Annotated in this window: 115 protein-coding genes and 6 pseudogenes (1 of these 121 running past the window's edge); 84 read left to right on the plus strand and 37 right to left on the minus strand. The window is 37.1% G+C overall.

Features of this window, described 5'->3' with window-relative positions:
* From ACZ9AO_RS00005 to ACZ9AO_RS00055, 11 genes are all read left to right on the plus strand, one after another.
* Positions 1–82, plus strand: an 82-nt coding sequence (locus ACZ9AO_RS00005) for an IS3 family transposase (protein WP_413001752.1), incomplete at its 5' end; no start/stop codon positions are given.
* Between the two features lie 382 nt (positions 83–464).
* Positions 465–1,577 (plus strand): ABC transporter substrate-binding protein, encoded by a 1,113-nt coding sequence (locus ACZ9AO_RS00010; protein ID WP_251543804.1) that lies wholly within the window; start codon positions 465–467, stop codon positions 1,575–1,577.
* On the plus strand, positions 1,567–2,400 hold the full coding sequence (locus tag ACZ9AO_RS00015) for an alkaline phosphatase family protein (protein ID WP_101221535.1): 834 nt from the start codon (positions 1,567–1,569) through the stop codon (positions 2,398–2,400). Before ACZ9AO_RS00010 ends, ACZ9AO_RS00015 begins: the two co-directional genes overlap by 11 nt.
* 100 nt (positions 2,401–2,500) lie before the next feature.
* Positions 2,501–3,355, plus strand: coding sequence for an ABC transporter permease (locus tag ACZ9AO_RS00020; protein ID WP_098936008.1), 855 nt, complete (start codon positions 2,501–2,503; stop codon positions 3,353–3,355).
* On the plus strand, positions 3,352–4,155 hold the full coding sequence (locus ACZ9AO_RS00025) for an ABC transporter permease (RefSeq protein ID WP_034313149.1): 804 nt from the start codon (positions 3,352–3,354) through the stop codon (positions 4,153–4,155). Before ACZ9AO_RS00020 ends, ACZ9AO_RS00025 begins: the two co-directional genes overlap by 4 nt.
* 68 nt (positions 4,156–4,223) lie before the next feature.
* Positions 4,224–5,237, plus strand: a complete 1,014-nt coding sequence (locus tag ACZ9AO_RS00030; protein ID WP_289349534.1) for an ABC transporter ATP-binding protein — start codon at positions 4,224–4,226, stop codon at positions 5,235–5,237.
* 26 nt (positions 5,238–5,263) lie between these two features.
* Positions 5,264–6,046, plus strand: a complete 783-nt coding sequence (locus tag ACZ9AO_RS00035) for a DeoR/GlpR family DNA-binding transcription regulator (protein WP_034313142.1) — start codon at positions 5,264–5,266, stop codon at positions 6,044–6,046.
* A gap of 102 nt (positions 6,047–6,148) precedes the next feature.
* Entirely contained in the window at positions 6,149–7,021 is an 873-nt protein-coding gene (locus ACZ9AO_RS00040) for a Cof-type HAD-IIB family hydrolase (protein ID WP_476108132.1), read from the plus strand.
* 29 nt (positions 7,022–7,050) lie between these two features.
* Positions 7,051–7,380, plus strand: a complete 330-nt coding sequence (locus ACZ9AO_RS00045; RefSeq protein WP_251543799.1) for a DMT family transporter — start codon at positions 7,051–7,053, stop codon at positions 7,378–7,380.
* A gap of 38 nt (positions 7,381–7,418) precedes the next feature.
* Positions 7,419–7,739: a DMT family transporter gene (locus ACZ9AO_RS00050; RefSeq protein ID WP_034313134.1), complete on the plus strand. Its 321-nt coding sequence runs from the start codon at positions 7,419–7,421 to the stop codon at positions 7,737–7,739.
* Positions 7,740–7,835: 96 nt separating this feature from the next.
* Complete coding sequence (locus tag ACZ9AO_RS00055) at positions 7,836–8,786, plus strand: sugar phosphate isomerase/epimerase family protein (RefSeq protein WP_476108133.1); 951 nt, start codon at positions 7,836–7,838, stop codon at positions 8,784–8,786.
* 288 nt (positions 8,787–9,074) lie between these two features.
* Here the strand turns inward: ACZ9AO_RS00055 and mscL are convergent, their stop codons facing one another.
* Complete coding sequence (gene mscL, locus ACZ9AO_RS00060; protein WP_251543795.1) at positions 9,075–9,473, minus strand: large conductance mechanosensitive channel protein MscL; 399 nt, start codon at positions 9,471–9,473, stop codon at positions 9,075–9,077.
* Positions 9,474–10,017: 544 nt separating this feature from the next.
* Here mscL and ACZ9AO_RS00065 point away from each other — a divergent pair.
* On the plus strand, positions 10,018–10,362 hold the full coding sequence (locus ACZ9AO_RS00065) for a hypothetical protein (RefSeq protein ID WP_289349538.1): 345 nt from the start codon (positions 10,018–10,020) through the stop codon (positions 10,360–10,362).
* Between the two features lie 116 nt (positions 10,363–10,478).
* Here the strand turns inward: ACZ9AO_RS00065 and ACZ9AO_RS00070 are convergent, their stop codons facing one another.
* Together ACZ9AO_RS00070 and abc-f (ACZ9AO_RS00075) are read right to left on the minus strand one after the other, a co-directional pair.
* A complete protein-coding gene (locus ACZ9AO_RS00070; RefSeq protein ID WP_476108134.1) occupies positions 10,479–11,315 on the minus strand; it encodes a DUF2935 domain-containing protein in 837 nt (278 codons plus the stop codon).
* 561 nt (positions 11,316–11,876) lie between these two features.
* Entirely contained in the window at positions 11,877–13,514 is a 1,638-nt protein-coding gene (gene abc-f, locus ACZ9AO_RS00075) for a ribosomal protection-like ABC-F family protein (protein ID WP_476108135.1), read from the minus strand.
* Between the two features lie 690 nt (positions 13,515–14,204).
* Between abc-f (ACZ9AO_RS00075) and ACZ9AO_RS00080 the strand changes: the two genes are divergently transcribed.
* Positions 14,205–14,975, plus strand: a complete 771-nt coding sequence (locus ACZ9AO_RS00080) for a GH25 family lysozyme (protein ID WP_476108136.1) — start codon at positions 14,205–14,207, stop codon at positions 14,973–14,975.
* Between the two features lie 260 nt (positions 14,976–15,235).
* Here the strand turns inward: ACZ9AO_RS00080 and ACZ9AO_RS00085 are convergent, their stop codons facing one another.
* Positions 15,236–15,415, minus strand: coding sequence for an H-type small acid-soluble spore protein (locus ACZ9AO_RS00085; RefSeq protein ID WP_034313120.1), 180 nt, complete (start codon positions 15,413–15,415; stop codon positions 15,236–15,238).
* A gap of 519 nt (positions 15,416–15,934) precedes the next feature.
* Here ACZ9AO_RS00085 and ACZ9AO_RS00090 point away from each other — a divergent pair.
* The gene (locus ACZ9AO_RS00090) at positions 15,935–16,681 is read left to right on the plus strand and encodes a TerC family protein (protein WP_048679576.1); all 747 of its coding nucleotides are present in this window, start codon (positions 15,935–15,937) and stop codon (positions 16,679–16,681) included.
* A gap of 115 nt (positions 16,682–16,796) precedes the next feature.
* Here ACZ9AO_RS00090 and ACZ9AO_RS00095 read toward each other — a convergent pair whose 3' ends face one another.
* Positions 16,797–17,936 carry a LuxR C-terminal-related transcriptional regulator gene (locus ACZ9AO_RS00095; protein WP_476108137.1) on the minus strand — a complete coding sequence of 380 codons (1,140 nt, stop codon included), beginning with the start codon at positions 17,934–17,936 and terminating at the stop codon, positions 16,797–16,799.
* Positions 17,937–18,208: 272 nt separating this feature from the next.
* Here ACZ9AO_RS00095 and ACZ9AO_RS00100 point away from each other — a divergent pair, with 272 nt between their 5' ends.
* Entirely contained in the window at positions 18,209–18,952 is a 744-nt protein-coding gene (locus tag ACZ9AO_RS00100; RefSeq protein ID WP_476108462.1) for an SDR family NAD(P)-dependent oxidoreductase, read from the plus strand.
* 303 nt (positions 18,953–19,255) lie between these two features.
* Here the strand turns inward: ACZ9AO_RS00100 and ACZ9AO_RS00105 are convergent, their stop codons facing one another.
* On the minus strand, positions 19,256–20,140 hold the full coding sequence (locus ACZ9AO_RS00105) for a LysR family transcriptional regulator (RefSeq protein WP_476108138.1): 885 nt from the start codon (positions 20,138–20,140) through the stop codon (positions 19,256–19,258).
* A 171-nt stretch (positions 20,141–20,311) separates the two neighbouring features.
* On the opposite strand from ACZ9AO_RS00105, the gene ACZ9AO_RS00110 reads away from it, so the two are divergent.
* From ACZ9AO_RS00110 to ACZ9AO_RS00120, 3 genes and pseudogenes are all read left to right on the plus strand, one after another.
* Positions 20,312–21,556, plus strand: coding sequence for an MFS transporter (locus ACZ9AO_RS00110; protein ID WP_476108139.1), 1,245 nt, complete (start codon positions 20,312–20,314; stop codon positions 21,554–21,556).
* A 514-nt stretch (positions 21,557–22,070) separates the two neighbouring features.
* Positions 22,071–22,457: an SMU1112c/YaeR family gloxylase I-like metalloprotein gene (gloA2, locus tag ACZ9AO_RS00115; RefSeq protein WP_458357809.1), complete on the plus strand. Its 387-nt coding sequence runs from the start codon at positions 22,071–22,073 to the stop codon at positions 22,455–22,457.
* Positions 22,458–22,727: 270 nt separating this feature from the next.
* A pseudogene (locus tag ACZ9AO_RS00120) lies at positions 22,728–23,612 on the plus strand (DMT family transporter).
* Between the two features lie 86 nt (positions 23,613–23,698).
* On the opposite strand, the gene ACZ9AO_RS00125 reads toward ACZ9AO_RS00120, so the two are convergent.
* Positions 23,699–24,385 carry an ArsR/SmtB family transcription factor gene (locus ACZ9AO_RS00125; RefSeq protein ID WP_476108140.1) on the minus strand — a complete coding sequence of 229 codons (687 nt, stop codon included), beginning with the start codon at positions 24,383–24,385 and terminating at the stop codon, positions 23,699–23,701.
* Between the two features lie 491 nt (positions 24,386–24,876).
* Here ACZ9AO_RS00125 and ACZ9AO_RS00130 point away from each other — a divergent pair, with 491 nt between their 5' ends.
* Positions 24,877–25,641: a hypothetical protein gene (locus tag ACZ9AO_RS00130; protein ID WP_072272786.1), complete on the plus strand. Its 765-nt coding sequence runs from the start codon at positions 24,877–24,879 to the stop codon at positions 25,639–25,641.
* 450 nt (positions 25,642–26,091) lie between these two features.
* Positions 26,092–27,504 carry a DHA2 family efflux MFS transporter permease subunit gene (locus tag ACZ9AO_RS00135; protein WP_476108142.1) on the plus strand — a complete coding sequence of 471 codons (1,413 nt, stop codon included), beginning with the start codon at positions 26,092–26,094 and terminating at the stop codon, positions 27,502–27,504.
* A gap of 1,012 nt (positions 27,505–28,516) precedes the next feature.
* On the opposite strand, the gene ACZ9AO_RS00140 is transcribed toward ACZ9AO_RS00135, so the two are convergent.
* The 5 genes from ACZ9AO_RS00140 to ACZ9AO_RS00160 form a co-directional block, all read right to left on the minus strand.
* Positions 28,517–28,651, minus strand: a complete 135-nt coding sequence (locus ACZ9AO_RS00140) for an isochorismatase family protein (protein WP_476108463.1) — start codon at positions 28,649–28,651, stop codon at positions 28,517–28,519.
* A gap of 586 nt (positions 28,652–29,237) precedes the next feature.
* The gene (locus tag ACZ9AO_RS00145; RefSeq protein ID WP_476108143.1) at positions 29,238–29,498 is read right to left on the minus strand and encodes a YciI family protein; all 261 of its coding nucleotides are present in this window, start codon (positions 29,496–29,498) and stop codon (positions 29,238–29,240) included.
* A 618-nt stretch (positions 29,499–30,116) separates the two neighbouring features.
* Complete coding sequence (locus tag ACZ9AO_RS00150; RefSeq protein WP_144551304.1) at positions 30,117–31,310, minus strand: AI-2E family transporter; 1,194 nt, start codon at positions 31,308–31,310, stop codon at positions 30,117–30,119.
* Positions 31,311–31,876: 566 nt separating this feature from the next.
* Positions 31,877–32,737, minus strand: coding sequence for a DUF1206 domain-containing protein (locus tag ACZ9AO_RS00155; protein ID WP_347942013.1), 861 nt, complete (start codon positions 32,735–32,737; stop codon positions 31,877–31,879).
* 208 nt (positions 32,738–32,945) lie between these two features.
* On the minus strand, positions 32,946–33,200 hold the full coding sequence (locus ACZ9AO_RS00160; protein ID WP_144551300.1) for a GlsB/YeaQ/YmgE family stress response membrane protein: 255 nt from the start codon (positions 33,198–33,200) through the stop codon (positions 32,946–32,948).
* Positions 33,201–33,485: 285 nt separating this feature from the next.
* On the opposite strand from ACZ9AO_RS00160, the pseudogene ACZ9AO_RS00165 reads away from it, so the two are divergent.
* Both ACZ9AO_RS00165 and ACZ9AO_RS00170 read left to right on the plus strand, forming a co-directional pair.
* A pseudogene (locus tag ACZ9AO_RS00165) lies at positions 33,486–33,770 on the plus strand (YflT domain-containing protein).
* Positions 33,771–34,027: 257 nt separating this feature from the next.
* Complete coding sequence (locus ACZ9AO_RS00170; RefSeq protein WP_476108145.1) at positions 34,028–34,264, plus strand: hypothetical protein; 237 nt, start codon at positions 34,028–34,030, stop codon at positions 34,262–34,264.
* Positions 34,265–34,738: 474 nt separating this feature from the next.
* Here ACZ9AO_RS00170 and ACZ9AO_RS00175 read toward each other — a convergent pair whose 3' ends face one another.
* The 3 genes from ACZ9AO_RS00175 to ACZ9AO_RS00185 all read right to left on the minus strand — a co-directional run bounded on the left by ACZ9AO_RS00175 (position 34,739) and on the right by ACZ9AO_RS00185 (position 36,837).
* A complete protein-coding gene (locus tag ACZ9AO_RS00175) occupies positions 34,739–35,221 on the minus strand; it encodes a tyrosine-type recombinase/integrase (RefSeq protein WP_476108146.1) in 483 nt (160 codons plus the stop codon).
* A 96-nt stretch (positions 35,222–35,317) separates the two neighbouring features.
* Positions 35,318–35,602, minus strand: coding sequence for a hypothetical protein (locus ACZ9AO_RS00180; protein WP_476108147.1), 285 nt, complete (start codon positions 35,600–35,602; stop codon positions 35,318–35,320).
* 329 nt (positions 35,603–35,931) lie between these two features.
* On the minus strand, positions 35,932–36,837 hold the full coding sequence (locus tag ACZ9AO_RS00185; protein ID WP_476108148.1) for a hypothetical protein: 906 nt from the start codon (positions 36,835–36,837) through the stop codon (positions 35,932–35,934).
* 396 nt (positions 36,838–37,233) lie between these two features.
* Here ACZ9AO_RS00185 and ACZ9AO_RS00190 point away from each other — a divergent pair, with 396 nt between their 5' ends.
* The 8 genes from ACZ9AO_RS00190 (at position 37,234) to ACZ9AO_RS00225 (ending at position 42,813) form a co-directional block, all read left to right on the plus strand.
* Positions 37,234–37,536 carry a hypothetical protein gene (locus tag ACZ9AO_RS00190; RefSeq protein ID WP_476108149.1) on the plus strand — a complete coding sequence of 101 codons (303 nt, stop codon included), beginning with the start codon at positions 37,234–37,236 and terminating at the stop codon, positions 37,534–37,536.
* A 170-nt stretch (positions 37,537–37,706) separates the two neighbouring features.
* The gene (locus tag ACZ9AO_RS00195) at positions 37,707–38,396 is read left to right on the plus strand and encodes a GNAT family N-acetyltransferase (RefSeq protein WP_476108150.1); all 690 of its coding nucleotides are present in this window, start codon (positions 37,707–37,709) and stop codon (positions 38,394–38,396) included.
* A gap of 77 nt (positions 38,397–38,473) precedes the next feature.
* Positions 38,474–38,746, plus strand: coding sequence for a hypothetical protein (locus ACZ9AO_RS00200; RefSeq protein ID WP_476108151.1), 273 nt, complete (start codon positions 38,474–38,476; stop codon positions 38,744–38,746).
* 374 nt (positions 38,747–39,120) lie between these two features.
* Positions 39,121–39,354, plus strand: coding sequence for a hypothetical protein (locus ACZ9AO_RS00205; protein ID WP_476108152.1), 234 nt, complete (start codon positions 39,121–39,123; stop codon positions 39,352–39,354).
* 67 nt (positions 39,355–39,421) lie between these two features.
* Positions 39,422–39,775 (plus strand): hypothetical protein, encoded by a 354-nt coding sequence (locus ACZ9AO_RS00210; protein WP_098175180.1) that lies wholly within the window; start codon positions 39,422–39,424, stop codon positions 39,773–39,775.
* 61 nt (positions 39,776–39,836) lie between these two features.
* Positions 39,837–40,340 carry a hypothetical protein gene (locus ACZ9AO_RS00215; protein ID WP_476108153.1) on the plus strand — a complete coding sequence of 168 codons (504 nt, stop codon included), beginning with the start codon at positions 39,837–39,839 and terminating at the stop codon, positions 40,338–40,340.
* A 164-nt stretch (positions 40,341–40,504) separates the two neighbouring features.
* Positions 40,505–40,738, plus strand: coding sequence for a hypothetical protein (locus ACZ9AO_RS00220; RefSeq protein WP_476108154.1), 234 nt, complete (start codon positions 40,505–40,507; stop codon positions 40,736–40,738).
* A 683-nt stretch (positions 40,739–41,421) separates the two neighbouring features.
* Positions 41,422–42,813, plus strand: coding sequence for an Ig-like domain-containing protein (locus tag ACZ9AO_RS00225; protein ID WP_476108155.1), 1,392 nt, complete (start codon positions 41,422–41,424; stop codon positions 42,811–42,813).
* Between the two features lie 517 nt (positions 42,814–43,330).
* On the opposite strand, the gene ACZ9AO_RS00230 is transcribed toward ACZ9AO_RS00225, so the two are convergent.
* On the minus strand, positions 43,331–43,915 hold the full coding sequence (locus ACZ9AO_RS00230; protein WP_476108464.1) for an ATP-binding cassette domain-containing protein: 585 nt from the start codon (positions 43,913–43,915) through the stop codon (positions 43,331–43,333).
* 378 nt (positions 43,916–44,293) lie between these two features.
* Between ACZ9AO_RS00230 and ACZ9AO_RS00235 the strand changes: the two genes are divergently transcribed.
* A complete protein-coding gene (locus ACZ9AO_RS00235) occupies positions 44,294–45,190 on the plus strand; it encodes a DMT family transporter (RefSeq protein WP_476108156.1) in 897 nt (298 codons plus the stop codon).
* Between the two features lie 154 nt (positions 45,191–45,344).
* On the opposite strand, the gene ACZ9AO_RS00240 is transcribed toward ACZ9AO_RS00235, so the two are convergent.
* Complete coding sequence (locus tag ACZ9AO_RS00240; protein ID WP_476108157.1) at positions 45,345–47,138, minus strand: laminin G domain-containing metallophosphoesterase family protein; 1,794 nt, start codon at positions 47,136–47,138, stop codon at positions 45,345–45,347.
* Between the two features lie 434 nt (positions 47,139–47,572).
* Between ACZ9AO_RS00240 and ACZ9AO_RS00245 the strand changes: the two genes are divergently transcribed.
* From ACZ9AO_RS00245 to ACZ9AO_RS00255, 3 genes are all read left to right on the plus strand, one after another.
* On the plus strand, positions 47,573–48,322 hold the full coding sequence (locus ACZ9AO_RS00245; RefSeq protein WP_476108158.1) for a class I SAM-dependent methyltransferase: 750 nt from the start codon (positions 47,573–47,575) through the stop codon (positions 48,320–48,322).
* A gap of 148 nt (positions 48,323–48,470) precedes the next feature.
* Positions 48,471–49,028, plus strand: coding sequence for a GNAT family N-acetyltransferase (locus tag ACZ9AO_RS00250; RefSeq protein ID WP_476108159.1), 558 nt, complete (start codon positions 48,471–48,473; stop codon positions 49,026–49,028).
* A 473-nt stretch (positions 49,029–49,501) separates the two neighbouring features.
* The gene (locus ACZ9AO_RS00255; RefSeq protein ID WP_476108160.1) at positions 49,502–49,840 is read left to right on the plus strand and encodes a LysR substrate-binding domain-containing protein; all 339 of its coding nucleotides are present in this window, start codon (positions 49,502–49,504) and stop codon (positions 49,838–49,840) included.
* A 352-nt stretch (positions 49,841–50,192) separates the two neighbouring features.
* On the opposite strand, the gene ACZ9AO_RS00260 is transcribed toward ACZ9AO_RS00255, so the two are convergent.
* Together ACZ9AO_RS00260 and ACZ9AO_RS00265 are read right to left on the minus strand one after the other, a co-directional pair.
* Positions 50,193–50,390 carry a hypothetical protein gene (locus tag ACZ9AO_RS00260; RefSeq protein ID WP_476108161.1) on the minus strand — a complete coding sequence of 66 codons (198 nt, stop codon included), beginning with the start codon at positions 50,388–50,390 and terminating at the stop codon, positions 50,193–50,195.
* A 663-nt stretch (positions 50,391–51,053) separates the two neighbouring features.
* Entirely contained in the window at positions 51,054–51,797 is a 744-nt protein-coding gene (locus ACZ9AO_RS00265) for a GntR family transcriptional regulator (RefSeq protein ID WP_476108162.1), read from the minus strand.
* A 452-nt stretch (positions 51,798–52,249) separates the two neighbouring features.
* On the opposite strand from ACZ9AO_RS00265, the gene ACZ9AO_RS00270 reads away from it, so the two are divergent.
* From ACZ9AO_RS00270 to ACZ9AO_RS00290, 5 genes and pseudogenes are all read left to right on the plus strand, one after another.
* Positions 52,250–53,467, plus strand: a complete 1,218-nt coding sequence (locus ACZ9AO_RS00270; protein WP_476108465.1) for a cystathionine gamma-synthase family protein — start codon at positions 52,250–52,252, stop codon at positions 53,465–53,467.
* A 37-nt stretch (positions 53,468–53,504) separates the two neighbouring features.
* Positions 53,505–54,545 (plus strand): homoserine dehydrogenase, encoded by a 1,041-nt coding sequence (locus ACZ9AO_RS00275; protein ID WP_476108163.1) that lies wholly within the window; start codon positions 53,505–53,507, stop codon positions 54,543–54,545.
* Positions 54,546–54,610: 65 nt separating this feature from the next.
* Positions 54,611–56,068 carry an aldehyde dehydrogenase family protein gene (locus tag ACZ9AO_RS00280; protein WP_476108164.1) on the plus strand — a complete coding sequence of 486 codons (1,458 nt, stop codon included), beginning with the start codon at positions 54,611–54,613 and terminating at the stop codon, positions 56,066–56,068.
* A gap of 134 nt (positions 56,069–56,202) precedes the next feature.
* Entirely contained in the window at positions 56,203–57,639 is a 1,437-nt protein-coding gene (locus ACZ9AO_RS00285; RefSeq protein ID WP_476108165.1) for an amino acid permease, read from the plus strand.
* A gap of 280 nt (positions 57,640–57,919) precedes the next feature.
* Positions 57,920–58,251 (plus strand): annotated as a pseudogene (locus ACZ9AO_RS00290) (transposase); the annotation flags it as partial.
* Positions 58,252–58,330: 79 nt separating this feature from the next.
* Here ACZ9AO_RS00290 and ACZ9AO_RS00295 read toward each other — a convergent pair.
* Positions 58,331–58,657, minus strand: coding sequence for an antibiotic biosynthesis monooxygenase family protein (locus ACZ9AO_RS00295; protein ID WP_476108166.1), 327 nt, complete (start codon positions 58,655–58,657; stop codon positions 58,331–58,333).
* Positions 58,658–58,863: 206 nt separating this feature from the next.
* On the opposite strand from ACZ9AO_RS00295, the gene ACZ9AO_RS00300 reads away from it, so the two are divergent.
* The 9 genes from ACZ9AO_RS00300 to ACZ9AO_RS00340 all read left to right on the plus strand — a co-directional run bounded on the left by ACZ9AO_RS00300 (position 58,864) and on the right by ACZ9AO_RS00340 (position 66,948).
* Positions 58,864–59,181 (plus strand): nucleotidyltransferase domain-containing protein, encoded by a 318-nt coding sequence (locus tag ACZ9AO_RS00300; protein WP_476108167.1) that lies wholly within the window; start codon positions 58,864–58,866, stop codon positions 59,179–59,181.
* Positions 59,182–59,253: 72 nt separating this feature from the next.
* Positions 59,254–59,706 carry a hypothetical protein gene (locus ACZ9AO_RS00305; RefSeq protein ID WP_476108168.1) on the plus strand — a complete coding sequence of 151 codons (453 nt, stop codon included), beginning with the start codon at positions 59,254–59,256 and terminating at the stop codon, positions 59,704–59,706.
* Between the two features lie 71 nt (positions 59,707–59,777).
* Positions 59,778–60,329, plus strand: coding sequence for a dihydrofolate reductase family protein (locus ACZ9AO_RS00310; RefSeq protein WP_476108169.1), 552 nt, complete (start codon positions 59,778–59,780; stop codon positions 60,327–60,329).
* Positions 60,330–60,473: 144 nt separating this feature from the next.
* Positions 60,474–61,439 (plus strand): alpha/beta fold hydrolase, encoded by a 966-nt coding sequence (locus tag ACZ9AO_RS00315; protein ID WP_476108170.1) that lies wholly within the window; start codon positions 60,474–60,476, stop codon positions 61,437–61,439.
* An 18-nt stretch (positions 61,440–61,457) separates the two neighbouring features.
* Positions 61,458–62,129 carry a response regulator transcription factor gene (locus ACZ9AO_RS00320; protein WP_476108171.1) on the plus strand — a complete coding sequence of 224 codons (672 nt, stop codon included), beginning with the start codon at positions 61,458–61,460 and terminating at the stop codon, positions 62,127–62,129.
* A complete protein-coding gene (locus ACZ9AO_RS00325; RefSeq protein WP_476108172.1) occupies positions 62,126–63,139 on the plus strand; it encodes a sensor histidine kinase in 1,014 nt (337 codons plus the stop codon). The genes ACZ9AO_RS00320 and ACZ9AO_RS00325 overlap by 4 nt, the downstream gene beginning before the upstream one ends.
* Before the next feature lie 191 nt (positions 63,140–63,330).
* Positions 63,331–64,200, plus strand: a complete 870-nt coding sequence (locus tag ACZ9AO_RS00330; protein ID WP_053534580.1) for a cation diffusion facilitator family transporter — start codon at positions 63,331–63,333, stop codon at positions 64,198–64,200.
* Between the two features lie 445 nt (positions 64,201–64,645).
* Positions 64,646–66,274 carry a ribosomal protection-like ABC-F family protein gene (gene abc-f, locus ACZ9AO_RS00335; RefSeq protein WP_476108173.1) on the plus strand — a complete coding sequence of 543 codons (1,629 nt, stop codon included), beginning with the start codon at positions 64,646–64,648 and terminating at the stop codon, positions 66,272–66,274.
* Positions 66,275–66,528: 254 nt separating this feature from the next.
* Positions 66,529–66,948 carry a VOC family protein gene (locus ACZ9AO_RS00340; protein WP_476108174.1) on the plus strand — a complete coding sequence of 140 codons (420 nt, stop codon included), beginning with the start codon at positions 66,529–66,531 and terminating at the stop codon, positions 66,946–66,948.
* A gap of 226 nt (positions 66,949–67,174) precedes the next feature.
* On the opposite strand, the gene ACZ9AO_RS00345 is transcribed toward ACZ9AO_RS00340, so the two are convergent.
* Positions 67,175–67,450 carry a ribbon-helix-helix domain-containing protein gene (locus ACZ9AO_RS00345; protein ID WP_251542060.1) on the minus strand — a complete coding sequence of 92 codons (276 nt, stop codon included), beginning with the start codon at positions 67,448–67,450 and terminating at the stop codon, positions 67,175–67,177.
* A 71-nt stretch (positions 67,451–67,521) separates the two neighbouring features.
* Between ACZ9AO_RS00345 and ACZ9AO_RS00350 the strand changes: the two genes are divergently transcribed.
* From ACZ9AO_RS00350 to ACZ9AO_RS00385, 8 genes are all read left to right on the plus strand, one after another.
* Positions 67,522–67,761 carry a PTS sugar transporter subunit IIB gene (locus ACZ9AO_RS00350; protein ID WP_311294069.1) on the plus strand — a complete coding sequence of 80 codons (240 nt, stop codon included), beginning with the start codon at positions 67,522–67,524 and terminating at the stop codon, positions 67,759–67,761.
* Between the two features lies 1 nt (position 67,762).
* Complete coding sequence (locus ACZ9AO_RS00355) at positions 67,763–68,089, plus strand: PTS sugar transporter subunit IIA (RefSeq protein ID WP_230302408.1); 327 nt, start codon at positions 67,763–67,765, stop codon at positions 68,087–68,089.
* A 272-nt stretch (positions 68,090–68,361) separates the two neighbouring features.
* On the plus strand, positions 68,362–69,264 hold the full coding sequence (locus ACZ9AO_RS00360) for an aldo/keto reductase (RefSeq protein ID WP_476108175.1): 903 nt from the start codon (positions 68,362–68,364) through the stop codon (positions 69,262–69,264).
* A 441-nt stretch (positions 69,265–69,705) separates the two neighbouring features.
* Complete coding sequence (locus tag ACZ9AO_RS00365; protein WP_251542067.1) at positions 69,706–70,311, plus strand: nucleotidyltransferase family protein; 606 nt, start codon at positions 69,706–69,708, stop codon at positions 70,309–70,311.
* Between the two features lie 129 nt (positions 70,312–70,440).
* Positions 70,441–72,600, plus strand: coding sequence for a xanthine dehydrogenase family protein molybdopterin-binding subunit (locus ACZ9AO_RS00370; protein WP_476108176.1), 2,160 nt, complete (start codon positions 70,441–70,443; stop codon positions 72,598–72,600).
* Positions 72,597–73,061 carry a (2Fe-2S)-binding protein gene (locus ACZ9AO_RS00375; RefSeq protein WP_476108177.1) on the plus strand — a complete coding sequence of 155 codons (465 nt, stop codon included), beginning with the start codon at positions 72,597–72,599 and terminating at the stop codon, positions 73,059–73,061. The genes ACZ9AO_RS00370 and ACZ9AO_RS00375 overlap by 4 nt, the downstream gene beginning before the upstream one ends.
* Complete coding sequence (locus ACZ9AO_RS00380; protein ID WP_289349612.1) at positions 73,058–73,924, plus strand: FAD binding domain-containing protein; 867 nt, start codon at positions 73,058–73,060, stop codon at positions 73,922–73,924. The genes ACZ9AO_RS00375 and ACZ9AO_RS00380 overlap by 4 nt, the downstream gene beginning before the upstream one ends.
* A gap of 28 nt (positions 73,925–73,952) precedes the next feature.
* Entirely contained in the window at positions 73,953–74,747 is a 795-nt protein-coding gene (locus ACZ9AO_RS00385) for an XdhC family protein (RefSeq protein ID WP_063592958.1), read from the plus strand.
* A 341-nt stretch (positions 74,748–75,088) separates the two neighbouring features.
* On the opposite strand, the pseudogene ACZ9AO_RS00390 reads toward ACZ9AO_RS00385, so the two are convergent.
* Positions 75,089–75,177 (minus strand): annotated as a pseudogene (locus tag ACZ9AO_RS00390) (IS6 family transposase); the annotation flags it as partial.
* A gap of 92 nt (positions 75,178–75,269) precedes the next feature.
* Here ACZ9AO_RS00390 and ACZ9AO_RS00395 point away from each other — a divergent pair.
* Positions 75,270–76,379: a DNA alkylation repair protein gene (locus ACZ9AO_RS00395; RefSeq protein WP_251542072.1), complete on the plus strand. Its 1,110-nt coding sequence runs from the start codon at positions 75,270–75,272 to the stop codon at positions 76,377–76,379.
* A 124-nt stretch (positions 76,380–76,503) separates the two neighbouring features.
* On the opposite strand, the gene ACZ9AO_RS00400 is transcribed toward ACZ9AO_RS00395, so the two are convergent.
* Together ACZ9AO_RS00400 and ACZ9AO_RS00405 are read right to left on the minus strand one after the other, a co-directional pair.
* Positions 76,504–77,058 (minus strand): HPP family protein, encoded by a 555-nt coding sequence (locus ACZ9AO_RS00400; protein ID WP_048685934.1) that lies wholly within the window; start codon positions 77,056–77,058, stop codon positions 76,504–76,506.
* 372 nt (positions 77,059–77,430) lie between these two features.
* Positions 77,431–78,015 (minus strand): CGNR zinc finger domain-containing protein, encoded by a 585-nt coding sequence (locus ACZ9AO_RS00405; RefSeq protein ID WP_063592960.1) that lies wholly within the window; start codon positions 78,013–78,015, stop codon positions 77,431–77,433.
* A gap of 315 nt (positions 78,016–78,330) precedes the next feature.
* Between ACZ9AO_RS00405 and treP the strand changes: the two genes are divergently transcribed.
* The 3 genes from treP (at position 78,331) to treR (ending at position 82,279) form a co-directional block, all read left to right on the plus strand.
* Positions 78,331–79,782: a PTS system trehalose-specific EIIBC component gene (gene treP / locus ACZ9AO_RS00410; protein ID WP_048685938.1), complete on the plus strand. Its 1,452-nt coding sequence runs from the start codon at positions 78,331–78,333 to the stop codon at positions 79,780–79,782.
* A gap of 81 nt (positions 79,783–79,863) precedes the next feature.
* On the plus strand, positions 79,864–81,534 hold the full coding sequence (gene treC, locus ACZ9AO_RS00415) for an alpha,alpha-phosphotrehalase (RefSeq protein ID WP_476108178.1): 1,671 nt from the start codon (positions 79,864–79,866) through the stop codon (positions 81,532–81,534).
* A 31-nt stretch (positions 81,535–81,565) separates the two neighbouring features.
* Positions 81,566–82,279, plus strand: a complete 714-nt coding sequence (gene treR / locus ACZ9AO_RS00420; RefSeq protein ID WP_318290798.1) for a trehalose operon repressor — start codon at positions 81,566–81,568, stop codon at positions 82,277–82,279.
* A gap of 47 nt (positions 82,280–82,326) precedes the next feature.
* On the opposite strand, the gene ACZ9AO_RS00425 is transcribed toward treR, so the two are convergent.
* On the minus strand, positions 82,327–82,674 hold the full coding sequence (locus ACZ9AO_RS00425) for a DMT family transporter (RefSeq protein ID WP_048685943.1): 348 nt from the start codon (positions 82,672–82,674) through the stop codon (positions 82,327–82,329).
* Between the two features lie 25 nt (positions 82,675–82,699).
* Entirely contained in the window at positions 82,700–83,029 is a 330-nt protein-coding gene (locus ACZ9AO_RS00430) for a DMT family transporter (RefSeq protein WP_285856593.1), read from the minus strand.
* A gap of 266 nt (positions 83,030–83,295) precedes the next feature.
* Between ACZ9AO_RS00430 and dnaN the strand changes: the two genes are divergently transcribed.
* Both dnaN and ACZ9AO_RS00440 read left to right on the plus strand, forming a co-directional pair.
* Positions 83,296–84,426 carry a DNA polymerase III subunit beta gene (gene dnaN / locus ACZ9AO_RS00435; RefSeq protein WP_476108179.1) on the plus strand — a complete coding sequence of 377 codons (1,131 nt, stop codon included), beginning with the start codon at positions 83,296–83,298 and terminating at the stop codon, positions 84,424–84,426.
* Positions 84,427–86,165: 1,739 nt separating this feature from the next.
* On the plus strand, positions 86,166–86,627 hold the full coding sequence (locus ACZ9AO_RS00440) for a GNAT family N-acetyltransferase (protein ID WP_476108180.1): 462 nt from the start codon (positions 86,166–86,168) through the stop codon (positions 86,625–86,627).
* A gap of 66 nt (positions 86,628–86,693) precedes the next feature.
* Here the strand turns inward: ACZ9AO_RS00440 and ACZ9AO_RS00445 are convergent, their stop codons facing one another.
* Both ACZ9AO_RS00445 and ACZ9AO_RS00450 read right to left on the minus strand, forming a co-directional pair.
* Entirely contained in the window at positions 86,694–87,113 is a 420-nt protein-coding gene (locus ACZ9AO_RS00445; protein WP_311294071.1) for a CotD family spore coat protein, read from the minus strand.
* Between the two features lie 27 nt (positions 87,114–87,140).
* Positions 87,141–88,055, minus strand: a complete 915-nt coding sequence (locus ACZ9AO_RS00450) for an aminoglycoside phosphotransferase family protein (RefSeq protein ID WP_476108181.1) — start codon at positions 88,053–88,055, stop codon at positions 87,141–87,143.
* Positions 88,056–88,225: 170 nt separating this feature from the next.
* Here ACZ9AO_RS00450 and ACZ9AO_RS00455 point away from each other — a divergent pair, with 170 nt between their 5' ends.
* Positions 88,226–89,005, plus strand: coding sequence for an alpha/beta fold hydrolase (locus ACZ9AO_RS00455; protein ID WP_476108182.1), 780 nt, complete (start codon positions 88,226–88,228; stop codon positions 89,003–89,005).
* A 265-nt stretch (positions 89,006–89,270) separates the two neighbouring features.
* Positions 89,271–89,960, plus strand: coding sequence for an N-acetylmuramoyl-L-alanine amidase family protein (locus ACZ9AO_RS00460; RefSeq protein ID WP_476108183.1), 690 nt, complete (start codon positions 89,271–89,273; stop codon positions 89,958–89,960).
* A gap of 535 nt (positions 89,961–90,495) precedes the next feature.
* Here the strand turns inward: ACZ9AO_RS00460 and ACZ9AO_RS00465 are convergent.
* The 3 genes from ACZ9AO_RS00465 to ACZ9AO_RS00475 form a co-directional block, all read right to left on the minus strand.
* Positions 90,496–90,675 carry a hypothetical protein gene (locus ACZ9AO_RS00465; protein WP_476108466.1) on the minus strand — a complete coding sequence of 60 codons (180 nt, stop codon included), beginning with the start codon at positions 90,673–90,675 and terminating at the stop codon, positions 90,496–90,498.
* 19 nt (positions 90,676–90,694) lie between these two features.
* Positions 90,695–90,850, minus strand: a complete 156-nt coding sequence (locus tag ACZ9AO_RS00470) for a hypothetical protein (RefSeq protein WP_476108184.1) — start codon at positions 90,848–90,850, stop codon at positions 90,695–90,697.
* A 240-nt stretch (positions 90,851–91,090) separates the two neighbouring features.
* Entirely contained in the window at positions 91,091–91,729 is a 639-nt protein-coding gene (locus ACZ9AO_RS00475) for a LexA family protein (protein WP_048685953.1), read from the minus strand.
* Between the two features lie 134 nt (positions 91,730–91,863).
* On the opposite strand from ACZ9AO_RS00475, the gene ACZ9AO_RS00480 reads away from it, so the two are divergent.
* Positions 91,864–92,088 (plus strand): helix-turn-helix transcriptional regulator, encoded by a 225-nt coding sequence (locus ACZ9AO_RS00480; RefSeq protein WP_034312951.1) that lies wholly within the window; start codon positions 91,864–91,866, stop codon positions 92,086–92,088.
* Positions 92,089–92,820: 732 nt separating this feature from the next.
* Complete coding sequence (locus ACZ9AO_RS00485; protein ID WP_476108467.1) at positions 92,821–94,353, plus strand: esterase/lipase family protein; 1,533 nt, start codon at positions 92,821–92,823, stop codon at positions 94,351–94,353.
* A 566-nt stretch (positions 94,354–94,919) separates the two neighbouring features.
* Here the strand turns inward: ACZ9AO_RS00485 and lexA are convergent.
* Entirely contained in the window at positions 94,920–95,543 is a 624-nt protein-coding gene (gene lexA / locus ACZ9AO_RS00490; protein WP_048685959.1) for a transcriptional repressor LexA, read from the minus strand.
* Positions 95,544–95,698: 155 nt separating this feature from the next.
* Here lexA and yneA point away from each other — a divergent pair, with 155 nt between their 5' ends.
* The 10 genes from yneA (at position 95,699) to ACZ9AO_RS00540 (ending at position 103,541) form a co-directional block, all read left to right on the plus strand.
* Positions 95,699–96,010: a cell division suppressor protein YneA gene (gene yneA, locus ACZ9AO_RS00495; protein WP_048685961.1), complete on the plus strand. Its 312-nt coding sequence runs from the start codon at positions 95,699–95,701 to the stop codon at positions 96,008–96,010.
* A gap of 19 nt (positions 96,011–96,029) precedes the next feature.
* Positions 96,030–96,686, plus strand: a complete 657-nt coding sequence (locus tag ACZ9AO_RS00500; protein WP_048685962.1) for a YneB family resolvase-like protein — start codon at positions 96,030–96,032, stop codon at positions 96,684–96,686.
* A 65-nt stretch (positions 96,687–96,751) separates the two neighbouring features.
* On the plus strand, positions 96,752–96,985 hold the full coding sequence (locus ACZ9AO_RS00505) for a DUF896 domain-containing protein (protein ID WP_214773833.1): 234 nt from the start codon (positions 96,752–96,754) through the stop codon (positions 96,983–96,985).
* Between the two features lie 230 nt (positions 96,986–97,215).
* Positions 97,216–99,219, plus strand: a complete 2,004-nt coding sequence (tkt, locus tag ACZ9AO_RS00510; RefSeq protein ID WP_476108185.1) for a transketolase — start codon at positions 97,216–97,218, stop codon at positions 99,217–99,219.
* Positions 99,220–99,516: 297 nt separating this feature from the next.
* Positions 99,517–99,957 carry a sporulation inhibitor of replication protein SirA gene (sirA, locus tag ACZ9AO_RS00515; RefSeq protein WP_053534613.1) on the plus strand — a complete coding sequence of 147 codons (441 nt, stop codon included), beginning with the start codon at positions 99,517–99,519 and terminating at the stop codon, positions 99,955–99,957.
* Positions 99,958–100,041: 84 nt separating this feature from the next.
* Complete coding sequence (locus tag ACZ9AO_RS00520; protein ID WP_034312934.1) at positions 100,042–100,257, plus strand: YneF family protein; 216 nt, start codon at positions 100,042–100,044, stop codon at positions 100,255–100,257.
* Positions 100,258–101,072: 815 nt separating this feature from the next.
* Positions 101,073–101,492 carry an RrF2 family transcriptional regulator gene (locus ACZ9AO_RS00525; RefSeq protein ID WP_034312932.1) on the plus strand — a complete coding sequence of 140 codons (420 nt, stop codon included), beginning with the start codon at positions 101,073–101,075 and terminating at the stop codon, positions 101,490–101,492.
* A gap of 94 nt (positions 101,493–101,586) precedes the next feature.
* Positions 101,587–101,970 (plus strand): IDEAL domain-containing protein, encoded by a 384-nt coding sequence (locus ACZ9AO_RS00530; RefSeq protein ID WP_251542089.1) that lies wholly within the window; start codon positions 101,587–101,589, stop codon positions 101,968–101,970.
* 50 nt (positions 101,971–102,020) lie between these two features.
* On the plus strand, positions 102,021–102,335 hold the full coding sequence (gene trxA, locus ACZ9AO_RS00535; protein WP_476108186.1) for a thioredoxin: 315 nt from the start codon (positions 102,021–102,023) through the stop codon (positions 102,333–102,335).
* Positions 102,336–102,419: 84 nt separating this feature from the next.
* Positions 102,420–103,541 (plus strand): NADH-dependent flavin oxidoreductase, encoded by a 1,122-nt coding sequence (locus ACZ9AO_RS00540; RefSeq protein WP_251542093.1) that lies wholly within the window; start codon positions 102,420–102,422, stop codon positions 103,539–103,541.
* A gap of 556 nt (positions 103,542–104,097) precedes the next feature.
* Here the strand turns inward: ACZ9AO_RS00540 and ACZ9AO_RS00545 are convergent.
* The 3 genes from ACZ9AO_RS00545 to ACZ9AO_RS00555 all read right to left on the minus strand — a co-directional run bounded on the left by ACZ9AO_RS00545 (position 104,098) and on the right by ACZ9AO_RS00555 (position 107,141).
* Positions 104,098–104,916, minus strand: a complete 819-nt coding sequence (locus tag ACZ9AO_RS00545) for a hypothetical protein (RefSeq protein ID WP_476108187.1) — start codon at positions 104,914–104,916, stop codon at positions 104,098–104,100.
* A 777-nt stretch (positions 104,917–105,693) separates the two neighbouring features.
* Complete coding sequence (locus ACZ9AO_RS00550; RefSeq protein WP_251542095.1) at positions 105,694–106,092, minus strand: DoxX family protein; 399 nt, start codon at positions 106,090–106,092, stop codon at positions 105,694–105,696.
* Positions 106,093–106,967: 875 nt separating this feature from the next.
* Positions 106,968–107,141 (minus strand): aspartyl-phosphate phosphatase Spo0E family protein, encoded by a 174-nt coding sequence (locus ACZ9AO_RS00555; RefSeq protein WP_072272814.1) that lies wholly within the window; start codon positions 107,139–107,141, stop codon positions 106,968–106,970.
* Positions 107,142–107,387: 246 nt separating this feature from the next.
* On the opposite strand from ACZ9AO_RS00555, the gene ACZ9AO_RS00560 reads away from it, so the two are divergent.
* The 6 genes from ACZ9AO_RS00560 (at position 107,388) to ACZ9AO_RS00585 (ending at position 111,426) form a co-directional block, all read left to right on the plus strand.
* The gene (locus ACZ9AO_RS00560; protein ID WP_034312916.1) at positions 107,388–108,095 is read left to right on the plus strand and encodes a cytochrome c biogenesis protein CcdA; all 708 of its coding nucleotides are present in this window, start codon (positions 107,388–107,390) and stop codon (positions 108,093–108,095) included.
* Between the two features lie 424 nt (positions 108,096–108,519).
* The gene (locus ACZ9AO_RS00565) at positions 108,520–108,996 is read left to right on the plus strand and encodes a CcdC family protein (protein ID WP_034312912.1); all 477 of its coding nucleotides are present in this window, start codon (positions 108,520–108,522) and stop codon (positions 108,994–108,996) included.
* A gap of 161 nt (positions 108,997–109,157) precedes the next feature.
* Complete coding sequence (locus tag ACZ9AO_RS00570) at positions 109,158–110,213, plus strand: YeeE/YedE thiosulfate transporter family protein (protein WP_476108188.1); 1,056 nt, start codon at positions 109,158–109,160, stop codon at positions 110,211–110,213.
* Between the two features lie 42 nt (positions 110,214–110,255).
* Positions 110,256–110,483 carry a sulfurtransferase TusA family protein gene (locus ACZ9AO_RS00575; protein ID WP_048685981.1) on the plus strand — a complete coding sequence of 76 codons (228 nt, stop codon included), beginning with the start codon at positions 110,256–110,258 and terminating at the stop codon, positions 110,481–110,483.
* Positions 110,484–110,611: 128 nt separating this feature from the next.
* The gene (locus ACZ9AO_RS00580; RefSeq protein WP_251542097.1) at positions 110,612–110,917 is read left to right on the plus strand and encodes a DUF3219 family protein; all 306 of its coding nucleotides are present in this window, start codon (positions 110,612–110,614) and stop codon (positions 110,915–110,917) included.
* Positions 110,918–110,997: 80 nt separating this feature from the next.
* A complete protein-coding gene (locus tag ACZ9AO_RS00585) occupies positions 110,998–111,426 on the plus strand; it encodes a DUF2621 domain-containing protein (protein WP_034312903.1) in 429 nt (142 codons plus the stop codon).
* A gap of 144 nt (positions 111,427–111,570) precedes the next feature.
* Here ACZ9AO_RS00585 and ACZ9AO_RS00590 read toward each other — a convergent pair.
* A pseudogene (locus ACZ9AO_RS00590) lies at positions 111,571–111,732 on the minus strand (transposase); the annotation flags it as partial.
* Positions 111,729–111,963, minus strand: a pseudogene (locus tag ACZ9AO_RS00595) (transposase); the annotation flags it as partial. The pseudogenes ACZ9AO_RS00590 and ACZ9AO_RS00595, both read right to left, overlap by 4 nt.
* Positions 111,964–112,395: 432 nt before the next feature.
* Between ACZ9AO_RS00595 and ACZ9AO_RS00600 the strand changes: the two are divergent.
* Positions 112,396–113,541 (plus strand): exonuclease SbcCD subunit D, encoded by a 1,146-nt coding sequence (locus tag ACZ9AO_RS00600; RefSeq protein WP_053534621.1) that lies wholly within the window; start codon positions 112,396–112,398, stop codon positions 113,539–113,541.
* On the plus strand, positions 113,538–115,343 hold the 5' portion of the coding sequence (locus tag ACZ9AO_RS00605; RefSeq protein WP_476108189.1) for an SbcC/MukB-like Walker B domain-containing protein. It continues 1,326 nt past the right edge of the window; only the first 1,806 of its 3,132 coding nucleotides appear in the window; it begins with the start codon at positions 113,538–113,540; its stop codon lies off the right edge, out of view. Before ACZ9AO_RS00600 ends, ACZ9AO_RS00605 begins: the two co-directional genes overlap by 4 nt.

Raw genomic sequence — 115,343 nt, forward strand, 5'->3', positions numbered from 1 at the left:
CTATAACCACAAACGAATGAAGGTAAAATTAAAAGACCTGAGTCCGATAGAATACCGAACTCAGGTCTTAGAAGCTGCTTAAATTATATGTCTAAATTTATTGGGTCAGATCAAGTTTGTCTACAGTCTGAAACTCTCTTGTATCAAGAGAGTTTTTTTGTATGAAAAGGTATTTAGCTAATATGGAGTTTTGTTAACGGCGAGCTAAAAAGAAGGGGAAAAGGATGATATGTTTTTAATGGAAATTTTTCACATTATCTTTTATAGACTTGCCTTTACTTGGTCCTGTTTGCGGACTGTTGTTAATGCTTATGAAGATAAAAGCTGATGAGTAGGAGAAATTAGAGCTGATTTACAAAATCTTAACATTTGGTTTATGTGGAATTAATGTTTACTGATTATGATTAAACCGTAATAAACAGTAATAAACATTAAAGATTCCACACTAAATGGAGGCACTTTTTATGAATCGCACATTCAAGAAGAATTGTTACAAGTCTATTCAAGCTTTGATGTTAGGGGTGAGTGTACTGGGATTAGCTGCTTGTGGAGCTACTAATGAGGAGGCTGCTCCAGTGGTTAAGGATCCAAGTTCGTTAACCTTGAAAGAAATTGAAACAAAGGCAAAAGAAGAGGGAACCATTAATAGTGTCGGTATGCCTGATTCATGGGCTAACTGGGGCGAATCTTGGAATGAAGTGATGAAAAAATATACATTGGAACACAATGATACAGATTTGTCCAGTGCCGAAGAGATTGCCAAAATGGAATCTGAAGGAGAGAATGCAACAGCCGATATCGGCGATGTAGGGATGTCCTTTGGGCCAATCGCGGAACAAAAAGAATTAACGATGCCATATAAAACTTCCTATTGGGACGAGGTACCTGAGTGGGCAAAAGATGACAATGGAGATTGGGTTGTTGGCTACCAAGGAACGATTGCATTCTTTACTAATAAAGAATTAGTAGATAACCCGCCTAAATCTTGGGATGACATATTAAAAGGGGATTATAAAGTAACAGTTGGAGATGTTCAGCGTGGTACACAGAATCAAATGGCCGTACTTGCTGCCGCTATCGCTAACGGAGGTGATGAAACAAATCTCCAACCAGGAATTGACTATTTTGCTAAGCTTGCCAAGCAAGGCCGCCTTAGCTTGACTGATGCCAAGCCGGCTAACATCGAAAAAGGGGAAGTGGAAGTTGCACTTGTTTGGGATTTCAATGCTCTTGGTTACGCTGACCAAATTAACCGCGATCAATTTGAAGTGACCATTCCAAGTGAAGGTTCAGTCGTAAGCGGCTACGCAACCATTATTAACAAATTTGCAAAGCATCCGCATGCGGCGATGGCAACTAGAGAATATATCTTAAGCGATGAAGGACAAATTAATTTAGCTAAAGGATTTGCCCGTCCAATTCGCGATGTAGAACTTCCGAAAGAAGTAGCTGAAAAAATGGTTCCAGAAGAACAGTACAAAAATGCAAAACCAATTGAAGATTACAAAGCTTGGGAAGAAACGGCTAAAAATTTACCTCAGATTTGGCAAGAAGAGGTGTTAGTCCATGTCAAATAAAGTAATAGCAATTGTTGTTGATGGTATGAGATACGATAAAGCATGCGAAGCGCTGGGATTTATTCAGCATTTAGTCGAAACGAATCAAGCGTCACTTTACAAAGTTAAGTCGGAGCTTCCAAGTCTTTCCCGTCCATTATATGAAGTGTTGTTAACAGGTACGCCGGCTTCAATAAATGGGATTACGTCCAATCAAGCCGTTCGTTTATCTACTGAGAAAAGTCTCTTTCATCTTACGAAAGAAAACGGGTTAAGAAACGGAACAGTGTCCTATTACTGGGTAAGTGAACTTTATAATCGTGCGCCATTCCATTTTATTGAAGACCGTGAGCAAGAAGATGAATCCAATCCAATTCAATACGGAAAATTTTATTGGGACGATGACTATCCAGATAGCCATGTGTTAATGGATGCAGAAGCTTTACGCAGAAAGTATGACCCTCACTTTTTATATATTCATCCGCTCGGTGTAGATGTAAAAGGAGAAATTTTTGGCTCGGAATCAAAAGAATATCGTGAGCAAATCCTAAAAATGGGAAGCTTGTTGGCACAACTATTGCCAATTTGGATCAAAGAAGGTTACCACATATTAATTACATCGGATCATGGCATGAGTGAATATGGCAACCATGGCGGCATAACTGATGGTGAACGTGATGTACCGCTCTTTATCATTAGTCCAAAAGTTGAGCCTGGCATTTATGGTGAAGTGGTTCCGCAATTAGCTTTTGCACCGCTCGTTTGTGAACTATTAAATATTGAGCCGTCCGATAAAATGATTTCATATCAATTTCCAGGTCTGAAAGGAAAAGTCACCCTGTAAAAACATTAATTGATGATTCAAGATTGACTGGAATTGGTTTAACGAATGTACTGTTAGACCAATTCCCAAATTGTTAGAGAACATAGAGGAGCGAGAAGTCTTGCGAAAAATAAAAAAACAAAAAATTTACTTATTAGCTCTTTTACTGCCATTTATTATGTTTGTGATTGGATTTGAGATAGGACCATTAGTGGCAATGATTAAAAACAGTTTTTATGCAGATGATGGAATTCAAGTTACGATTGATCAATACTTAACCATATTCAAAAGTGAATTTTACTTACAAGCCATTAAAAATAGCCTGGTCATTTCCTTGTTTTCTGCTATAACTTCTGTGATTGTAGCAGTCATTGCAGCCTATTCGTTTACAAAGTTCTCTCAAAAAATACAAAACCGACTACTGATGGTTACCAATATGACGTCGAACTTTGAAGGGATTCCCCTTTCATTTTCATATATTATCTTACTTGGAAACAATGGGTTGTTTACGTTGCTATTTGCCAAGATTGGTTGGGACCTGTTTGCAGATTTTAATTTATATTCCTGGACAGGCCTCATTCTTGTTTATATTTATTTTCAAATTCCGCTTGCCGTTATGCTCATTTACCCGTCTTATCAAGGAATTAGGCAACAATGGAAAGAAGCATCTTCATTATTAGGAGGGTCAACATTTTCATTTTGGCTTCGGATAGGGGTTCCAGTTCTTTTACCTAGTATTGTAGGTACATTCAGTATTTTGTTTGCTAATGCGATGGGAGCCTACGCAACAGCCTATGCATTGGTGGGCAGCAACTATAACATATTGTCATTGCAAATTGCTTCTCTAGTTGCTAGTGATGTTGCATTAAAGCCACAGCTAGGTAGTGCATTGGGAGTCCTTCTAGCAACGACCATGATAGGGGCGATGTGGTTCAATGAACGAATGATGCGTAGAGTTAGGAGGGATTTACGATGAAGTCTTCATTGACATTTCATAAATTGTTTGTTGGATTACTAGTTATATATTTATTAATTCCGCTTGTAGGAACACTTTTATTCTCGATTGCTGGTAAATGGGATCATACGATTTTACCTGAGAGTTATACGCTGAAATGGTATATTGAATTGTTTCAAGATGAACGGTTTTATGATGCTTTCCGACGAACACTGTTTTTAATTGTCATGTCTGTAGGTCTTAGTGTTGTTATTATGCTTCCGACAATTTTTATTATCACGGTATATTTCAGTAAATGGGAAGGATTGCTCCAAGCCGCAGCCATGCTTCCTTATGGAGTTCCTCCGATTGTTGGAGCCGTTGGATTAATCAAGCTATATTCTGCTGGACCGATTCAAATTGCCGGAACACCTTGGATTTTAATTGGTGCTTATTTCATAACCATTCTACCATTTATGTATCAAGGAATTCGTAACAGCCTTCGTACGCTTAATGCTGTACAACTTGTTGATGCAGCTGAATTACTCGGTGCCACAAAATTCCAAGCCTTTCGTACGGTGGTGTTTCCAAATATTATATCTGGAATTTTAGTGTCTACCTTATTATCTGTCTCTCTTTTATTTAGTGAGTTTGCTTTTGCCAATTTGCTTGTCGGGGGCCGATTCGAAACCCTTCAAATTTATCTGTCCGACAAACTAAACAGCAGTGGTCACTTAACAAGTGCAATTGTTATTACCTATTATTCAATGATTTTACTTTTAACGGGGACTGTATTAAAGCTTACGTTTAGAAACAAAAGAAATCCTGTCGGGTCAAAATAAGAAGCGAATTCCTTCATTTTTTTAAGAAAAATACCGTCATAAAATACTACTTTAGAAGGTGAAAATTAATGAGCTATGTAACCATCGAACAAGTGACTAAGGGATATGACAATCAATTAGTTTTAAATAATATTTCTTTAACATTAAAAAAAGGTGAATTTGCTACACTTCTTGGGCAAAGCGGGTGCGGAAAAAGTACATTATTACGTTCCATTGCGGGACTTGAAGACGTTGATGTAGGAAGAATCTTAATTGATGGAAAAGATATTACTGATTTATCACCGCGTCAGCGTGAAGTCGGAATGGTGTTTCAGTCTTATGCGCTTTTCCCGAATATGAATGTTTTTGATAATATCGCTTACGGCCTTAAAATGAAAAAGGTGAAAAATCTTAAGTCAAAAGTGAAAAATATGATTGATATGGTTGATTTAATAGGAAAAGAAGAGTCTTATCCTCATCAATTATCTGGTGGACAACAGCAGAGGGTTGCTCTTGCCCGTGCGCTTGTCATGGAGCCAAAAGTACTGCTTCTAGATGAGCCGTTAAGCGCATTAGATGCTAAAATTAGAAAAAGTTTGCAAAAAGAATTAAAGAGAATACAGAAAGAATTAGATATCACAACTATTTTTGTTACACATGATCAGGAAGAAGCAATGACGATGTCTGATCGAATTTTTGTCATGAATAAAGGACAAGTTGTTCAATCCGGTTCTCCTTCAGAAATTTATACTTCTCCAGTCAATACATTTGTTGCAAAATTTATCGGGAATTATAATGTCTGTAATATGGAAGTTTTCCGAAAACTTGTTCGTACCAAAGAATTAAAAGGGAATGAAGTTGCCATTCGTCCAGAAGTTTTACAATTAGTTTCTGTTGGTGAGGACAGCTTGGACTTACAAGGGAATTGGGGGATTAAAGGATTTATTAAAGATGTTTCCATGGCAGGTAATGTTTTAAGATATGAAGTAGAAACAGAGGAGTGCGCTTTTCATGTAGACTATCTTCACCACCGTGGGGAAATGTTTGAGCAAGGAGCACGCGTTCAAATTCTTGTACCGAAGAAAGAATGCATTATGTTATAAAGTATTGATGATTTAGGGGGAGAAATATGTCTGTTTTGCCTGAAGAAAGAAAGAATGAAATTTTAAAAGAACTTAACAAAATGGGAAAAGTAAAAGTAATAGAATTAGTTGATCAATTTAATGTTTCAGAGGAAACGATTCGACGCGATTTGATGATATTAGAGGAAAAAGGACTGTTAAAGAGGGTTTACGGTGGAGCGATTAAAACAGTCTTTGAATTTGAGGAGCCTCCATTTACACAGCGTACAACGGTGAATCAAGAAGCGAAAATCAAGGTTGGGAAAAAAGCGGTGGAACTCATTTCCAACGGAGATGTGATTGCCATTGATGTAGGTACAACCATGCTTGAATTTGCCCAGTGTATTGAAAATAAAAAAGACATTACGATTTTAACCAATTCTCTTCCTGTGTCGTCTGTGTTGACTGAATTGCTCAATCAAAATAAGTTTACAGGACAAATTCTATTACTGGGAGGACAAATTGATCCAAAGCATCAATCTATATGCGGGGGTCTCACTGAACAAATGTTAAATCAATTTAATATCGATAAAGCGTTCATTTCAGCTGGCGGTGTTTCCATTCAAAGTGGTGTTAGTAATTATCATTTACGTGAAACATTAGTTTCACGCAAAATGGTCGAGGTATCAAAGCAAGTCATATTGCTAACGGATTACTCTAAAATTGGTGTCGACACCTTTTGTAAAGTTTGTCCTCTAGAAAAAGTAGATGTGATTGTCTGCGAGCAGCCATTTCCAGAGGAATGGAGAAATGATTCAAAATTAGAGGAAGTCAATTGGATTCAAGCATAGCCCATAAAAGAGATGGAAGAGGGAGTACTCTCTTTTTTTGATAGCAGCAAAAAAAAGCTAGAAAGAAAATTTAATAGATAGAATGAAAAGGAGCTATATAGCATGAGTTTCATTGCGATAGACTTAGACGGAACATTATTAAACGACCAGAATGAAATTAGTGAAGAAAATATAAAGGCGATTCAATATGCCCAAAATAGAAGCTTTGAAGTAGTTATTTCAACAGGACGGGCTTATTTTGACGTTCAAACAATATGTGAAAAAGCCGGGATATCCCCATTTGTAATCGGGACAAATGGAGCAACCATTCATTCAAAAAGCGCAAAGTGCATTTCTTCTATTACGATAACTAAAGATCGTGTTGAATCCATTCTCCAATGGTTAGATGAACGGAATTATTATTACGAAGTGTTCACTGATAAAGCCATCTATACTCTTAAAAAAGGAAGAGAACATTTCCATAACGAGATTAAAAGTTTGAAAAGCGCAGATTTGAATCCAGATATGAAAGAATTAGTTGAAATAGCGGAAAGGCAATTTGACCAGTTTGGATATGTTTTAGTTGAAAACTATCATGATATCTTAAAACAGGAGGAAGAATTCTATAACATTTTAGCATGTTCTTTTGATGAAAATAAATTAGAGGAAGCCTGGAACCAATTCAAAAAGTTTGATGAGTTGATGGTCGTTTCATCTGCTGATCATAACATTGAAATTACCAGTAAAAGAGCTTCAAAAGGAATAGCCCTTGAAAAATTGGCTTTCTTGATGAATGGCTCATTAGATAAAGCAATGGCAATCGGGGACAGCAACAATGATTTATCCATGTTCCAGAAAGTTGGATACAGCGTAGCGATGGGAAATGCAAAAGATGTCATAAAAACTGTTTGTACAACGACAACCCTTAATAATGATGAAAATGGGGTAGCTTATGCGATTTATCGATATATGGAGAACTTCGTGGTTCAAAAATAAGTGTCAATGCCAAAGGAGAGAGCGATAAAATGGCATGGATATATATCATAATGGCAGGACTTTTGGAAATTGTCTGGGTGATTGGTCTTAAACATTCATACGGATTCACCAAAATTATACCTAGTATATTTACGGTAGTTATTATAATCTTTAGTTTCTTTTTACTTTCAAAAGCTTTACATTCAATACCCTTAGGAACTGGTTACGCCATTTTCACTGGATTGGGAACGGTTGGAACTGTAGTGATTGGGATGCTTTTTTGGGGTGAGACGATTAATCCACTGAAAGTATTTTTTATGGTTTTAATTATATTAGGAATAATTGGAATAAAAGTAAATCCAGCAGAGCCTAAACATTAAAGGAAATGAACTGATATACAAGGTTAGGGGATGATTCAATGGCTTGGTTTTTTCTTATTATTGCCGGATTTGCCGAGATTGGTAGTGTTATTAGCCTGAAGCGTGCAGACGGCTTTAAAAAATTGCTCCCCTCTGTAGCGTGTCTTTTTTTGGGTAGTTTAAGCTTTTATTTTCTATCCTTGTCATTAACTTCACTTCCAGTGGGTACTGCCTATGCAATATGGACCAGTATCGGCTCAGTTGGAAGTGTTTTAGCAGGAATGATCTTCTTTAATGAACCTAGAAGTTTAAGATTAAACCTATTCATTATTTGTATCATTGTAGGCGCTATAGGTATTAAAATGACTTCTGGACATTAATCGAAAAAGACTTTTTGAAACAGCTAGATAAAATCGTAAACAAGAAAAAAGAAAATCAACAAAAAAATTAAATACTTAATTGAAGGTGGGGAAAAAATGAAAATTGGATTAGAAACAGAAAGCTATCACTTGCAATTTATTACAGGGCGAATGGATATTTTCGGTTTTATCAGAAAAACAGCTGAATTGGGATTAGACGGAGTCATGATCAATATTGTTCCATGGCCAGGGTTGTCAGGATGGGGCACTTTAGAATCATTTGAACCGGAATATTTAGAGAGAGTAAGAAAAGAAATTCAAAAGTATGGATTTTTCGCTGAAATAGACACAAATGGAAGCGATCCGGAACATCTAAAAGAAGTCATTAAGGCAGCACATAGAATCGGAGCGGATGTGATTCGTACGTATACATGCTTGGGAGAGTATGATCCGGAAAGATTGAAAAAAGCACCAGGAGATATAAAAAAAATTGTACCACTATTGGAGAAATACAGGATAAAACTAGCTGTGGAAAATCATGAGGAAGAGTTAACAAATGAGGTTATCCAAATAATAAATGAAGTAAACAGCCCTTGGGTTAGCGCTCATTGTGATGTGGGCAACGGAATGATGGCATGGGAGGATCCGGTTGAAGCTGTAAGAAAATTAGCGCCATATGCATTCACAACCCATTTTAAAGATCATATTATCATTCATGATGGCGAGGATTATAGGGTTTGTGGTGTACCAGTAGGGACAGGCAATATTGATACAGAAGAGTGTTTTAAAATACTTGTTGAGAAATCTACCCTAACTAGAATCAACGTTGAAATGTGTTTTCCATATGCTGTTAATTTTAAGAGAGAGCTTGGTGCTGGCGGAGTCTTTGCGGTTGGAGAAGGAGCTTTCAAAGTCGAACAACCTCCATATGATTTAAGTGTCATTAAACCATTGGATTACTATTATCCTCCAAAAGAACTTTTAGAACAAATGATTGAAGATCAAGAAAAAGGTACAGTACAATCGGTTAAGTATACCCTTGCCTTACGGGATAAATATTGCCGATAAATAATATGTAGAAGCAGGGGTGTTGTATAATTCTGTTCATATAATAAAAATTATTACAGCAGTACTTGCTATTGGGTTGATAGAGAGCCTCTTTTGATTGCCAACATAACTGTCACTTTGCTTTACGAATTCCGACACACGGTTATTTAATAAGTGTCGCTTGTCTTGTTATAGTAACGGATACGTAGTTCATTATGACATTAAAAAGCCCCTCTCAATTAAGAGAGGGGCTTTTTCTTATTCTGATTTTTGACTACTTCTGCACTTTTTCACTGATTCTTTATATAATTATGATGTTTCATCCTGCCGTGCATTTTTTTGTAAAAGATCACGGATTTCCTTTAAATATTGCTCGGATGCAGGTACCGCTTCCAATACCTCTTCCTCGTTCGCTTGTTTTTTTCTAATAAGAGAATTCGCTATCTTCATAAACATGAAAATCGCAAATGAAATGATCAAGAAATCAATCACAGCTTGGACAAATTCACCGTATTGGACTACTGCTTTTCCAACTGTGAAAGATAACGAAGAAAAATTGACCCCACCTAATAAAATTCCTATTAGCGGTGTGATAATATTATTTACTAGTGATGAAACGATCTTTCCAAAAGCAGCACCCATTACTACAGCTATCGCAAGATCGAGAACGTTTCCTTTGGTAATAAATTCCCTGAATTCCTTTAACATTGTAACTACACCTTTCTTTTTTCAATTGATAAAAGCATATCAGAAACATGGTGAAAATTAAATAGTGTAAGAGGCATCCATAATTCAAAAGATAGGACCATCCATCCGTTTAATCATTTGAATCCGTTAATATAATGCCAATCACGACACTCCGATCAAAGGAGATAAAACGCTATTTTCCATTCGAAACCATTAAAGAGCCGCTATAATAAAACGTCTTATTGAAGAAGGATTTAAGAATGGTCATGGAACAAAGAAAAAAAGTAATGCAAGGGCAGAGTGGGAACGACTAAGGCGTCATTTTTCAATGTCTAGATGGTAGGTAAAGCTGTTTTCACCAAATTGAGGAAGGGGTGAATATAAATGTATTCCTTTGGCGATAATTATAATATTGTACTACCCCCTAAGTGGTACTCCTCCATTGTTAAAAGCCCTTCTCTTAATTGAGAGGGTTTTTTGTTTTGGGATTTGTTAAATGGTTTTTCTTAATAGGAGGATTTTACGTTTCATTTGGAGAATGTTTTGACAAATGGGGGTGGATTATTTGAGACAACATTTTGAACAGGATTTATCTAGAGAGGATATTTTTAGAATGATTGTTAAGCACCTTGATGTATTTCCGTTGACTAGTCTAGAGGCTATCAGAGAAGTGATCAGGAGTTCATTAAATCAAAGAGGCTTGATAGGGGGGATGACCACACAAACAGGAGCCGCTACATATAACCGGAAAATATCAGACCAGGATATCCAATTAATAAATGAGTGTATTTGTGACCTCTTAAATAGCCGCGTTATCCAACCTGGTATTAATGATGTCAATCAGGATTTACCATGGATTTCTGTTTTTGATAAAGAGAAACTTGAAACATTGGTGAACTCCCAATCTTAACTTTTCAAATATAAAAGCCCTTCTCTAAATCGAGAGGGGCCAATTTTTATTTGAATTTATTAATCCATAATAGCAATTTTATAAAAACCATTATTTTCTATATACTTCATACTCAACTAATTGTATGTTTCACCTGTAAGGTGGGATTCAAACATATCGATGATTTCAAGGAAGCGTTCGGCCTCACGGAAAACGTGATCAGCCAACAGTGGATGGATAATGCTCTTGATTTTGCATTCTTCGATTAAATCCCTGGCCGTTTTCTTAAAGTCCCGAAGTGATACGACGGAAACACGGTTCTGATCTAGAAATTGATCCAGAAGAGGGGCCGTTTGAGATTGCGGTTTCATGGACTCTAAGTCTACGGCTTGAAAGACTAGTTGATCAAAATCATTACTGAAGTTTCGCGCCATATCCACCAGCTTTCTTTCCGATGGATCAAGGAGATGTCCGATGAATTTTGCATGATCCGCCATTATTCTTAAAAAGAAAACATTTTCCTTGATGATGGCATCTGCAAGAGGTTTCAATTTACCTTCATTTAATTCTTTTAATCGTTTTCTAAAATAGTTTGCTTCCCTGCTTGTATGGTCAACTAATAGCGGGAAATTGTTCGCACCAGGCAATTTACATGTGAGTATTAATCCCAATACTTTTCTTTTAAATAAAAATATGCCTGTAGCAGCTTGCTGCACCTCCGAGTTAAATCTCCTAATCTGTTCGGGATCAGCTTGATTTGTTAATGAATGGGATTGCTGTTCTATCCGTTCAAACAAATGATAAAACTGATTAGCTTCCTCAATTAACTGTGTATCTTCACATCTGAAACCTAGTCTTAGAAATAACGAGTGTTCCTTCATTATTCTTGACCAAAAACGAATTTCATCTAAAGAGCGTGTAACAAACATTCCCGAGTTATTCCTCATATTGGCTTCCTGTGTGTTCTCACTCATAACTAATGCCCCCTTATTAACCAAATCCATCATTAAAAGCATATTAACGAGGGGGCATTATTATTCTGTTCAAATTGCAAATCCTTTCATTACCGATATCCTTTTAACATCTCAAACCAATGAGTTTTTTTGTTTTCTCTTGTAGGAAAAATACCGTGATTCATCCATGTTCTTGAAGAAAAGTAAGCGAGTATAAAGGAAGGGAAATGGATTTCGAACTGAGGGGTGTACAAAAATCCTGGACGATTTGAGTCTTATCTAAAGGCTGTTTTCACATACTTTGTTGCTATTTACCAGGTAGTGAGTTGTGGTTGATTTCCCCTCCAGATGCTCGCTTTCCGCGGGGCGGGCGGTGAGCCTCCTCGGCGTAAACGCCTGTGGGGTCTCACCTGTCCCGCTGCTCCCGCAGGAGTCTCGCACTTCCGCTCCAATCAACCTTAAATAGTTTCGTTTAAAAACAAAAATCTTTACGAAAAGAGCCTATCTAAAAAAACCTTAGACTTAAATCATTCTAAGGGTTTCTACATTTAATTTATCCTTTCAATAAGTTACAGTTGATAGTCATTTGTCACCAAGTTCGTTTATTTTTTTCGTAAGCTCATTAAACTTTTGGTCGAGTTCTGCGTACGCTTTATCGTTTGGAGTCATAAAGCTAAGCTTTCCTAAAACTTCTTGTCTTTCTGTTTCAAGCGTTAATCGAAGTTCTTCCAGATCATCTCTTTTTAAAGGTGATTCATATAATTGCTTGTATATGCGATTATTTGAAATGACGAGTTTGCTGCTTGTCGTTTTTTCGAGAAAATATCGATCATGCGAAACGACGAGTAGCGTGCCGGTGTACTGTGCTAAGGTATCCTCAAGTTGTTCCCGTGAAGCTAAGTCCAAGTGATTTGTCGGTTCATCCAAAATGAGCACATCTTTTTCCTTTAATATATATTCCATTAACTTACATTTTACTCGCTCACCCATACTCATATTCTTAATAGGTTCTGTCCAATGAGATACCGTGAAGCCTAAATGCTTCATTAAAGTTTGCACGTGCCCTCTAGACTCGAAAGATTCTTTATGAAATAGCTGGGCCGGTGTTAGTTCAAGTGGTAAATCAAACACTTCCTGCGTCAAATAGCCTATTTTCGCAGATGGTGAAATCCATACATCGCCCGCATAAGTTTCATGTCCAAGGATTATTTTTAATAATGTCGTCTTTCCGCTGCCATTGGGACCTATTATGGAAACCTTCTCACCATGCTGAATCGTGAAATTGACGTTTTTAAATAGTGTTCGACCGTTAAAAGACTTAGTTAAACTCTTAACTTCCAAAAAACGTTTTCCCATCTTGTTTTTTGCATTAATTGAAAAGCGTACAGTGTATTCCGGTTCAACAGGTTCAGTTTTTGCTTTTTCAAGCTCTTTTTCAAGACGCTTTTGTTTAGACTTTACCTGTGCATCCATGCGCTTTGCTTTTACGCGATAGTATTCCTTAATCCCTTCCTTTTTGGTCGATTGGGAATGGGCTTTTTTTGACCAAGTAGTGATTTCTTTCATTTGTCCCTCAATCCGTTCAACCATTTTTTGCTGTTTTTCAAATTCACGTTGTTGTGTAAGTCTTTTCTGTTTGCGCACCTCCATATAACTAGAATAATTACCTCTGTGCTCAATTAGCTTTTTATCTTCAATCGACCAAATTTTCGTTGCTACAGCATCCAAAAAATAACGATCGTGCGAAACAAAAATGATGGTACCTCCATAATTTTTAATTTGTCCTTTGAGGAATTCTAAACTATCCTCATCAAGGTGGTTCGTCGGTTCATCTAATAGTAAAAGGTCAGCATCTTTGGAAAGTCCTTTTGCTAACCGGGCTTTCAGTTTTTCTCCCCCGCTTAATAGTGGGAAGTCATGGCTTGGTACATGCATTTTATCAAGTAATTTAACTTCTGAAGGCGTCTTATCTTCTGAAGAATGGGACTCGACTTCTTGTTCAACCATAAAAACTTTCACGTCTTGCTGCAGCCATTGGATTTGTCCATGTGCAGGCTCTAAATCATTGTTGATTAATTGTAACAACGTAGATTTTCCGGCACCATTTTTACCAATGATACCGATGATCTCGCCCTGTTGAACTGTAGCATTAACTTTTTCAAAAATGTTCTGGTCCAATACTTCATAACTAATATTGGTTAATTTTAAAAGTTCTTTCATATAATCCATCCCTCTCTTTAAGGGAGAATAAAAAAAATCCTCCCAGTTCATATGGAAGGATTAGTCGTACCTGTGCATTATCAAATAAGAGCTATTTTCACGATAGCTCTAAAATTTATAGAAAATGGGCAGACTAATCCTATTTTGTATGATTTGAAATATGCGATTTCAAATTTTAAAAATAAGATTAGTTAATCATCGGCCACCCATCATCCCTTCTGATATTAATAAAATCAGTATAGCATAAAATAATATTTTAAAACAAAAGGAAACAGCATATTACTTTGCTTTAAATCTAAATTTAAGGCTGTTTTAACATACTTTGTTGCTATTTACCAAGTAGTGAGGTGTGGTTGATTTCCCCTCCAGATGCTCGCTTTCCGCGGGGCGGGCGGTGAGCCTCCTCGGCGTAAACGCCTGTGGGGTCTCACCTGTCCCGCTGCTCCCGCAGGAGTCTTTCACTTCCGCTCCAATCAACCTTAAATAGTTTCGTTTTAAAAACAACAATCTTTACGAAAAGAGCCAAATTTAAAGATTTATAATTGTTTTAACTCAATCAAATATCTTATTATAAGGTGGGCAGTGGGCAACAGGACTGCATTTTTCACTTTATGATGTTTTTATAAGGGATATGTTAAAATCATAAAACATTTACCCCCATAGGGTTGTTTCCTTAAGGAGGACTTTAATATGGAATATATCAAGGGAATCGATGTTTCACATTGGCAAGGTGCTATAAATTGGGGGGAAGTTGCAAAGACAGGCGTGAAGTTCGTTTTCATTAAAGCAACAGAGGGAACGAGTTATTCTAAGCTTTCCTATTTCAAAGAAAATGCACCACTAGCATTGGCAGCGGGATTGAAAGTCGGGGCCTATCATTATGCAAAGTTTGCAACTGTTGCAGAAGCAAAGGCTGAGGCTGCTTATTTTTTAGATTCAATCAGCCCTTTTGCTTTAAATTACCCTGTTGTTCTTGATCTTGAGGAAAATAAAAAAAAGGCAAATAAAAAAGCGCTGACCGATGCCGCAATCGTTTTTTTAGAAGCCATTGAAAAAGCTGGATACACGGCTATGCTGTATACTGGTAAATACTTTCTCGAAAATACTTTAGATGAATCAAGGTTGAAGAACTACGCTTTTTGGCTTGCCAGATACAACAGGACGTTGGGACGCAGCACGGACATTTGGCAGCATTCTGATTCAGGTAAAGTAAGTGGGATCAGCACAAAGGTGGATTTGAATATAGCCTATAGGGATTTTACAAATACCATAAATACTTTTAGGACTGACGAACCCCGTGCATTGAAAACTGAAACAACCCCAACTTATACTGTAACAAAAGGCGACACACTTAGCTTCATTGCAAAAAAACATAAAACAACTGTAAAATTGCTTGTCAATCTAAATGGAATTAAAGACCCAGACAAAATTTATATCGGTCAAAAATTAAGGTTGAAATGAGTAAAGGAACTTTTTAATAAGAGGGGTATGGGTTCTTTCAGAAGGGCAAAACAAAGTAGAGGGGAGCGGGTGTGCGAGACTCCTTCGGGAAAAGCAAGTCCAGGGGAGACCCCACAGGCGAAAAGGCGCCGGGGAGGCTTCCCGGAACGCCCGCGGAAAGCGAATGCCTGGAGAGTAGATCAACGTACAAATGTACAAATCCTTAATTTACGGTAGACAAACTGGCTCTTCTTATTAAGAGGAGCTTATTTTAATGGATATTATATTTCTTTAAGTTCGTCTATTGCTACGTCTGATCTTTCCTCTAATGGGCCTCTTAGATGTACTGTAGCCGTTCTTCCATCTTCATTTAAATTATCAATCCAAACTGAAGTCCCATTATATCTAACCTCAATGTCAGATGAAGACGAAAGAATCTGCTTTACACGCTTAGCATCCATATAAATCCCTCCCTGTTAATTAGTCTTCCTATTATTTAGGAAAAGCCTTGATTTTATTCATTTGTTTAATGTTGCATATAAGGAACATCCGCCGTAGCTCTCTTTTTTAATAAGCTTGTATGAAAAGATGGGAATTCTTAATCTTAAAATATTGAGTCAAAGGAAAGTGAATATGTTTTTGTTACGAATATTTCCGGTACAATTGCAGACGCCAGGAACATCACAAAACATTTTACAGAAATATCATTTAATGGCAGAATAGGAATTGAGTTGGAGCTTTTCGGAGTGCGAAGATGTAAATCCTAACTTTTCCTAATTGGAATGAAGTCTAAGCATAAAAGAATATTATAGAGCTGACGGATGCTTTACTTTAAAATGGGGAGTGGCTTCGGTACCTTATGCTAATTGGACGGAAGGATTGAATAAGGAAGAAGAGAAGATGGGACAATATTGGAGGAGAAAGTGTTGTTGGGTTTGAAGTCATATACGCATTCTTATACATGCTTTTAGGGGGGTATCATGGAACTATCGTTATTATTGGAATATGGCTGGGTGTTAATTATTCTAATTTTTTTAGAAGGTTTATTATCTGCTGATAATGCATTGGTTTTAGCCATAATGTCAAAGCATTTACCAAAAGAACAGCAAAAAAAAGCGATTAATATTGGGTTGCTTTTGGCATTTATATTTAGGATTGGTGCAATCTTCATCATTTCGTACCTTTTCCATGTTTGGCAAGTTCAAGCAATTGGGGCTGCATATTTGATTTTCATTTCATTAAAGCATTTACTAAAAAGGGACCACGGTGACAAAGAAAAAAAAGGGAAAAGCTACCGTATGACCGTTGCGCAAATTGCATTAGCTGATATTGCTTTTGCTATTGATTCCATTTTAGCTGCTGTCGCTCTTGTGATTGCCTTGCCAGATACGCCAATGGGTGATATAGGAGGTATGGATGGGGCAAAGTTCATTGTTATTTTATTAGGGGCCATTGCAGGTTTAATCGTCATCCGGTTTGCGGCAGGATACTTCGTTAAGATACTGACGGAGCGACCAAGCCTCGAAACGGCAGCCATGTTAATCGTTGGTTGGGTAGGGGTTAAGTTATTAATGCATACCCTTGCGCATCCAGCCGTGCACATTATCTCTCACGATTTTGTTGAAGGACCGATTTGGAATATAATCTTTTGGTCAGTCATGCTTCTTATCGCTATAGGCGGATGGTTTTTATCTGGAAAAACAGTGAAAAAAAGTGAAGGTAAATAAAGTATATTCTTTTGTAATAAATGAAAATTTCAAAAAGACCGAAAAAATTTTTCGGTCTTTTTTTGGTTCTTTATAGATTCTGTAATGTAGACAAATCGTCATCACTAATTCAATTTTACTTCAGTAGGCCTAACCGAAAACCATAAACGACTGCCTGTGTACGGTTCTTAGCTTTAAACTTTGTCATTAAACTGCTTACATAATCTCTAACTGTATGCTCGCTTAATTGCAGCAATTCGGCCATTTTTTTATTGTTATAGCCCTCAGCCAGCAAATATAAAATCATGGATTCACGTTCCGTCAATTGTATGTCGGTACCTATTGATACCTCATCATCCTTTCTTGATAAATATAAACCGAGCCGTTTTCCTACCTGTTCAAGTAAAGTCAGTTCATCCATTGAATAATCGAATTCCTCCCCTAATTGATCAAAGGTCAGCCAGCCGAACAATTGCTGGTCATGAACAATCGGTACAAAGATGACAGATGAAAGATTAAATAGATGTATATGTTCCTCTTTAATGTAATTATGGGGATTCTTTAAAAATACCGGCTTTTTTGAATTGAACACCATGGATTGCTTGGAGCTGAGCTGCCCCCTCATGCTTTGAACTTTTGGCAGCTCGGATCCAATGGTGCCGTATAATTGATTGGACCAAGGAATATAAGCATAAAAAACACATCTTTTATAGTTAAAGAACTCTTCACATTTTTTTAGGATAAAAGCAAAATCCTTAAATCCTGCTGAGATAATTAAAAGTTCATCTAATAGGTCAAGTAGCTGCAGTCTCTTAAGTTCTGCATTCTCTTGTTTGGTTTTGTGGTGTTGCTCCGGTTCGTCGACTGTCCACTTGTTATAGCTATGGATGAGATGAGAGAAAATGGATAATAAGAACATAAGGATGGAAAGGGTTTGGGCATGTTTCAGGTTTACCAATGAGGTAACGATGGCCTTTTCAAAGATCAATCGGAACATGCTGAAATGATTATCCTTTAAAAGGGGTAAATGTGATTGAAGCCAAGTATCCAAATGCTCTTCGTATGTGTCTTTTATGTCGTCGATATTTGGAGCGGATAAAAATAGTAAAAATGATTCCAGTAATGTTTGTATCATCTTACGTTCAGGTTCTAATATGAAGCGCTCTAGATTCAAATGAATATTAATATTTTCTTCAATCCGTTTGTTATGACTTTTAATGAATAATATGAATTGCTGCCATGTTATTTCTTCATATGCATGAAAGGGATGAGCCATGTGAATTCCTTCTCCTAAAAACAAAATACCCTATAAAAAGGGGGAACTAACCCTATTATTATACAGCACTTTATAGGATAGTAATTCAAATTGTAAGGAGTAAAATAAATGTATGAACACAGAATGAAGCTATTTGATGGCCATTTTATTTCAACATTGTCATCAGCTTTTTGTTTGTATAAGAATGGTCGTCCAGGGAGAACCTCTAGGGATGGAGATTTCTGGTGCTCAAGGAATCCGTAGGAAATAAGAAAAGGAGATCTGGTAATATGATGAGACTTGAAAACAAAGTGGCAATCGTAACAGGGGGAGCAAGCGGGATTGGAGCAAGTACGGCTCAATTATTTGCAGAAGAAGGAGCAAAGGTGGTCATTGCTGATTTTGCTGATCATGGACAAGCGGTGTCAGAAGAGTTAAATGGAAAAGGGTATGATACTCTTTTTGTTAAAACTGACGTGACGAATGAAAATGACGTAAAGAATATGATCGAAGAGACGGTTAACAAATATGGAAAACTGGATATCATGTTCGCAAACGCAGGAATTGCCAGAGACGGAAACATCCATGAGTTAAGTTATGAACAATGGCAAAAAACAATTGATATTAATTTATCCGGTGTCTTCCTATCCGATAAATATGCGATAGAGCTAATGCAAAAACAATCTACTGGCGGCGCCATTGTCAATACAGGCTCCATCCATAGCCATGCAGGGAAACCGGGGGTAACAGCCTATTCTGCTGCTAAAGGAGGGGTCAAACTATTAACACAAACATTAGGTGCAACTTATGCGAAAGATGGCATTCGCGTCAATGCAGTTTGCCCTGGATATATTGATACACCACTTATTGCCGAAGCACAAGGTGAAATAAGACAAGGTTTGATCAATTTACATCCAATCGGCCGTTTAGGCAGAGCGGAAGAAGTGGCTAAAGCCGTTCTCTTCCTCGCAAGTGACGATGCATCATTTGTTACTGGCACTAGCCTAATTGTCGACGGCGGATATACGGCAGTATAAATTTTAAGGATTATTCGCTCGGTCTCTCAATCAGTCAAATTAGGTTTGTTGTGATATTTAAATGTAATATAAAGCCCTCCAGTATGATTGGTGTCCGTATACACAAATCATACTGGAGGTTTTTTTTAACATATAATGAAAAATCTAAATTCTAAAGTCCTCACTTTTTAGGTGCGAATTTTCTATGTGAAAAGAGGAGTAATGTCCCAACTTGGACAAAGATGGTAATTATCATACTACATATAGTTTTTCTCTTAGCAACTCAGTCAGTTATTTTATATAATACTTCCTATACAGTAATTCCTATTTCTCGACGGAGAAATGATCAAAGACAAATTGTTTAAATTGTCGAACTGCAGGTGATAGATATCTTCCCTCGACCCAAGAAACTCCAATTACCCGTTGGCACTGTGGCCATTGAACACGTATTTGCGATATTTCACTTTGATCTGTCCCTTTCAGATTCGGTAGAATTGAGATTCCCAGCCCGGCAGCTACAAGCCCTGCTACGGTGTTTGCTTCCTCTCCTTCAAATGTAATATTAGGTGTAATCCCTGCTTCCTCAAACAATTGCTCGACAGTTATGCGGAGGGAATATCCTTTTTTTAAAAGAATAAACGATTCTGCTGCTATTTCCCCTAACGTGATACTTTCATAATTAGCGAATTTATGGCCTTTAGGGACTATAACAAAGAGTTCCTCCGTCCAAAGTTGCGCCCATTGGATTGGCGCCTTCATTCCCATAGGCGCAATTAGACAAAGATCCAATTCTCCTAATTGTAATTGCTCAAGAAGAGTATGGGAGGGGCTTTGTGTGAGTTGAAAATTGATTTTTGGATAGTGCATACGAAAAGAAGCGATTAAATCTGGAATAAGATTCGTGCTCAACGTGTGTAGAAAACCAAGCGAAACTTGTCCCTGCTCTGGCTGGAGCAACTCATGAATTTCTTGTTTACCTTTATGGAATTCCTTCATCATGCCATCCACACTCTTTAAAAAGATGTGACCATATTGATTTAATCTAATCGAACGTCCTTGACGTTCAAATAATGGAACACCTATTTCATCCTCAAATCGAGCAATAGATCGGCTGAGGGCAGACTGGGTGATTGATAACGCTTCTGCCGCACGCGTCACGTGTTGCATACGTGCTAGAGTTTGGAAGTATTCAAACTGTTGCCATTCCATTATTAGACACCTCTTTCATAAATCAGTTCGTTCATTCCATATAATCATTAAAACAATTATTATTATGAATTATACATCATAAGATATCGGTGGTAACATAAAATTCAAGAACAGACTTTGTTAAAAGGAATGATTTTTTATGCAATATTTATGGCTTAGGTTGATTGTATTATGAGTTATATTCGACACGGTACACCAGTCTTTCGCAAAACTAGCTTTGCTTTCTTTGCGGCTGGTTTCAATACATTTGCTATTCTTTACTGTGTGCAGCCTTTAATGCCAGAGTTTTCTAGAGAGTTTAGTATTTCTCCAACTACTGCAAGTCTGTCACTTTCGGTCACAACAATAGCTCTAGCCATCAGCATGCTGGTTTTTGGTTCTTTGTCTGAAGTATGGGGACGTAAGCCCATCATGGTTATTTCTATGCTCGTTGCTTCTGTGCTTTGTATTCTTACAGCATTCAGCCCTAATTTTCATCTCTTACTGGCGTTTCGAACTATGGTAGGAATTGCATTGGCTGGCCTGCCCTCCATTGCAATGGCCTATCTTGGAGAAGAAATAGAGCCTAAAAGCCTTGGAACCGCAATGGGTCTGTATATCAGTGGCAATGCAATTGGCGCTGTGTGTGGTAGAATTATATCTGGTATGCTGAGCGACTACCTTGGTTGGCATATAGCAATAGGCGGAATCGGTCTAATAAGCTTAGTGGCCACCCTGATTTTTTGGATTAGCTTACCTCCTTCGGAAAATTTCCAACCTCGTAAATTAGAGATTGGAAGGTTAGGGAAATCATTAATTGACCATCTCAAGGATCCAGAATTACTTTGCTTATATACGATGGGGTTTTTGCTGTTAGGAAGTAATGCAGCATTGTTCAATTATATTGGTTATGTATTAATTGCCCACCCTTATTCATTAAGTCAAACGTTAGTAAGCTGGATATTTATAGTTATGATTATTGGAATGTTTAGTTCTGCCTGGACAGGGAAATTGGTAGATCAACACGGTAAGCAAAAAATATTAATCATTAATCTTTTGATTGCGTTCGTCGGAGTCTGTTTAACTTTGGATTCTGATTTGTTTATGAAGATAATTGGACTTGGATTGTTTACTTTTGGATTCTTTGCTGGTCATTCGATTGCTAGTAGTTGGGTCGGACAACGTGCTTCACATAACAAGGCACAAGCATCTTCATTATATCTATTTCTTTACTACGCTGGATCGAGTGTAGGTGGAACAGTCGGGGGGGTGTTTTGGTCCATATTCGGATGGGGTGGACTAATCAGCATGATTGCGGGATTATTATTACTTGCCCTAATACTTTCGGTATACCTTTCAAAGCGTCAATACCGATACAAACATTATGATGTTTTAAGACGTCAGAACCCAGTGAAACAAACCTCGCGTAACCCGTGAATCTGCCGCAAAGACTTTAACAACAATTTATACAAGTAAAGACTTAAATTATAAAAATTCACAATAAATAAAGGAGAGCACATATTAGTCTTGTATAATATGTACTCTCCTTTTATCTTTTAAACTAAACCAGCTAAGAATGACCCAAACATACATTCAACGAATGTTTCCGAGTACGAAATAGAACTGTATAATTCGTTTCAAATTAGCATTCGGTCAAAATCCAAACATGATTTTGTTATTACTTTTTACAGGTAATTTGTTCTCGGCACTGGATCGTTTCGCTAAGAAAAAGATTGAAGTGCTTGAAATGTATATCAGTTTTTATTCTCTAATGTGCTGCAATTAATCTATTTGGAGTAGTGTTTAGACCTATATCCGATGAAAGGAAAATGGATGTACCAGTATCGTGCAGCGGAGTCCGAAGGAAGCACTGAAATCTAAGTGTTTATTAATGTATAACTTTGGTAAAATTAGTTTATAAAAATAATCAATGTTCTTAGGGAGGACACAAATGAAGGTTAAAAAAATACATCATGTAGCAATAATTTGTTCAGATTATGAAAAGTCAAAGAACTTCTATGTAAATATTTTAGGGTGTGATATCGAGAAGGAAACATATCGGTCAGAAAGGAAATCTTATAAATTGGACTTAATCGTCGGAGGGGAATATCAGCTGGAATTATTCTCATTTCCTGATCCCCCGCATCGTCCTAGCTATCCTGAAGCTAGGGGGCTTAGACATCTTGCTTTTGAAGTGGAAGATATTAATCAAGCGATTGAAGATTTAGAAAAAGAAAACATTCCAGTCGAACCAATCCGTGTTGATGAGTTAACAGGAAAAAGGTTTACTTTTTTTTGTGATCCGGATGATTTGCCTCTTGAAATATATGAAAAATAGGAATTATAAGCTTAGCTAGGTTGATGAGAGAGCTTTAAGGCATGAAGTTTGATAGGAGTGGTAAAACTTCAAGAATTGAAGTTGATTTCAATAGATGAATACGTTGATTTAAAGAATTACTTATGCAAATTAAACTATGAATATTCCCCATGATATGTCGATAGTATTAAATTTATCTCCACTTGTATTCCATATTTCGATGAGAGCTGAAATAATCACCGGCTATAATATCGGTAGATTGGTCATTTAAATATGTCAGGAGATAAAAAAATGAATGTTTACAAATTTACAGTGTTGATACTTTTAACGACATTTTTGATGGGTTCTTCTTTTGCAGTAGTTAAAATGGGTCTACCTTATTCATCCCCATTATTATTAGCAGCATTACGCTTCACACTTGCCGGACTCATAATGGCGATGATCGTAATCTTTTTAAAAAGACCGCACCCAAACTCTAAAGGGGATTGGATAAAAATGCTCATTATCGGCACTTTTCAAACAGCGGGAGTAATGGGGTGCATTTTCCTGAGTTTACGCACGATTACAGCAAGTGAATCCTCCATTCTTACATTCACGAACCCGTTGCTTGTTGTTGTTTTCGGTACGATTTTTTCACAAACACGCTATAAACTATATCAATGGATTGGTGTTTTATTAGGATTAGTCGGAGTAATTATAACGATGGGAGCGCAACTTGAATTTAAGGTTGGTATTCTTTTCGGCATTCTTTCTTCTGTTTTCTGGGCGATTTCCACTTTATTGGCGAAAAAATGGGGGGCGATTTCCGATACATAGGTATTATCTGCCTATCAGATGCTTTTTGGCGGTTTACTGCTTTTACTTGGCAGCTTTATTCTTGAAAAACCATTTTTCATACTGAATGGTAATTCGTTGTTCATTTTATTATGGTTAAGTATCATGTCATCGATCGTGCAATTTGCTGTTTGGTATTACCTTTTACAAAAGAGTGATCCCGGAAAAACAAGTGCCTTTTTATTTTTGGCACCTTTCTTCGGTGTATTATCAGGGTGGGCACTATTAGGTGAACAGATATACACGTCACTCCTAATTGGCGGACTGTTTATCATCATTGGCATCTATCTTGTAAATAGCAATTTCCAAAAGGAAAATAAATTAGTTAAAAGAGCTTTATAGTAATCGCATGGATTGTTTTAAGCCGTTAAAGACAGAAAGCCCCTCATGGTGAAAAAGAAAAGAGTTTCACCATAAGGGATTATTAATTATACCTCAATACAAAAAACTTCTTTAAATCCTTCTTTCCCTTTAGGTGTGACTTTTACTGCGCGAATAGATGGAACACGGACTATCCAGCCTAAATCAAAAAAATGTGTAAGGATCCCATTCCCTAAAGCTCCGCCAAGATGATGGTGACGTTCACTCCAGTCTAAACATGAGTGGGAAAATGAACGGCGTTTTCTTCTTAAATCAAGTAAATCGATGCCGAATTCTGAAAAAAAATGATCCCCTTTGGGTGTAACTGTAAACTCTCTCTCTTCTTTTTTCAAATACCCGGCTTTCAACATAGATTCAGTTAATTTGACGCCTAGTTTTCCTGCCAAATGATCATAGCAGGTTCTGGCTTCCTGAAGCATTTTGACTTGACTTGATTGTTTTAACGACCGAACTTCAGGAGGTGGGGAAATGGCCAGAAACGATTCCAAAATGTGCGCAATTTCTCCATTTGCTAGCTGATAATAGCGATGTCGTCCGTGTTTTTCAACTATAACAAGGTTACCTTCCACTAATTTAGAAAGGTGAAAGCTGGCGGTTTGAGGTGTTATTGCAGCCAACAATGCTAATTCACCTGCCGTATGAAAACGCCCATCCAGCAGACTTGCAAGTATTGTTGCACGTGACGTTTCCCCAAGGAGGGAGGCTATCTCCACCATATTTGGATTTATACTCAAAATAGTCACCAACCTTTCTGCCGATGGATTAGTTAATAAGTTGAACGCCAATTAATTAGCATTAAAAATAAGTAAACTTATACTTCCATTATACAGTACCGCTGCCCTAGGATATTCGGTATATTCACGATTTCTACTTTAAAAAAAGAATATTGGACCCAATAATAAAATGGAAAGCGTTATTACGTATTTTTTCTAAACATTAATTTTGAGTCGTCTCTATAAGGATTTTTTTTGATAAAATGCACGTGATAAATTGGTTGCTTTTTTGGGGAGAGATTATGAAATCAGGTTTGGTTAAAAAGAAGACAGTAAAGAAGAAAGACTGTATACCTTTGGATAAGCGTTTTTTACTGAAGTATATTCTTTGTAAACTAGGCATACATTTTTACATGTTCACTAATAGTAAACGTTCATAATAGTCTTGGAATAAATACCGGTGAATAGTCCCTTTTGTGAATTTAGTAGTTAAATAGGAGGGAATAAAGCGTATGAAAATGTCAGACGTTGGATTTAAAGGTCAAGTTTTTGGATTTATAAAGTTCACACCTTTTGTGGAAAGTTTTTTGTCTGGAGATTTATATATGAATAATTTCAAAAAGTATATTGATATAGAAAGTGCTTCAGGAGAAAAAGGTGTAGGAGACAAATTTGAAGCAGCACATGTTTTTACGGAATTAACAATGAATTTCTTTACTCAAGATACCAATGAATTAATAATGTCGGGTCGAACTAAAAAATTGAATTTCAGAAAAAATATAAATGAAAAAAGACCATTATATTGTATGTTTGCAATTATTGGCGATATGTTAAAAGTGGTTAACGAGGATGAAAAGTATTACTATACCAAATTTGATTTACCTAATGAACAAATCGATAAAATGATCAGGGAGTTCGGAGATAGCTTAATTTTTGTTACACCATCGCAATTTATTGACAGAATTACTAGAACACTCAATGAAAAAGGTTATGCTTACAGAGGGGGCTTGGTAAAATATGATGATTATAACATCAATTCCTCAGCAAGGATGAGCTCTTATAAAAATCAAGGGACTGATATTTATTTTTGGAAAGATAGATACTTTGAAAATCAATATGAATATCGCATAGTTCTCACAGATCAAGAAGTTGATGAAGCCTTAATTGTGAACATAGGTGATATTTCAGACATTAGTACTATTTTTAATGCAAATGAATTTTTCAGTGATAAATTTGAAATAAGATTACGGAAGAAAGGAAATCTAAGCATCCATTAAATTGGGTGCTTTTTATTTGCAGGAGGGATAAAGAAAATATTGAGCTCTTTAAGAAGTAAATAGAAGAGTTAAAATAACCGCGAATCTAGGATTATCACTTGATATTCAAAAGCCCAGCATGATTTTGCTATGTAGCTCCATCTTTATCTTCTGAATCTGGAATATTTATAAACCACACAGTTCAAACCAATACTAGTGAGTGTAAATGTGTTTATTATAATTCTTGTTATAGTAATTATTAAAAAAAGAGAGCGCCGTTCAATAGAGTACAAAATTCAGCAAAACCACTCTGAATATGACGACTTTCTTCTATATTATTGGTAGGGAAAGTAAGTATTTAATGCCGACTTTATTGCTTTTATTTTTAACAGCAAATTACTGGAAATCTGATGTAAATTCGTGTAATCTACAAAAGTATGTTTTTTTCCAAATCATAAAGGGGGACCATAATTGAGTTCAACAAATCGTAAACAGACAACAATTGTTGCTCTTTTGCTTGCGGGTACATTCATTGCGATCTTGAATCAAACATTAATGATTACCGCCATTCCTCCTGTAATGGAGGAGATGAATGTTACGGCAAATAGTGCACAGTGGCTAACAACCGTTTTTATGCTGGTTAATGGGATCATGATCCCTGTTAGCGCGTTTTTACTGGAGCGCTTTACCACCAGACAGCTCTTCCTTTCCGCGATGGGGATTTTTGCTATTGGTACATTGGTAGCGGGGCTAGCTCCTAATTTTGGAATGCTGCTGCTAGGAAGGATGATCCAGTCGAGCGGAGCCGGAATTATGCTCCCGTTAATGCAAACAGTCTTCCTAATGATTTTCCCTGTTCATAAACGGGGTGCAGCCATGGGACTGGTCGGGCTGGTCATTTCCTTTGCGCCGGCTATTGGGCCCGCTTTGTCGGGCTGGATTACGGAGACTTACTCATGGAGGGTGTTATTCTTTATCATTCTACCAATTGCTATTATTGATATCATAGTTGCGTTCTTCGCTTTAAAAAATGTAACAGAAGTTACACGGCCAAAAGTGGATGTGCTTTCGATTGTTTTATCTTCCGTAGGTTTCGGTGGATTATTGTATGGTTTTACAGCGGCTGGTAATTATGGCTGGACAGACGAGAGTACCATCATATCCCTAGGCATTGGGACAATTTCACTTGTTTGGTTCATCAACAGGCAATTGCGATTGAAGCATCCAATGCTGGAGTTCCGTGTGTTCACGTATTCATTATTCCCGATTGCCATCATTATTGGAGCCATTACCTTTATGGGGCTGATAGGTGCCGAAACGCTCATCCCGCTATTTATGCAAAACATGCGAGGATTTACTGCGTTTGAAGCTGGTTTAGCCATACTTCCTGGAGCACTTATTACCGGAATAATGTCCCCGTTCATTGGACGTATTTTTGACCGAATTGGGGCCAGGTGGCTGGTTATTGGCGGATTACTCCTCATAACCGCTTCCTCCTTTACTTTTATCGATGTTGGTCCTTCAACAAGTTTTACATTTATTATGGTAATGTACAGTATTCGGATGTTCGGATTAGCCATGGTTATGATGCCTGTTTCAACGGCAGCCTTAAACCAGCTGCCAAAACGGTTAATCGCCCATGGTGCAGCAATGGATAATACGATGAAAATGATTGCCGCATCTGTAGGTACTGCAATACTTGTTACTGTGATGACATCAGCTACCGAAAATGCTCAGCAGCGTCCCGAGATAGTCCATCCTGATATGTATGGCGCGCAAATCTCATTTATTGTCATCGCTGTACTTTCGTTAATTAGTTTCCTCATTTCTTTTAAAATAAAGGATAAAAAATCAGCAGGAAAAGAGTTTGGGGAGAAGAATTAAATATTTGAATTCGAGTTTTTTTAACCTTGAAAAGAATCACAATATAGATATCATCTACTTGTGATTCTTTTTAAACTAAATAACCAACCACCGCCAGGCCCCTCACCTTATTGAACTTCCTCAGTTTAAAACGTTTTTCTCGCAAAAACCCGCTTATTCGCAGGGGTTCATTTTGAATGTATGTTAACGGATAAATGAAGTAACTTAGGGACATTAAGGCATCGTGAAATAAAAGAACAATGGAATTTCATTTTTTACCATGTTATGAACATTTTCCAACGCCGCTCCTGGAGGCTTTCCCTCCCATGTCCTATCATTCGGGGTAACGGGTTCTCATCAGGGGGAGTTTTATTAAAAAACATTTAAGTCCCCCAATTTCAACAATGGAAATCACAGACAAAAATAGTTAGTTTTCGTCAAAAAAGAGCATCGATTTCGATGCTCTTTTTAACATTTTACTCTGTTTAAGTTCAAAGTTGATAGTTCACTCCGGACTCATATATACTCTATGGTACGTAGACATCTGATAGAATATTTTTATATGGTTATGAAATTTCTTTTAAAACTTTAAGTATTACAATAATAAAAGGTGAATAATGAATAACTTATTGCCCCTAATAGAGCTAGTAGTAGGATTACTGGTAAGTATTAAAGCTCTAATGTCGAAATCAGATTTAGAACAAGTATTTTTAACTTAAAACAGAATTAAAAATTAAAACTCTTTATAGATTGATGGGTTATCAGCATCGGTGGAATTTTTATTGAAGGTTTATTTTTGATCAATAAAGCGAATGAATTCTTGTATGTTGGTGTGGTTATGAAGAATCAATTCATCATTGTGCATATTGCCTCCCTGAAATTTTTAACGTAATTATATTAAATATGAAGATTTTCAAGGAATTTACCAAAAAACATATCAGTACTATTTAATAGTTAGATTGCTTTGACCTTGTGATATGGTTACTTGAATGAAAACAGCTTATCCTAAAATCATGATTCTAATATAACTGTATCACCCGGGTTTCTCCGTGCAATCTGTAGCTAATACACAACAATCCGTGAAGACTCCTCCAATTATCAAATGTTTAATATCCAGACTTTTGAGCATTAAATCGAGGCTTGATTCATAGAAGCCGCGTATCGGTATTAATCAATAATGATGTCATTTTTGTGAGGTTTTATCTCATCTATAATTTAGATAGAATTCATATCTGAGTGATAATAGATAGGTTCCTCTTGTTTATTCAACGGTTCATTGTTTGCTAGGCCAATAGCTTCTCCCCTGCTTATATGTCGAGTGTAAATAACAGGTATCCATTGTTGACGTCATGTATGAACAAGAGTCATGGCATTTGAACAATGTCATTCATACCAACAACATTTGATTTACCATTTTCTTTTTGTAGATCGATCAATAGAAGAGCTGTTTTTTTCATATCCAATGTAGCTCACTCCTAAATTTTCTTTCATCTTTTCAACTTTAACTTCAGTTATATTGTTTCATTCAAAATTGCATGGTACATGATAGTTGATTATCTACCATGTACCATGGTACGTCTTCGGAAAAATGAATATGACGTAAAATGTAACCACTGTCTTCTTTATAATTTTCATAATAAGAATTATTTAATTATCTACTTTCAAACAGAGTTAACACTTGCTTGCTAAAACATACATATGATCTGCCTATCAGAAAAGCGATGTTGCCATAACCTTCAAATTCAGTTAACAGCCTAAATTTGTAACGACATTCGAATCATTATCAAATCTCCAGCCATTTTTCCACAAGACCTGCCACTCCTTAAGCTCCATCCGACAAGACTTCTCAGCGACATAGCGACATGTGGATATTTTTCTGCTAATGAGAGGGCTTCTTCAAATGCATCTGCAATATACACAACTAAACCGCCTGTACCATCCGCAAAAGGCCCTCTTGCAAAGACTTTCCCTTTATGTTCAAGTTCGTTTAAATACTCGATATGACGTGGACGCACTTCTATATTTTTTTAGCATCAATCATATGTAAAAATGCTGCATAATAAGCCATGCTTTTCCACTCCCTAATTTCGATTCCAGACAACCAGCTTCATTTCTGTCATTTCTTCTTATTTATCGACCTGGTAGCCTTTAAGTTGCATGATTTCTTCAGGATTAAGAGCTGTAAGCGACGTTTAGATTAAGAGTATTCCTGAACAGCAGGCCAGCTAATACAGACTGTACAGAAAGGTAAGAACTTAACCTTTTTGGCATTCTGTACGTCGTTTAGGCATTTAAATGTCCCAACCTCGATCTGTACGGCTAACTCCTACATTCTGTAGTTTCCTTGTTCCATTTATGGCAGCCATCATACCAAAATAGACTTTATGCAATCTCCATTTTTATCCTAGACTTAGATTATCATGTAAACATAATTAAACAACTTTTAACTATTATAAAACAAGACAAATTAAAAAAGTCAATTCCGTACTGCGAATCAGCTTTTTTTAATTTGTTTAGTTTTGTTTCAATCGTCTATAAAAAAATACATTTTTCGGAAACATAATAGGAGGAGGGGTATTATATCGTCTATCCATTGTTTCTTAGTTCCAAGTGCTATTACAATATTTTCACTCCTACTTTTCTTCTCTAGGCTTGATATTGTAAGGAATAGGTTCTTCTTTCTTAATTTTCTTTGTATCTGTATACATACTTGAGCGTAAACGGATAAATTGATAAAGGTGTGTGACGATCACTTTCAGTATGGCATAACCCGGAACTGCTAGAATAATACCTATAATTCCGAATAGATTTCCTGCAGTCAAAATTACAAAAATGACAGTAATGGGATGAATGTTCAAACTTTTACCCATGATTTGAGGTGATATTAACTTACCTTCAAGTAATTGGACGATAATCCAAACAATAGCCAGTTTTAGAACCATGAATGGTGACATGACAAAAGCAATGATAATAGCCGGTAAAATAGCAATAATCGGGCCTAAATAAGGAACTACGTTTGTCAACATAGCTATAATTGCGAGCAATAACGCATAGTCAATCCCAATAATTAAATAGCCAATAAAAAACAGGACACCGATACAAGTAGCAACAAAAAGTTGACCTCGAATGTATGAACTTAATGCATGATTCATGTCCCCAAAGATTTCTTTTGCTTCGGGACGTGTTTGATTGGGTAAAAGCCTTACGATGTATTTCGGTAAATCTTTACCATCCTTTAATAAATAAAAAAGGATAAAAGGCAAGACAGCAAACGCTAGGATCACTTCAGTGAGTGTACCAATAAAAGTAAGAACGCCCTGTGAAAAGCCGGAAACATACTCGTTAAGATGACCGGAAAAGCTTTTAGAAACCTTATCTATGTCAGTATTAGTCGCTTGGGCTCCCTGATTAACATACTTATTTTGAGAAACATTCTGAACCATATCTTGAATATCATGACTGATTTTTGGAATGTTACTTACTAGACTTTGTACTTGATCTTTTAAAGGGGGGATAACAGATAAAATGACGATCACCAACAAACCTATTATGACTAAGTATAGTAACAGAATAGATAGAATCCTCTTATTCCCCTTCTTTTCCAAATAATTAATCAATGGATTAAACAAATAAAAGCAGACGCCAGCTAATAAGACCGGTAAAAAGATCGTTTTTGCAAAGATTGCGAACGGCACCAGAATAAAAGTGATTTTAGATAAAGCAAAGGTTGTGATGCTAAGTAAAAAGACGATTATCGTATAGACAATGAATTTGCTATTTAATATCTTCTTTTTGAAAAAAGTATCCCTGGGGTTTTCGTTTTCCAAAAATATCCAACTCCTAATTCTATTATTTACTATTTTGATTTAATAACTCCTTTATCGTATCATCTCTTCGTCCTTTCCCATAACTCACATACTGCATTCACTCAAAATCTATTATATACTAACAATTCATCTTTTTTAGCACGGATTGTTACTTCAACTTTTTCTATTTAGGAGAACTCTTATGTCCCATTTAAGATATTTTATGAGTATAACCTCAAAGAAAAAGGGTAATCTTAAATAACTGATTAATTTCTCTAACACACTTAATGAAGGTTTTATCATGAATGAAAACAAGGGAACGAAAAAAAAGCAGAAGGAAAACTTGATAAGGTAAAAGTAGAAGTAAAAGAAAAACAGGGCAATTAACAATAACAAAGCTTTAAAACTTGAAGGGAAATGGGATAAAAATAAAGGAGCTGTTAAGGAAACGGTTGGTAAAGTAAAAGATGCATGGTCCCGATAAGGATAAGAAATAAAAATCCGGTCATAAATAAACCTGCAAATGGTGAAACAATTACCATTTGCAGGTTTTTTCATTTTTTATTCCTTGTATGGATGTAAAGACATTAATTGGGGGGAGTAAGTCTTTTGTAACGCGCCTCAGCAAACATATATACACCGTATGCAATTAATCCAAGTGAAACAATCGTGAGCATCACAGGTCCAAACGGTTGAGTGGCCACCTCAGCAAGTGCGCCGTCAAGACCTTTGGTTTCATCCGGGTCAGCTTGGATTGCTGTTTTAATAAGAAAAACTCCAATAATTCCAAATATTACGCCCCGTGCAGAAATCCCAAACTTCCCAAGGTATTTACTCCACTTCCGTTCCTTTTGGCTCATCTCATTCTTTTTTAACTGTTTTTGAAAACGGCCGGACAATGCCCAGAAAATCTGACCTAATCCGACGATAAGAATGACTGTACCCGTGATGGCAATGATTGTTTGTCCGAATGGCTGTGCTAGCATTCTTGCTGATAATGTTTGATAATGTCCACTAGTTGTATGAACTCTCGTATGAAGTAAAATTTTTACCGTACTGACACATAAGCCAATATAAATAACAGCAACCACCAAATAACTGATTCTGCTAACAATGCCTTTTATATTATAACCCTTATTTTCAGGGTCAAAAATTGTCCTTGTAATTTGCCAACATGCATATCCACTCAGTCCCACAGCTAAAATGATAACCACTAAGAATCCAAACGGTTGTTTTGCAATGGTATATAAAGCCCCTTGAGAGGTTGTTAACTTCCCTCCGAGACCAAACGCCATTTGAATGGCCAACAATCCTATTAGGAAATAAACAGAGCCTTGAGCCATATGACCAAAACGAGCAAAGCGAAACAGCCATGGCTTGGCATCTGCTTTTGCTTGACTTAACTTATTATCAAGAGTTTTCTTCTTATCAAACAGAGACTTTTTCATCCAGAATCCCCTTCATAAATATAATAAATAAAAGCTGGCGTATGGAGCATTAGATTAGCTAACCAGTTTTTTAAAAAAGTTAAGTTGTAAATTTCACTTATAGTTTTTTAAGTAACGACTAAGCGTTCTCTGTAATTGTCTAATGTAAATCTAAGATAAAATTCTATTAATATAAAAAACGGACACAATCTTGTGTCCGTTTCGATAGTTAACCACGTTTTCGCAAACTTCTTAAAATAAGGCTGATAATAAAAACTAAGATAATGGCTCCAATAATAGCCGGTATGATAAAGAAACCGCCTACTTCTGGTCCCCATGATCCTAAAATTAGAGAACCTAGCCAAGCGCCGATAAAACCAGCAATAATGTTCCCAATAATTCCACCAGGTATATCACGGCCTGCAATAAGACTTGCAATCCAACCGATAATTCCTCCAATAATAAGTGCCCAAATAAACCCCAAAACATTTCCTCCTTAAAAAAACATAAATGTTGAAAAACATAAAATGATGAAAAATGTATTTCGTTAGTAATTTTCCCTGTTTTGAAAGATATAAACCTAAAAAAGAATTATGAAATTCTCTCCACAGTCCTACATCTCAAATGAAAGGGTTAATATTATTGTTGGATAACTTCTCATTTAAGTACTAAAAAAATTCAAGTTTTACATCCAAGATAAACGGGGTACTACTTGAAAATAATTAACATCTCATAGGAGGAATCAACTAATGAATACAAATAATAGTATCTGGTACGTGAATTTAATACTGAGCAAGAAGTTGTAATTGCTGTAAAGGAATTAGAATCAAGAGGACCTATATGTTTTGACACATGAGAAGGATCGAACACAAAAAATTGCTGATAAAGCAGATACTAATACTATCGGTGTGGAAGAACAAGGTTTAGGAACAACTATTAAAAATGCCTTCCAAAAAACCGGAGATGAATTGCGTAATAAGATGGAAGAAATCGGCATCAAGGAAAAATATTATTATTTGTGAAGGACCAAGAAAAGGATCAAGGATGGGTATAAAAAAGAAGAATTTGTATCTTTTGCCTTGATTTTAATAATATTATGTAACTCGATTTCTACGCAACTTCCCCATTCTATGTTCATTCAGCTAACAAGCATATATCCCGGTGGGTGTTTGAATCTTTTGGTACGCTGATAAAGATAATCGGAATATCTTTGGGCTTCTCAATTTGCTGGATACGTCGTCGGAATCGATACCATTGATTTTAGCTTCATAATATCAAGCTGGATTAAGTCAAAGGGAAGGAATGAAAAGTATGCGCGAAGAACAATACACAACCAAAAGATGGATAGTCTACTGTCCATCTACCCAACGCTATGTGAATCACGAAATTTCTTTTGGAGGGACGGATGAAAAGGAAGAAGAGATCGCTACTTGTACAGGTATCGAGGATTGCTGCTGCGATTGTTTGTTTCTTCTTGGTTATCGATTCGTAGGTGGGTCAGGAAAGAAAAAATCAGTTTTATCAATTCGAATTTCCAAAAACAAGTAAATTTATTTATGTTCATTTATATAACCCTTATTCCACTCCCATGAAAATTAAAAAAGCTCAAAATCCAGAAAAAATCACAATAAAATAGACCCAGTAAAAACGCTTTTTAAAAAAGGATGAGCCTTATGAGTGATCAGATTGAGTTTGGTAAATCGTTAAACATAAGCCTCCAATCATAGCAAATTAAGTAGAGGCTAGCGCGACGACCAAAAAAAGAATAAAATCACAATATATAGAAAAGATTTCATACAAGTTTGCACTTTTTCACACAAAGGGTTTTATTAAGAATGTAAAATACTTTTATTGTTTGGACTACTTAGTTGAATTCAGCATTAATGCTTCCCGCAATATATTACAGGCATTTATCTACCTTTTATTTAGCCTTACCAAGTGATAGAAGCTTAGATGTATCTTTTATTTTAATTTCTACACACATATAAAAAGAGAAGACTGGAAAATCTTCTCCTTTTTCATTTAATCCTTTTCACGATAATTTGTTCTTCTCTCTCCTAGCTGTTTTGCAGCCTTTTTAGCCTTCTCTTGCTCAGGTTTTGTATATAGGGCAGCCGTTGTAGTTGAAGTATGACCAAGTTGCGTCATCAGTAAATGGATGTCTCCTGACTGTTCCATTAAGTTCGTCCCATAGGTGTGCCTAAGTTTGTGTGGAGACATGGATTTATTGGACTTAAATGCCTTCGTGTATTTCTTTACTAGAGCCTCGATGGCACGGTTGGAAAGAGGGGTCGCTCCATCATTCACCCTAGTTAAGAATACATAGGCCGTATCATCGTTTGATCCCCTATAACGTTCTTTTCGCACAGCTAGGTAATCTTTTATGTCCTGCATAGACGGAGGAGAGACTGCCACTACATCCTTTTTTCCACCCTTACGTAAAACGTGTATTTGCTTTTCCTCAAAATCCAAGTCACGTAGCCTTAAGTTGGATAACTCGTTCACCCGGATACCGCTTCCTAAGAAGAGGGATAAGATTGCAAAATCACGTTCCTTGTCCCTTTTAAAATAAATGAGTTTCCTCGACTTTTCAGGTAGCTCCTATTCATAGTTATGCTTCACAAATTCAAGAAACCGAGCATCCTCATCATTTTGGAAAATCTTCGTCGATATTCTGGAAGCACGCGCCCCCAAAGTCTCTTTTACTTTTTTCACTTCAATTTTCAACATGACATTTCGATAGAAGTAAGGTTCGCCTTCATCATTTTCCGTCTGGGTCGTTAAATACTTGAAAAGGGAACGCAATGCCGAGATTTTCCGATTGACGGATACCTTTTCTGCTTTTTTTGTTTCCTTCTTATTAATAGGGATATTTCTGCGTTCCAAAAAAATTTATAAAGGATTGGGCTTCGATCAACATCAACTTTTCCAGAACTGACAGGGGGATATCCTTAATATGCTCCTGCTCAAAATAAACAGTATACTTCTCTGTTTACTGAATGGGGCATCATGTAAAGAACCATTACGGATTAATATTGAAAAAAATTTGATTTTATTCATTTATACATATAATTAATTAGTTTAGTTAGAGTAAATAAAATTCTGAAATTATAAGGTTAACCAATCTTTAATTGAAAGCAACCAAATTACATAATCTAATTAAGAAGGGAAAAAAACGTTAAGCATTATTTTTGTTCCCTCCTTGTTCAGTTTTTTTAATTCCGTTCAATTTCCTTTATGTCTTGATTCATACTATTAGTCAGCGTATCAATAAATTTTACAGTTGGATGTACTAAACTAAGATAATCCACGATATGCTCAATTAGCAATTTAAAGTCATAATAGGCATTTATATCCTCTTTTTTTCCAGTGTTTCTTCGACATTGTTCAAGAGCGTAATCAACGTTTCTTTCTATATCAAGAGTTAGTTGGGCTATCTCAGGAATTCTTAACATCTGCCATCCCTTATATCCAATAGCAGTAAATTCAAGTAGTGCATACCCTGTAAGTTTAAAATTATACTTTCTAGATAAATTAAATAATTTTACTCCATAATACAAACTTTTTAACTCATTTTTTAAATCCTGAGGTAAAGTAGCAATTTCCTCACTAATTTTGAGGTATTCGCTAAGAAACCTTTCACACATTTTCATTCTTTCTTCGAGGAAGTGTTCTCTTTTTTCTTCTTCGATAGCTTTTTTATCATTATTAGGGAGGCTAGGATCCGTGGTTCCTATAAGATGGCTTTTAAACTGTTCATAAGCCCGAATGATGCTTGCATCTGCATACTTTAAGTTCTTCTCTAATAAATCCATTATTTCATTAAAAATAGATTCAGTCTCTGGAAGTTCAATTAGTCTAGGGGGGGATCCAAATTTTTCATTAAGACGTTTATATCTTTCTGGTGCGAATTGTAACGTAATATCCCACATAGACTGACCTTCAGATAGTATGTAGTTTGTTATCTTAAAGATAAGAGGGGAATAGAGGTTTTGATATTGTTCTTTTTTATATTTCTCGTCTTCCCTTTTAAGTGTTAGTTTATGGGAGTAATATTGTGCTGTTGATGCTGCGCCAAAAGCCCCGATTAATGTGACTACTACTTCCCATCCTAGTGCCATTATAACTTCCCCCCCTTTCTGTAATTATTTAAAAATACAATATTTCAGAGTAACTTGGAAGAGTTTTAAAAGAATAAAATAAATATCTTTACAATTAATAACTTGTTATTGAGTATAGTTATTAAATAAAGTTTGTGATCACTGAAGAATGTATAATAACAAGGGCTTCCAAATGTTAAAATATTAATGTTTGATTATTGCTCATCTCGAAAGGGATATTAAAATAGTATTAGAGTAAAAATAGCAAAAATTCATTTTTTCACTAAAAAGGTATGACGGTGTTGTCAGTTACTGTGAGCTTTTAAGATGAAAGTTTAGGTAGAAGTAGAATGAAGGGAATTACAATTGATTCGCTAGATATGATAATAAGAAAGTAGTACTGACCCTTGGATTCTGGTGAAGGCACACATCACATTTAGTTATCAGGATAAGGAAATTTATATCCGAAATGATACGTATTCACCATTAGCGACAGATTTTACGGACCAAAATCTTGAAGTGACTAATTTAAAAGAAAAAGTTATTAATGGTATTATGATAGACGGCTTAGGAGCAAGCTTTGTATCAACTACCTTTGCTGTTAAAAAAGGCGTGTTGGCTACGAAGAAACTAATCACTATTTATACGTCAGGATCATTTCCAAAGGGCTTATTTAAAAATCCTGAAGATTTTGACGAGATTACAAAAAACCGTTCTTAGTGTGCTGAACCAGGGATTTTTATCTCTGGTTTTTATATATGCCAGTCTTTCAACTAAATTAAAATTATGTTGAAAGAGTAAGGAGGTGATCTTTATGTAAGTTCTCCACCCTTTTTACTATTTATATTATATAATTTTACTAAACTAACTATTATTGGAGGGTCTTCTTTTTGTATCGAAAAGAGCTTTTTGTCTTCAACCATGATCAATTTGTCCCTGCCGTGATTCGAAATTATGAAGAAAAAGACTTTCCCGGCTTAATTCGCGTTCAACAGGAAAGCTTTCCACCACCATTCCCGTCTGAATTGTGGTGGAATACGGAGCAATTGCATAATCATGTTACCATGTTCCCCGAAGGAGCCTTATGCATCGAAATCGATGGTGAAATTGCAGGTTCAATGACTGGATTGTTGGTTGAATTTGATTCCAAGCATCCGGAACATACATGGGAGGAAATTACGGACAATGGGTATATTCGAAATCATAAACCATATGGCAATACGCTCTATGTTGTAGATATTTGCGTAAGTCCCTCCTATCGAAAATTTGGTTTAGGAAAATGGCTGATGTTCTCGATGTATGACGTTGTTGTTCATAAAGGATTGGAACGGTTACTGGGAGGAGGAAGAATGCCTGGATATCATAAAAAAGTGAATGATCTGACGCCGGAACAATACCTTGAAGCTGTCGTAAAAGGCGAACTGAAAGATCCAGTCATCACCTTCCTGCTCCGCTGTGGTCGTACCCCCGTTCAAGTAGTGGCAAACTATTTAGAAGATAAAGAATCACATAATTACGGAACACTGATGGAGTGGAAAAATCCTTTTTGCCCATCAAAGTCAAAACAAGTCGAAGGCTAAAATAAATGGAATATATCAGATGTTGTTTGAACCTGTCGTTTTTAGCGGCAGGTTTTTTTGAGTATTAAGAGGATACTATGTACATCAAAGTAAATGAAGAAAATCAGATACAACTTGATACATTTAATCGCATTTGGATCGAATGCTGGAATGAAAAAGGATTTGAATTGGAGTTTCCCCCACAATCCGATAAATACATCATCCTAGATGAAAATGAAACCCCTATCGGAACAACGGAATTTATTCCGTATGGAATGAACAACAATGCATGTGAAACCTTTTCGGCTTTTTTTGTTTCCTTCTTATTTATAGAGATATTTCTCCGTTCCAAAAATTTGATAAAGGATTGAGCTTCGATCAACTTCAACTTTTCCAGCACTGTCAGGGGGATATCCTTAATATACTCTTGCTAAGCAATGCCTTCAGCTATCAGCCACTCCAAAAATAATTTATAATCAAGAACGTAATTCAAGAGGGTGGAAGGGAACCAGGTATCCAATTACTGCTCATGTACTTGATGTTGTCTGGTATTGGCCATTGGTTAACTCCTTTATAAAGTTTGATTTCTGCATAAAATTTAATTTTTCACGCAGAAAATGGATAACTTAATCAGAATAATATTGAAATAGTTAGGTAAGACCTTTTTAGAAAACCTTTGACTAACAGTAGTTTAGTTCTATACAAAATGGGTGTAGAACACAATAATATAAGAAGGGGGGAAGAATTGCTCGTAGTGATTGAAGAACAGCGAAATAAGTTTATAAAGCTCGTACAACAAGATCTGCTCGATGAAACAATTTCCGGGAGATTTGCAGTAGGTTTTTTCGAGGTTCTCATTGTGAGGGCTTTTTTTGTTGCAAATATAAACACCCAATTAATGTATTTTGGGAGTAATGAGCGTATATTGTATTGGATGCGCTTCAAAAGAATTATTTTAATAATAAGCCCATTTTACTAGTCTGGTTTGATATACAAGAAATGGAAAAATCGAGAGGGTCATTTTAATGAGTAGGGAAGTGTAAAAAATGCTCTGGAAAATTTACTTTTGGCTAATTATAGCTATATCGATAGCTTCAATGTTTGTAGAAGCGGTTCATGGTCCTGTGATAGAAACTACGGATACTGTTATCAGTATTATTTCCACGATTGGATTATTTGGTTATGTATATAACAAACAATTGTTATCAAAGTCATTCTGGAAATTCGTATTTATAATAACTGTAATTGAAGTGCTTGCATACACAATGTTGGATGTGCTTAATGATCCAGAACTTGGAGTAGGAGGAATGATTTTCGTTACAGCTTTCACGCTTATCATAATGTATCCTTTCTTTCTAGGTTTATATAGATATGGATTCCGTAAGCAAAATTTAGCTTAGTTACTTCATAATAGCAGGTGCATTTGTTTGAATAAGGCATTAAAAAAGGAGACCATAAAATATGTTAACAATCGATAATTATATTGATTCTATTAAAGCTAACCTTGATAAACATTCAGATTTGTTAGTAGGCAACCTTAAAAATATCATTACATACAACTATTTTTCTGAAATAGATTTGTTGGATTTTACCGTATTTATTGAGCCTACAAATTTTGAAATTTCAATAAGGATGTTCTCTATGGATAGAGAAGCTAACGAAGTTTTCTATGAAGGTAATGACACAACAGTTTTTGCAGGTAGTGTTGATGTAATTCCTGATGTAACATACTATCAGTTAATCGACAATTCATTGGATGATTTTATTGATAATTTATACGAAAATAACTATCCAGCAATATACGAGTTAGAACAAAAAGCGTTTACAGATTGGTTTGGTCAATGTTGGAAAAAATCAGGTGGGGATATATTGAATTTACCATCGTTCTTTGTTTTCCACGACGATACTAAATCATTTGAGTTAAAAAATAATCAATGGATTGATGATGAAGAAAAATGGTCATAAAAAACGATGAAGAATGCCTATATATAGGCATTCTTTTTTTATTATCGAAATATCAACATTAACGATTAACATAGCTTATTTTTAAAACATCTTGCAAAAAGCTTTCGGGAATTTGGAAACAAAATTGATACTGAAACAGCTAATCTCAGGCCACTAAGGATCAGTTGACCATCAAAACAGCCGAATATAACGCAAAGGTTAAAGAGCTTGCTGCAGCTAACAATACAATTAAAAACTTGAATGCTTCACTTAAATATGTGGAAGAAAAGGCTGGACAAGCTGATAAATTAGTCGCTGAACTTGAAAAAGAAATTCAAAAGGCTAATAAAGAATTGGAGAAACATGACAAAGAGGTTGAAAAAGCAAAACTAAAATTGAGGCTGCTGCTGAACCAATGACAAAAGAAGAAGTGGATGCAAAGATATCACTATAGATAAAGCAGATACACTATCAACAGAAGATGTACATTAAGAAGAATATCAATAAGTGTAAAATTCTTTTTTGTCTCAAAATATAAGAATACTAGTGGCAATGAGATACTAATAAAAAAAGCCTCTAAGATATACCTAGAGGTTTTTTCTGTCTACGGACTCCTGGAAAACCGTAAATGGAGTTTCCCAAATTATACATTATAATAAAAAGTAAAAATTTTATTATTTTTTTAATTCGTCTCAAAACAATAAGATTACTTGTTGTTTTGAGACAATTATATTGTGTACTATTAACTTCTTATAATTTATCTTATGCAAACTAAAAAACTTAAAATATAAAAAGTGTAATCTATAGACTACCCTCCCCATTTACGGATCAATTTTCAGAACTATCAGCTATTACAGCGCAGCCCTTATACTTATCTTGATGATATAGAGGATATGTTGCCATTTACTAAGTTTCAATTAGCTAAAAATAGTATGAGTACGGTCTTACAATCAAGGATAATTTTTTCAAACACCTACTACTCTCTCTCTTATATGGCGTTTCTTGTCAAAATTAAGATAAAGAAACTTATGGTAATTCAGGGACTTATGTATTAGTATGTAAAAGTAAATAGTTCTTAATAACGAATATCGGAGGGAGAAACGTGCGTAATAAAGGTATTTTATCTTTGGTTGCTGTAGGCCTATTTGCTTCATCATTGTCTGTAGGTGTTGTGAAGGCCGAAGGAAACGAGAACGGATTGGCAAGGAAAGCTATTGAACGTCAAGTGGAAAAAACACTTAACAAAGGTTTCGTTGATTCTAAAATATTTAAACAACTTGAAAAAGAAGTAAATGGTTCTCAACCGCAATCAGTTAAAGGTTCTAACAAAATGAGTAGAATGAGTAGTTCTTCCAGCGATGAATATATTTTTGAAACTGAGTACAATGATGACTTTGACTCAGCAGACAGCGCATCATACGAAAAAGGAACAATCGGTCAATTGCTTCCTTTAAATGATGTGGATTTTCATAAAATAGATGTTCCTAGTAGTGGAGTTTTATTAGTGGCTGGATTATCTGACTCATATGTTATTGATCTAGTATTTGCGGCTGTGCAAAAAGATTTTGTTACAAATAGTAACTTAGAATATTTAGGTAGTGAATTTGAGGATGGTGTTGAAGTACAAGCGTACCAAGCTAAAAAAGGAACCTACTATGTGGGGGTTATAGACCAAGATAACGAATACATTGACGATAATACTGAATACGACATTTATGCTACCGCAACAGCATTTGTAGACAATGTTAACCCATCTAAGCCAACTGTTTATAAGGTCGACAATAATGACAAAGTTGTCACTGGTAAAGCAGAAGTTAATTCAACTATAACTGTTAAAAGTGGAAGTAAAGTGTTAGGCTCTACAAAAGCAACATCTAAAGGAACGTTCTCTGTTAAAATTGCAGCTCAAAAAGCAGGTACTAAACTGACAATTACAGCTAAAGATAGTGCAGGGAATGTGAGTTCAAGTGTAACGGTAACTGTTGTGGACATTATTGCACCAAGTAAGCCAGCAGTAAATAAGGTTGACAATAATGATAAAGTTATCACTGGTAAAGCAGAAGCTAATTCAACTATAACTGTTAAAAGTGGAAGTAAAGTGTTAGGCTCTGCAAAAGCAACATCTAAAGGAACGTTCTCTGTTAAAATTGCAGTTCAAAAAGCAGGTACTAAATTGACAAGCACAGCTAAAGATAGTGCAGGGAATGTGAGTTCAAGTACAACGGTAACTGTTGTAGATGTTATTGCACCAAGTAAGCCAACAGTAAATAAAGTAGATGATAATGATAAAGTTGTTACTGGTAAAGCAGAAGCTAATTCAACTGTAACTGTTAAAAGTGGAAGTAAAGTGTTAGGTTCTGCAAAAGCAAGTTCTAAGGGGAGCTACTCAGTTAAGATTAAAGCACAGAAAAAAGGAACTACACTTTCAATAACTACAAAGGATAAAGCAGGGAATACTAGTTCAAAGGCAACTACTAAAGTTGTAAAACATTAAGTTCAATATAACAAAAAGGGAGCCTGGTGGTTCCCTTTTTTCATTTGGAAGGCCTTAGTGAGTCATAATAATACTCGTTAGCACATCTTAATTTATCCCAATATGTAGAATGGTAGGTGTCTCTATAAGGGATAAGAGAGTACTATACCTAAATAGAGTTACATGTTTTATATGATTGTTTGTCAAAATCAGAACCCATTCGTATTGAGGAAGAGGTACGAAAAGTGATTGAGAATGCTTTGCGACCATTGTATAGAGAAAATATAGATATGATTTTTATAAAAAAGTTTGAAAACAATTTATAGAAATCAAAATTTTTTCAAATACAAGCCATTGGGAATTCCAATGCTCATCCTCTCCCTATAATATAGAAAGAAAGTTTTGTGTATGTTGCTGGCTACAATAAAAGAATTGATTTTATTAACGTTTAGATGGATGACTAGGTAATACAGATTGAAATAGTTGTTTAGCTAACGAATGACAAGGCTGTTGAAGCTTCGAAAATTGTTCAATAATTTCACCTTGATCTAATACAAGAATTTGTGAAGCTATAAAACGAGCTACTTGTATATCGTGTGTAATAAATAATAAACTCAGTTGTTGTTTCTCCGCAATAGTTGAAGCAGTTGTAATATTTTTTTTGTAATACTAGATCTAAGCTAATTGTTACTTCATCTAATATAAATATAGATGGTTTAGTGGCTATTGCTTTAGCAATGGCCAAACGTTGTTGTTGACCACCACTCAATTCTTCTGGATAGCGCTGGAGCAAAGATGGTTCTAATCCGACAGTATCCAATAAGTAAATCAATTCGTTTTTATAAGAAGGTAAATCAAAATTTTTTAGTGGTTCTTTTAGAATATCTGCAACTTTTTGTAAGGGATTAAGTGAAGCATAACTATTTTGAAAAACACCCTGAATTTCTTTTCGTTTTTGTTTATAGTACGACTTTGTTAATTTCTCTCCTCTAAATACCATTTCACCAGATGCATTTAAGTAATTGTAAATAAAAGGGGTTATATCTAAATTTCGAAAAAAATTTGATTGGAGCGGGTGTACGAGACTCCTGCGGGAAAAGCGCGTCCAAGGGAGACCCCACAGGCGCCAACAGCGCCGAGGAGGCTCTCCCTTGGACCGCCCGCGGAAAGCGAGTGCCTGGAGTGTAAATCAACGTTCATATTTTACACTCCCTCAAAAAAATGTAGGCAATTATCGAGTTTGTCTACAGTCTGAACAAAAGGTGCTTCCTATGCGAAGCACCTTTTGATTAGCATGCTTTTCTAACCTGCTCCATCTTTAAATGAAGATTTCCTATCCAATCCCATATGGAATATTTTTTTTTAACCGATGATTACATCTCGGTATGTACTCTTATTCGTATTTTACTGTTCCACTTCACAGTGAGATAGAAAATTTATTGAAGTTCTCACCTATCCATGATACCTTCAGTTTATAGGGAATGGTTGGGAGGAATAGGTTTTGAACACGAAGGCATTTATATTGGCATCAATTACAGTTATTATTTGGGGATCTACATTCGCTGCTATTCGTGCAAGCTTACATGGCGGTTATTCAGCTGGCCATTTGGTACTTGTTCGTTATCTTATAGCATCAGGGATTTTTGTCCTATATGCTCTATGGCCTGGGGTGAAATTTCGACTCACGAAAAAAGTGGATTTGTTGAGGATATCGATCCTTGCATTTATTGGTATTAGTATTTACCATATCGGGGTGACATTCGGGGAACAAACAGTTTCGGCGGGAACGGCTGGAATGCTGATTGGTTCAGCACCTGTCTTCATCGCGATCATTGCTGCTTTCGTCTTAAAAGAACGCCTCGGCCTATTCGGATGGATTGGTTTAGGAATAGGGTTCACAGGAATCACCTTAATAACTTTAGGTACTGCAGGCCCTTCCCTGAATATTTCTGAAGGAGCCTTTTTAGTTCTGATGTCGGCTATTGCTTCTGCAGTGTTTTTTGTTTTCCAAAAGCCACTGTTCAGCCGTTATAATCCGATTGAATTGACTGCGTATTTCACATGGATCGGTACAATACCCTTTTTAATATTTATACCTGGGCTATTTCAAGAAATTCAACATGCTACAATGGAAGGTCATTTATCAGCGATTTTTGTTGGTATTTTCCCTGCGGCCATCGGTTATGTAACATGGGCAGTCGCTTTATCATTAGGAAAAGCAAGTTCTGTATCTAGTTTGTTATACCTTGAACCTGTGATTGCCATTTTCGTCGCTTGGGTTTGGCTGCGGGAAGTACCTAGTACTCTTTCGGTCATTGGCGGCGGAATTGCGATATTAGGGGTTCTTGTTGTTAATGGGTTCGGAAAGTATAAATCAGTGATGAAAAAAGCAGCATGATAGTTGTTTAAAAAATCGTAGCATTTTAAATTCATCGTGAAGAGTGAACGTTTATTCATCAACAAATAGGAGGGTACCAAAAAAAGGAATTCACCCAGGTTGCTGAGGTCAATCAGATACACCTGGGGAATCGGATTTTTTCCTCCTATTTTATTTACCTGAAATTAAATCTTTTTTTAAAGTCCCAATCCAATTTAAATGAATTATTTTCACCTGTTAAAAATTTATAATCAATATAGGACTTTTCTTTCCTAGTCATTCCATCGACATATGGGGAATAGGTCCGGAATAACAATACATTTTTCTTTTCATCAAATTCTACAAGTCTTAGCCAGCCATTACCCCCTCGATAATTCGTTTGGTAATTGACCAGCATTTGAATGACATCATTTCCTGCCGAGTTTTGTTTTACCCGATGCGCTATCCCGTAAAAATGTCCATTAACCGTCATGAATACTTGATTATGGGTCTTTACGAGTTCATCCCAAATCAGCCGGCCATTGGACGATTCGACGGCAATGGTTTTATCATCCTTAATCTTCGGGAATATAATATCATGTGAGACGAGGATTGTCGGTTTATCTTTATGCTGGTCTAGAACTTTTTTTGACCATTCCAGATCTTTATGCAGATTTTTCATATCCACGATTAAAACTAAGTATTCATAACTCCCTGCCTTAGCGATTGCATATGAGCTATACCCAGAGGGAGCCGACCCCTTATAGTATTTTTTATTCATAAAACGCTGTGGCCCATAATGTGTTAAAAAAGGATCTCCGGCAGCATAGTCATGATTCCCAGCCGCCATCATATATGGAATTTCCTTTTTTTCTAAAAGGGAAATGGCTCTGAGTGAATTCTGCCACTGTTTTTCTGAATCACTATCGACAATGTCCCCAACAAATGTATTCATGATAATATTGTTCTTCTTGGTGTTATTGGATATCCAGTTCATTTGGCTATTGAAAATCTCAGGATTTTGGCTTGAATATTTCTGGGTATCTGGAACAAAAAGGAAATTATAATTCTTCTTATTCGTTAGAATGGGGAAGGACTTGTTTGATCCTTCAAAGGGTTCATCGTCACGAGCATCCTGTACTAGCCATTCTTTTTCAGTTAAGGCCTTATTGGCAATTCGTATTTCCTGGATATTCCCTCCGAAAAGCGCATCCAACTTATTTCCCCACTCTGTTGCTCCGATATTCCAGCCTTTACCTTTTAATGCTGCAATACCTATGGCCTGTTCTGATTCTCCATAATCACTAACGCCATTTAAAGTTAGAGTCGTTGTGCTACCATCATTAACGACTGCCAAATGGTACCATTCACCAGCATTTAAAGATCGAGACCAATTGCTTACATTATAGTTTAAATTGGATGGATGGCTTGTCCAGTGCAATTTTTGATCACTGGATATAGATAAAGCAGAAAGGATTTTTTTCTCGCCTTCCATTTTATTAAGATCAGCTGCCTGTCCTTGTCTTGAAAAAAGGCCCATGTCACTTTTGGGTTTCCTTGGCATCTTAAATACCGCTTCAATGGTAAAACCACCATCGAAATTCTCCGAATTGATAGGTGCATCCCGTTTGGTTTTGAAATATCTTCCTGCAGGGGCGTTTTCGTAATTGGCGAATTTCAAGCTATCAACTTTATCTTGAGCATAATAATCTTCTTCAGACCATTTCAACATATTTTTTAATTCGGGTGATGCAGGGTCTCCTATCGTCACTAACTCTAAATCGTTTCCTTGTTTGGTTGTATCTTCAATAATTAAATTACCTTTATCGATTGAACCGCTTTTAACATGTTGTTTTGTGAATTTCCAATTTGCAACGATACTGCTCCGATCATTTTCAGCAACGGAATTTAAAGAATCGGCTGACTTGGCAATACCAGGAACAATCATACATAAGAGTGAGAGACCTATAAATGCTTTTTTCATTCTCATAATATATTCACCCCTTTAAATTAGATTAAGCAATTTAAGAATAATGGTTAAACATGTATTCTTTTCTTACTACCTGGGTAATTTTTGAGAAATAAGCCTAGGTAGGGGAGATTCCGTATAAGCTGCAATAAGGTATAGTTTGCTTATCTTCTCGATAACTTATTAAGGATGAGTAAAAAAGACTTATTACTAAAAAAGACATTAGGAGATAAGGCCTAATGCCTACGATTTGAAATCAAGGATAACAACTAATTTGAAGTATTTTGTTCTTTAGGTGGGAGGGGAGGAAAACAAGCAATGTGTTAGTATTAGGACAGTGATCCATCAAGATAATGAGGTGAAAAAAAATGGTGAGAAGGAGATAGGTAGCCTCCTGTAATAGATGTGGTATAAATCTTAGGAGGCTATCTTGAATTATAGGAGATGTATGAGTTATGAAACAAAACAAATATGATGATGCAAATTTCTTTTCTGAGTATGAGCAAATGCCACGATCAGTCAAAGGACTCGAAGCTGCCGGAGAATGGCATGTATTAAAAGAGCTAATGCCAAATCTGCGTAATAAAACGGTACTTGATTTGGGCTGCGGTTTCGGCTGGCATTGCCGATTTGCCCGAGAGCAACAGGCAAGTTCCGTCGTTGGTGTGGATATTTCCGGCAATATGCTTCAAAGAGCACGTGAAAAAACGGATGACCCTTGTATTTCATATATTAAAATGCCGATTGAAGATATCGATTTTTCCGGCTCTGAATTTGATGTGGTTATCAGTTCATTGGCTTTTCATTACATTGAGTCATATGAGGCAATCTGCAAAAAGGTCCATGATTGTTTAAAGCCCGGAGGCACTTTTGTTTTCTCGGTTGAACATCCAATCTTTACTTCTCGCAACGAACAAGCTTGGTATGACGATGATCACGGAAATCATCTGCATTGGCCAGTTGACAACTATCAGCACGAAGGTGTGAGAGAAACAACCTTCTTAACCGAAAACGTAGTAAAGTATCATCGAACGATTTCAACATATATGAATGACTTGATTGGTGCTGGTTTCAGCATAAAGGCAGTAAAGGAACCGACGCCTTCTGATGACATGTTAAAAAGTGTTCCTGAAATGAAAGATGAAAATCGAAGGCCCATGTTTTTAATGATCTCAGCAGTAAAGGAAGCGAAAATATTGAAGTAAACGAAAAAAAGGCGTTTCTACGAAAGTAGGGACGCCTTTTTATTTACTATCATAATTTTCTATGCAATTAAGCGTTGATTATCGACTTTAATTAGGTAATGATTAAATAGTTAAATATGGAAATGGGAGTTTGGAGGAGGGAAATTGAATGGAGAAGGTATTTCCGGTTATTGAAACAAAACGATTGATTTTAAGGGAAGTAACAATAGAAGACGCGGGTGATATGTTCAAATATCTATCTGATACGGATGTAGTGAAGCCAATGGGATTAGATCCATGCCAAACCGTAAATGACGTATGGGATGAAATTAAGTGGTACGAATCTATATTCGAAGAAGGTTCGGGAATCAGATGGGGAATTACATTAAAGAATTCCGGTAAGGTTATAGGAAGTTGTGGTTTTCTGAATATGGTCACCAAACATCATCGAGCTGAAATTGGATATGAATTAACTAAAGATCAATGGGGAAAAGGCATTGCGAGTGAAGCGTTGGAAGCCGTCGTTATGTATGGTTATCGTCACTTTCACCTGGAAAGGATTGAAGCCTTGATTGAACCGGATAATCTCCCATCCCAAAAACTAGTGGAAAAGCAAGGGTTTAGAAGAGAAGGATTGCTAAGGCATTATGAATATACCTGTGGCAAATTCGATGATTTATATATGTACTCACTAATAAAAGAAGATCTTAACGGCATTTCCTTTTAATTAACCCGAAGCTATTTTACGATTTTACCGAGGGGATGATTACCAATTTGGAAGGGGATTTTAGCGGTCACTTGCTGAAGATAAGCTCAATGCAAAGTTAGAATTAAAATTTATGAATTTCACCCATAAAAAACCGCTTTTCCTTTTTTAGATGGTTTGTAAAATTTGAACGCTGATTGGAACGTAGGGCGACTCGCTTTCCGCGGAGCCCCTCGGCGCTCTTTGCGCCTGTGGGGTCTCCCCTAGACACGCTTTTCCTGCAGGAGTCTCGAACACCCACTCCAATCAACTTTGTTTTGAAATTTAGATAGAAACCCTTTTGTGTAAAAACTGGAATCGGATTTCATCATACCGATTTCTGCCTATATAAACTCGAAAATAATTGAATTTGTTCTACAGTTTTACTGATGGTTTGTAAAATTTGAACGCCATTTCAGCACTTGCTTTCTTAACAGGGCTATCTCTAAGGGACGTTGCTTGTATTTCATTCAGGTTGTGCTTATCGTGAAAAGTTTGAACAATGGTTATACCAAGAGAAGATGATACCCAATAAGATAATGGAATTTGGCATGATAGATGGAATCATCGGTTGTGTAGCAGCTGGTCTAGGTATAAGTATGCTTCCACAAAGTGTGATTACAAAGCAGGTACAAGACGGAATCATTAGACAACATTCAATTCCGAATCTATACGGAAAAGTCAAGACAGTGTTCATTTATCGAAAAGATAAGTATGTACCTGCGTCTTTAATTAAATTTATTAATATGATATGTGATGAGGAGGAATTGTTAGATAATAAGAGGTTAATTTAAGTGGAGTGATATTTTCTTCAATTTACAAAGATTGTGAAGAAATGTACTTAAACTACCATGAAAATAGACTTCTGGAATTTAGGGGAAAAGGCAATACTTAAGAAGACGCAGCTCATTGTTTTTTTAAAAAGGGGAGAGCGCCTAATTTACTGATTTATTGTAGGTAAGTGGACTGGATAAAAATGCTTCAGGTTCTTGCAATGTAACTGTGTATCCTAAACTTTCAAGTTTTCTAGTAAAAGCCGAAAACTTGATTGTTGTCTCTGCTTATCATAGTAGTCCTCGCCTAAGTCTAGATACATTTCTTTTCGAGTTAAGAGATATTAGGAGATACGTGACATGGCATAAGCGACTAATATTCCTGCTCATTTCTTACCTTTTCGTGATGCTGTACGCCTATACAGTTCTCCGAGATAGTTTTTAGATGATGCGAATTGATATAACCTTTAAGGGCGAGTTCTAGTTCATCTTTCTCCTTTTTCATTGTGCGTCGAGCAAAGTTTGCTAGTTTTTCAGGATCTTCTTCACCATCGGCAATTGCGTTAAGCATGTCTCGAGCCGAAACACCCATAAGGTCTGAAACACAGAACCTAGCTTAATATTTGCGCTTCATGGATGGCTAACGGGTGCGTTAGCTGAGGATCAGAGCAGTCTTTAAGGCAACTTTTTCTTTATGGAACTACCATGAAAATAAGTTTCTTTAAAAATGAAAAATGACAATACTTAAGAAGACCCTGCTCAATCGTTTAAAAAAAAGAGGAGAGCGTTAATTAATTAGTCTATAGATTAGGGTTGACTGGATTAAGGTCAGTATCAGTATTGACACTTCCTAACCATTTTCATTCTTTGTGGTGAATCGCCGATTTTTGCGATTCATGGATGGCTATCGGGGCAGTTTGGTTTTAAAGGCTGGAACTATTATGCAATGTAGACGTCTCTAAATATATATGGAGGTGGAGTAAGGTAGTGGAAGAAAACGGGATTATCGACTGCCACCCACCAATCCGATTCTGGATAGATGGGTGGCAATATTCTTGATGTTCTGGCAGGCTGCTGTGAGTCACACTTGTCCCCTCACTTTTATATTCCCGCGTAACTATTTTACCGTTCGTAAAAGTACACTTTTCGAGGGTATAACAAAAGGTAAAGCCCATGGATCTAGACAGACTATGGGTTTTGTATTTCGAATAAGATAGCTTATGTTAACTAGGAACTATATCATATCTAAATGAGTTATTTCCCAATGTTTATTCTTAATAAGTTGCTCTAAATTCTCTTTATCTCTTTTTTTAAAGTAATTGGTAATTTCTTTATGATCTTCATTCATTTCCTCTAATACGGCAAAAAGCTTTTCTTCATTATTACTTAAATAAATTTGTCTAACAAAACTATTTTGTAAAGAATCAAGAAGATCTATTAATGTAGGATTATTGCATTTATCAATATATACTTTATGGAATTGATTTTGGTATTTTTGATAATCTAAATAATTTTTTGTTGAAATTGAAAATTCAATTTTCTTAACCAAATCTTCCATACGTTCAATGTCACTTTCTGTGATATGCTCTAAAGATAAAGAGGCTGCTAAAGAATCCAATACACTAACAATTCGAAAAACATCTAGCTTTTTCTTGGTATCAAGTTCTTTTACAATAAATCCTTTTCTAGGAAGATACTCGAGCAAATTGTCTGAAGCTAGTTGTATCAAAGCTTCCCTTACAGGAGTTCTACTTACTCCTAATTTTTCGCATAATACCGATTCATTTATCTTATGCTTAGGAAGTAAGGTTCCGTTCTGAATTCTTTCAGTTATATAATCATATACGAGATCTTTTAATGATTGATATCTATTTTTGATAGCGTTTCCTCCTAAGCCAAAAATTAATAGTATATAGTATACAATATATAATTCGAAATTCTTGTCTTTTATATTAGCACCATCTTTTACAGACTTCAATATCTCTATTATTTATTATTATATTTAAGATATAAAACGACTCCTATTTCCATTTTTTTATGAATTGTTGTTTTAAGTGATTCAAGTTGATATAGCGTTTAGCATTAGTAATAATTGCAGTTTAAAGAATTTTTAAGAATAAAATAATAAAGCATTGAAAAATAGAAAAGTTAATTGTATAATTCGGTATGTAAAATATTTTCTGACTATTCTGTACTATATACAATATGAAGTATATTGTATATTGTATATAGTATGCATTTCTTTTAGGTTTTTTAAACTATTTGTATTAGATACCTTAATGTTAAGAAATAAACCCAAGAAAACATTAGGTGGAAACTGTAATGTGGAAGGGGTGGAGTATGAAATATACAATATATTATATACAAAATAAAATTCAAGTTTCAACAAGACCATTTTTACGAAGTTATAAAATTAGAGGTGAGAAAAATATGAGTGAGAATAACTTTAAAGATGTGCAAGATGGAACAAAAGCGGTATGGGCAGGAGAAAAAGAATCTCTTGCTTATAATGCAACCCAAGTTCCTGTAGTTCTTAGTGTAGCCTACAATTACGATGACGTTGACGAATGGCAAGAAGTTGCCCTTGGAAATAAACCTGGTTATACCTATAATCGAATGGCAAATCCAACTGTTCAAGCACTGGAAGAAAAAGTAAGGGTGCTTGAGGGGGCAGAGAAAGCTGTAGGTTTTTCAACAGGAATGGCTGCTATTAGTAGTACATTATATACATTTCTAAGACCAGGAGATCGGGTTGTATCAGTTAAAGATACTTATGGGGGAACCAATAAAATTTTTACTGAATTCTTGCCCAATATTGATGTCGATGTGACATTGTGTAATACCGGAAACCATAAAGAAATTGAAGCTGAAGTGGTCAAAGGGTGTAAAGTACTATATTTAGAGTCTCCTACTAACCCTACTATGAAAGTTACTGATATTGAGAGGATAGCAAGAGTCGGAAAATCAGTGGGTGCATTAGTTATCATAGATAATACGTTTGCTACTCCAATTAATCAAAATCCTCTTCAATTAGGAGTTGATATTGTAGTCCATAGTGCAACTAAATTCTTAAGTGGACATGCAGATGCATTAGGTGGCATAGTATGTGGCTCTGAAAAATTAATGAAAAAAGTCTATCATTATCGTGAAATTAATGGAGCAACTATGGACCCATGGTCAGCCTACCTTATTTTAAGAGGGATGAAAACGTTAAAGCTTCGTGTACGGCAACAAGAAAAAAGTGCAATGGAAATTGCAAAGTATCTTCAAAAGAAAAAGCTTGTTGACGCAGTTTATTACCCGGGTTTGGAAGCGCATCCACATCATGATATCGCAAAGAAACAAATGAGAGGGTTCGGTGGGATATTAAGTTTTGTATTAAAAGATGAAATGAAAGCAATCAAAATTTTATTATCAAAATTAAAATATGCAAACAAAGCTGGAAACCTTGGAGCCGTTGAAACTATATATGGGCCTGCAAGAACGACTAGCCATGTTGAATGTACTATTGAAGAGCGTAAAGCCCTTGGTATACCAGAAGGTTTAGTTCGTATCTCTGTAGGTATCGAAGATACAGAAGATCTTATAGCAGATTTAGAGCAAGCTTTTTCTTACTTAGAATCCAATTACCCTGTTAGCTGTAATTGAAAGCATAAAATATTACTAATGGAAGAGGTATTGAAATATGACACATAAGATAGCATTACTTGGATTTGGTGTAGTTGGTCAAGGGTTAGCTGAAATTTTACAAGATAAAAGTAAGTCACTACGTAGTGGTTTTAACTTTGATGCAAAAATCGTTGCTATTTCTGATGTTATGAAAGGTTCCCTTTATGATCCTAAGGGGTTGGATCTTTCTTTAGCGTTACAAGCTGTAAAGGAAACAGGAAAATTAGATAGTTACCCTGAGACTCCTAGCTTGGAAAGAGGGTGGGATAGTTTTCAAACAATACGTGAGAGTAATGCAGACACTATTGTTGAAATTACCTTTACTGATGTAAAAACAGGACAACCTGCCATTGATCATTGTAAAGCAGCATTTGAAAGTCAAAAGAACGTAGTAATGAGTAATAAAGGTCCGGTTTCTCTAGCTTATCAAGAGTTAGCTGAATTAGCAAAAAAAAATGATGTTCGTTGGGGCTTTGAAGGAACAGTTATGAGTGGAACCCCAGCATTAAGAATGCCACTGAGTTCATTGGCAGGGAATAGCATTTTTGAAATACGAGGGATTTTAAATGGAACAACTAATTATATCCTAACTAAAATGGAAGAAGGATTGAGTTATCAAGATGCATTGTCAGAGGCACAAGCTCTTGGTTATGCAGAAGCAGATCCGACTAGCGACGTTGAGGGATATGATGCTCAATATAAAGCTACCATTCTTGCTAACATTGTAATGGGTATTCCAATGAAACGGGAAGAAGTAGAATGTGAAGGGATTAGTCATTTTACTGAAAAGGACATTGAGTGGGCAAAATCAGAAGGTAAGAGATGGAAGTTAATTGCTAAATGTATAAAGGATGGCGATAAAGTCATTGCCAAGGTAGGACCTGAAGCTATACCTCTTACAGATCCTCTAGCTGGAGTTTTAGGTGCACAAAATGCTATTACTTATGATTGTGATTTAGCTGGCCCAATTACCTTAATTGGAGCGGGAGCTGGACGTAAAGAAACAGGATTCTCGATTCTTATTGATTTAATCAACATTAACCGTGATCAATTATAATAATAATTCGTTTCATTCTTAAAGCTATAAGGTAAAAATTACTTATCATGAGGTGATTTTGTATGATGTTTACTGACAATTTAATAAATAAAAAAAATAAGATGTTTCTTGCTGGGGAATGGGTATCTCGTGATAAAAGCATTGAAGTCTTGGATCCACAGGATCATAGTTTAATCACAACGGTTCCTGCTGCGAATGAAAGAGACGTCATTTATACTATTGAAGAAGCAAAAAAAGGAGTGAAAATAGCAGCAGATATGTCAACACATGAAAGAATTACTATTCTTCATCGTGCTGCGGACTGGATCTTTGAAAATAAGGAAAGATATGCAACTACTATTGCTCGTGAGGGAAGTAAAACAATTAAAGAAGCAAGAAAAGAAGTACTACGTTGTATTGAAACACTTCGTATAAGTGCTGAAGAAGCAAGGAGAATTAATGGAGAAACCATATCGTTTGATCAAATGCCAGGAAGCGAAGATCGCATAGGTTACTATTATCGTTTTCCTATTGGAATTATTGTAGCTATAACACCTTTTAACGATCCATTAAATCTTGTTGCACATAAAGTGGGTCCTGCTATTGCTGCCGGGAACGCTATTATTGTAAAACCAGCAACTGTAACACCATTAAGTGCTCTTTTATTGGCAGAAGCTTTTGAAAAAGCCTGTCTGCCACCGAAAGTTTTATCCGTCATTACCGGTCGTCCAAGTGACATGGGAGATAGTCTAATTACTCATTCAGCTATACGAATGATTTCTTTTACAGGAGGACTTGCCACTGGCAAAGCAATTATTCAAAAAGCAGGCTTGAAAAAGATATGTATGGAGCTTGGATCAAACTCACCCGTTATTGTATTGAAAGATGCTGATTTAGAAGAAGCTGTGAAATCAACTGTTTCTGGAGCATTTTGGGCAGCAGGACAAAATTGTTTAGGGGTACAGAGAATATATGTCCAAGAAGGTATTTATCATGACTTTATTGGTAAATTTATTGATCGTACTCAACAATATCGAGTAGGTGATAAATTATTAGAAGAAACAGATATGGGACCAATGATCTCCGAAAAAGAAGCAAAACGTGTTGAAAGTTGGGTAAATGAAGCTGTTGAGAAAGGTGCAAAGTTGCTTTGTGGTGGAAAACGTGAAGGATCTTTTTACCAACCTACTGTTTTAGTTAATGTACCAGAAAATTGTAAATTGGCAACTGAAGAGGTTTTTGGCCCAGTTGTTACCATTTATAATGTTCCTGATCTTGATACAGCTATTTCCCAATCCAATAGTGTAGATTTCGGATTGCAAGCAGGTATATTCACTCGTGATTTAGATAAGGCATTGAGAGCCATACGTAAACTTGATGTAGGTGGAGTTATGGTAAATGATAGTTCAGATTATCGCATTGATGCGATGCCTTTCGGGGGGGTAAAAGGTTCTGGTTTAGGTCGTGAAGGAATTAAGTTTGCACTTCAAGAAATGACTGAACCAAAAGTTGTTTGTTTTAAAGTTAATAATAAAACAATATGATAACATAAGGGCTGACCTATCCAGGTCAGTCTTTAAGATAAATATTCTGATTTTTCTGTGAAATATAAACTTTGTATATTGTTGTCTATTAAACTAAGTACTTGAAGAGAGTAAATAACGAAGGAGGAGACTAGATGACAAACACAAATAATACCAATGAAAACCAGTTGAAACGTTCAATGAAAAGTAGGCATTTGTTCATGATTTCGCTAGGTGGTGTAATTGGAACGGGTCTTTTTCTGAGCAGTGGATATACAATTAGCCAAGCTGGACCAGGAGGAACGATTCTCGCTTACTTAGTAGGCGGATTAATCATGTACCTTGTCATGTTATGCCTGGGCGAACTAACTGTTGCTATGCCAGTAACAGGTTCATTTCAATCTTACGCTACCCAATATATCGGTCCTGCTACTGGATTTACTATTGGTTTAATGTACTGGCTTACTTGGGTGGTAACAGTAGGTTCCGAATTTACTGCCTCTGGACTATTAATGCAGAGATGGTTTCCTCACACTTCTGTTTGGATGTGGAGTGCCGTCTTTGCGATTCTAATTTTTTTACTTAATTCCATTTCAGTAAAAATATTTGCAGAAACCGAATTTTGGTTTTCAGGTATCAAAATAATTACTATTATCTTATTTATTGTGCTTGGAGGGTCTGCAATGCTTGGATTTATTCCAATGGATGATAGAACCTCTGCCCCCATGCTTTCTAATTTCACTGTAGATGGAGGTCTTTTCCCAAATGGCCTGCTTCCAGTTTTTATGGCTATGATTTCCGTTAATTTTGCCTTTTCAGGAACAGAACTTATTGGCATTGCTGCTGGAGAAAGTGAAAATCCAGAAAAAGACGTTCCTAGATCTATTAGAAATGTAATTTGGCGAACAATGTTTTTCTTTGTTGGTGCAATTTTTGTGTTATCTGGGTTAATCTCTTGGAAAGAAGCAGGAGTCATTGAAAGTCCATTTGTGATGGTTTTTGACAACATCGGAATTCCTTATGCAGCTGATATTATGAACTTTGTTATTATTACAGCTTTACTCTCAGTAGCAAACTCTGGTCTATATGCATCTACTCGTATGTTATGGTCACTTTCAAATGAAAAAATGATAAGTTCATTTTTTGGAAAGGTAACGTCAAATGGAGTACCATTGAATGCTTTAGCTGTAAGTATGGCAGTAGCTTGTTTATCTCTATTATCTAGTGTATTTGCACCTGATACAGTTTATGTAGTACTTGTGGCTATATCAGGATTTGCAGTAGTAGTAGTTTGGATAGGGATTGTTTTATCACAATATATGTTCCGTAAACATTTTTTGAAAATGGGGGGAGATATTAAAAATTTAAAATTCCGTACACCACTTTATCCTTTTGTACCCATTGCTGCTTGTGTTTTGTGTCTTGCTTCTTGTATAGGTCTTGCTTTTGATGCGAGCCAAAGAATTGCTCTGTACTGTGGAGTACCTTTTATTATTTTATGCTATCTCTTCTACTATATGAAAAATCGAGGAAATAAGAATCAGATAAATTCTTATAATGAAACGGATGATTATATTAGGAATATTAAGTAAAGAGATTTTTTGTAAAAAATGAGAAGGCTTACAAGATCTTCGGTTTATCGATTTTTAACGTACTAATTTAAATAATAAATCAAAGAATTACACTGATTTTGGACAGACTTCTTCTACTTATATATGAGAAGCTGTTCTTTTTCAGTGTGCCTAGCATGTGCATTAAATAAGGGTACCAATGGTTGATAGACATAGATTTGGATGAATTCTATGATAAAGTTAGTCACTACTTCCTACTCTATTTATTTACATCACTCCCATAACATTCAATATAAAAGAGGCGATTAAACACCTAAAACCAGAAGATACGGTCATCCTCCATTCGGATCAAGGGTGGCATTATCAAATGAGAAGTATCAAATAACCTTAAAAGATTCCCGCATTATACAAAGCATGTCCCGTAAGGGAATTTGTTTAGATAACGCAGTCATGGAAAACTTTTTTGGCTTGTTAAAGTCTGAATTGCCTTATCTCCAAGAGTCTGAAAGTATGGAGCACTTTGAAAAGGAATTAGATGATTATATTCATTACTATAACCACAAACGAATGAAGGTAAAATTAAAAGACCTGAGCCCGATGGAATACCGAACTCAGGTCTTAGAAACTGCTTAAATTGTATATGTCTAACTTTATTGTGTCAGATCACTTTATCATGGTTGACTCCATGTATGTACATGAAATCTTAGTTTCCTTATTTGCTGGTATAATCTCTTTCAACCTTACAAATTCGGGTAGTGTATGACGAGTACCAATCTTTCATACCTTTTTCTTGTGCCTTTTTGTGAGCAGCATTTTCCTTCCAAAGCCTAATGGCATCCAAGGACTTCCAATAGGATACGGTAATTCCTAACCCGTTTTGATCTCTTACGCTTTCGACTCCTAAATAGCCGTCTTGTTGAGCGGCAAGTTCATCCATGAATTCAGCGGTTGAATTATAGCTTGCGGCATCCTTATCGCATCTTTGCGAAGTGAAAATACAAGCGTAATAGGGCGGTTCGGGAGTATTTGCAAAAAACATGAAATGACGCCTCCTTTTAACTTAATATTCAAAATAATACCACATAGGCGAGAATGAGGATAGATTCCCGGTAAAGGGCACTCAGCAAAGAAAACAAGGAAGTAAGAAGCAGTATATATCACTGACACGGAATTCTACGGAAGGGATTTTATTCTGATTCACGAATATATATTACTTTGACGGTTTTACAAAAAAAGGAGATGGTCTTGTGTGCGGGATTCGTTAGTAAACATATAGAAAGAGATGTATTTTTACCGAAACAACGCGATATTCTTTTGGAAAATGCATTAAAAGATTTATCGGCAGATCCTGATGTTTTGGCTATTTACATAGCTGGTTCGTTAGCAAAAGGAAACGATGATAACTACTCAGATATAGATTTGCACACTATTGTTATTCCAAAACGTAAAGCAGATTTTTTAAAGGAAAAAGGAATAGAGCCAATAACTGGGGAAATGTTTCATTTCACGAAGATTGCAATCCTTATTCACCGTATATCGTCACTCATTATAATACCTTTGTGAAAGTGGATAGCTGGTATCACGCACCTGAGGAAATTGTACCCTCCATCTGGTTAAAAGAGGTTGAAGTTCTCTATGATCCTTAATATTATGAGTTATGTTATTAAGGAATCAGCTAATCAAGTGTATAAACCTACACCGGATGAAGTTGAGCATTGGAGAGGAAAGCTGCTTGCTTTTGTCCATGAAACCTACAGGGCCGTTATGAGGAGAGAAATGTTATATGCGCTATCCAATCTTGATAGGATACGGTGGCTCATTGTATCTGGTTGGTATATGGAAATGGAAGAGCATATAGATGTCCCCTATGGAGTATGGACAAAAATCGAGGGCAATAGAAGTAAATTAGCTGGAAAGCAATTATCATTGTTGGAAAGTTGGGATTGTGGCCGCAATTCAAATGAAATTATTAAAACGTTGAGACTTATGATTCCAGAATTTCTCAGAATCAATGAATACTTATGTACTCAATTGGGAGTCGAAATAAATGAAGACCAAATCAAAAGAATATTGGATATGGCTATCTGATGCCTTTTACAAAAGATTATGGAACATTGTTGTTCGTGTGAATTATGTAATCAGTTATGGAGGGATGCTAAGTGGCAGAATTGGTATATCATGTAGCCGTTTCACTGGATAATTTCATTGCCGACCAAGCAATGTTGGAAGGGGATATCAATCATTCTTTTTTCTTATTTGAAGGAGATCATGTCCCGGACTTTTTATCCGATATCCAGCAATATGAAGCGGTGTTGATGGGAAGTAAAACATATGAATTTGGATTTCAATTCGGAGCTAAACCGGGTGAACCAGGTTATAAGGGTTTGAAACATTATATATTCTCGAGCTCCCTTCAGTTTGAATCGAATGAGGAGGTAGAGCTTATCGAGGGAAACGCCGTTGCGTTTATTGAAAACCTCAAACAGCAAGGTGACGGTAAGCTATGGCTTTGCGGGGGCGGAGAACTGGCTGGATCGTTATTAAAACATAAACTCATTGATCAATTGGTGCTGAAAGTGAATCCAGTCATAATCGGTGAAGGCATCCCTCTTTTCGGCAGTGTTAAGCCAAGTCTAAAATTGGATTTAGTTGAAATGAAACAATATCCAAACGGAGTGATTAAACCTACATATAATATTATTTATACTTAGGGCTGCGCTGGCGCAGCTTTTTTAATGCAAATCAATGGACAATAAAAGGTGAAATTTTCTTTATTGAAAATATACAAAGAAAATTTATTAGAAATTTATTTTTAACATATATCCTTTCAGTATAACTTGAAAGGAGTTTTCTATATGAGAAAAATAGTAAAAGTATCAAAGAATATATTTTTTACCTTCTTTGCTATGATCTTATTTGTAGCGATAGCTGTTTTTATCTACCATAATTATCAAAAGGGAAAGGAATCATCATTAATTAGTGAAGGAACACCCGTTGATTTTAATAACAAAGAAATTAATGTATATACGGAAGGCAGCGGTGAGGATACATACGTATTTATGTCAGGTTCCGGAATTGCTGCTCCTGTTTATGAATTGAAAGGATTATATAGTAAGTTTGCAAAAGAAAATAAGATTGCAGTCATTGAAAGAGCTGGATATGGATACAGTGATGTTTTTCATGATGATAGGGATATCGATACAATATTGGAACAAAGCAGGAAATCGTTAATGGAAAGTGGAAATAAACCTCCTTATATTTTGGTTCCACACTCGGTATCAGGTATTGAGGCTATTTACTGGGCACAAAAATACCCGAGTGAAGTAAAGGGAATTATTGCTTTGGATATTGGTTTACCGCACCAATATGTGACTCATAAAATGGGCATGGTTGATTCATTGACAGTAAGAGGAGTGAATCTTTTAACGAAAATGGGTTTGCACCGTCTTGTACCTTCTGCTGTTTATAATCCCGAAGTGATCCGGCAATCATTTTTGACTGACCATGAAAAGGAAATGTATAAAACACTATCTTATAAACAGTTTTTTAATGATGATATGGAGCAAGAACTTTTACAGAGTTACAATAATGGTAAAAAATCAGTTAACTTGCCAATACCAAAAGATACACCCATTTTATTATTAGATGCGATAGCCGATGAAAATAAAAATTCAAAATATACAAAACAAAAAAAAGAAGATTATGAGGATTTTGCAGAGAAACTATTAAAAGGGGATGTAATAAAACTGAAAGGGACGCACAGCATTTATTTATACGCGCCTGATGAGATATATGATCTTTCCATGAAATTTATCAAATGAATGAAGAAAGGGTTTGTGATGAAAAGATATAATATTTTAATTGTTGAAGATGATTGGATGATTGGTGATTTACTGAAAAAAATTTTGCAACGCGAAGAGTACAATGTATGTTGGATAAAAGAAGGAAAAGATATTAATGATATCATCAATGAAATCGATTTAGTCATAATGGACGTTATGCTGCCAGGAGATGATGGCTATCAAATTACAAAGAAACTAAAAAGTCTAGGATTGAATATTCCCGTTATTTTTCTATCTGCCCGAAATGATATGGATAGCAAACTTCAAGGTTTGAAAATTGGTGAGGATTATATGACTAAGCCTTTTGATCCCAGGGAGCTATTACTAAGAATGGAGAAGTTGCTGGAAAATCAATATGGTACTTTCGCACAAATTAAACATTTATATATTGATGCCCAACATAAGAGGGTATTCAATAATGACTTGCATAATGAAGTGGTTTTTACTGCGATAGAGCGTAAAATTTTTTTCTATTTATATGAAAATAGGGATCGGATTTTAACGAAAGAACATTTCTTTGAATATTTATGGCAGCTCGAAGATAGGAATCAAAATATCATTAATGTACATATAAAAAAAGTTAGAACCAAAATCAATGATAACACCGGTGAAATCATCCAAAATATATATGGAGAAGGGTATAGATTGAATACCTATATAAAGAAATGAAATTAAAGGAAAAATACCAGCTATTGTTATTCATTGCCGTTATTAGCGTGCCATGTATATTACTGATGATCAGTATCCTTATGTCACTAATTTATGATAGGTCCTTTAAAACTAAAAATGGTGACATTCCTTTTCATGAATCTTTTGCGTATCCTACAATGCTGGGAGTATTCATTTTATCATTATTATTGTTAGCCTTCTTATTTTCCAAATCTATTAACTCACTATTAAATAAAATAAATATATTGAATGAAACTATCAGGAATTTAGCTAGTGATGAGGAGATTCCAAATAAATTAGAGGTTAATAACAATGATGAAATCGGGAAATTAACTAAATCGGTAAACTTACTCATTGAAAGAACGACCTATCGGGAATTGGAATTAAAGCAACAAGAGGAAATGAAAAAGGAACTCTTAAATAAATTAAGGCATGACATCAATACACCTTTAACAGCAGTAAGGTTACAATTATTTTATTTAGAAGGCCAATATAAGGAACAAGCTCCACTATTACAATCACTATATCAACAAATAAATTATATTTCCGAATTAACAAATGAATATAATATTCAATCCACAGCTGAATTAGATAATTCTTATATCTTGAATGATAAAGTGAATATGCACGCTTTATTAGAGATGATGGTTAAAAAATGGGGCTATTTGTATAACATGCATGGTATTGAATTAATATATCATCCTTTAAATGGAGAGCTGGAATGGATGAGTAATGACTTGTGGCTGCAAAGGTTATTCGATAACGTCTTCCAAAATGTTTTAAACCATTCAAAGGCTGATAAACTTGTGATAACCATTGAAAATAATGTGGTCAGTATCAAGGATAATGGAATTGGTTTTAATATCGAAAGTAAAAGTAAGGGACTTGGCTTAAAAATAATTGAGGATATAGCTAAGACACTATATATAAAATATAATTTGGAATCTAATGAAAGCGGAACTTTATTTAGTTTTACAGTCGAAAATACATATGAATCCCATTTGAATTAGGATATTTTACGGGGATGACATCCGGGGATTTCGTCAGGGATTCATCAATATCATTCTTTTCAGATAGTTTGCCTCATGCAACATAGTTATATATCACTTACTTATATAAAGAGATACAAAAAGGTTGCTATAGACCCACCCATTTTTAAGTTGATATGATATTCAGGTACTTAATTGTGGGGGGAAGTTGAATGGAAGAACAAAAATATAATGACCTCAAATTAGGCGAACGTGGTGCAATCATCAGTATTATTGCTTATATTTGTCTATCAATCATGAAGCTGGCTATCGGATACATAAGCGACTCAGCGGCTTTAAAAGCGGATGGGCTTAACAACACGACTGATATTATCGCGTCACTTGCCGTACTGATCGGTTTAAGGCTAGCTCAAAGACCCCCCGATAAAGATCATGGTTATGGCCATTGGAAGAGTGAAACGATTGCATCAATGGTAGCTTCGTTTATCATGTTTGCTGTTGGTGTACAAGTATTGATAGATGCTGTTGCTTCCATGCTTAAAGGCGGAAAGGAATCACCTGACATTATTGCCGGATATGTAGGTGTTTTATCAGCAATAGCCATGTATTTTGTATACCGATATAATAAAAAGCTTGCTATGAAAATTAACAGTAAAGCAGTTATGGCAGCTTCGAAAGATAATATTTCCGATGCTTGGGTAAGTATAGGAACAGCTATAGGGATTTTCGGCTCCCAATTAAACATGCCTTGGCTTGATCCCCTTACTGCCATCATTGTTGGATTATTAATATGCAAAACAGCCTGGGATATATTCAGTCAAGCCTCGCATGAACTTTCTGACGGTTTTGATGAAAATAAAATTCATCTATATAAGGATGTAATTACAAATGTGGATGGAGTCAAGGGGATAAAAGAAATTAAAGGAAGAAATTACGGGAACAATGAAGTGATTGATGTTGTGATCCTTGTCAATTCAACCTTGGATATTAAAGAAGCACATGATATAGCGACACATGTAGAAAAAGTGATGATGAAAGATCATGGAGTGTATGACGTTCATGTCCATGTAGAGCCCAATTAACTGTCTCTTTCAATATGAATTAACAAAAAAGGTATAAATCTGCTTTACAAACATATGAATAATATGCAATCATTAATTCATTACATTGGAAGGAAAAGGTACCTTATACAATGAAGCAGTAATCTTATCTAATAAACAGTAAATCTGAATCAATTTCAATGGGTGCAATCGGTTAGATATGTTCAATGCAAATACGTGTCACTTTGTTTGCTTTATCGGTAAGTAAAGTGAATTCATTTTTTCATTTGAACAAGAATCTTTTTAGATACCCATGTGAGATTTTTAATGATTATGTTTAGAGATGGGATTCGTCTGTTCGTTTATAGGTACTGATTCATATACAATTACTTTTTCTGATATCCAATCAGAAGAGGTATATTTGGTTTATGTATATTAATTTAGTAACAGGCGATCTCTCTCTAGAAAAATGGAGGGGGATTTTTTTATGTTATTTTTAAAAGCGAATGATTTAAAGAAAAGCTACGGAAGCCGTGAAGTTCTTTCTGTCGATACACTTCATCTTTACAGTCATGACCGTGTTGGTTTGGTTGGCAGAAATGGAGAAGGTAAAACGACCCTGCTTTCTATACTAGCGGGAGTGAGGGAAGCCGATTCCGGTCATATCGAGAGCTATGGAACGGTCAGCTATATCCCGCAGATGGAAGAAACTGAACAAGAAATAAGCGGGGTATTAACGAGCATATGGAAACTGCCCGATGAGGATCAAGAAATCATAAGCGGCGGTGAACGAACTCGAAGAAAAATCGCTGCAGCCCTTTCTTCCAATGCGGATGTATTGATCGCGGATGAACCTACCAGCCATTTGGATATATCCGGAATTGAACAATTGGAAAAGGACTTAAAATCTTTTAATGGCGCTATTTTGCTTACTTCACATGATAAAGCATTCTTGAATCATCTGTGTACAACAATATGGGAGGTTGAGCAAGGCAAGGTAACGGTATATGAAGGGAATTACGAAGCGTATATCAAACAAAAGCAAGCAAAAACAGAAAAGGAAAAAAAGCAATATGAAGAGTACACCCGTGAAAAGAACCGGTTGAAACAGGCTGCACAAAACCTTCAAGCCAAATCCGATTCAATTAGGAAAGCCCCTAAACGAATGGGTAATTCAGAAGCAAGGCTGCATAAACGGAGCTCCGGGAAACAGAAGGCGAAATTGAACCGTTCTGCTGAAGCGATAGAAACTCGAATTGAAAAATTAGCAAAAAAAGAAAAACCGAGGGAGGATTCCCCGATCATCTTTGATATTTCAGAATTTCCATCTTTGCATAGCAAAAGGGTCATTCGATTTAATGGCAGTTCCCTGAAAGTCGGGTCACGGGTGCTGAAACAACATATTTTCGGAGATGTCCCCTTAGCTTGCAGACTTGCCATCAAAGGTCAAAATGGTTCAGGAAAATCGACATTACTGAATAAGATAGTGGAACGGCACCCAGATGTATATGTCGCGAAGCCGGCAAAGATTGGATTTTTTGCCCAACAACAAGAAAATTTGAGTGAAAGTAAAACGGTTCTCGAAAATATATTGGAGGACAGTCCCTACAATCAAGCCTTTATTCGTACACTATTATCACGATTAGCTTTTAAAGGAAATGACGTTCACAAACAAGTTTCACTTTTAAGCGGTGGGGAAAGAGTCAGGGCTTCCCTAGCAAAAGTTTTTTTGGGAAACTATAATGTACTGGTTTTGGATGAACCTACAAATTACCTGGATATTCATACTAAAGAGGCTTTAACCGAAGTGTTAAAAGCATATCCAGGAACGATCGTTTTTGTGACTCATGATCGTTCATTGATCCAATCTCTTGCAACACATTCACTTTCATTTGAAAATGAACCTCCGAGAGTAAGTGTTATAAATAAGGAATCAACAAAATCGGCCACTCGCAAGGATGGCCTTGAAGATAAACTGGCTGAGCTTCTTATGATTGAAGTGCAAATCATCGAGACACTTGGTAAACTGTCCAGTGTTATGAAGGAAGAGGAAAAAGAGGAATTGGATAGGGAATACCTCCAACTCTTGAACAAGAAAAAAGAGCTTGAAGGTTAAATGCAACATATTAGGGCCCCACTCAAACGAGAGGGGCCTTTTCTAGGATAAAGAGCGGTTAAAGTGGAGAGAAATTTTACACTTTAAATACGAACCAATGAATTGGATTAGTGAAAAATAATGAAAAAAAGATGGGTAATGTTAAAATTAACAAACTGATGTGGGAGGGACTTATCTTGATTGGGCTTCAATTAGATAAAATAAATGAAATTTAGAAGGAGAAAGTAAGTAAGAAAGTAAGGAGGGGGACAATCATGAAACCACGTATTACTGTCATTACATTAGGTGTGGATGATTTGGAAAAATCGCTGGAATTCTATCGGGATGGCCTGGGATTTCAAACAGAAGGGATATTGGGCAAAGAATTTGAGCATGGAGCCGTTGCCTTTTTAGACCTGCAAGAAGGCCTAAAGCTTGCCATATGGAGTCGCAGGGATATAGCTCATGAGGCCAAGATTCCTTTGTCTCCGGCAAGTCCTACTGAATTTACCCTTGGTCACAATGTAGGCAGTAAAGAGGAAGTGAATATTGTGTTGGAAAAAGCAAAAAAAGCTGGCGCGATCATAACCGATCCGGCACATGACACTTTCTGGGGAGGATACTCTGCACACTTTCAAGACCCTGATGGACACCTTTGGGAGGTCGTTTGGAATCCGCAGTGGGATGGTGAATAGAATCATGTTTAGAGATCATTTCCATACTCAAGTTTTATTAATTCTATTAAAACAATGAAGATCAGAGTCTAGGGGAGACCCTGCAGGCGTTGAGGCGCCGTGGGCGGACCGCCCGCGGAAAGCGAGTGCCTGGAGTGAAAATCCAACGTTCAAATTATAAAAACCATAAAAAACTGTAGGCAAAATCGATTTTCATCAAGTTTGCCTACAGTATGAAACAAGTACTTTACCTAGGGTTATGTGCTTGTTTTTTATTTATGAACTCTCTGCTTTTTGCAATCAATTCATTATTCTTTTCAATCGCTTCGTTATTACTGTATTTCACCTGATTAATGGTATCATTATCTTCCATGTATTCAAGCAGCAAGTCTACCGCTTTATCCATCAGTCTTTCGATGGGGATACCTCTTTCTTCAGCCAAATTAGCGAGTCTATTAGTCAAGTACGGATTGAGGGTAATGTTTATTGGTTTTCTCGTTTCAGAATTGATAGGCCGTTCCACCTTCAGTCTTTTAATCTATCATATACCTTTCATTGAGATTAAACAAATATGTGTAGGGATATGTATGTAGGATTGTAGAGGAGGGGATACAGGATGTTGCCACTATGGAAGTAAGAAACCATATAAATGAGGTGGATGTTATTCTTTTAGGCCCTCAAGTTCGGTATCAACTTAATGATATAAAGAAAATAGGGGATGAAAAAGGAATACCTGTAGATACGATAAATCCAATGCATTATGGAACATGTAATGGCAAGGAAGTATTGCGAACGGCCCTCCAATTAATTTCAAAACAACATAAGGAGTGTTAATATGACGATAACGAAAGAGGATCTATCAGAATTATCATTTCAATTAATTCTTCATAGCGGGAATGCCCGCAGTTGTGCAATGGAAGCCATTGCCTTGCAAAAACAAGGTAAATCAAGCGATGCCCAAGATAAATTAAAGGAAGCGGAACATGAGTTTGTTGCTGCACATAAAATCCAAACCGCATTGATTCAACAAGAAGTGAATGGTGAGAAATTCGATATTCCAATGCTCTTGATCCATGCTCAAGATCACTTGATGACTTCCATGACAACAAAAGATTTAGCGATAGAAATCGTGGAATTACACAAGAAAACACAAAAGAACTAACAATATTCAGGAGGTTGCTGCGGCAGCCTTTTTCTTATGTTCATAACGTGTGAACTTCAACGAGAAGGCGGAGATATCCTCCTTCATGAACCTAAGTTAAATGAATATGGCAGATAAGGGTCACTCAAGATTAGGATTCTCCGAAAATTTAAATTATACTAGGTTCATGAAAGTAGCAATAGATACTGTCACTGATTAACGAAGGGTAGTCATGATAGAAAAACAAACAACTAATTAGCAAACGCAATCATTTAATAAAAGGGGAGAAAAACATGCAAAGAGTCAATCTAACTGAAGATCTTAGTCTTTCACGCATTGTACACGGTATGTGGAGATTGGCAGATTGGAGATTTTCTACCGAGGAAATCCTATCTCTTATTGAACATGGAATGGATCGGGGCGTCACTACATATGATCACGCCGATATATATGGCAGCTATACGTGTGAGGAGATTTTTGGGAACGCACTTTCATTAAAGCCATCTTTACGAGATAAAATGGAGATCGTTACGAAATGTGGCATAGTGCTTCAATCAGAAAACCGTCCTTCCCATAAAAGTCACCATTATGACACTAGTAAAGCCCATATCATAAAGTCTGTTGATCAATCTCTTATGAATCTGAAAACGGATTATATTGATCTGTTACTTATACATCGTCCGGATCCCCTGATGGACCCGGCGGAAACGGCTGAGGCGTTTAATCAATTAAAAGAATCAGGAAAGGTCCGTAACTTTGGAGTATCGAACTTCAAAAAACCGCAATGGGATATGCTCCAATCATATCTAGACTATCCGCTTGTGACGAATCAGCTGGAGCTTTCGGCATACAATCTTGAAAACTTCGAAGACGGAACCTTGAACTTATGTCAGGAAAAGGGCGTTGCGCCTATGGCATGGTCACCGCTTGCAGGAGGCAGCATTTTTGAGGAATCGAATGAAAAGGCTGCCCGCTTAAGAAAAACGTTAGAAATCGTAAAAGAAGAAATCGGTGCCAATGGAATAGATGAAGTGATGTATGCCTGGCTGTTGAGACATCCCGCAAAAATCATTCCGATCATTGGATCAGGTAAGAAAGAACGATTGGACAGCGCCATTGATTCACTAAACCTAAGCATGGAAAAAGAGCAATGGTTTAACATTTTAACCAGCTCGATGGGACATGATATTCCGTAATGAATTGTACTTTGAACAAGAAACCTTGCCTTCATTAATGGGGACCTCCGTAAAGAGGTCCCCATTCTTAAATTTCAAACAATGACGGGTGTACTATAGAAGAAACTCGTCAACAAAAAGTCTTTGCTCATTATAGCAAAGGCTTCTTTATATTCTAAAAAATTTACCGTTATCTGATAGTTCAATAATTCTAGCTTCTTCGAATAAACCTTGGTCAATGCTTGACACTCATTCTCTTAAAATAAGGACTATGTATTGTCTCTTTATATCTTTTGATAATTTAAAAATAGTATCAAGTTGGTTAATAAGTAATATAATGAGGTTTTTACGCATATAAAGAAACAACACTATGTTCTCTTAATAGTCCATACAGCAAATCCTTCCTCCGCTTGTGATTTTATTGTGAGATTTAAGAAAAATGATAGGTAGAAGGTGACAAATATGGAAGCAATCGTCCTAGCTGCTGGATATTCCAGCCGAGCGAATGCATTTAAAATGACTTTGCCGATGGGGCAAATGAGCGTGTTGGAGCAAACGATCTCTAAATTTGAAGGATTATGCAGCAGGGTCATCGTCGTAGCTGGATTTCAAGCGGAAATCATCCAAGAGGAAATTGTCAAAATTATCAGTAAAAATACCTATTCATTTCAGATCAAGTTTGTTTATAATGAAAACTTTAACCAGGGAATGTTTCATTCCATTCAAAAGGGCTGCAACGAAGTAAATGCCCCAACCTTCTTTATAACACCCGGCGATTGTCCGCTTGTAAAAAAAGAGACTGTTCAGCTACTAGCAAAACACAAAGGAAACGTGGTTATTCCCAGCTTTGACTATAAAGGCGGCCATCCCATTAAATTATCAAGCGAAGTGAAACAGAAAATTCTCGAAACCAATCCAGAAAGTAATTTGCGTGTGGTCCTGGACGGTTACGAAAAGCAATACATGAATGTAGATGATGCGGGAGCATTAATGGATGTTGATACACCGGAGGATTACCAAAAAGCCATTAATTATGAAAATGCTTTAAATTTCTCGAAGAAAAAATAAAAATAAAAACTACGAAAATCTTGAATAGAAATGAATCATAAAAGATCATTCTCATTGATAAAATCATAGGAAGAGGTTTCTATTCAGAATATGTCCCATTTAAAAAATGAGTCGAAGGGTGTTGTTGCAATGAATCTCAAAGACATAAGCACCTCAGTGCCCAAAAAGGACCATAAAGGTAAAGTATCGGGCCAGTTGCCCTATATTAGTGACGTAAGAGTGGAAAATATGGTTTATGGTGTTTTGTATCGATCGCCAATTGCTTATGGAAAAATAATATCCATTCAATTACCTAACCTTCCGGAAGGGTATGAAGCTGTTGGAGCAGAGCATATCCCCGGACCGAATTATGTCAAAATTATAAAAGAAGATCAGCCCATTTTTGCCAATGAGTGGGTCAATTATATTGGTGAGCCAATTCTCATGCTCACGGGCAAAGACCTGGAAATCCTGTACAGTTTGTTAAATGAAGTGAAGGTTGAATTTGAAGAACATCAGGCTATCTATACATTGGACGAAGCGATCAAGCAAAAATCAGAATCCTTAGTTTTGGCAAGCTATGAATTTGGGGAAAGCTTAGAAAACATTTCAGCTATCGAGCAGGGAGCCCATCAAATCATCGAAGAAGAATATGATACGGGTTATCAGGAGCATGTCTATCTTGAGCCGCAAGGAATGCTCGCCGTTTATAAGGATGATGAAATTGTCGTCCAGGGATCGATGCAATGTCTTTATTATATAAAAAATGCATTGCTAAGCGCATTAGCCTGTGGTGACGATGAAGTCAGGGTTGTTCAAAGTCCTACCGGCGGAGGTTTTGGCGGCAAAGAAGATTATCCTTCTATGATGGCTTGTCACGTAGCCGTTGCCGCAAGAGCGGTCAAAAAATCGGTAATGCTCGTGTTCGACCGTTCTGAGGATATGCTGGTAACGACGAAAAGGCATCCGGCCAAACTCAAATATCGGACGGCCCTTGATAAGGAAGGAAATATTTTGAGCATGTGTGTTGACATCTTTCTCGATGGAGGGGCAAATGTTGGATTGAGCTCTGTCGTGCTACAGCGCGCATTATTAAACAGTGCTGGTGTATATAAAATTCCGCATTTTCATGCAAAAGGCTATGTCTTAAAAACCAATACCGTTCCGAACGGCGCCTTCAGAGGCTTTGGTGCTCCTCAAAGCTTTGCCGGAATCGAAAGTCATATTGGACATCTTAGTAAACTGGCAAAAATCGACCCGCTTGAATATAAACGAAAATACCTCGTCAAACAAGGAGACCCCACCATCACCAAAGGTAAATTCCGCGACCCGATATTAGTGGAAGATATGATTGAGGACGTACTCAACGTGTCAAAATACAACAAGAAAAAAGAAGACTTTCAGCGCTTAAATCAACAAAATCAGCGCTATAAAAAAGGCATAGGAACTTCGCTGTTCCTCCACGGCTGTGGATTTACTGGCAGTGGCGAAAGAGATCATATTAAAGCAAAGGTGAAATTGGTTAAATCAAAGGACGACCAGGTATCACTAAAAATCTCAAACTCTGATATGGGACAAGGTATTTTGACGACGTTGTGTAAAATTGTCGCCAAAGAACTTAACCTCCCGTTCGAAGATATTTTGTACCCTTATCCCGACACAAAAGAGGTTCCCGACTCGGGTCCGACCGTAGCTTCCAGGACGACGATGATTGTCGGAAAATTGCTTGAACGGGCCGCAAAAAAACTTAAGAATCAGTGGCAAACAGGGGTGGAACAGGAAATAGTTGAGCACTATGTTCACCGTGAAATGATTCCTTGGGACGAGAAAACCTTCACTGGAGATGCGTACCCGGCTTATTCATGGGGCGTTAATATCGTTGAAGTAGAAGTTGATACGTTAACAGGTAATTTAAAGTTAGAAAAAGTATACGGCAATTATGAAGTTGGGAAGGTCATCGATGAACGGATTATGAAAGGCCAAATTGACGGTGGTTTGGCTCAAGGGCTAGCATACGGTTATCTAGAAAAGATGACGTCAAAACAAGGTAGAATCCAACAAAAAAGCATATCGGATTATGGACCGCCGACTTCCTTGGATATTGTTTCAATTGAAAGCAAGGTCTTTGATAACCCCTATGCTGATGGTCCATACGGGGCGAAGGGCGCAGGTGAATTGACTTTAATCGGAGGCGCTCCAGCAGTCCAAGCTGCGATTGAGGATGCCCTGCACACTTCTTTTCAGCAAATTCCGATTACACCGGAAGTCATTATTGAAAGTCTTTGGATGAAAGAAGGTGAAGAGGGTTGATTAAATTCACACTAAATGGAAGAACGGTAGAAACTTACGCCCCTGCTACAGCAAGATTACTAGATTTATTAAGAGATGAGTTTGAGTTAATCGGAACAAAGGAGGGCTGTGGTGAAGGGGAGTGCGGAGCCTGCAGTGTTTTTGTGAATAACCTCCTGCAAAACAGCTGCCTTATTCCAATTGGCTCGATTGCTGGTGCCGATATTCAAACGATCGAAGGCATCATTGAAACGGAACAATTTAAAATTTTAGATGAAAGCTATTCCATAGCCGGGGGAGTGCAATGCGGCTATTGCATACCGGGAATGATTATGGCAAGTGCAGCTTTGTTATCTGAAAATCCTCATCCTTCAGAGGCTGAAATTCGTGAGGGCATCTCCGGAAATTTGTGCCGGTGTACGGGCTACAATATGATTGTTGAGGCGATTAACCTAGCAGCTAAAAAAGGTGATGGCTTATGATAGAGAAAATAACAGCGTATCGCTTCGAGCGTTTAGACGAAACTTTGAGCCAATTGAATAGAGAAGATTGTGCAATCATAGCCGGAGGCACCGATGTTATGGTTCTTCACAAAAGTAGAAGGGGAGTACCTCCAAAAATCCCTAAACCGATTGTTTTTATTGATCATCTTTCCGAATTAAAGCAGGTGTATCAACATCACAAGGATCTCCACATCGGGGCCTGCTGTACCTATAGTGAATTACTTGAAAATCCGTTGATTCCTTTTGCTTTAAAGAATGCAATTAAAACAATTGCTGCCCCGGCAATTAGAAACCGGGGAACATTAGGCGGTAATATTTGCAACGCCTCTCCAGCCGGTGACATGCTTCCTTTATTATATGTATACAATGCAAAGCTTCTGTTGCGCTCCGTAAATGGTGATCGCATGGTTGCGATTAGCGATTTCATTCAAGGTCCACGACAGGTTCAACGCTTTCACAATGAAATAGTAACGGAGATTATTCTTCCGTTCGTATTAGGAGATTCACATGTCGTTTTCGAGAAAGTCGGCAACCGCAACGCAGATGCCATTGCAAAAGTATCGTTTGCGGGTTTCGTCCGGATAAGCAAAGATCGAATCGATGACATTCGATTTGCCTTCGGGGCGGTCGGACCTACGATGGTTCGTTCCGTTGATATTGAGAAGAAGCTGGTTGGAAAAACGATACCATTAGCCGATGCAGACATCGCTGAAATTGTGGCAGCCTTCGATAAGATCATTAGACCAATCGACGATCAACGCTCCACTGCGGCATACAGAAAAACCGTTGCTTTACATCTTTTACGTTATTTTCTTAGCATGAAGCAATATCAACCGAATTAATGTTTAAAGATAGGGGGGGGGGCTTTTCATGCAGCTGATGGAAAAAGTGGCCATGCTGACGCGTCAAAACGAAACCTTTGCTTTAGCCATGATTATTGAATCAAAGGGCTCGACTCCCAGGCATGTTGGAAAAATGATTGTCTACCGGGATGGTACCATTGAAGGGACTGTCGGAGGGGGCTTGGCTGAACACTATGTGATCGAAGATAGTGTAAAGGCGATCCAAGATGGCCAATCGAAAATCGTTGAGTATAAATTGAATAAACATGCAAAAGACGGAATTCAGATGAATTGTGGCGGCACGTTACGTGTCTTTATTGAAGTCTATACAAGCAGGCCTGAACTCATTCTGGCTGGGGCCGGTCATTTAGGCCATGCGTTGGCAAAGCTCGCTGATTTCCTTGAATATCCTTATTGCATTGTCGATGATCGCGTTGGTTATTGTACAAAGGAACGCTTTCCGAATGCGACAAACCTTTTTGTGAACGAGGATATTGGAAAGGCTTTGCTCGCAGCCAACCTAAATGAAAAATCATATGTGGTAATTGTTACAAAAGATTGTGATGATATTGTATTAAAAACGGCACTGCAATTTCCGATTGCATATGTTGGGATGGTAGCCAGTAAACGCAAGGTCATAAGCATATTTGAAAAGTTAAAAAGTGAAGGGGTCACGCAAGAACAGTTGGAGCAGGTCCATTCTCCAATCGGATTGGAAATTGACTCGGAAACATCAGAAGAAATTGCCATCAGTATTATCGGTCAAATCATCAAATTAAGCAAGGAAAAAAAGCCTGTAAAAGTGAAACAATTAAATAGATAAGTAGAAAGGTCAGATAAAGCTAAAATCAAAATTTCTAATAGACAATTAGGTCAGTCCCCACTGTGTTAAAGTATTAACTCAGTGGGGACTGACCCTTTTTCTTTGATAAAAGCTAGAAGCAGGCCCTTGCTCTTCAGAGTGGGCTTTTTGTCGTTTTGATTAATTCATTAATATGGTAGGAATATTTTACTTTATATGCTACTACTATCATACTATACACAAAGGAAAACTCCTGGAGGGGGTTTTGTATGGGGATATTAGCTGGACTTATGGGAAACGGGTTCTGGTGCAAAGATTACATCCATTGGAAAGAGGTATATAGATTCCTATAGAATCAGCTATTATGCAGCCATTCCAAATAGTGATGAATGAACTTCACTTGATTTTGGACAGACTTGTTCTGTAAAGTAAGCTGTCCTTTTTTAATGATTGTATCGTGCATAACATAGTTTGAAATGATAGCTGATAGGTAGTGCAAGTATCGAAAAAGCAAATTTAACCTGAAGAAAAGAAGTGAAAAAAATGGCTGAGCCTTTAAAGGATTTATATAGTGAAACGTTCATTCGTGAATTCGGTGATAAAGTAAAGGGTGTCCATCCGTCCTTCTCTACTGAATCGTTTATAGGGGAAATAATTGATGAGCATTGGGACGAGAGGAAGTTAAAAGAACGAATACGGCACATTTCCATTACTCTTGGAAAGCATCTTCCAAGTGATTATCAAGAGGCTTTAGATATTTTGTATCGGCTTGATAAGGATTGTGAAGGGTTTAGATATTTATTTTTCCCGGATTTTGTAGAGGTACATGGATTGAATAAGAAAGATTGGCCGTTATCGCTAGATGCGTTGGAGCGTTTTACAGCTAGGTCATCCTCTGAGTTTGCAATCCGTGCTTTTATCTTGCTTGATCCCGTTTTAATGATCGAGAAGATGAAGGAATGGACCAATCATGATGATGAGCATGTCCGCAGGCTGGCTAGTGAGGGATGCAGGCCCAGGTTACCTTGGGGGCAAGCTTTACCGATGTTCAAATCCGATCCGGCACCCGTCTTGGAATTACTTGAGAACCTGAACAACGATCCATCCCTATATGTTCGCAAAAGTGTTGCCAATAATTTGAATGATATTGCCAAAGACCATCCGAAAACCGTAATAGAAACAGCCAAGCGCTGGCATGAAAGCGGAGAACCCAACACGATTTGGATTATTCGACGGGGATGCAGGACCTTAGTTCGTCAAGCAGATCCAGAAGTCCTTTCTTTATTTGGATACACGGATATATTGAATAATCCGAATATCATTACAAACGCATTTATTAGAAATGAACCAGACTCGATTTGTATTGGGGAAACGAGTGAACTTCATTTCGGTTTTCAAGTTCAAGAAAAGAACTCTGTGAAACTTCGCATCGAGTATGCCATCGATTTTGTAAAAGCGAATCAGAAAACTTCCCGTAAAATTTTCCTTTTGGCAGATAGGGATTTCTCAGAAGGTGAAGGAGTTGAAAGAGTGAGGATTCACAATTGGAAAGACTTGACGACACGTCGACATTACATGGGGATCCATCGAATATCACTCCTTGTGAACGGGGTGGAAGTTGCAGAAACGCAAGTCAAACTAAATGATGGATGATAAAGGTTATTGAAAAGTTAACAGGAATACCAGCAATTATGGCTGACAAAAACGAGGAGCCTGAGCGTTCCTCGTTTATTATTTCATGATAGTGAAACATTGCAAATAACACATTAAAAAGTAATCAAATCCAAAAAGTTGGATAGCTCCGATTGCTGCGCAAATTATTAATTAACAATGCCAGTAAAACGATTATCACGGCACCAGTTAAAACAGGTGTAAATAAATAACTCCAGCCATACTGGCCAAGCATGACTACTAGCGGGTCTGCCCCAGCTGGCGGGTGGGTCGTTTTTGTCAGCATCATCACCGCAATTGCTAATCCGACAGCCAAGCCGATTGCCCAAGGTTCATCGCCAAAAAAATGATAGGAAGCTAAACCTACGAATGTTGAAACAAAATGACCGCCTATAATATTCCGCGGTTGTGATAATGGTGCGTTCCACAGACCGAACGCCAGCACACAGCTGGCACCAAATGGAGCCATTAACCACACTGCTGATGTTATTTTTGTTAAGAGAATTAAGGCGAATATAGTTAAAAATCCCCCAATCAACCCCGTTATTGCGTCCTTTACATTTATTTGTAAAGGGCTTCTTCCTTTTCCCTTCATCTTTGATAAATAATGAATATGAAAATAGCGTTTTTCTTTATGCCTCGCGGCTGAAATACGGTCCAAAGTGAACCCTCCTTTTTTATATAATTAGACTTTACATGAAATAAACTAACCCGTCAAAACAATTTTAGTGGTTAGTTTAAAAATCCATTAAAAAAGCCAACTCAGTGTGTTGACAAGAGGAGGTTCAGATCTCGAATCAATTTACTGTTTTATGAAATCCTAAATGGATGTGAAGAAATTTACGACACTACTGCCGAATGACTGGCTAGCCAAGACCCCACAGTCGCTCGCTTTGAGGAGGCTTGGCAGACAGTCGGCGGAGAGGGAGCGGATTTCTTAAATCAACTGGAACCGTTTTATAATGAATAAATTGCAGGCAACCAGCTTACTTCAAATTTGTTTGCATTCTGACAAACTTAATAAGGTAGATCTTCATTCATCATCAGATTTCCGGTGTTGAAATCTGGCTACCTTTTTCCTATTCCCGCATATTTTCATTGAACACCATTTACGTCTTCCGCTTTCATCGATAAATAACAGGACGCAATCATCATTCGAGCATCGCTTTAATGATGACAGCTTATTTTTTTCAATTAAAGTTAATGAGTTGAAGGCAATATAAGATTGCAGGATATCTTCCGCTTCTCCAACAGGTATGGGAACCAGTTTTTGATCACTTAATTTATATGTGAAAGGCGATTTTTCGATTTTTTTTTCTAAATAGGCGATAAACTCATCAGGAATCGGATTCCCATCTGCTATTAATTCAAATTGTTTTCTTAAAATAGTACGCATTTCTAAAATGCTTGCAAATACTCGTTGAATTCTCTCTTTAATTTTTGATGAAAACTGATTATCCAAATATGAGTTATTCCCCTTTATTACAGTAAGCCAGTCCAGCACATCCCGTTCTGATAGTAATAAGTCTTGCCGTTGGCCACGACTGACCAGTTCCGTATTCACTATATCCAGAGAAAGATTACCTGATATAAGTGGAAATTTATTAGTTTCAGACATAAGTTCATCTCCCATACCCTGCTAAATTCTAACCATTAAAATATTAATTGAGTGGTTATATCTTCATTATACCTTATTTCTGAATTTTTCAGCTACTCGTCTTAAATTACGGGATAATATGAATGCTATCAAAATCCAAATGAGCAAGAACAGAATCGTAAATGAAAGTCCATGATAATCAATTCTTTTAAAGTCAGGGAAAAAGTTCTTGACATAACCTGTACGTACAGGATAATATGAAAGCGTATACAGAACCTATACGTACAGGTTATAAAAACAATTATATTTTGCTTTCTAGGGAAAGGAAGTATTGGAATGGGTAAATACACAGAACCAGCAACGGATTTGCTCCAACATGTCGGAGGGAAAGAAAATATTGCGACGGTTACGCATTGTGCAACAAGGATGCGTTTTGCGTTGAAAGATCCCGCCAAGGCGGATGTAACGAATATCGAATCGATTAAGCTTGTGAAAGGAACATTTACACAAGCTGGTCAGTTCCAGGTCATAATCGGGAACGAAGTATCATCGTTTTATAATGAATTCGTTTCCATAGCTGGACTTCAGGAAGCGTCAAAAGAAGATGTGAAAAATGCAGCAAAACAGAATATGAGCTGGCTGCAACGTATGATTGCACATCTTGCGGATATTTTCACCCCGCTGATTCCTGCCATAGTCGTTGGCGGACTCATTCTTGGATTCCGCAATATCATTGGCGATATTAAAATGTTCGATGACAGCACAAAGACCCTTGTGGATATTTCACAATTTTGGGGAGGGGTACACGCCTTCCTTTGGCTGATAGGTGAAGCAATTTTTCATTTTCTTCCTGTTGGGATTACATGGTCGATCTCGAAGAAAATGGGCACGACTCAGATTCTCGGCATCGTCCTTGGTTTGACCTTGGTTTCCCCACAGCTCCTTAATGCATATGCAGTGGCAAATACAAAGGCAAGTGATATTCCTTTTTGGGATTTCGGCTTTGCCCAGGTCGATATGATCGGCTACCAGGCCCAAGTCATCCCAGCGATACTTGCAGGGTTTGTCTTGGCGTATTTAGAACGGTTCTTGAGAGATAAAGTGCATAATTCCATTTCCATGATCGTCGTTCCATTTTTCGCTTTACTTCCAACTGTAATCATTGCCCATACCATACTGGGGCCTATAGGCTGGAAAATCGGTTCTGTCATTTCTACGATTGTATATTCCGGATTGACTTCATCAGTTGGCTGGCTATTTGCTGCCGTTTTCGGCTTTGCCTATGCACCGCTTGTCATTACAGGCCTGCATCACATGACAAACGCAATCGATCTTCAGCTTATGAGTGAACTTGGCGGTACGAACCTATGGCCGATGATCGCGTTATCCAATATTGCACAAGGTACAGCAGTGCTTGCGATGATTTACATTAACAGAAAGGACCAGGAGGAAAGGCAAGTTTCCATACCTGCCACGATTTCTTGTTATCTCGGTGTAACCGAGCCAGCCATGTTCGGCATTAACTTGAAATACGGCTTTCCGTTCTTAGCCGGTATGATCGGTTCACTTTTTGCAGGCATCGTTTCAGTCGGGTCTGGAGTAATGGCAAATTCAATCGGTGTTGGAGGGATCCCAGGTATCCTATCCATCCAGCCGCAGCATATGGGGATGTTTGCACTCGCGATGTTGGTTGCTTTCGTTGTGCCGTTCATTTTGACTATAGCATTCTCCAAACGTCCTAAAATGAACTTGAAAACTAGAACGAAAACAACGAAATTAAATGCTTGATAACGCGGAGGGAGAAGCATTCTCCCTCTTTTTTACGATACTTACGAAAGATACATCGGGGATCGAAGAGGAGGAATTACAATGAAGGATTTTAAAAAAAGTACCATCTATCAAATTTATCCTAAATCATTTAAGGATTCGAACGGTGACGGCATCGGGGACATAAATGGTGTTATTGAAAAACTTGATTATCTGAATAAACTGGGAGTGGATTATATTTGGCTGACTCCTTTTTATCGTTCACCGCAAAATGATAATGGATATGATGTAGCCGATTATACATCCATTGATCCTGTTTTTGGGACGATGGATGATTTCGAAAGACTGGTGAAAGAAGCGAATTCGCGGGATATCCAAATCATGCTTGATATGGTATTCAACCATACATCAACAGAGCATGAATGGTTCCAAAAAGCATTGGCTGGATATAAAGAATATAAGGACTATTATATTTTCAAGAAATCGAAAGATGGAGAGCCCCCTACCAATTGGATTTCGAAATTCGGGGGCCCTGCATGGGAATATGTAGCGGAACATGATGAATACTTCCTTCACTTGTTCGATCGGACACAAGCTGATCTAAACTGGGAAAATCCCAGAGTAAGGCAGGAGATTTTCAATGTAGTAAACTTCTGGATGGATAAAGGTGTCAAAGGATTCCGTTTGGATGTCATCAATCTTATTTCGAAACCTGACATCTATGAAAATGACAAAGCTGGAGATGGACGATGTTTTTATACAGACGGTCCCAAGATTCACCAATTCCTCAAAGAGATGAATGAAGAAACTTTCGGGAAGGATGATGAGGTGCTGACAGTAGGGGAAATGTCATCGACGACCATTGACCATTGCATCAAATATTCATCTCCTGTTGAAAAGGAGTTGTCCATGGTATTCAGTTTCCATCATTTAAAGGTGGATTATAAGGACGGGGAAAAGTGGTCACTTGCAGATTTTGACTTCAGGCAGTTAAAGGAAATCTTAAGCAGCTGGCAATATGGGATGCAAGAAGGAAATGGGTGGAATGCCCTGTTCTGGTGCAATCATGACCAGCCGAGGATTGTATCCAGGTTCGGGAATGATCAAGAGTATCATAACGAATCTGCCAAGATGCTGGCAACAGCCATTCATATGCTTAGGGGAACCCCTTATATTTATCAAGGGGAGGAAATAGGGATGACCAACCCGAAGTTCAATGATATTGGACAATACCGGGATGTGGAATCGATTAATTATTATAATATTTTAAAAGAGGCAGGCAAGGATGAAAAGGAAATTATTGAAATCCTTCAAGCTAAATCCCGTGATAACTCGCGAACTCCCATGCAGTGGGAAAATACGGAGCATGCAGGCTTTACAAAAGGGACGCCATGGATTGCGGTGCCTGATCATGCTAAGAACATCAACGCTGAACACGCACTGATGGATCAGGATTCCATTTTTCATCATTACCAAAAACTTATATTCTTACGCAAGAAACATGATATCATTGCATATGGGGACTATCAGGAAATTCTTGGCGACCATGACGCTTTGTTCGCTTATATACGCAGTTATGAAAACGAGAAACTTTTGGTCATCAATAACTTTTATGCAAAAGAAGCTTCCTTCGAAATTCCAAAGGATATTGACCTATCCGGGTACAACCCGGAGCTCCTGCTCTCAAACTATATCGATTCGAAAGAACTTGTAGGTGATTTTATCCTCCGTCCCTATGAATCGGTTGTCTATTTGTTGAAAAAGGACGAGTAGCAGACTAAGAAAAATATATTGTGGTGATGAAATGAACAGCAAATATCTATCGCTATATGGTGATATCGTTTCAAAAATTGAAGAAGGAATCTTTCCGACAAATTCAAAGCTTCCTTCCGAAAGCAGCTTCATGGAAGAGTATGACATATCCAGGGATACTGTGAGAAAGTCCTTACAGTTGCTTGAACAAAATGGATATATCCATAAAATCAAAGGCAAGGGTTCATTTGTCTTGGACTTCAGCAAATTTAATTTTCCTGTAGCAGGGTTGATTTCCTATAAAGAAATGGTGGAAAAGTTGAATTTGCATTCCAAAACGATCATTCATAAGTTGGAGCTTGAGACCCCCGACTCAAATATGGCCAAGCTTCTAGACTTAACTGATGATGGTAAAGTATGGAAGGTTTTCCGGATTCGGCAAATCAATGGGAAGAAAATCATACTGGACAAAGACTATTTCAAAAGCGAGTTCGTAAACAACCTGACAAAGGAAATTTGTGAGGATTCGATTTATGGATATATCGAAAAGGAACTTGGGCTCCAGATTGGTTTTTCAAATAAGGAAATTACCGTGGAGCCATGCAGTGAAGAAGATAAACAATTATTGGACATTGAAGACTTCGATATGGTGGCAGTTGTGAAAAGTACGGTCCATTTAATCGATGGAAGCTTGTTTCAATATAGCGAATCCAGGCATAGACCCGATAAATTCAAGTTCACGGACTTTGCACGGAGAACTTGGTGAAGTCTACTAATATTTTTGAATGAGCGGGGAGAGGAGGAGAGTCAAACTTAGTTTGATTCTCCTTCCGCTTGTTTGGAGGTATGAGAAGCATTTAGTAAAACCACTCCGCCAATTATTAATACTAAGCCGCCTAATGTAGTGATACTAAATGGCTCATTCCATAAAAGCACGCCAATCAATGCTGTTAAAGCTGTGCCTATTCCTGACCAAATGGCGTATGCTAAGCTTAACGGAATTGTTTTAAGACATACAGATAAACTATAAAATGCTATACCAAATCCTATCATAACCCCAAATGTAGCGAATAAATGAGTGAAGCCTTCAGACAGCTTAAGCATGGTCGTACCAAATACTTCGCTTATGATTGAAATTCCTAAAGCTATGTATCCTTTCATATTGTTACCTCCGATTACTAAATTGTTAAGAAGTGCCTTCACTAGAGAGTTTCAATACAACCACTCCGCCAATGATCAGGACTAAACCTAAAAATTTTTTCAGGTTAAAGCTTTCTTTATAAATGATAACTCCCACTAAAGCAGTTAAAGCTGTGCCTATTCCCGACCAAATGGCATAAGCCGTTCCAAGCGGGATGGTTATTAGAGATAACGATAGGCAATAAAAAGCCAAACCCATCCCAATAACCACACCAATGGAAGGGAATAACCTTTTAAACCCGTTTGATACTTTTAACATCGAACTGCCAAACACTTCACTTAGGATGGCAATTGCCAAAAATGAATAAGGATTCAAGATGAACTCCTCCTAAATATTGATTACTATTTTTCAATCTCTTCCCTCAAGAATCTTAACATCTAAAGGACTCATATTAAACCCATCCAACCTATATTCAGTTACATATTTTCTGTCATGGAAGAAAATATCCAGTTACGCTCAATATTAGACTGAAAGTGATAAAATAAGCCGCTTCCTCCAACCTGATAGCAACATAAAAAGAGGGTTGAACAGGGATTTTGTCGAAAGATTCCTTTAACGATTAAATAGGAGTGACGGATTTCATGGAATTTTTAATAAACAAAGAATGCTTCAATAAGGCGATTTCAGATGTCAGCCATGCCGTTTCCATAAAAACGGCAATACCCATTTTATCAGGAATAAAGATAGTGGCTAATGACGATTGCTTAACCCTTCTTGGTAGTAATTCCGATATTGTCATTGAAAAGACCATTCCTTTAACGATTGATGGTGTATCAGGATTGGAGGTTTTTGAAAAGGGTACGGTTGTTTTATCAGCCAAATATTTAAGTGAAATCGTCAAAAAATTACCTGATGTCATTCATGTAAAGCTGAACGGAAATCGATCAGTTACTATTAAATCAAATGAAATAGTCATGAACCTAAATGGACTTCATTCCGGGGAATACCCAAGTCTTCCTCAAATAGATGGAGCTGGTTATTTTAATATCTCAAGTGTTGAATTATTGGAAATCATAAAACAGACTGCGTTTGCCGTGTCTAAAAACGAGACCAGACCTCTACTGACAGGAGTCAATTTGTCTATCAAGGAAAACAAGCTTACTTGTGTTGCAACGAATTCCCATCGTTTAGCGTTAAGAGAACTTCCGTTGGAATCGAAGGTGACTGGGTCTTTCATCATTCCAAGTAAAAGCCTAATTGAGTTAACCAAGTTATTTAATGATGAAGCGGATATCATACATATTTTCATTACAGAAAGCTATATTGTCTTTCAAACAAATCATATCTCACTTTTTTCAAGGCTAATTGAAGGTAATTATCCGAATGTATCAGAATTGCTGCCAAAAGAGTTGAAAACGATCATCACCGTGGATACCAAAACACTATTAAAGGGTATTGATAGGGCCTGCCTTTTTGCAAGTGACTGGAGAAATAACAATGTACTTATAGAAATCCTAGATAAAAGTAAGTTAAGGATATCTTCTAATTCATCGGAATTAGGGAAAATAGAAGAAACGCAAAGCATCAAGTCAATCAGAGGTGAGGCGGGGTTAAGTGTATCACTGGATGGAAGTTTTTTATTGGATGCCTTAAAAGCGATAAAAGAAAACGAGGTAAAGCTAAGTTTTGGCGGTCCAATGAGACCTGTCTTAATCGAGCCAAGCGATAATTCCTCCTATCGTCATCTTATATCACCAGTGAGAACATACTGAGGAACAAAGCCTAAGAAACGAATAACGGGGGGAACGGCAACAGCCTATTACTTCAGGTGGAAGATATGGTAACGGTCAATCACCAAGAAAAAGAGATCCTGTAAAATCTGGACCCATTATATTCAAAGTGATAGGAAAAAGGGTCTTAATTCTTGGTGTAAGGCCGGCAACTTGATTTCGAAGGTAAAGGTAGAACCTTTCATCTAGCCAAATACATCCGTCCATCCATTGAATGGAAAAACCTGTCGACAGTCTGAAGAACCTCTGTAAAGACATAATTTATTTTAAGAGATACCTCGATAGAATATATGATATTCATGTGATCCAACAATAGCAAAATACTCACTATTCGTTTGTTAGTAGGATTTATTTCTCCTATGTCCAGTTAGGAACGCTCCAAGAAGAGATACCTTGACCGCCAATTTTTTTTCCTAAGAACTGGGCGCCTATTGGTGCTGCAATGAGGCTGGCTGGGATTTTCACTTATTGGCGTAAGAAGTGGAAATGTGCATCCAACTGCAAAAATTTCATATACGATGGCAATAATTCTTTTCCTTTTAGATCTTGAGATAGAGAAGGCTCAACTGCTAAACGCAAGTAGGGATTAAGGTGAGGTTTTTCCGGAAGCAGTTGCGCTTCACGTGTTTTTTTTCAGTGTCCCCAGTTGATCTAAAGTAATCATTTCAAGTTGATCTCGCTGAATAGAATCATGTATAGAAAGCATCCTCATTAATACTTCTATTTTAAAACAAAAATGAATCTAGGCAAAAGTGTTCTATCTAAAAGGTAAGACAAAGTTGATTGGAACGGAAGGTACGAGACTCCTGCGGGAAAAGCGCGTCTAGGGGAGACCCCGCAGGCGAAAGCCGAGGAGGCTCCCCGACCGCCCGCGGAAAGCGAGTGCCCTACGTTCCAATCAACGTCCAAATTGTACAAGCCATAAAAATAGACAAACTCGATTTTCATCGAGTTTGTCCACAATCTGAAGGGATCTTCTGTATGAAGACCCCTTATTACTACTTATTCAACTAAAGACCCTTAAATCAAAGCTTAACAAAAGTTTTTGGTTAATCCGGCATGATTATATGGCTCCGTTTTAAGGTATACCCAACTGTGAAGATCAACGGAATATCATCCATATTGGTGTTTAAACAATGTTCTCTAGTGTAGCAACCCTTCATAACACGTATTTCGAATGTACAAAATCAAACCGTGCAGGAAGGAAAGGGTCACGCTTTTAGGTTGTACAGCTCATGATCCTTATCCCGCTTTCAAGAAGGAAGGATCGTGTTTTATCGTGCTTGAACTCACATATTCAACTATTACATATGCAAGGACATTAAGAAGATTCTCTCCGTAATATTTTTTTCGCTCATTAACCGTTTCCGATACCTTTTTCACTTGGCTGACGTTATCCTATGAAAATAGGATTCCTAATAATAAGTACAATTCATAGATAGCGTTAAGAAAGCCCGCGGCAGACAAGTTTGGCTTTCGGGTAAGCCGTAAGCGTTTCATCAGAAGCTCCATCCGCTTTTATAAAATTAATGTTCCTTCATTTAGGCAAGTTGTCTGTGATCCATTGCCAGCAGCTTGTGGTGGCGAAGCGTTTGAAGTAACTAAAGTAGGTTTGGTGGAACTGATGTTTTGGAATAAATTTATCAGATAGTGGCTAGGATTGTACTTTTGGAATGTGGACGTTGCTTGATTGTAATATAGTATAGGCAGGGGGGATAATTATGTATGTAAGTCAATCCAGTGATCATGAAGTAATTGCAAAATTAAATCGAGATGTTCACAATCTGCATGCAAAACTATATCCTAAGTATTTTAAGGAATATAATTATAATACAATGAAAGAAACTTTTAAAAATTTGGTTGAAAATGATAATTTTGTTTTTCTAGTTTTAAAAGAACATGAAGTGCCAATTGGTTATGCATGGATTGAAATTAAAAACTATCCTGAAAGTGCTTTTAAAAATGAGTATAAATCAGTATATGTGCATCAGCTTAGTATCGTTGAAGGTCAAACCCATAAAGGTTACGGTAAAAAACTAATGAATGAGGTCTATGATATTGCTAAAAAGAATGATATAGATTTAATTGAACTGGATTATTGGTTTGAAAACATGGCAGCAAAAGAGTTTTATAAGAAACAAAATTTTAAAAAGTATAGGGAGTTTGCATTCAGACAGTTGTAAATCCTTTGTAACTCAATTCAAGAGGTTGAAGGAATTAATAAAAACCCCGATTCGGGGTTTTTTTAATTAATATCTTAACATTCTCCTCGAATAACTGGGGGGTTGAGGTACTCCACAAACAAAACTTTGGGAATAACACTCTTTTACGATACTTCGGGTATGCGGTATATAGGTGTTGAAGTGTTTATTCACGGTTGTTGTATGTGTCGGGTGAAAAACCGGAATAACAGTGTTAATGACATTGGTTTTAACATATTGCTTGGTCGGGGAGGTTTGAGATGGATTATATTGAGTGGGCATTCTGTGAGGTGGGCAATATTGTGGTGGACATTGACCGCCTTTCGGATGCCCCCAGGGCTTATTATACATGTAAACACCTCCTGGGATTTTTTTGAAAGTCATTATTAGTTTATGAAAATAAATGATAAAGGGACTGGTATAAATGCCTTTATCAAAAATTACGGGCATATCAGATCCTTCAATCATTTTCAAAAAAAATGAATAAACATTAATTTACCGAATTCGGTAAATGGCTTCACGAACAAATGACTTGTGTCTTTTCCGCCAGTTATTTTCCTTGCTTTTTTCCAAGCCCCATTCGGGAAATGTAGATAACCGTAATGCGGCAAATAATTGCCAGAAGGGTAGGTTAGTAAAATTCACCTCCGGCATCATGAATTTATATTGATTGGTGAAGTCATTCATCGCTAGCATTCCAAAATGATATAAAATTTCGAGTTGACTATTGGCAAAGTCAGTCAAAGGGTCCCCTAAACCTGAGTCTTCCCAATCAATTATGGAAACTAGTTTATCCTCTTTCCATAATATATTTCCTGGCCAATAATCACCATGAAGGATCACTTCCTTATTCATGGAGGTTAGGGGCATGGAGGATTTCAGCAAATCTCTAATCAAGCTCAAATTTAATGTTTCGTCCAGGATTACCCTATCTTTATTATTTAACATTTCGACATATGTATTTTCCAGTTTTGGCATGAATGATAAAGATAGATCTGCACAATTAACACGATGGATTTTTGCTAGATTGATTGCCAATTGCAAGATATAATCATTAAGATTTGAGGGGGTGAGTTCTGACTTACCCTCAATAAACTCGATAAGTATGCATGGCTTGGAAAATATCTCGCAGGATTGCTCAAAGTAATATGGCATTGGTACAGGCAAACCGGCAGTTTTCAATATCCCTAAGAGCTTGTGTTCATATGAAGCAATATTTGGATTCCGTTTCAAGTCATTATCACCATGCTGACGAACGATCATTTTTACGATACGCCCTGACGATTGTAGTATTTCCAGTCCTGTCACATTTGCAGAAATTCCGCCCATTAATTCCCATGCGCGAATTAGCTTGTTTCCTTGATCCAACTTTTTAACTAATTGTTCAAACTTATCATATTCATTTATCATACGATCTCTCCTTTTAAAATCCTGTAAAATGTTTAGGAATGAAAGTTCACATTATCATTTTCTATAGCTTTCGTAAAAAATTCAAAGAATCCATTTAGCAATTTTTATAAATGAAACCAATAGCTTGTTACACACGTAAATTAATCTAAACAAAGTGAGGTGTGCTGACATTGAAAATAGAAAAATATAAGGTGGAAACTACGAAAGGGACGCTACAATATAATATTAGTGGAAACGGCAAACCAAATATAGTTTTGATTAACGGCGGTTCTGGCCCGGTAGAGGGTTGGATGAAAATACTGCCGGCAATTTCGGAGTCATCATCAGTATTTTCCTATAATCGTTTTGGTGTTGCTGGCAGCGATAAACCTAAGGTAAGCCAAGACGGGTTGAATATTGTTAACACTTTACGTGAAGCATTAACAAGCGTGGGATTTGAAACTCCATTCTTATTGGTTGGACATTCGCTAGGCGGCCTATATGCTAATTTATATGCTCGCCTTTACCCAAATGAAGTAGCGGGAATTGTTTTTTTAGAATCCAGTACCACGAAAGATATCAGCCTTAATGAATATCAAGGCAAGGCAGTAAAAACCATTAATAAAATGTTCAAAGTGTTTGATTCCTTGTCTTCACATAAACAATTCAATGAAGTAAACTTTGTGGAAAAAACGATTAATCAAATCCATCAAACTGATACATTTCCCGAAATACCTGTATTTGTCATTACTGGTGGACAAGAAAATCGAATGATGCCAGAGGAAGCTCGAAAAAAACGACTTGAAAATCAATTGGAATTACTTTCATTGACAAGAAACAGTAAACACATTGTCGCTGAAAAGAGTGGACATTTTCCGCAATTATCAGAACCGACTATAGTGATTGACTCAATTAAAGAGTGCGCAGAAGCGATAAATAAAACAAACCAAAAACCGATAAATTTGTGTTAATGTTGACTTTTTTTAATATCTGTCAATCTTCTTGTTCCTTTGATTATAGATTGCTTATTCTCCAAAAATTCCTGATGCGAAAGTGAAAAAATAGAAAAAGTCTTTTTCAAAGAATTCCCGTCCATTGGGCGAATATCATCAAATAATGCCACTACACCTTTAGGGGGTGTATTTTTTTTTGAGAACGGCCGAATTTCTTTAATCCGATAGTTATGTGTACAAGCATTTGTTAATACGTAACATAAGATTAATAGAGGTGATAGAAATGGTGAAAGTATTTATTGATCCCGGTCATGGCGGTACGGATCCAGGCTCGGTCGGGAATGGATTGAGAGAGAAGGATTTAACTTTATCCATTGCAACTCGAATCAAAGACATCTTATTGATAGAATATAATAACGTTTCTGTGAAAATGAGCAGGACCCAAGATACCTACCCCTCCTTAAACGATCGTACGAATGCAGCGAACGCGTGGGGAGCTGACTTTTTTCTCTCCATCCACATTAATGCCGGCGGCGGAACTGGGTACGAGGATTACATTTATACGTCCACTAACCAGATAACGAAAACGTATCAAGATCATATTCATTCAGAGGTCATGAAGCTTATCAACATCCAGGACAGAGGACAAAAAACAGGAGATTTATATGTACTCCGTGAAACGGACATGCCTGCACTCCTGACTGAAATTGGATTTATCGATAATGTAAATGACGCAGCAAAGTTGAAAACGTCATCCTTTATCGAATCACTGGCTCGCGGACATGTAAACGGTTTAGTTAAATGCTTCAATCTAACTAAGAAAAGTACAGCTGTATACCACACTGTCGTTAGTGGGGATACAGTATATTCCTTAAGCAATTCTTATGGCAGTACGGTTCAGCAAATTAAAGATTGGAACGGTCTTGACAGTCAGTACACCATTACGGTTAACCAGAAATTGCGGGTGAAATGAATAATTAATAATTATATATAATTTCCAGAAGCACACCACGCAGTAAGCCCTTCTCAAAAAGAGAGGGGCCTTTTTGATTCAGGAATATGCATGTAATGAAAAACTGTACATTCTGCCGTCCTGATTCGGTTCTTCGATAAAAGGGGAAGGAATGCAAGGGGAAAATAATTTACACAGTAGGCCAAAGTGGACTTGGGCAATTGGGAGTCACTTTCTGTGAGTATATATAATCGCATTATTCAGGAAGTAAGCCTCTGACGGGATTCGAACCCGCACTCCTTTCGTAAGCATAGGCTAGGGGAGAACACGCTTCCCTACGGATTTTCACCGGCAGGAATTCCACCTGCCTCAGCGTAATTGCTTTTCGGTGCTTCTGAAACCCTTACCTTGCGACCCGGTGGCTACAATGTTTTCCGGCGCTCTTCCCTTCTAGAGCTACAGAGGCAAATGCTTATCATCAATTATAAGATTCTTATAGGGGGTTGTGAACCGCATTATAAAAATATGATAATTTTATTGCTCGATATAAACAATTTTATTCATTTGCATGAAAGGAAAATATACTAAAAATGGCCCCTACTAAAGTTTCCAAATACATTACCTCAATGAAATAAGTAATCTGGGGATAACGGATATGATATTTTAAATCGCCGATTGATAATTGCAGGTGATCAATAGCGACTCCGGTTAGTTTTCCTTTTAATGATTCCTTCATTGTTACGATACTGATCGTTTTACCTAAATTCAATTAGATGGTCAAAGAAAACTGGTTCTGTGGGAATTGTATAAGTCGGTGATAAAGTTTTCATCGTTTGCGGAAACTTGCTCGTATACGCATAATGACCTGGCGGTAATACGTTATCTTGGCTTCCATATGGATAATTTTGCATGAATTATTCCACTCCTTTACTAATGTAAGGTATGCCTTTTTTTTATGGGCTGACACAAATTAAAAGGATTTTATGTAAAGACAAATAAAAGAACAATACTAAAAAGCACAAACCATGATGGCTTGTACCTTAAATGCAACAGCATTAAGTTGATAAAAACTGTAAGCATTGAATCTATGTATGGCTGCTCATTATTCATTTATTTTACTTTCTTTCCGTATGAAACCCTCGAGTTGGATATTAATCGTATATTTTAATGGCTTGAACCACTTTTCCTAAAATACGGACTCTATCATTTTTTATGTTGTAGGTTTTTTCTTCATAAAAAGGATCCGTGCTGCAGGGAGTGAGTATGATGTTTTCTTCATTGATTCTCACTTTTTTGACCGTAGCATCGTGTCCATTTACCAAGACCACTCCAATTTTCCCGTTATCAAGGTATGTAGTTTTTTCAACGAGAATCAATGATCCGTCTCTGAATTCTTTATTCATGCTATTGCCATTCACTCTAAGGAAAAAATATTCTTTATCCGATTTAAGCATCGAATTTAATGTCGGCATATAGGCTTCTATATATTCGTTGGTGAAATTAGGCTCTCCAGCAGGGATATTTCCGTAGACACCAATTAATCTTACATTCTTTTCATTTAGGAATTCCATTCCAGGATTATTTCTAACGATAGGGGCTCCTTCAATGAGGTGGGATAGCGGTATTTCAAAACAAGTGGACATCATGCTCAATTTATCCATTAAAGGTTTATTCCGTCCGGATTCCCAAGCTGATACTGCCGTAGGAGCTACTTTTAATACATTTGCCAAATCTTCTTGTGTCATTTTTCTTTCTTTTCTTAACATTTTAATCCGTTCACCAATGTGCATATTTCTTCACCTCTTACTTGAATATACACTATGAGTGAAAGTGAGTAAATGTAAAGTGCGTGAATTTTGCGAAAAATTGTTGGTAACTATACTTCAAGTGTGATATTATTTTTTTAGATAGGTGGTGACAAGATATGACAAGCGTTAAGTTCACACTTAAACAAGCCAGGAAGTATAAAGGATTAACTCAAGATGAAATGGCTAAAGTGCTGAAGATGGCCAAGAGGACTTACATTGACTATGAGCAATATAAGATTCCTTTGCGAATCGATAAGGCTTATTTATTTGCTGAATGTGTAGGGTTCTCGATTGACGATATCATTTTTTTTGACCCTGACCTACACTTCAAATGTAGTTGAAAGTTCAATTGTACCAGCATTTCCTCAACAGAGTGGCCATTTGAATCCATAAAATCCTGACTTCCATAGGATAAGATTCAAGTAACGATGAAAGAAGGGGAACAAAGAGGAAAGGGAAATTAATTTTTTTGAAGTTGAATAGGAGCTGCTGACATTAGAACATTTGTAAAATACCTGTATGTAGTAAAAGGTGTACAAATCCAAACTTCTTGTGCAAATATACGATTGCTACAGAGATTCCAAAAATGACAGCCAATTGCTGTGAAAGAAAATTATTTACTTAATGTATAGGGCGGACTTCTAAACACCATGAATAGGAGCAAATGGACAATGGCAAATTCGAAGGAAAAGTTAATCTGGATGAACAAGCCCTTATCCTATGCAGGATAAGGGCTTGTTCTCTATTTTCGTGAATTGGCAGCATGTTTTACTCCCAAAATACGTCTTCATAAAATGAAAAAGACCTCATACCTAAATGAATGGAAGGCAAATCTTCATACTTTTTCTCCATTATCAATAAAACTTCTTCTAGTTTTTTTCTCCCATCTTTATGAAGATAGCAGGTAATGGTATGCAAAAGTACAATTATATATTAATGAAGGCTAAAGAAGGAGGGCATTGATAATTGGATGAGTTCAAAAAAATTCCAGATGATATTGGAGGAGATAACCCTTGAAAAGGAATGTAATCAATTATATCGTTTTTCTTGTCCTCATTCTAACCATATTAATTATGGCAAAGCCAGACATTTCCTCAGCAGGAAAATTGAAACCGCCCTCCGAAACTTTCAGTCCAGGGGATTGGTTTCTTGGAAGTATTCCTCCCAATCTTGATACAAACAAACCACCGATCGTGTTTGTACAAGGGAAAAACGGCAGTTCAACCAGCTGGTATGGTGAAACGGAATATCATGGCGTCAATGATATGTATACCAAAGCGTATGAAGCAGGCTACCAAACGGTTTTTGTTCAGCTTCATGATTCAGCTGGAAATGGATCAGTGAGCCAATATGCCAATGGAAGGCTTTTAGCTCAAATGCTTTCAGAAATCAGTAACCATTTCGGGGGCGAAAAAGTAAATATTATAGCTCACAGCAAAGGGGGCCCAGACACCCAAGCGGCTCTAGTCCACTATGGAGCACACCAATATGTTGGAAGGGTGATCACTTTAGCTTCCCCTCATCATGGTTCTCACCTAGCTGATTTGGCTTATAGCTGGTATGCGGGCTGGCTTGGTTCCTTATTAGGTCAAAAAGATGAGGGAACTTATTCTTTACAAGTTGGTAAAATGGCTGAATTTCGTTCTATCACGGATAACCATGTTAACTCTCGTAAAAACTTGTATTTCACTGTGGCAGGTATGAACAGAGGCCCGGTACTATCAGCCTTATCAATGGGGGGACAATATTTATCATCATATGGGGAAAATGATGGACTGGTGAATGTATGGAGTACAAAAATACCCTATGCAACACATTTATTTACGGATCCCAACTTTGATCACGACAATATTCGAGTTGGCTCAGCTGTATTTTCAAGAATTGAACCCTATTTAAGAAGCACATCCACCGCTGGGATTCCTGCATATCATGTCAATTATAAGGAACGAGTTGAAGATGATGTCATTACAACCGCACTCGCTCAAACCGTTCTGGGTGATGTCCTGAAACAAAATGTCTGGGTCGAACAAAGCTTCCATGTAAATGAAGCGGCCCCAGGTAATATAAGCATATATACAGCCTCAAATGATGTCGAGGTTGAATTGATTTCTCCATCCAATAAAAAGTATTCACCTTCCTTAGAGGTTCATTCAGCCAAAAATGAAACTTCTTTTTTTAATGGTGCAACCATCCAATCATTCTATAGAAATAACCTTGAAATTGGTGACTGGAAGGTACGAATGAAGACTAAATCGCCAAAAGACGCCTACCTGTTCACAGCACAATTTAACGAAAAGAACCCCATTACATTAAGTATGGCCGGTAAAGTTAAGCAAAAAGATGCAAAATTTTTAATAAAGAATCCAATGAATGATAAAAAAAGGCCAATCAGCACAACATTTTTGGTTCATCTGCTAGATGAAACCGGTAAAGAAATTAGTGGGAAAAACTCAATTAAGGCAATGGATACTGAAAATTTTACTGGCACCCTTCCAGAAGTACCTAAGTCAGGTGTTTATAATGTAACAATAGATGTTAAGGAAAAAAATGTGGATGGTACTGAAAGAACCCGGACTCTGATTCGTTCGGTCTATATTGAGAAATAGCGAAATGCCTTCTCTTAGTTGAGGAGGTATTTTTTTGGATGAAATATGAGGTAGGTGCGAAATGGTACGGGTAACTAGGGAGATGGTAATTCCGCCAATGGAAACAGCCGTAATCCCTTATAAAAGTATTAATTCAACGGGTGTTAGGTGGATATATTTAGGAGTGAGTTCCCTGGAAATAAAGATTTATGCTTGGTAATGAGAGATCTAATGAGCAAGGAAACATTCATTAAGCAAATTGCTCCTTATGCCCAGAAAATTAAACAGGACATATTGGTGGAATGACTTGGTCGATCTAACCTTATTTAAGTGAACCAAAGGTTAAGAGTGAAATTAATTGTAAAGGGGGGATTTTAAACCCTCTTTTTTTATTTCAATGAGCTTTCTTCCAAAGAGTACATATTACCAGAAAGGCGATGGTATAACTTTCATCCGTTATAAAGGATGTTTAATTTCCCCTGAAACTAGATTCTATTAAAAAATATTTCAATATCTACTCTTCCAAATGCATATTGAGAGAATACCGGACATAAATTAAACAAACAAAAAAAGCGCGGGAAGCGCTTTTAGTGTATTTGTCTATATAAGCCTATTACTTTTCCAAGTATCGAAACATCTCGTAAAATAATTGGTTCCATATTTGAGTTCTCAGGCTGAAGCCTTATGTAATCCGGTTCCTTAAAGAATCGTTTTACAGTGGCTTCATCATCTTCCGTCATCGCCACGACGATATCTCCATTATTGGCACTGCTTTGTTGTTTCACGATGACATAATCTCCATCATGAATTCCTGCTTCAATCATACTTTCACCCATGATTTCCAACATGAATACATGGTCATCATGTGGAACCATGCTTTCGGGAAGCGGAAAGTATTCTTCAATGTTCTCAATAGCCGTTATCGGCATGCCCGCTGTTACTTTTCCAAGTAACGGCACGTTCACGACATTGGCTTTGGGAATATTGTTCGCTTCCTCCAAATTCATTATTTCAATGGCCCTTGGCTTGGTTGGGTCACGTCTAATAAGGCCTTTACTTTCCAGGCGGGATAAATGTCCGTGTACTGTTGAACTTGATGCAAGTCCCACTGCTTCGCCAATCTCCCGTACGGAAGGCGGATACCCTTTTTGGCGGACCTCTTCTTTAATGAAATCAAGAATATCTTGCTGCCGTTTTGATAGTTTTGTCATTTGTGCACCTCTTCCCCAATGTTCTTTGCTACATTATAGCATGGCCCCCATCTCTATACAAACATAAGTTCGAATTTTGTTGTTGACTGAAACAAACGTTCGTATTATAATTTGATCATAACATACGAACGAACATTCGCTTTGGAGGGATTATTATGAAAAAATTATACAAAAATTATATTTATACGATTCTATTAGCGGGATCAGTATTCATCTTTTCAATTTTATTCTCTTGTACATTGAACAATGATCAAAAAAAGGATTTCCTTTCTATAGAAGTAAGCGAAGGTGACACCCTATGGGGAATTGCCGAAGAATATGAAGAAACAAATTTGACAAAAAAAGAATTCATTGGTTGGATAGAAGAGAATAATGGAGTCAGTGCGGATTCGATAAAACCTGGACAAGTCATTGTCATACCGGTTAAAGGGGAAGAACTTGTCCAGAATTTGGCCAGTGAGCAGTAAGTAGTAAAGGTAGGGTATTATGAAGGCGGTAATCTATTGTAGGGTCAGCACCGAAAAAGAGTCACAGGAAACATCATTGGCAAGGCAGGAAGATGAATTAGTCAAATTGGCTGAAAAGATGGATGTGGAAGTTGTCTCCATTATAAAAGAACAGGCAAGTGGTTATGAGTTGAATCGGGATGGCATTTTTGACATGCTCGAACTATTTAAAACCAAAGAAGCTGAAGTCCTATTAATCCAGGACGAAACAAGACTGGGAAGAGGGAATGCCAAAATAGCCCTTTTCCATGTCATCCTTAAAGAAGATGTGAAAATTTATACGCTCTCACACGATGGGGAGCTGGAGTTATCGGATTCGGATGCCATGGTAATCCAGATAGTGGGCATTGTAGAAGAATATCAAAGGAAACTACATAATCTTAAAATAAAGCGCGGAATGATGAGAGCCGTTGAAAAAGGGTACCGTCCTCAAAAAAATCTTCACAACCAAAGGAATTCCACTGGAAGGGACCGTATGGAGATTCCTATTGAAGAAATTATTAAACTGCGTGCCAATGGGTTGACATTCTCAGAAATCGCAGCCACATTAAGGGGCTTTGGATACAATGTATCTAAGGCTACTGTGAACAGGCGTTTTCTCGAACATCAAATGAATACAAAGGAAAGTAAATCATAGAACTTGTAATTTCGCTTTTTTTTTAATACCATGACAATATCCACAGATTATGAAGGAGCGGAATTATGTTATCAAAAGAAAAAATAGCCCGTATAAATGTACTTTCTAAAAAGGCAAAGGCTGAAGGCTTGACGGAAGTTGAAGCGAAAGAGCAAACCCAATTGAGAAGTGAGTATTTGGAAACATTCAGAAAATCCATGTCCGACACGTTGGAGCATGTGAAAGTCGTGGATCCAGAGGGTAATGACGTCACTCCTCAAAAGATAAAAAATATAAAAGAAAAACGAAATTTACATTAATGCTTGGATTCCTCTGATGGAACATTCCATTTGAGTATTCTTTGGCATTTTGGAGTAAAAAGAGAGTGCATTCATGTATGTATTCTCCTATTTAGTTTAATCTAAATAGGGGCTTCTCTTATTTCTAGAAAATTTTAATATTGAGGCAGTAAATAGTGATTTTAGTTGTGATATTATGCTTGTCACTATAATATAAAGAGGTACATTACAGGAAGGGATGTTTTTACAATATGTTAGATAAATTAGATGCACTTTCTATCAATACGATTCGTACATTATCAATTGATGCAATTGAAAAGGCTAATTCCGGCCATCCAGGTATGCCAATGGGGGCAGCGCCAATGGCGTATAAACTATGGACCGAATATATGAACCATAACCCGAAAAATCCAGATTGGTTTAATAGAGATCGCTTTGTTCTTTCAGCTGGACATGGTTCTATGCTGTTATACAGCCTTCTTCATTTATCGGGCTATGGCTTATCTATCGATGATTTGAAAAGCTTCCGTCAATGGGGCAGTAAAACTCCAGGACATCCTGAATTCGGACATACGGCTGGTGTAGATGCAACTACCGGGCCGCTTGGACAAGGTATCGCAATGGCAGTCGGAATGGCAATGGCTGAACGTCACTTGGCAGAAAGCTATAACCGCGATTCTTATAATGTGGTCGATCATTATACATATAGCATTTGTGGAGATGGAGATTTAATGGAAGGTGTTTCTGCAGAAGCCGCTTCATTAGCTGGACATCTACAACTCGGAAGACTTGTTGTTTTATATGATTCTAATGATATTTCCCTTGACGGCGACTTAAGTCAATCATTTAGTGAAAGCGTAGCAGACCGGTTCAAATCTTATGGATGGCAATATATCCGCGTTGAGGATGGCAATGATCTTCAGGAAATTGCTAAAGCGATTGAAGAAGCAAAAACCGACGAAGCACGCCCAACATTAATCGAAGTGAAAACGGTTATCGGTTACGGTTCACCAAATCGTTCAGGTAAATCTGCCGTTCACGGCGCTCCGCTTGGTGCAGATGAGCTGAAATTGACAAAAGAAGCATATAAATGGACATTCGAAGAGGACTTCCATGTACCTGAAGAAGTGTATTCACACTTCAATGAAGCTGTTGTTGATGCAGGAGCTCAAAAAGAAGAAGCTTGGAATGAATTGTTTAAAAATTACAAAGAAGCACATCCTGAGTTAGCACAGCAATTGGAGCTTGCCATCAAAGGTGAACTGCCTGCTGAATGGGATCAGGAAATTCCAGTCTATGAAGAAGGTAAGACATTAGCTTCCCGTGCTTCAAGTGGGGAAGTACTGAATGCAATCGCCAAAAAGGTCCCTAGCTTCATTGGGGGTTCTGCAGATTTAGCCGGGTCTAATAATACTGCCATCAAAGGTGAGACAGATCTATTACCAGGTAATTACAGTGGCCGTAATATATGGTTCGGTGTACGTGAATTCGCTATGGGTGCGGCTTTAAATGGAATGGCACTTCATGGCGGCTTAAAAGTATATGGAGGAACATTCTTCGTATTCTCTGATTATCTTCGTCCTGCCATAAGAATGGCAGCACTGATGGGACTGCCTGTTAACTATGTGTTCACCCATGACAGCATTGCTGTAGGGGAAGACGGACCGACTCATGAGCCAATCGAACAATTGGCATCATTGCGCGCAATGCCTAACCTTGGAGTAATCCGTCCAGCTGATGGCAATGAAACGGCAGCAGCCTGGAAAGTGGCTATGGAGTCTACAAATAAACCAACTGCTCTTGTACTGACTCGTCAAGGATTGCCAACAATAAAGGGCACTTCCGAAACTGCGTATGAAGGTGTTTCAAAAGGTGCTTACATCATCTCTGCTTCTAAGAAAGAAGTAGCCGATGCATTACTTCTTGCGACTGGTTCCGAAGTGAACTTGGCTGTGGAAGCACAGAATGCTTTAGCGAACGAAGGAATTGATGTTGCGGTAATCAGCATGCCATCATGGGACCGATTTGAAACTCAATCAAAAGAATATAAACAAAGCGTAATCAATCCGGCAGTGAAAAAACGTCTAGCTATCGAAGTGGCTTCACCGTTTGGCTGGGATCGTTATGCAGGTGATGAGGGTGAAATATTGGCCATCAATCATTTTGGAGCTTCTGCACCAGGCGGTAAAATCATGGAGGAATTCGGTTTCACTGTAGAAAATGTAGTTGCCCGTGTGAAAGAAATGCTTAAATAACAGTAATGCGGAACTGACACCAACTAGATTGGTGTCAGTTTTTTTATCAAAAAATCCTATATATATATTGAATGTGCTTCTATACTAAAGGAAATCTTCCATTCGACAAAAAAAGAAGAAAATTTCTCCAGCAAACAACATATCTTTTTAGTTTGTCAATATATAATGAGAATAAATAAATTTCGTTTAAATGTGTCAGTTAAAGGGGAAAGTCATCAATAGTGGAAAATAGTGGACAGGTTGCTGGTGGTTAGATGTTTTCGTGACCAAAATAGGAAAGCTAGGAGGCATTGGCTGATGAGAACCTATCAAATTTATTTAATCGAAGATGAATTTGCCCATCATTATTATGGAAGAGAAAAGCTATTTTTCAATTTGTTTTTGGAATATATTCAAGCAAGGGGCAGACTGAAGAGTATTTTGCAAAAACAAATCGAATATGTCACCAAAAAAGTCCCGATTATCCAGTTGCAGTTTGCTATTGAACAACGTTTGCAAAAAAAGATGAATTATTGGACTCAAAATGGAAAATACTATTTAGAAAAAACAAACGGATCAAGTAAAGCCGTTTTAATCATTCAGAATGATTCCATTACTCTTGAAGCTGAAGGAGACTATGAAGCGGAGACGGCTTTCTTTGAAAGTATTCGAAAATATGAAGCGAGTTTTCTGGCCATTGATTTTGAACATGAAAAATACGGTTGGTTAAAACCGATAAAAGAAAGAAAATTTGTCTAAATGGGGGACTTTTCGGTAGCGGGTATTGTATAATAACCTTTGGTCTAGTACACTGATGTTAGACAACATGAAGGAGGAAATAGTATGTGGGTTTACATTCTAGTTGGCGTACTGGCATTGATTGCTGGAGTAGTGCTGGGATTTTTCATCGCTCGTAAATACATGATGGATTACTTAAAGAAAAATCCGCCAATTAACGAACAAATGTTGAAAATGATGATGATGCAAATGGGTATGAAACCATCCCAAAAGAAAATTAATCAAATGATGAGCGCCATGAATAAACAACAAACAAAATAAGATAGCATGAAACCTTGATATATCAATGTTCTTGGAAGATTGGATGCAAAATTTTATATAATATCGAAATGGATTTAGTCTGAATCCTTCCACCGATTTTATATAAAATTTTGGTTTATCTTTCATTTTTGTTTCTTAAGCCACTTTTTCTGAATGAATGATTCAGAAAAGGTGGTTTTTGTTTTGGAATGGTAAGGTAAGTCCTCAATCTATGTGAGGGCTTTTTTATTTGGAAAGTAAATACGCCAAAAAATTATACTTGTCCACACTTTCTATCAAAAGATGCATATACAGTATTAAGGAGGGTGGTTAGAATGATAAATGATTTTGTAAAAAAATGTAAGTTTTGTTTTCCTATGTGTGAACTTAAATTTGAACACAAATGTAAATTTAAAGATAACAAATGGGAATCAAAATTCAAATTGAAATCTAAATGTAAAAAATAATAAATCTTTTCTATTAATCTTTTTATTTAAGCACTAAACAATAATGAGTTAGTGAATATAAAATTGATTAAAGTAATCATCCGAGTAATCGGGTGTTTTTTATTTGAATGTTTGTAAATAAAAAAACATTCATGAAGAAAGAATGGATTTGTTGTCAATTTAGTGTATCTATAATTAATGATTAAATATTATCACCGAGTCTGTCTTTAAGGCTCTTTAACTTGGGCAATAATAAAAGCGTAAAGTGGGGATTTCACTGCAATAATAAATCGATCAAATATAGTGGAGGAAGCTGTTGAGGTTTTTGAGTTGACTTTTCCAACTGTAAATATTAAAATTACAGTAATCTCCTTGAGGAGGATACGTAAAGTGAATAGTGATTTTACAATAGCTGTGCATAGTTTGGTCTATTTAGCTTATCTACCAGATCATATGGCAAGCAGTGAGTCCATCGCAGAAAACGTTTGTACAAACTCGGCTAGGATTCGGAAAATGATGAGCAGCTTAAGAAAAAAGGGATTTGTTAAGACTAAAGAAGGTGTGGGCGGAGGCTATATTCTAGACTGTAACCCTGAAGAGGTAAGTTTGGCGGATATTTATATAGCGGTTTCACATGGAACCTTGAAACCAAAGTGGTGTACAGGTGATCCGGAGAAAAAATGTGTCATATCTTCAAATACCCAGGTAGTCATGGATCAAATATTTGATGAAGCTGAATTATATTTCGAAAAATATTTAGAAGATATAACTCTCAGCACATTTTTGGAAAAAATTAAACAATGTCCGTGATATTGATTTAGTTTTTTCTTTGCACAAAATGTATATTTTATTAATACAGTTAATAACTATAGTTTTAATTTTAAATGAACGGGGTGCTAAGGAAATGGTTGAAAACAATCTGTTCAAAAATGGGGATTGGGTACAGGGAAAATCAAGAGATGGGGAACTTATCCATGGTTTCATTGAAACCGTAAGCGATAATCGAGAAATCGTTAAAGTGAATGTAGTTGAAAGTGACAATGAAAAAGCGGTTGGGAAATCGATTTGGATTCCGAGTAAATGGACTGAAAAACTGCCGGATCTAGAAATCAGTAACGAAGCTCATCTTTTGGCCTTAATTGATTTGGCTTTACTTTCTAAAGATGAAACATGGTTTATGGAGTTATCCGGTAAATTGGAATCCATCAAAATCCACCCGAAAATAACTGCCCGGAAATTAGAGGTTCAAATCCCGGGAAATAGAATCGCAAAACTTGATTTTAAATAAATGTGAGTAAAGATCATAAATATTTCGGATAATACAAGGAGGAAATGATCATGACAATAGAACATGTTACAGATGAAAATTTTGCTAGTGAAATCAAGGAAGGCTTAGTATTGGTTGATTTTTGGGCCCCATGGTGCGGTCCGTGTAAAATGATTGCCCCAGTTCTTAATGAAATCGATGAGGAAATGGGTAATCAGGTTAAGATCGTTAAACTTAATGTGGATGAAAATTCAGATACGGTGAGCGAATATGGAGTGATGGGAATTCCAGCTCTTATTCTATTCAAGGATGGAGAAAAGGTAGATCAAGCTATTGGCTTCCAGCCAAAAGAAGCCATTTCGGCATTAATCGCAAAATATGCATGATTATAATCATAATACGCGGATGAAATTGTTAATTAAGGACTTATACCAACCAACAGGGTGGGTAACTAAATGGAGGATTACTAAATGAATTCTAAATATACACCATTATTTGAATCGTTTAATTTAGGAAAGAAATTAGAAGTGAAAAATCGATTGGTGATGGCACCTATGACAAATTTCTCTTCTAATCCTGACGGGACTGTAACCGACGCGGAAGTTAACTATTATGAACGTCGGTCAAGCGGGGTCGGTATGGTTATAACGGCATGTACTTACGTGACGGCTAATGGCAAAGGTTTTCACGGGGAATTTGGCGGAGATCAGGATGAATTGATACCTAGTCTAAGTCGTTTGGCATCAACGATTAAAGCGAACGGGGCAAAGGCAATTCTCCAGATTTTTCATGGCGGCCGAGAGGTTCCACCCGAATTGGTAAATGGTGATGTTGTCAGTGCAAGCAACATCCCATCGGAAGGTGAAGGGAAAACAGTTCCACGTCCACTTTCTGAAAAGGAAATAGAGTCGATCATTCTCGACTTTGGTGAAACCACCAGACGTGCCATTGAAGCGGGATTTGACGGTGTTGAGATTCACGGTGCGAATGGTTACTTGCTACAGCAATTCTTTTCGCCGCATTCGAACCGTCGTGAAGACAAGTGGGGCGGTTCCCTTGAAAAGCGCCTGACTTTTCCATTAGCGGTTGTGGATGAAGTGAAAAAGGCGGTTGCCAACCATGCCAAGGATCCGTTCATCGTAGGTTACCGTTTTTCACCGGAAGAACCGGAAACACCAGGAATCACAATGGATGATACACTTGCATTAATTGATGGGCTTGTAACAAAGGATCTGGATTATCTTCATGTTTCATTAATGGATTTCTGGTCGAAAGCAAGACGGGGAACCGACGTTGACCGACCTCGGATAGAGATCATTAAAGAACGTATCGGAGATCAAGTTCCATTAATTGGGGTTGGTTCCATCTATACAGCAGATGATGCGATCAAAGCATTGCAATCGGGGGTTCCGTTAATAGCATTAGGGCGTGAAATCATAATTGATCCTGAATGGGTACAAAAAGTGGAACAAGGCAGGGAAGCTGAAATCGTGACCAAAATAAACAAAGAAAATCAGCAGCAACTTGATATTCCAGACCCATTATGGCAAGCGATCATCCACTCTCCAGGATGGTTTCCGGGGATTGAATAAATAAAAGTTCGTAAAAGTACTGATTTGGTTTTTATATAACCCGGTTAAGAAACACATTTAAAAGTGTTCTTATCCGGTTTTTTTTATGTTTATGGAAAAGTCATTTATATGAATGAGAATCTAATAAGTGATTTTAAATTGAGTCCGAATGAATAACTGAGCATTCTATTTCTAAGCTGATTCGGAAATAAAACAGGGGAAAGTTTAGAATTTTTATTGACTAGCACTTAAGCCTCGACCGCAGATACACTTGGGAATTTTGGTGAGGAAAGGGGCTTTCTTTACGGTACGGTGGAAAAGGTTAGGAAGGACGTTAGATAACACCATAAAAACAACCATTAATTAAAGGCTGTTTTTTTATGGTGTTATTTTCTTTTTAACAGAATAGCTAATATCAAAGATATTTGTAGAGAAATGATAAGTAAAAGAGACAACATATAATCACTATCTAAAGATGCATCATAGCTAAAGATAAAAAATAAAATTACTGATATGACTAGAATGAAAATGAAATTAATAATAATTTGCCTCATGGTCCCCCCAATCTAACAACAGATCAATAAGACAGCGTTAATGCATATGACCTTGAATCTGTAGTATTATTTGGTGTAATTGATAAACCAGCCGGATAAACTGACACAGAAGGCGTACCAAAAATTCTTTTATGACCATATGATATTTTTATGTTTATTTTACCATTTTTTGATGTAGGAACATATACGTATTGTCCGATATACCCTTTATGCTTGGTTTTACTAGTAGAAGCCCTTATATCATATGAACCAGCCACACCAGCACTTGGTTCCCAATTACTTGGAGAATACTTGATTGCATAATCAATCCAACGTCCATTTCCTTGTAGATCTTGAGAATATCTGTGCTGGTGTTGTTTTACTTTCCCTCCACTTGTTGGCAGATATAGTCCTGAACCTGAAGGGAAACCAATTGACATTTTATCCACTAAAGTAAATGAAGGTGTTTTTAGCCATTGAAAATTACCGTATATATAAAATTTATCTTCTTTTGAACGATCACTTTTTACTTTATATACAGTTCCTCCTATTTTTAAAGTTGTTGCAGCAATTGATGCAAAAGTGCTGATTTGCCCTGGTTTAGTAACTTCTGGATCATATATGAACATAAATTCCAATCCAGAATCAATAACATTAGCCTGCTCTTCAATTAATCGTCTTGAAACTTCAACAGGTAAATCCTCGGCTTCTTCTTGAGTATTGCCGACTTTATTTACAAGATAATTCAACTCTTCTGGTGTCAGTCTTTCTTCGCTAACGTTTGTACCATTTTCTTCGGCAAAACCCACTGCAGCAAGACTAAAAGAAAATAAAAATACTGCCACATAGGATAAAAACCTCATTTATTCCTCCCCCTTTTTATTAATGGATTTTCTATTTTCAAGTGTTATAAATATAAATCGAAGTAATGTTTGTGAAAGAGTAAATGATTATGTCATCAATCAGGGGTTAATAATGTTTAGGTATGATCTTTTTTTACTTGAGTAAATATCTATCGTTTGAATACTGAAAGCCATGGGAACAAATTAAAGTACCGTTGATTTTTATTATCCTCAGATTGGATAGGAGCACTTTAACTGTCTTTGAGGGAATATTTAACTTACAGCCGTTCTTTTGATTCAATGAGGACTCTCCGAAGGTAAAAAAAACATGAGGTTATGATCATTCTCACTATTACTGTAGTCTACTTTTCCCGATTTTAGGTTTTAGTTTTTAGACATGATATTTCAAATTTGGTACTTTTGTTTTCAATCCAAAATTTTATTTAGGCACTAGTCCTGTGCGAAATTCAAATCATACTGGAAGAGGAGAAACAGAAGGAATAGGATTCGATAGTCCTTTAAAAATTAGCGGCATTATTCCAACTCCTTTGTGAAAATTACTGTACAAGAGTGATGCTTAGGTAGTTTGCATTTCAATATTGAAACCATCTAATTTAAATATGAAACAACCTATGTTCCTATTTCCTCAACACTATAATCGAAGTATCTATTTTTCGAGTTATAAGCTTTGATAACCAATAGAAAAATTTCTGAACGATGGGGAAAAGTAAAAACACGGAGTGGTTTCATCCAACTCCGTGTTTTTCATAATATAGGGATTATAAAACCCAAGCTTCCTTAAAATAGAAAGGAATCAAGGGAGTATGGTCCAGCTCCGGTTAGCGCAACGCCAATCGCCACTGCAAGAATGGCAAGATTATATTCATAACCGTTTTGAGTTGCCCAGTAGCCATTTGCTCCATGGACTTTAACGATTGCAACGAGCATTGTAAGTGCAATTAATATACCTGCAAAGGGTGTAAGGAGACCTAAAGCAAAGAAAGCTCCGCCAATAAGTTCAGATAGACCGGCAAATAGGGCCATGGTAACTCCTGGCTTCATGCCAATCGAATCAAACCAGCCTCCTGTACCTTTCAAGCCATGACCGCCAAACCACCCAAATAATTTTTGAGCTCCATGTCCAACAAACGATAACCCTATTACTATACGTATAACTAATAAACCAATACCAATCATTTATGATTCCTCCTGAAATTTATTTTGAATTTAGATATCTTTAATTTGAGATTTATGTTAAAAAAACACGGTGGTATTATCTCGATTTAATTTATCTTTAATTAAAGATAATATGTTTTGAGCGATTTGTCAAACATAATTTTTATCATTTTAATTTGAAATGATTGCCGTTTAGAAAAAGGAACGAGGATAGGTGAGGTTTCCTGGATGAATTTAAAATAAATACATTTAGGGAGAAAAAACCACTCCTTTTATTTGTAAGGGATATCTATTAAACGAATAGATCCATAGTCCATTGATAGTTTTGCAATTATGGTCTTTAAACGAATGCCCTCCTGCTACATACATCTTACACATGAATTTCACACTGTTACTCGTGTGTTTTGTCACAGTACTCGTGAATTTACCTGATTTACTCGTGATCAATATATTTGTAAATCAATTGAGGCCGCCGACTTGGAAGTACAGTTAAGGAATTGATTAAGAACCGGCCGCCATTACTTAAGGTGTTTAGATAATCGAAAATACTTCATATGTGGTGGGTAGGGTGCTGCAACGAGGATTAAATAACGTACACAACCGGGTGTCACACTGGGGTAGGAAGTGGTCGGACGGTTCTTCCATCTTAGCTGGATCTTCTGCTTTTATAGTTGTGACAAACTATGCTCCGACATCCCGATGTTGATATTGCAAAATGATTCATATGCATTATTTTAAATGGAAAAACAGGCAGTGCCCATGGCGGTTGCCTGTTTTCTTATATTGCAAAGGTCATGCCTAAGTATCCTAATTGAGAAAGTAGGTAAAAAGGGGAAATTGACAGCAAAATAATTCATATAATAACTTATGTGGTTATCAATGGGAGATGTACCGGATTAAAAATTTGTACCGGTTTTATAAAAAAGTTCATTATATTTATTTAGTAACTGATCAAGTTGCTGGCTATATTCAACGGCAACATGCGAGTTTAAACCATCTTTAGCGACAATTTTGATAAGTTCATTTCTCTTTATTTCAATCTGTTCGAGAAATTCATTCTTTTTAGCCATTATATTTCCTTTCTGGCCCCAACATTTATTTCAAGGTACCCTTAATTTATGTATTCGTTGTAAAATCTGTATGAATATAACAATTATATCGGCTTGGACTAATGAATTCAAATAAGTTAACTTAGCCCGTCGCCCATCCAGTTATAAGCTATTGGTTGTCATGAAATATTCACAGTTCCATAAATGTATTTTTTTATCTTATTTGTTACAATGTTTATAGGTTGACATACATAGGAGTGAGCTTATTTGAATGATATTAATATGTTTTTAGCTTTTGGGGCGGGATTCCTGAGTTTTATTTCGCCTTGCTGCTTACCGCTATATCCGGCCTTTTTATCTTATATCACTGGTATGAGTGTAGGTGAAATCAAATCCGAGAACGCCATGCTCCAAAGAAGAAGCATGCTGCATACTTTATTCTTCCTTCTTGGGTTTTCCCTGGTTTTTATTGCAATTGGTTTTAGCACTTCATACTTAGGTTCTTTTTTCTCGGATTACAAAGAATTAATTCGTCAGATTGGTGCTATCCTGATTATCATTTTTGGTTTATTCATTGTAGGGATCTTTCAGCCGAAATCTTTGATGAAAGACAGTCGTTTTGAATTCAAGAATCGACCTAGCGGATATATAGGTTCCATTCTTATCGGACTGGCCTTCGCCGCTGGATGGACTCCTTGTGCAGGTCCGCTGTTAGGTGCTGTCATATCATTGGGTGCAACGAATCCAAGTGCTGCCATGAGCTATATGACTGCCTATATTTTAGGATTTGCCATACCGTTCTTCATATTATCCTTCTTTGTCGGAAAGTTGAAATGGATCAAAAAGTACAGCCAATACATCATGAAGATTGGCGGATATTTGATGATTATAATGGGTGTGGTTTTATTTTTTGATTGGATGACCAAAATAATTGCAGTCCTGTCTAGACTATTCGGTGGCTTTACAGGTTTTTAGTCCATAATAAGTTAATTTTTCAATATTATTCTAATTGTGGCCAGCTATTAGGTCTTATGGTGCCCGTTTCGTTGATTTTCGGTATAAGGTCAGTCACTAAGTGGTTGATGAAGGCGGGATTGGGCGGTAAGCATTGAATATTATATAGAAATTAAATCCTGATCTAAGAAATTAAGTAGGAACTTCAGGCAGCGATGTTCATAATGCAAAAATGGTTGACGAAGGCTATAGAAGCTGGGGCCAAGGTTTTATCGTCATGCCTTTTGTCGAGGGCGGGAATTGGAAGCATCATCAAAAGCGAGCTTAATTAATAAACACCTCCTTGTTTATCTTAAATAGGTACTATATACTTTGTTTATAAATTGAAGTCATATATAATTTTTAATGGTACTTACCTATTATTAGTTAAAAGGATGGTTAAGAGATGATATATATATCAACAGGTATAGCGATTGTGATGGCTATAGGTGTTTTCATATTACGGATGAAGGAAACGAAAAAACCAGTGAATGAAAAGAAAATCATTTTACCGCCGCTCTTTATGAGTACCGGTGCCTTGATGTTTATTTTCCCGATGTTCAGGGTCACTCGATACGAATTGTTGGAGGCTCTTGTTGCAGGGATGTTATTTTCCATCTTATTGATCAAAACATCTAAATTTGAAGTTAGAGATGAAAAAATTTATATTCTGCGCTCTAAAGCGTTCATATTCATATTGATTGGTCTCATGGTGATTCGACTGGTGGCAAAGCTGATGCTGGGAAGCACGATTGAAATCGGTGTATTGAGCGGAATGTTTTTCTTACTTGCTTTTGCGATGATCGTTCCGTGGAGAATTGCCATGCTTTACCAATATAAGAAAGTTAAAGCAGCCAGTTTCGGCGGAGGCAGTATGGTTTGATAATCAAAGGAATAATCTACAAAACCTGAGTCGTTATTCATGATGACTCGGGTTTTTCATTTGCATGGGAACTTCATTAGAAAAAAATCAATCCAAAAACCTAGTAATTTCATCCGAATTATATTATATTATTATTATTTTACTTAAGGAGGAAACGGTACATGTTACAAATGATTGTGTTAGGGATTATTTGTGGTTTACTACTGGGATTTGTGCTTCAAAGAGGCCGTTTCTGTGTTGTTGGTGCATATCGTGATTTGATTTTAGCTAAAGATGGACGGATGTTTTTGGCTACATTTGTTGTTATAGCGATACAAAGTATTGGAGTTTATGCATTGAATGATACAGGGGTCATTCAGTTTGGAAATGATGGTTTTCCATGGCTGGGAACCATTGTGGGTGGCTTTATTTTTGGTATTGGTATGGTTCTGGCAGGAGGTTGCGCCACTGGAACATGGTATCGTGCCGGAGAGGGCATGATCGGAAGTTGGGTTGCCCTTTTTGGATATATGCTAGGGGCAGCAATGACGAAATATGGTGTATGGAAAGTGGCAGGGGATAATCTGTTATCTTATCGTACAAATGATACGTATATTCATGAAACGTTAAATGTTTCGCCTTGGGTGCTTGTGATTATTGTGACTCTCTTGGTTGGCATATTGGTGATTCGTGAATTGAGAAAACCGAAACTTCCAATCTTTAAAATGAAACCGAAAAAAACGGGATTGGCCCACATCTTATTCGAGAAACGCTGGCATCCTTTTGTGACAGCATTATTGGTCGGCCTTATTGCAATCATGGCTTGGCCGCTGAGTGCAATGACAGGGAGGATGTTCGGACTTGGAATTACAGCGCCTTCCGCGAACATTTTAACTTTCCTTATCACTGGAGATGATGCGTTAATCGATTGGGGCACGTTTTTAGTAGTAGGCATTTTCCTAGGTTCTTTCATTGCTGCCAAAGGGAGCGGGGAATTCCGTTGGCGTTTGCCTGATATGAAAACGTTACGTAATAATGCAATTGGCGGTGTAACCATGGGATTCGGTGCAAGTGTTGCCGGGGGATGCACTATCGGAAATGGCCTGGTGAACTCGGCGTTATTTGCTTGGCAAGGTTGGGTTGCAATTGTCTTTTTCCTGCTGGGTACTTGGGTAGCGACTTATTTCACGATCATCCGAAAACAAAAGCAGGCGGCCGCTGCATCCAAAGCGGCTTAAGATACAAGTCAAAAACTTTTTAATCAAGGAGTGGAATATTAAATGGCAAAAGTATTGGAAACGACTGGAATGGTATGTCCATTTCCTTTAGTGGAAGCAAAAGAAGCGATTGTGGACATGGCAAAAGGTGAGGAATTGATCATTAATTTCGATTGCACACAAGCAACGGAGAGCATTCCGCGTTGGGCTGCTACAGAAGGTCATGAAATCACCGAGTTCGAGCAAATCGATGACGCTAAATGGCGTATAATCGTTAAAAAAGGAAAGTAAATTGATTTGAAGAAAACGTGCTCAGGTTTCCTGTGCACGTTTTTTCATTTTTTCAAGGTTGAATAATTGGCGCTGAAAGTTTCTAGTGATAACATGTCTTTAACCACTTTTTTAAGGAGATGTTGATAATGGTTGACGAGGTCATTTTAAATGATGTTCCACTGCAAGTTACGGATTTTCTTTCTGAAACTGTAAAGGATTCTGAAGGTAAGGAAATCAGAAAAGTCAGTTTCAATTTCAAGGTCACACATAGTGAATATCATGATATTACTACACTGCTTTATCAGATGGTTTTTGATTTAAAGATTCCACACTCAAACGAGGAGTTTCGTGCAGAGATCTTTAACTATGCAACTTCGGTCACGAATCTTTATGAAGAAAATGCGGTAGGGGATTTTTCGCTCGTCTTGCTGGAAGTGAACGGTCAAGAATGATTGCATTGCCAGTCTTGTAAAGATATGGGTTACTGTCTATAATAATAGTGACGATCATTCTATACATATGAGGTGGTACTTTGCTTAGCGGATGGTTTTTATGGTTCATTCTATTTTGGGTAGCCCTTTTAATTATATTGATGAGCATAGGTGGCTTTTTCATGTTTCGAAAGTTCCTGAAAAGATTTCCAAAAGAAGATGGGAAATCCGATATGGATTGGGAAGAATACTATTTGGATCAAACAAAGCACTTATGGTCAAAGCAGCAAAAGGAATTACTAGAAGATTTAGTGAGCCCTGTGCCAGAACTTTTTCGTGATGTTGCACGACATAAAATCGCAGGGAAAATCGGAGAGTTGGCTTTAAAGGAAAAAGCGGGCGATATTACGGAAGATTTAGTGATACGCGGCTATATCATTGCCACACCAAAACGTGATCATAAATTTTTACAAAAAAAATTAGCTGAAAGAAAGGTGAATATGGGTCCATATGAACACTTATTCAGCTAATGATGAAAAAAGCAGACTCATTTGGAGTCTGCTTCAGTTTGTAGACAAAAGGGGTTCAGAATAAAAAAATTTCGAACCCCTTTTAAAATTCCCTTTGAAATTTTGACCAAAGGTTAAGAGATTTGGGCTCTTCGAGCCACTAGGTTATGCTATTTTAGGACCTTGCCATGTCCACATGGCCATCTTCTTTAAATTAATGGCAGTGAAAGTAAGCATCGCTTGCATCGACAATTTTTTAAGTCCCCTTAAAGTATTCCAACGCATAACTTGCTTTTCTTTTGCATCCGCGAATACACACTTAATCGTCGTATGGAACGAATAGCGAAGGTATATTGAATGAATGTCAGTTTAACTAAAATAACTGGATCATTACTTCGGCGTCCTACCTCTGAATACATATCTTTCACCAAAGTCATAAATGAAAGTGAAGTCAATGGAAGCCTCCATTTTACGAACCAAATGGTTCGGCGGCACCAGTTGATCAAAAGTATTCATTTCAAGTTGTTCTCGTTGAATAGAATGATGTTTCGAAAGCATCCTCATCACCTCAAGTTTTAATAGATTTATTTTAAAACAAAAAGGACTGTAGGCAAAAGGAGTTCTATCCAAATTTTTAAACATAGTTGATTGGAACGGAAGGTGCGAGACTCCTGCGGGAATAGCGAGTCTAAGGGAGACCCCACAGGCGCGAGTGCGCCGAGGAGGCTCCCGGACCGCCCGCGGAAAGCGAGTGCCTGAAGTGGAAATCAACGTCAAAATTTGTACAAGCAAAAAAATGTAGACAAACTCGATTTTCATCGCGTTTGTCTAAATTCAGAAGCAGACTCATTTGGAGTTTGCTTTTTTCATTTTGAATAAGGAAAAGAATGGAGCTGTGTGGTAAAAATTAGAACGTTTGTACCCAAACCATGCTATTCGTTAAATTTTTGATATAATAATAGTAAGTAAAATTTAGGACGGAGTGAAACTATGAAATTTATCCATACGGCTGATTGGCATTTAGGTAAAATCGTTCACGGGGTACATATGACAGATGACCAGAGGCATGCACTCTTGCAATTCATAGAAATTGTCGAAGAGGAAAAACCGGATGCCGTGGTGATTGCCGGTGATTTATATGATCGTTCCGTCCCGCCGACTGAAGCGGTGGAGCTTCTTGATGAAATCCTTTATACGATTAATGTGAAAATGAATACACCGATCGTTGCGATCTCGGGAAACCATGATTCTGCGGAAAGACTCGCATTCGGTTCATCATGGTATCGTCATAGTCAGTTATACATTCATGGGAAATTGACAAAAACATGTGAGCCGGTTCGCATCAAGGGCGTGAACTTTTATTGTGTTCCTTATGCAGAACCTGGGACGGTCCGCCATCTTTTTGAAGATGATAGTATCCATTCCCATCAAGAAGCAATGAAGCGGATAACCGGAACGATAGCCGAGAATTTCAATAGTGATGAGCCGAATGTCTTTGTAGGACATGCTTTTGTATTAGGCGGAAAAACGAGCGATTCGGAAAGGGTCTTGTCGGTAGGTGGTTCTGGCTGTGTCTCATCCGACTTATTCGATGCGTTCGATTATACGGCACTTGGGCATTTACATAGTCCAGACGCGATACGTCATCCTAAGGTGTTTTACTCTGGATCACTATTAAAATATTCTTTTTCCGAGGCCAAGCAGAATAAATCGCTTTCCATCGTCGATATGCAAGAAGATGGAAGTTTTAATATACGCTATCGTTCTTTGACACCCAAATTCGATATGAGGGAAATATCCGGGGTTATGGAAGAGTTGCTTGATCCCGCTTTCTATCAATCGCAAAAAAGGGATGACTATTTGAAAATAACACTAAATGATGAGGGTGCACTCATCGATCCTATTAACCGCTTGCGTCAGATTTATCCGAACGTACTTCATCTGGAGCGAAAATGGGATTTGACCGACCTTAGGAGGAAAAATTCCTTCACTTCTGTAAAAGATGAACGGAAATCAGAATTGGACCTGTTTGAAACGTTTTATCAAGAAATGACAGATAGGGACTTTGATTCACAAAAGCAGGATTTGATGGTTTCGGTAATTGAAGCTGTTAAGAAAGAGGAGGCTTTGAAATGAGACCGGATATTTTAACGATGCAGGCATTCGGACCATATGCAGGAAGGGAAACCATTGACTTTAATTCCCTTGGGGAACGGACCATGTTTGTCATCTCTGGAAAGACAGGCGCAGGGAAAACAACGATATTTGATGGGATTAGTTTTGCGATATATGGAAAAGCCAGCGGTGAAGATCGGAGTGGGCAAGATTTACGAAGTCAGTTTGCCGAAGATGATCTGTTGACTGAAGTATCATTACAATTTATCCTGCGTGGAAAAACGTATTTGGTGACCCGGTCGCCACAGCAGGAACGGAAGAAAAAAGCAGGTGAAGGAACAACTACGGTTGGAGCAAAGGCTGAATTATATGAGGTATTGCCTGAAGGAAAAAAATTGCTGGGTGCGAATGTACGGGAAGTTGAAGAAAAAATAAAAGTACTCATTGGACTTGATGCGAACCAATTCCGGCAAATCCTGATGATTCCACAAAATGAATTCCGAAAACTGTTAACTTCCGACAGCAAGGATAAAGAACAGATTCTCCAGAAATTATTTCATACTGAACTTTATAAACGAATAGAAGAAAAATTAAAAGAAGAGGCTTCCATCCTAAGAAAGCAAAGCGAAAAAAGTGCTCAGCGGCGAATTGAATTGATGAAAGGCATCCATCCTGGAAATCATGAAGAGCTGCAGGCGCAATTGCAAGGGGAAGAGCCTAATGAACAGCAGGTTTTACCGTTGTTACAGGAAGTCATTTTGCAAGCAACAGAAAAAAATGAATATATAAATAACCAAATACAGGAAAAGCAAAAAGCTCGTGATCAAGTAAATCAAGAGCTTTCAAAAGCTGTCGATTTATTAAATCGATTTTCGGAAAAAGAAACACTGCGAAAAGAAAAGGAGGCTCTTGAAGCAAAGCTGCCAGAAATGGAACTAGTGAAAGTACAAATGAAAATGGCACACAAAGCGGCTTCACTTGAAAAGCAGGAACAATACTATTTGCGAATTGGCAAACAAGTGCAAGATGCGAATGCCGAACTTCAAAAGTTAAGTGAGCAGTCCGAGAAGTTACGAACTGAGCGCATTGAGAAGCAGGATTCCTATGATAAGGAAATGTTGAAGGAAAATGAAAGAGAGCAGGCAGTCCGAGCTGTTCATCAGCTTGAGCAGGTAAAAGAGGCTGTCATGACTTTTGCAAGCTTAAAAGCACAGGTTACCTTAGATGAAAAAGAGTGGCAAACTTGTAAACGACTTCGTGAAAAAACTGTTTCGGAACATCTGTCGGTCGAAGCGGAAGCTGAGAAAGTCGCTCAAGAAAAAACAGAAGCGGAAAAAGCGGCTGTTCTTTATCGTGATCAGGAAATTGAAGCAGAAAGAAATCATTCAGCTTTATCGAAAATTAAAAAGCTTCAAGAAGTTCTTTATGAAATCCAGAATACGAAACGAGTGCTCGATGAAAAGAATAATCGGTTCCAGGAGTTACAAAGAATACAAATTCAGGAGAAGGAAAAACTGGAAACCCTGAACCGAAACTGGCGATCAGGCCAAGCGGGTATGCTTGCTTCCATGTTGCACTCTGGAGAAAATTGTCCTGTGTGCGGTTCACAAAGTCATCCAAAACCAGCACAGTTGCATGAGCATATGCCGACGGATTTGGAACTGAAAGAGCAAGAAAACAAGCTGAAAACGGCGGAACAACAAAAAAGCCAAGCTGAAAGTGAATATTATCAAGCGAAATCCAAATATGACGCACTGTTAGAGTCTTCACAAGAGAAGCTAAGTGACTTACAAAATGACATGCCGGAGTTTAGGAATGAAGAT

It is taken from the genome of Peribacillus sp. TE19612, from assembly GCF_056279465.1.

Bases quoted from the DNA above. Each gene is read 5' to 3' on its own strand.
- ACZ9AO_RS00280 (WP_476108164.1), top strand. From the start codon at position 54,611: ATGTTTACTGACAATTTAATAAATAAAAAAAATAAGATGTTTCTTGCT.
- ACZ9AO_RS00100 (WP_476108462.1), top strand. From the start codon at position 18,209: ATGAGACTTGAAAACAAAGTGGCAATCGTAACAGGGGGAGCAAGCGGG.
- ACZ9AO_RS00110 (WP_476108139.1), top strand. From the start codon at position 20,312: ATGAGTTATATTCGACACGGTACACCAGTCTTTCGCAAAACTAGCTTT.
- ACZ9AO_RS00010 (WP_251543804.1), top strand. From the start codon at position 465: ATGAATCGCACATTCAAGAAGAATTGTTACAAGTCTATTCAAGCTTTG.
- yneA (WP_048685961.1), top strand. From the start codon at position 95,699: ATGAAAAAATTATACAAAAATTATATTTATACGATTCTATTAGCGGGA.
- ACZ9AO_RS00080 (WP_476108136.1), top strand. From the start codon at position 14,205: ATGGAATATATCAAGGGAATCGATGTTTCACATTGGCAAGGTGCTATA.
- ACZ9AO_RS00200 (WP_476108151.1), top strand. From the start codon at position 38,474: ATGTACATCAAAGTAAATGAAGAAAATCAGATACAACTTGATACATTT.
- ACZ9AO_RS00545 (WP_476108187.1), bottom strand. From the start codon at position 104,916: ATGAGGTTTTTATCCTATGTGGCAGTATTTTTATTTTCTTTTAGTCTT.
- ACZ9AO_RS00330 (WP_053534580.1), top strand. From the start codon at position 63,331: ATGGAAGAACAAAAATATAATGACCTCAAATTAGGCGAACGTGGTGCA.
- ACZ9AO_RS00325 (WP_476108172.1), top strand. From the start codon at position 62,126: ATGAAATTAAAGGAAAAATACCAGCTATTGTTATTCATTGCCGTTATT.
- tkt (WP_476108185.1), top strand. From the start codon at position 97,216: ATGTTAGATAAATTAGATGCACTTTCTATCAATACGATTCGTACATTA.
- ACZ9AO_RS00305 (WP_476108168.1), top strand. From the start codon at position 59,254: ATGATCCTTAATATTATGAGTTATGTTATTAAGGAATCAGCTAATCAA.
- ACZ9AO_RS00520 (WP_034312934.1), top strand. From the start codon at position 100,042: ATGTGGGTTTACATTCTAGTTGGCGTACTGGCATTGATTGCTGGAGTA.
- ACZ9AO_RS00250 (WP_476108159.1), top strand. From the start codon at position 48,471: ATGGAGAAGGTATTTCCGGTTATTGAAACAAAACGATTGATTTTAAGG.
- ACZ9AO_RS00285 (WP_476108165.1), top strand. From the start codon at position 56,203: ATGACAAACACAAATAATACCAATGAAAACCAGTTGAAACGTTCAATG.
- ACZ9AO_RS00370 (WP_476108176.1), top strand. From the start codon at position 70,441: ATGAATCTCAAAGACATAAGCACCTCAGTGCCCAAAAAGGACCATAAA.
- ACZ9AO_RS00480 (WP_034312951.1), top strand. From the start codon at position 91,864: ATGACAAGCGTTAAGTTCACACTTAAACAAGCCAGGAAGTATAAAGGA.
- trxA (WP_476108186.1), top strand. From the start codon at position 102,021: ATGACAATAGAACATGTTACAGATGAAAATTTTGCTAGTGAAATCAAG.
- ACZ9AO_RS00210 (WP_098175180.1), top strand. From the start codon at position 39,422: ATGCTCTGGAAAATTTACTTTTGGCTAATTATAGCTATATCGATAGCT.
- ACZ9AO_RS00090 (WP_048679576.1), top strand. From the start codon at position 15,935: ATGGAACTATCGTTATTATTGGAATATGGCTGGGTGTTAATTATTCTA.
- ACZ9AO_RS00045 (WP_251543799.1), top strand. From the start codon at position 7,051: ATGGCATGGATATATATCATAATGGCAGGACTTTTGGAAATTGTCTGG.
- ACZ9AO_RS00365 (WP_251542067.1), top strand. From the start codon at position 69,706: ATGGAAGCAATCGTCCTAGCTGCTGGATATTCCAGCCGAGCGAATGCA.
- mscL (WP_251543795.1), bottom strand. From the start codon at position 9,473: ATGTTAAAGGAATTCAGGGAATTTATTACCAAAGGAAACGTTCTCGAT.
- ACZ9AO_RS00245 (WP_476108158.1), top strand. From the start codon at position 47,573: ATGAAACAAAACAAATATGATGATGCAAATTTCTTTTCTGAGTATGAG.
- ACZ9AO_RS00275 (WP_476108163.1), top strand. From the start codon at position 53,505: ATGACACATAAGATAGCATTACTTGGATTTGGTGTAGTTGGTCAAGGG.
- ACZ9AO_RS00050 (WP_034313134.1), top strand. From the start codon at position 7,419: ATGGCTTGGTTTTTTCTTATTATTGCCGGATTTGCCGAGATTGGTAGT.
- ACZ9AO_RS00185 (WP_476108148.1), bottom strand. From the start codon at position 36,837: ATGGCACTAGGATGGGAAGTAGTAGTCACATTAATCGGGGCTTTTGGC.
- ACZ9AO_RS00295 (WP_476108166.1), bottom strand. From the start codon at position 58,657: ATGTTTTTTGCAAATACTCCCGAACCGCCCTATTACGCTTGTATTTTC.
- lexA (WP_048685959.1), bottom strand. From the start codon at position 95,543: ATGACAAAACTATCAAAACGGCAGCAAGATATTCTTGATTTCATTAAA.
- ACZ9AO_RS00540 (WP_251542093.1), top strand. From the start codon at position 102,420: ATGAATTCTAAATATACACCATTATTTGAATCGTTTAATTTAGGAAAG.
- ACZ9AO_RS00385 (WP_063592958.1), top strand. From the start codon at position 73,953: ATGCAGCTGATGGAAAAAGTGGCCATGCTGACGCGTCAAAACGAAACC.
- ACZ9AO_RS00380 (WP_289349612.1), top strand. From the start codon at position 73,058: ATGATAGAGAAAATAACAGCGTATCGCTTCGAGCGTTTAGACGAAACT.
- ACZ9AO_RS00155 (WP_347942013.1), bottom strand. From the start codon at position 32,737: ATGAAAAAGTCTCTGTTTGATAAGAAGAAAACTCTTGATAATAAGTTA.
- abc-f (WP_476108135.1), bottom strand. From the start codon at position 13,514: ATGAAAGAACTTTTAAAATTAACCAATATTAGTTATGAAGTATTGGAC.
- ACZ9AO_RS00470 (WP_476108184.1), bottom strand. From the start codon at position 90,850: ATGCAAAATTATCCATATGGAAGCCAAGATAACGTATTACCGCCAGGT.
- ACZ9AO_RS00105 (WP_476108138.1), bottom strand. From the start codon at position 20,140: ATGGAATGGCAACAGTTTGAATACTTCCAAACTCTAGCACGTATGCAA.
- ACZ9AO_RS00025 (WP_034313149.1), top strand. From the start codon at position 3,352: ATGAAGTCTTCATTGACATTTCATAAATTGTTTGTTGGATTACTAGTT.
- ACZ9AO_RS00360 (WP_476108175.1), top strand. From the start codon at position 68,362: ATGCAAAGAGTCAATCTAACTGAAGATCTTAGTCTTTCACGCATTGTA.
- ACZ9AO_RS00340 (WP_476108174.1), top strand. From the start codon at position 66,529: ATGAAACCACGTATTACTGTCATTACATTAGGTGTGGATGATTTGGAA.
- ACZ9AO_RS00320 (WP_476108171.1), top strand. From the start codon at position 61,458: ATGAAAAGATATAATATTTTAATTGTTGAAGATGATTGGATGATTGGT.
- ACZ9AO_RS00030 (WP_289349534.1), top strand. From the start codon at position 4,224: ATGAGCTATGTAACCATCGAACAAGTGACTAAGGGATATGACAATCAA.
- ACZ9AO_RS00440 (WP_476108180.1), top strand. From the start codon at position 86,166: ATGTATGTAAGTCAATCCAGTGATCATGAAGTAATTGCAAAATTAAAT.
- treC (WP_476108178.1), top strand. From the start codon at position 79,864: ATGAAGGATTTTAAAAAAAGTACCATCTATCAAATTTATCCTAAATCA.
- ACZ9AO_RS00485 (WP_476108467.1), top strand. From the start codon at position 92,821: ATGGCAAAGCCAGACATTTCCTCAGCAGGAAAATTGAAACCGCCCTCC.
- ACZ9AO_RS00130 (WP_072272786.1), top strand. From the start codon at position 24,877: ATGAAAATGTCAGACGTTGGATTTAAAGGTCAAGTTTTTGGATTTATA.
- ACZ9AO_RS00460 (WP_476108183.1), top strand. From the start codon at position 89,271: ATGGTGAAAGTATTTATTGATCCCGGTCATGGCGGTACGGATCCAGGC.
- ACZ9AO_RS00445 (WP_311294071.1), bottom strand. From the start codon at position 87,113: ATGATTGAAGGATCTGATATGCCCGTAATTTTTGATAAAGGCATTTAT.
- ACZ9AO_RS00315 (WP_476108170.1), top strand. From the start codon at position 60,474: ATGAGAAAAATAGTAAAAGTATCAAAGAATATATTTTTTACCTTCTTT.
- abc-f (WP_476108173.1), top strand. From the start codon at position 64,646: ATGTTATTTTTAAAAGCGAATGATTTAAAGAAAAGCTACGGAAGCCGT.
- ACZ9AO_RS00095 (WP_476108137.1), bottom strand. From the start codon at position 17,936: ATGGCTCATCCCTTTCATGCATATGAAGAAATAACATGGCAGCAATTC.
- ACZ9AO_RS00565 (WP_034312912.1), top strand. From the start codon at position 108,520: ATGATATATATATCAACAGGTATAGCGATTGTGATGGCTATAGGTGTT.
- ACZ9AO_RS00085 (WP_034313120.1), bottom strand. From the start codon at position 15,415: ATGGATGCTAAGCGTGTAAAGCAGATTCTTTCGTCTTCATCTGACATT.
- ACZ9AO_RS00240 (WP_476108157.1), bottom strand. From the start codon at position 47,138: ATGAGAATGAAAAAAGCATTTATAGGTCTCTCACTCTTATGTATGATT.
- ACZ9AO_RS00500 (WP_048685962.1), top strand. From the start codon at position 96,030: ATGAAGGCGGTAATCTATTGTAGGGTCAGCACCGAAAAAGAGTCACAG.
- ACZ9AO_RS00035 (WP_034313142.1), top strand. From the start codon at position 5,264: ATGTCTGTTTTGCCTGAAGAAAGAAAGAATGAAATTTTAAAAGAACTT.
- ACZ9AO_RS00450 (WP_476108181.1), bottom strand. From the start codon at position 88,055: ATGATAAATGAATATGATAAGTTTGAACAATTAGTTAAAAAGTTGGAT.
- ACZ9AO_RS00550 (WP_251542095.1), bottom strand. From the start codon at position 106,092: ATGATTGGTATTGGTTTATTAGTTATACGTATAGTAATAGGGTTATCG.
- ACZ9AO_RS00505 (WP_214773833.1), top strand. From the start codon at position 96,752: ATGTTATCAAAAGAAAAAATAGCCCGTATAAATGTACTTTCTAAAAAG.
- ACZ9AO_RS00555 (WP_072272814.1), bottom strand. From the start codon at position 107,141: ATGGCTAAAAAGAATGAATTTCTCGAACAGATTGAAATAAAGAGAAAT.
- ACZ9AO_RS00405 (WP_063592960.1), bottom strand. From the start codon at position 78,015: ATGTCTGAAACTAATAAATTTCCACTTATATCAGGTAATCTTTCTCTG.
- ACZ9AO_RS00260 (WP_476108161.1), bottom strand. From the start codon at position 50,390: ATGCTTAACGCAATTGCCGATGGTGAAGAAGATCCTGAAAAACTAGCA.
- ACZ9AO_RS00575 (WP_048685981.1), top strand. From the start codon at position 110,256: ATGGCAAAAGTATTGGAAACGACTGGAATGGTATGTCCATTTCCTTTA.
- ACZ9AO_RS00015 (WP_101221535.1), top strand. From the start codon at position 1,567: ATGTCAAATAAAGTAATAGCAATTGTTGTTGATGGTATGAGATACGAT.
- treP (WP_048685938.1), top strand. From the start codon at position 78,331: ATGGGTAAATACACAGAACCAGCAACGGATTTGCTCCAACATGTCGGA.
- ACZ9AO_RS00475 (WP_048685953.1), bottom strand. From the start codon at position 91,729: ATGCACATTGGTGAACGGATTAAAATGTTAAGAAAAGAAAGAAAAATG.
- treR (WP_318290798.1), top strand. From the start codon at position 81,566: ATGAACAGCAAATATCTATCGCTATATGGTGATATCGTTTCAAAAATT.
- ACZ9AO_RS00580 (WP_251542097.1), top strand. From the start codon at position 110,612: ATGGTTGACGAGGTCATTTTAAATGATGTTCCACTGCAAGTTACGGAT.
- ACZ9AO_RS00425 (WP_048685943.1), bottom strand. From the start codon at position 82,674: ATGAAAGGATACATAGCTTTAGGAATTTCAATCATAAGCGAAGTATTT.
- ACZ9AO_RS00570 (WP_476108188.1), top strand. From the start codon at position 109,158: ATGTTACAAATGATTGTGTTAGGGATTATTTGTGGTTTACTACTGGGA.
- ACZ9AO_RS00215 (WP_476108153.1), top strand. From the start codon at position 39,837: ATGTTAACAATCGATAATTATATTGATTCTATTAAAGCTAACCTTGAT.
- ACZ9AO_RS00355 (WP_230302408.1), top strand. From the start codon at position 67,763: ATGACGATAACGAAAGAGGATCTATCAGAATTATCATTTCAATTAATT.
- ACZ9AO_RS00170 (WP_476108145.1), top strand. From the start codon at position 34,028: ATGCGCGAAGAACAATACACAACCAAAAGATGGATAGTCTACTGTCCA.
- gloA2 (WP_458357809.1), top strand. From the start codon at position 22,071: ATGAAGGTTAAAAAAATACATCATGTAGCAATAATTTGTTCAGATTAT.
- ACZ9AO_RS00395 (WP_251542072.1), top strand. From the start codon at position 75,270: ATGGCTGAGCCTTTAAAGGATTTATATAGTGAAACGTTCATTCGTGAA.
- sirA (WP_053534613.1), top strand. From the start codon at position 99,517: ATGAGAACCTATCAAATTTATTTAATCGAAGATGAATTTGCCCATCAT.
- ACZ9AO_RS00070 (WP_476108134.1), bottom strand. From the start codon at position 11,315: ATGAGTGAGAACACACAGGAAGCCAATATGAGGAATAACTCGGGAATG.
- ACZ9AO_RS00600 (WP_053534621.1), top strand. From the start codon at position 112,396: ATGAAATTTATCCATACGGCTGATTGGCATTTAGGTAAAATCGTTCAC.
- ACZ9AO_RS00530 (WP_251542089.1), top strand. From the start codon at position 101,587: ATGGTTGAAAACAATCTGTTCAAAAATGGGGATTGGGTACAGGGAAAA.
- ACZ9AO_RS00270 (WP_476108465.1), top strand. From the start codon at position 52,250: ATGAGTGAGAATAACTTTAAAGATGTGCAAGATGGAACAAAAGCGGTA.
- dnaN (WP_476108179.1), top strand. From the start codon at position 83,296: ATGGAATTTTTAATAAACAAAGAATGCTTCAATAAGGCGATTTCAGAT.
- ACZ9AO_RS00040 (WP_476108132.1), top strand. From the start codon at position 6,149: ATGAGTTTCATTGCGATAGACTTAGACGGAACATTATTAAACGACCAG.
- ACZ9AO_RS00055 (WP_476108133.1), top strand. From the start codon at position 7,836: ATGAAAATTGGATTAGAAACAGAAAGCTATCACTTGCAATTTATTACA.
- ACZ9AO_RS00465 (WP_476108466.1), bottom strand. From the start codon at position 90,675: ATGAAGGAATCATTAAAAGGAAAACTAACCGGAGTCGCTATTGATCAC.